This window comes from Amycolatopsis sp. NBC_01480 (genome assembly GCF_036227205.1).
GTDB lineage: Bacteria > Actinomycetota > Actinomycetes > Mycobacteriales > Pseudonocardiaceae > Amycolatopsis.
The window spans coordinates 393,059-506,650 of record NZ_CP109442.1; the positions used below are offsets into that span (position 1 = coordinate 393,059).

At 70.6% G+C, this 113,592-nt stretch carries 104 protein-coding genes and 2 tRNA genes (2 of these 106 only partly in view); 50 read left to right on the top strand and 56 right to left on the bottom strand.

The window, feature by feature from the left end:
• Window positions 1-235: the 3' portion of a hypothetical protein gene (locus OG371_RS01960; RefSeq protein ID WP_329064904.1), read on the top strand. It extends 23 nt beyond the left edge of the window; the window shows 235 of its 258 coding nt (coding positions 24-258); its start codon lies off the left edge, out of view; it ends in the stop codon at window positions 233-235.
• Window positions 232-423, top strand: coding sequence for a DUF3970 family protein (locus OG371_RS01965; protein ID WP_329064906.1), 192 nt, complete (start codon window positions 232-234; stop codon window positions 421-423). Before OG371_RS01960 ends, OG371_RS01965 begins: the two co-directional genes overlap by 4 nt.
• A gap of 1 nt (window position 424) precedes the next feature.
• Here OG371_RS01965 and OG371_RS01970 read toward each other — a convergent pair whose 3' ends face one another.
• Window positions 425-970 carry a sigma factor-like helix-turn-helix DNA-binding protein gene (locus OG371_RS01970; RefSeq protein ID WP_329064908.1) on the bottom strand — a complete coding sequence of 182 codons (546 nt, stop codon included), beginning with the start codon at window positions 968-970 and terminating at the stop codon, window positions 425-427.
• A gap of 92 nt (window positions 971-1,062) precedes the next feature.
• Between OG371_RS01970 and OG371_RS01975 the strand changes: the two genes are divergently transcribed.
• Window positions 1,063-1,257 (top strand): hypothetical protein, encoded by a 195-nt coding sequence (locus OG371_RS01975; protein WP_329064910.1) that lies wholly within the window; start codon window positions 1,063-1,065, stop codon window positions 1,255-1,257.
• A gap of 5 nt (window positions 1,258-1,262) precedes the next feature.
• Here the strand turns inward: OG371_RS01975 and OG371_RS01980 are convergent, their stop codons facing one another.
• From OG371_RS01980 to OG371_RS02010, 7 genes are all read right to left on the bottom strand, one after another.
• On the bottom strand, window positions 1,263-1,721 hold the full coding sequence (locus OG371_RS01980) for an HNH endonuclease (RefSeq protein ID WP_329064912.1): 459 nt from the start codon (window positions 1,719-1,721) through the stop codon (window positions 1,263-1,265).
• A gap of 239 nt (window positions 1,722-1,960) precedes the next feature.
• Window positions 1,961-2,788: a hypothetical protein gene (locus OG371_RS01985; protein ID WP_329064914.1), complete on the bottom strand. Its 828-nt coding sequence runs from the start codon at window positions 2,786-2,788 to the stop codon at window positions 1,961-1,963.
• A 784-nt stretch (window positions 2,789-3,572) separates the two neighbouring features.
• On the bottom strand, window positions 3,573-4,439 hold the full coding sequence (locus OG371_RS01990) for a hypothetical protein (protein ID WP_329064916.1): 867 nt from the start codon (window positions 4,437-4,439) through the stop codon (window positions 3,573-3,575).
• A gap of 242 nt (window positions 4,440-4,681) precedes the next feature.
• Entirely contained in the window at window positions 4,682-5,209 is a 528-nt protein-coding gene (locus tag OG371_RS01995) for a hypothetical protein (protein WP_329064918.1), read from the bottom strand.
• Window positions 5,210-5,400: 191 nt separating this feature from the next.
• Window positions 5,401-5,991 (bottom strand): hypothetical protein, encoded by a 591-nt coding sequence (locus OG371_RS02000; RefSeq protein WP_329064920.1) that lies wholly within the window; start codon window positions 5,989-5,991, stop codon window positions 5,401-5,403.
• Entirely contained in the window at window positions 5,988-6,596 is a 609-nt protein-coding gene (locus OG371_RS02005; protein WP_329064922.1) for a hypothetical protein, read from the bottom strand. The genes OG371_RS02000 and OG371_RS02005 overlap by 4 nt, the downstream gene beginning before the upstream one ends.
• A gap of 160 nt (window positions 6,597-6,756) precedes the next feature.
• Window positions 6,757-6,966, bottom strand: a complete 210-nt coding sequence (locus OG371_RS02010) for a helix-turn-helix domain-containing protein (RefSeq protein ID WP_329064924.1) — start codon at window positions 6,964-6,966, stop codon at window positions 6,757-6,759.
• Window positions 6,967-7,140: 174 nt separating this feature from the next.
• Here OG371_RS02010 and OG371_RS47320 point away from each other — a divergent pair, with 174 nt between their 5' ends.
• On the top strand, window positions 7,141-7,665 hold the full coding sequence (locus OG371_RS47320; protein ID WP_442876071.1) for a helix-turn-helix domain-containing protein: 525 nt from the start codon (window positions 7,141-7,143) through the stop codon (window positions 7,663-7,665).
• Here the strand turns inward: OG371_RS47320 and OG371_RS02015 are convergent.
• Window positions 7,574-9,178, bottom strand: coding sequence for a recombinase family protein (locus OG371_RS02015; RefSeq protein ID WP_329064927.1), 1,605 nt, complete (start codon window positions 9,176-9,178; stop codon window positions 7,574-7,576). The genes OG371_RS47320 and OG371_RS02015 overlap by 92 nt on opposite strands.
• Window positions 9,179-9,215: 37 nt before the next feature.
• Between OG371_RS02015 and OG371_RS02020 the strand changes: the two genes are divergently transcribed.
• Together OG371_RS02020 and OG371_RS02025 are read left to right on the top strand one after the other, a co-directional pair.
• Window positions 9,216-9,806: a class I SAM-dependent methyltransferase gene (locus OG371_RS02020; RefSeq protein WP_329072879.1), complete on the top strand. Its 591-nt coding sequence runs from the start codon at window positions 9,216-9,218 to the stop codon at window positions 9,804-9,806.
• A gap of 128 nt (window positions 9,807-9,934) precedes the next feature.
• Window positions 9,935-10,822, top strand: a complete 888-nt coding sequence (locus tag OG371_RS02025; RefSeq protein ID WP_329064928.1) for an SGNH/GDSL hydrolase family protein — start codon at window positions 9,935-9,937, stop codon at window positions 10,820-10,822.
• A gap of 180 nt (window positions 10,823-11,002) precedes the next feature.
• On the opposite strand, the gene OG371_RS02030 is transcribed toward OG371_RS02025, so the two are convergent.
• Window positions 11,003-13,633 carry a valine--tRNA ligase gene (locus OG371_RS02030; protein ID WP_329064930.1) on the bottom strand — a complete coding sequence of 877 codons (2,631 nt, stop codon included), beginning with the start codon at window positions 13,631-13,633 and terminating at the stop codon, window positions 11,003-11,005.
• Between the two features lie 59 nt (window positions 13,634-13,692).
• Here OG371_RS02030 and OG371_RS02035 point away from each other — a divergent pair, with 59 nt between their 5' ends.
• From OG371_RS02035 to OG371_RS02050, 4 genes are all read left to right on the top strand, one after another.
• Window positions 13,693-14,031 carry a hypothetical protein gene (locus tag OG371_RS02035; protein WP_329064932.1) on the top strand — a complete coding sequence of 113 codons (339 nt, stop codon included), beginning with the start codon at window positions 13,693-13,695 and terminating at the stop codon, window positions 14,029-14,031.
• A gap of 132 nt (window positions 14,032-14,163) precedes the next feature.
• Window positions 14,164-14,601 (top strand): MarR family winged helix-turn-helix transcriptional regulator, encoded by a 438-nt coding sequence (locus tag OG371_RS02040; protein WP_329064934.1) that lies wholly within the window; start codon window positions 14,164-14,166, stop codon window positions 14,599-14,601.
• A gap of 100 nt (window positions 14,602-14,701) precedes the next feature.
• Window positions 14,702-16,045 carry an MFS transporter gene (locus tag OG371_RS02045; RefSeq protein WP_329072881.1) on the top strand — a complete coding sequence of 448 codons (1,344 nt, stop codon included), beginning with the start codon at window positions 14,702-14,704 and terminating at the stop codon, window positions 16,043-16,045.
• 81 nt (window positions 16,046-16,126) lie between these two features.
• Window positions 16,127-18,439, top strand: coding sequence for an FdhF/YdeP family oxidoreductase (locus OG371_RS02050; protein WP_329064937.1), 2,313 nt, complete (start codon window positions 16,127-16,129; stop codon window positions 18,437-18,439).
• A 70-nt stretch (window positions 18,440-18,509) separates the two neighbouring features.
• Here the strand turns inward: OG371_RS02050 and OG371_RS02055 are convergent, their stop codons facing one another.
• The 3 genes from OG371_RS02055 to OG371_RS02065 are packed head-to-tail and all read right to left on the bottom strand — an operon-like array spanning window position 18,510 to window position 21,207.
• On the bottom strand, window positions 18,510-19,985 hold the full coding sequence (locus tag OG371_RS02055; RefSeq protein ID WP_329064939.1) for an LCP family protein: 1,476 nt from the start codon (window positions 19,983-19,985) through the stop codon (window positions 18,510-18,512).
• 56 nt (window positions 19,986-20,041) lie between these two features.
• Window positions 20,042-20,788: an SDR family NAD(P)-dependent oxidoreductase gene (locus OG371_RS02060; RefSeq protein WP_329064941.1), complete on the bottom strand. Its 747-nt coding sequence runs from the start codon at window positions 20,786-20,788 to the stop codon at window positions 20,042-20,044.
• The gene (locus OG371_RS02065; RefSeq protein WP_329064943.1) at window positions 20,785-21,207 is read right to left on the bottom strand and encodes a VOC family protein; all 423 of its coding nucleotides are present in this window, start codon (window positions 21,205-21,207) and stop codon (window positions 20,785-20,787) included. Before OG371_RS02065 ends, OG371_RS02060 begins: the two co-directional genes overlap by 4 nt.
• Window positions 21,208-21,280: 73 nt before the next feature.
• Between OG371_RS02065 and OG371_RS02070 the strand changes: the two genes are divergently transcribed.
• Window positions 21,281-21,964, top strand: coding sequence for a GntR family transcriptional regulator (locus OG371_RS02070; protein ID WP_329064945.1), 684 nt, complete (start codon window positions 21,281-21,283; stop codon window positions 21,962-21,964).
• Window positions 21,965-21,970: 6 nt separating this feature from the next.
• On the opposite strand, the gene OG371_RS02075 is transcribed toward OG371_RS02070, so the two are convergent.
• From OG371_RS02075 to OG371_RS02090, 4 genes are all read right to left on the bottom strand, one after another.
• Window positions 21,971-23,227: an MFS transporter gene (locus tag OG371_RS02075; protein WP_329064947.1), complete on the bottom strand. Its 1,257-nt coding sequence runs from the start codon at window positions 23,225-23,227 to the stop codon at window positions 21,971-21,973.
• Window positions 23,227-23,757 carry an ArsR/SmtB family transcription factor gene (locus OG371_RS02080; protein WP_329064949.1) on the bottom strand — a complete coding sequence of 177 codons (531 nt, stop codon included), beginning with the start codon at window positions 23,755-23,757 and terminating at the stop codon, window positions 23,227-23,229. Before OG371_RS02080 ends, OG371_RS02075 begins: the two co-directional genes overlap by 1 nt.
• Before the next feature lie 84 nt (window positions 23,758-23,841).
• Complete coding sequence (locus OG371_RS02085) at window positions 23,842-23,988, bottom strand: MFS transporter small subunit (RefSeq protein WP_329073470.1); 147 nt, start codon at window positions 23,986-23,988, stop codon at window positions 23,842-23,844.
• A complete protein-coding gene (locus tag OG371_RS02090; protein ID WP_329064951.1) occupies window positions 23,985-25,340 on the bottom strand; it encodes an L-lactate MFS transporter in 1,356 nt (451 codons plus the stop codon). Before OG371_RS02090 ends, OG371_RS02085 begins: the two co-directional genes overlap by 4 nt.
• 111 nt (window positions 25,341-25,451) lie before the next feature.
• Between OG371_RS02090 and fdhD the strand changes: the two genes are divergently transcribed.
• Entirely contained in the window at window positions 25,452-26,276 is an 825-nt protein-coding gene (gene fdhD / locus OG371_RS02095) for a formate dehydrogenase accessory sulfurtransferase FdhD (protein ID WP_329064953.1), read from the top strand.
• Between the two features lie 4 nt (window positions 26,277-26,280).
• Here the strand turns inward: fdhD and OG371_RS02100 are convergent, their stop codons facing one another.
• Complete coding sequence (locus OG371_RS02100) at window positions 26,281-26,871, bottom strand: TetR/AcrR family transcriptional regulator (RefSeq protein ID WP_329064955.1); 591 nt, start codon at window positions 26,869-26,871, stop codon at window positions 26,281-26,283.
• 100 nt (window positions 26,872-26,971) lie between these two features.
• On the opposite strand from OG371_RS02100, the gene OG371_RS02105 reads away from it, so the two are divergent.
• A complete protein-coding gene (locus tag OG371_RS02105) occupies window positions 26,972-27,943 on the top strand; it encodes a hypothetical protein (RefSeq protein ID WP_329064959.1) in 972 nt (323 codons plus the stop codon).
• Here the strand turns inward: OG371_RS02105 and OG371_RS02110 are convergent.
• Window positions 27,936-29,297, bottom strand: coding sequence for a carotenoid oxygenase family protein (locus OG371_RS02110; RefSeq protein ID WP_329064962.1), 1,362 nt, complete (start codon window positions 29,295-29,297; stop codon window positions 27,936-27,938). The two genes, OG371_RS02105 and OG371_RS02110, sit on opposite strands and share 8 nt — an antisense overlap.
• Before the next feature lie 68 nt (window positions 29,298-29,365).
• Here OG371_RS02110 and OG371_RS02115 point away from each other — a divergent pair, with 68 nt between their 5' ends.
• Together OG371_RS02115 and OG371_RS02120 are read left to right on the top strand one after the other, a co-directional pair.
• Window positions 29,366-30,058 carry a TetR/AcrR family transcriptional regulator gene (locus OG371_RS02115; RefSeq protein ID WP_329064963.1) on the top strand — a complete coding sequence of 231 codons (693 nt, stop codon included), beginning with the start codon at window positions 29,366-29,368 and terminating at the stop codon, window positions 30,056-30,058.
• An 18-nt stretch (window positions 30,059-30,076) separates the two neighbouring features.
• Window positions 30,077-31,021, top strand: coding sequence for an alpha/beta hydrolase (locus tag OG371_RS02120; protein WP_442876072.1), 945 nt, complete (start codon window positions 30,077-30,079; stop codon window positions 31,019-31,021).
• Between the two features lie 16 nt (window positions 31,022-31,037).
• Here OG371_RS02120 and OG371_RS02125 read toward each other — a convergent pair whose 3' ends face one another.
• The 5 genes from OG371_RS02125 to tig form a co-directional block, all read right to left on the bottom strand.
• Window positions 31,038-31,445, bottom strand: coding sequence for a hypothetical protein (locus OG371_RS02125; protein ID WP_329064965.1), 408 nt, complete (start codon window positions 31,443-31,445; stop codon window positions 31,038-31,040).
• 105 nt (window positions 31,446-31,550) lie between these two features.
• A complete protein-coding gene (clpX, locus tag OG371_RS02130; protein WP_091619498.1) occupies window positions 31,551-32,846 on the bottom strand; it encodes an ATP-dependent Clp protease ATP-binding subunit ClpX in 1,296 nt (431 codons plus the stop codon).
• A gap of 225 nt (window positions 32,847-33,071) precedes the next feature.
• Window positions 33,072-33,725, bottom strand: a complete 654-nt coding sequence (locus OG371_RS02135; protein WP_329064969.1) for an ATP-dependent Clp protease proteolytic subunit — start codon at window positions 33,723-33,725, stop codon at window positions 33,072-33,074.
• Between the two features lie 25 nt (window positions 33,726-33,750).
• Window positions 33,751-34,362: a ClpP family protease gene (locus tag OG371_RS02140; protein WP_091619503.1), complete on the bottom strand. Its 612-nt coding sequence runs from the start codon at window positions 34,360-34,362 to the stop codon at window positions 33,751-33,753.
• Between the two features lie 137 nt (window positions 34,363-34,499).
• On the bottom strand, window positions 34,500-35,918 hold the full coding sequence (gene tig / locus OG371_RS02145; RefSeq protein WP_329064972.1) for a trigger factor: 1,419 nt from the start codon (window positions 35,916-35,918) through the stop codon (window positions 34,500-34,502).
• A 318-nt stretch (window positions 35,919-36,236) separates the two neighbouring features.
• On the opposite strand from tig, the gene OG371_RS02150 reads away from it, so the two are divergent.
• Window positions 36,237-38,252 (top strand): fatty acid desaturase, encoded by a 2,016-nt coding sequence (locus OG371_RS02150; protein WP_329064975.1) that lies wholly within the window; start codon window positions 36,237-36,239, stop codon window positions 38,250-38,252.
• Window positions 38,253-38,339: 87 nt separating this feature from the next.
• Complete coding sequence (locus OG371_RS02155) at window positions 38,340-39,170, top strand: fructosamine kinase family protein (protein WP_329072884.1); 831 nt, start codon at window positions 38,340-38,342, stop codon at window positions 39,168-39,170.
• 47 nt (window positions 39,171-39,217) lie between these two features.
• On the opposite strand, the gene OG371_RS02160 is transcribed toward OG371_RS02155, so the two are convergent.
• Window positions 39,218-39,775: a hypothetical protein gene (locus tag OG371_RS02160; RefSeq protein WP_329064976.1), complete on the bottom strand. Its 558-nt coding sequence runs from the start codon at window positions 39,773-39,775 to the stop codon at window positions 39,218-39,220.
• Between the two features lie 560 nt (window positions 39,776-40,335).
• Here OG371_RS02160 and OG371_RS02165 point away from each other — a divergent pair.
• The 7 genes from OG371_RS02165 (at window position 40,336) to OG371_RS02195 (ending at window position 50,252) form a co-directional block, all read left to right on the top strand.
• Window positions 40,336-41,889: a sensor histidine kinase gene (locus OG371_RS02165; RefSeq protein ID WP_329064978.1), complete on the top strand. Its 1,554-nt coding sequence runs from the start codon at window positions 40,336-40,338 to the stop codon at window positions 41,887-41,889.
• A 47-nt stretch (window positions 41,890-41,936) separates the two neighbouring features.
• On the top strand, window positions 41,937-42,950 hold the full coding sequence (locus OG371_RS02170; protein WP_329064980.1) for a methyltransferase: 1,014 nt from the start codon (window positions 41,937-41,939) through the stop codon (window positions 42,948-42,950).
• Window positions 42,951-42,989: 39 nt separating this feature from the next.
• A complete protein-coding gene (locus tag OG371_RS02175) occupies window positions 42,990-44,903 on the top strand; it encodes a glycosyltransferase family 39 protein (RefSeq protein WP_329064983.1) in 1,914 nt (637 codons plus the stop codon).
• Between the two features lie 235 nt (window positions 44,904-45,138).
• A complete protein-coding gene (locus tag OG371_RS02180) occupies window positions 45,139-46,425 on the top strand; it encodes a glycosyltransferase (protein ID WP_329064985.1) in 1,287 nt (428 codons plus the stop codon).
• Window positions 46,422-48,299: a glycosyltransferase family 39 protein gene (locus OG371_RS02185; RefSeq protein ID WP_329064987.1), complete on the top strand. Its 1,878-nt coding sequence runs from the start codon at window positions 46,422-46,424 to the stop codon at window positions 48,297-48,299. Before OG371_RS02180 ends, OG371_RS02185 begins: the two co-directional genes overlap by 4 nt.
• Window positions 48,300-48,450: 151 nt before the next feature.
• On the top strand, window positions 48,451-49,164 hold the full coding sequence (locus OG371_RS02190; RefSeq protein WP_329064989.1) for a PP2C family protein-serine/threonine phosphatase: 714 nt from the start codon (window positions 48,451-48,453) through the stop codon (window positions 49,162-49,164).
• A gap of 119 nt (window positions 49,165-49,283) precedes the next feature.
• Window positions 49,284-50,252 carry an ankyrin repeat domain-containing protein gene (locus OG371_RS02195; protein WP_329064991.1) on the top strand — a complete coding sequence of 323 codons (969 nt, stop codon included), beginning with the start codon at window positions 49,284-49,286 and terminating at the stop codon, window positions 50,250-50,252.
• A gap of 28 nt (window positions 50,253-50,280) precedes the next feature.
• On the opposite strand, the gene OG371_RS02200 is transcribed toward OG371_RS02195, so the two are convergent.
• The 5 genes from OG371_RS02200 to OG371_RS02220 all read right to left on the bottom strand — a co-directional run bounded on the left by OG371_RS02200 (window position 50,281) and on the right by OG371_RS02220 (window position 53,556).
• The gene (locus OG371_RS02200; RefSeq protein ID WP_329064993.1) at window positions 50,281-50,787 is read right to left on the bottom strand and encodes a DUF2127 domain-containing protein; all 507 of its coding nucleotides are present in this window, start codon (window positions 50,785-50,787) and stop codon (window positions 50,281-50,283) included.
• A gap of 426 nt (window positions 50,788-51,213) precedes the next feature.
• Window positions 51,214-51,699 carry a hypothetical protein gene (locus OG371_RS02205; RefSeq protein ID WP_329064995.1) on the bottom strand — a complete coding sequence of 162 codons (486 nt, stop codon included), beginning with the start codon at window positions 51,697-51,699 and terminating at the stop codon, window positions 51,214-51,216.
• Window positions 51,681-51,875, bottom strand: a complete 195-nt coding sequence (locus OG371_RS02210; protein WP_329064997.1) for a zinc finger protein — start codon at window positions 51,873-51,875, stop codon at window positions 51,681-51,683. Before OG371_RS02210 ends, OG371_RS02205 begins: the two co-directional genes overlap by 19 nt.
• A gap of 106 nt (window positions 51,876-51,981) precedes the next feature.
• Window positions 51,982-52,803 (bottom strand): hydrolase, encoded by an 822-nt coding sequence (locus tag OG371_RS02215; RefSeq protein ID WP_329065000.1) that lies wholly within the window; start codon window positions 52,801-52,803, stop codon window positions 51,982-51,984.
• Between the two features lie 33 nt (window positions 52,804-52,836).
• Complete coding sequence (locus OG371_RS02220) at window positions 52,837-53,556, bottom strand: TetR/AcrR family transcriptional regulator (protein ID WP_329065001.1); 720 nt, start codon at window positions 53,554-53,556, stop codon at window positions 52,837-52,839.
• 51 nt (window positions 53,557-53,607) lie between these two features.
• Between OG371_RS02220 and OG371_RS02225 the strand changes: the two genes are divergently transcribed.
• Both OG371_RS02225 and OG371_RS02230 read left to right on the top strand, forming a co-directional pair.
• Entirely contained in the window at window positions 53,608-55,053 is a 1,446-nt protein-coding gene (locus OG371_RS02225; protein WP_329065003.1) for a DHA2 family efflux MFS transporter permease subunit, read from the top strand.
• 17 nt (window positions 55,054-55,070) lie between these two features.
• Window positions 55,071-55,793, top strand: a complete 723-nt coding sequence (locus OG371_RS02230; RefSeq protein ID WP_329065005.1) for an SDR family NAD(P)-dependent oxidoreductase — start codon at window positions 55,071-55,073, stop codon at window positions 55,791-55,793.
• Between the two features lie 42 nt (window positions 55,794-55,835).
• Here OG371_RS02230 and OG371_RS02235 read toward each other — a convergent pair whose 3' ends face one another.
• Window positions 55,836-58,193, bottom strand: coding sequence for a GH92 family glycosyl hydrolase (locus tag OG371_RS02235; protein ID WP_329065007.1), 2,358 nt, complete (start codon window positions 58,191-58,193; stop codon window positions 55,836-55,838).
• A gap of 109 nt (window positions 58,194-58,302) precedes the next feature.
• The gene (locus OG371_RS02240; protein ID WP_329065009.1) at window positions 58,303-59,772 is read right to left on the bottom strand and encodes an amidohydrolase; all 1,470 of its coding nucleotides are present in this window, start codon (window positions 59,770-59,772) and stop codon (window positions 58,303-58,305) included.
• 351 nt (window positions 59,773-60,123) lie between these two features.
• On the opposite strand from OG371_RS02240, the gene OG371_RS02245 reads away from it, so the two are divergent.
• The gene (locus tag OG371_RS02245; RefSeq protein WP_329065011.1) at window positions 60,124-63,339 is read left to right on the top strand and encodes a S8 family serine peptidase; all 3,216 of its coding nucleotides are present in this window, start codon (window positions 60,124-60,126) and stop codon (window positions 63,337-63,339) included.
• 64 nt (window positions 63,340-63,403) lie between these two features.
• On the opposite strand, the gene OG371_RS02250 is transcribed toward OG371_RS02245, so the two are convergent.
• Entirely contained in the window at window positions 63,404-64,558 is a 1,155-nt protein-coding gene (locus OG371_RS02250; protein WP_329065012.1) for an ROK family transcriptional regulator, read from the bottom strand.
• A 102-nt stretch (window positions 64,559-64,660) separates the two neighbouring features.
• Between OG371_RS02250 and xylA the strand changes: the two genes are divergently transcribed.
• On the top strand, window positions 64,661-65,809 hold the full coding sequence (gene xylA, locus OG371_RS02255) for a xylose isomerase (RefSeq protein ID WP_329065015.1): 1,149 nt from the start codon (window positions 64,661-64,663) through the stop codon (window positions 65,807-65,809).
• A gap of 344 nt (window positions 65,810-66,153) precedes the next feature.
• Entirely contained in the window at window positions 66,154-66,540 is a 387-nt protein-coding gene (locus OG371_RS02260) for a hypothetical protein (RefSeq protein WP_329065017.1), read from the top strand.
• Here the strand turns inward: OG371_RS02260 and OG371_RS02265 are convergent.
• Complete coding sequence (locus OG371_RS02265; protein WP_329065019.1) at window positions 66,450-70,019, bottom strand: hypothetical protein; 3,570 nt, start codon at window positions 70,017-70,019, stop codon at window positions 66,450-66,452. The genes OG371_RS02260 and OG371_RS02265 overlap by 91 nt on opposite strands.
• Window positions 70,016-71,299 carry an MFS transporter gene (locus OG371_RS02270; protein WP_329065021.1) on the bottom strand — a complete coding sequence of 428 codons (1,284 nt, stop codon included), beginning with the start codon at window positions 71,297-71,299 and terminating at the stop codon, window positions 70,016-70,018. Before OG371_RS02270 ends, OG371_RS02265 begins: the two co-directional genes overlap by 4 nt.
• Window positions 71,300-71,808: 509 nt before the next feature.
• Between OG371_RS02270 and aspS the strand changes: the two genes are divergently transcribed.
• Window positions 71,809-73,059, top strand: coding sequence for an aspartate--tRNA(Asn) ligase (gene aspS, locus OG371_RS02275; protein ID WP_329065022.1), 1,251 nt, complete (start codon window positions 71,809-71,811; stop codon window positions 73,057-73,059).
• A gap of 8 nt (window positions 73,060-73,067) precedes the next feature.
• On the opposite strand, the gene OG371_RS02280 is transcribed toward aspS, so the two are convergent.
• Window positions 73,068-73,520 carry a MarR family winged helix-turn-helix transcriptional regulator gene (locus OG371_RS02280; RefSeq protein WP_329065024.1) on the bottom strand — a complete coding sequence of 151 codons (453 nt, stop codon included), beginning with the start codon at window positions 73,518-73,520 and terminating at the stop codon, window positions 73,068-73,070.
• 147 nt (window positions 73,521-73,667) lie between these two features.
• Here OG371_RS02280 and OG371_RS02285 point away from each other — a divergent pair, with 147 nt between their 5' ends.
• Genes OG371_RS02285 through OG371_RS02295 form a run of 3 tightly spaced genes read left to right on the top strand, consistent with a single transcriptional unit; the run spans window position 73,668 to window position 75,805 of the window.
• Entirely contained in the window at window positions 73,668-74,438 is a 771-nt protein-coding gene (locus OG371_RS02285) for an SDR family NAD(P)-dependent oxidoreductase (RefSeq protein ID WP_329065026.1), read from the top strand.
• Window positions 74,439-74,469: 31 nt separating this feature from the next.
• Complete coding sequence (locus tag OG371_RS02290) at window positions 74,470-75,300, top strand: aldo/keto reductase (protein WP_329065028.1); 831 nt, start codon at window positions 74,470-74,472, stop codon at window positions 75,298-75,300.
• Between the two features lie 22 nt (window positions 75,301-75,322).
• Complete coding sequence (locus tag OG371_RS02295) at window positions 75,323-75,805, top strand: GNAT family N-acetyltransferase (protein ID WP_329065030.1); 483 nt, start codon at window positions 75,323-75,325, stop codon at window positions 75,803-75,805.
• Here the strand turns inward: OG371_RS02295 and OG371_RS02300 are convergent.
• From OG371_RS02300 to OG371_RS02315, 4 genes are all read right to left on the bottom strand, one after another.
• Complete coding sequence (locus OG371_RS02300) at window positions 75,795-76,613, bottom strand: SAM-dependent methyltransferase (protein WP_329065032.1); 819 nt, start codon at window positions 76,611-76,613, stop codon at window positions 75,795-75,797. The two genes, OG371_RS02295 and OG371_RS02300, sit on opposite strands and share 11 nt — an antisense overlap.
• 128 nt (window positions 76,614-76,741) lie before the next feature.
• On the bottom strand, window positions 76,742-77,824 hold the full coding sequence (locus OG371_RS02305) for a WD40/YVTN/BNR-like repeat-containing protein (protein ID WP_329065034.1): 1,083 nt from the start codon (window positions 77,822-77,824) through the stop codon (window positions 76,742-76,744).
• Window positions 77,825-77,882: 58 nt separating this feature from the next.
• A complete protein-coding gene (locus OG371_RS02310) occupies window positions 77,883-78,254 on the bottom strand; it encodes a DUF4180 domain-containing protein (protein ID WP_329065036.1) in 372 nt (123 codons plus the stop codon).
• Between the two features lie 37 nt (window positions 78,255-78,291).
• Window positions 78,292-78,693, bottom strand: coding sequence for a helix-turn-helix domain-containing protein (locus OG371_RS02315; protein WP_329065038.1), 402 nt, complete (start codon window positions 78,691-78,693; stop codon window positions 78,292-78,294).
• 141 nt (window positions 78,694-78,834) lie between these two features.
• Here OG371_RS02315 and OG371_RS02320 point away from each other — a divergent pair, with 141 nt between their 5' ends.
• On the top strand, window positions 78,835-80,034 hold the full coding sequence (locus OG371_RS02320) for a serine/threonine-protein kinase (protein WP_329065041.1): 1,200 nt from the start codon (window positions 78,835-78,837) through the stop codon (window positions 80,032-80,034).
• Window positions 80,035-80,042: 8 nt separating this feature from the next.
• Here OG371_RS02320 and OG371_RS02325 read toward each other — a convergent pair whose 3' ends face one another.
• Window positions 80,043-80,588, bottom strand: a complete 546-nt coding sequence (locus OG371_RS02325) for a nitroreductase/quinone reductase family protein (RefSeq protein ID WP_329065042.1) — start codon at window positions 80,586-80,588, stop codon at window positions 80,043-80,045.
• A gap of 88 nt (window positions 80,589-80,676) precedes the next feature.
• Between OG371_RS02325 and OG371_RS02330 the strand changes: the two genes are divergently transcribed.
• Window positions 80,677-81,306, top strand: coding sequence for a TetR/AcrR family transcriptional regulator (locus tag OG371_RS02330; protein ID WP_329065045.1), 630 nt, complete (start codon window positions 80,677-80,679; stop codon window positions 81,304-81,306).
• A gap of 293 nt (window positions 81,307-81,599) precedes the next feature.
• Here the strand turns inward: OG371_RS02330 and OG371_RS02335 are convergent, their stop codons facing one another.
• Window positions 81,600-82,052, bottom strand: coding sequence for a MarR family winged helix-turn-helix transcriptional regulator (locus OG371_RS02335; protein WP_329065047.1), 453 nt, complete (start codon window positions 82,050-82,052; stop codon window positions 81,600-81,602).
• Window positions 82,053-82,114: 62 nt separating this feature from the next.
• On the opposite strand from OG371_RS02335, the gene OG371_RS02340 reads away from it, so the two are divergent.
• Entirely contained in the window at window positions 82,115-82,483 is a 369-nt protein-coding gene (locus OG371_RS02340) for a VOC family protein (protein WP_329065049.1), read from the top strand.
• Between the two features lie 31 nt (window positions 82,484-82,514).
• On the opposite strand, the gene OG371_RS02345 is transcribed toward OG371_RS02340, so the two are convergent.
• Window positions 82,515-83,984, bottom strand: coding sequence for a PP2C family protein-serine/threonine phosphatase (locus OG371_RS02345; RefSeq protein ID WP_442876073.1), 1,470 nt, complete (start codon window positions 83,982-83,984; stop codon window positions 82,515-82,517).
• Between the two features lie 242 nt (window positions 83,985-84,226).
• Here OG371_RS02345 and OG371_RS02350 point away from each other — a divergent pair, with 242 nt between their 5' ends.
• Window positions 84,227-88,957 carry a HAMP domain-containing protein gene (locus tag OG371_RS02350; RefSeq protein WP_442876138.1) on the top strand — a complete coding sequence of 1,577 codons (4,731 nt, stop codon included), beginning with the start codon at window positions 84,227-84,229 and terminating at the stop codon, window positions 88,955-88,957.
• Here the strand turns inward: OG371_RS02350 and OG371_RS02355 are convergent.
• A tRNA-Gly gene (locus OG371_RS02355) sits at window positions 88,909-88,982 on the bottom strand. The genes OG371_RS02350 and OG371_RS02355 overlap by 49 nt on opposite strands.
• A 99-nt stretch (window positions 88,983-89,081) precedes the next feature.
• Here OG371_RS02355 and OG371_RS02360 point away from each other — a divergent pair.
• A tRNA-Pro gene (locus tag OG371_RS02360) sits at window positions 89,082-89,158 on the top strand.
• 105 nt (window positions 89,159-89,263) lie between these two features.
• Here OG371_RS02360 and OG371_RS02365 read toward each other — a convergent pair.
• On the bottom strand, window positions 89,264-90,205 hold the full coding sequence (locus tag OG371_RS02365; protein WP_329065053.1) for an RNA polymerase subunit sigma-70: 942 nt from the start codon (window positions 90,203-90,205) through the stop codon (window positions 89,264-89,266).
• A 4-nt stretch (window positions 90,206-90,209) separates the two neighbouring features.
• Window positions 90,210-90,770 (bottom strand): dihydrofolate reductase family protein, encoded by a 561-nt coding sequence (locus OG371_RS02370; protein ID WP_329065055.1) that lies wholly within the window; start codon window positions 90,768-90,770, stop codon window positions 90,210-90,212.
• Between the two features lie 81 nt (window positions 90,771-90,851).
• Between OG371_RS02370 and OG371_RS02375 the strand changes: the two genes are divergently transcribed.
• Window positions 90,852-91,796, top strand: coding sequence for a TIGR03560 family F420-dependent LLM class oxidoreductase (locus OG371_RS02375; RefSeq protein WP_329065057.1), 945 nt, complete (start codon window positions 90,852-90,854; stop codon window positions 91,794-91,796).
• 133 nt (window positions 91,797-91,929) lie between these two features.
• Here the strand turns inward: OG371_RS02375 and OG371_RS02380 are convergent, their stop codons facing one another.
• Entirely contained in the window at window positions 91,930-92,622 is a 693-nt protein-coding gene (locus tag OG371_RS02380; RefSeq protein ID WP_329065059.1) for a response regulator transcription factor, read from the bottom strand.
• Window positions 92,623-92,787: 165 nt separating this feature from the next.
• On the opposite strand from OG371_RS02380, the gene OG371_RS02385 reads away from it, so the two are divergent.
• Window positions 92,788-94,083: a HAMP domain-containing sensor histidine kinase gene (locus OG371_RS02385; RefSeq protein WP_329065062.1), complete on the top strand. Its 1,296-nt coding sequence runs from the start codon at window positions 92,788-92,790 to the stop codon at window positions 94,081-94,083.
• 27 nt (window positions 94,084-94,110) lie between these two features.
• On the opposite strand, the gene OG371_RS02390 is transcribed toward OG371_RS02385, so the two are convergent.
• Entirely contained in the window at window positions 94,111-94,695 is a 585-nt protein-coding gene (locus OG371_RS02390; RefSeq protein ID WP_329065063.1) for an Rv1733c family protein, read from the bottom strand.
• Window positions 94,696-94,994: 299 nt separating this feature from the next.
• Between OG371_RS02390 and OG371_RS02395 the strand changes: the two genes are divergently transcribed.
• Genes OG371_RS02395 through OG371_RS02410 form a run of 4 tightly spaced genes read left to right on the top strand, consistent with a single transcriptional unit; the run spans window position 94,995 to window position 99,614 of the window.
• Window positions 94,995-95,615, top strand: a complete 621-nt coding sequence (locus tag OG371_RS02395; RefSeq protein WP_329065065.1) for a hypothetical protein — start codon at window positions 94,995-94,997, stop codon at window positions 95,613-95,615.
• On the top strand, window positions 95,615-96,298 hold the full coding sequence (locus OG371_RS02400) for an ABC transporter ATP-binding protein (protein ID WP_329065067.1): 684 nt from the start codon (window positions 95,615-95,617) through the stop codon (window positions 96,296-96,298). The genes OG371_RS02395 and OG371_RS02400 overlap by 1 nt, the downstream gene beginning before the upstream one ends.
• A complete protein-coding gene (locus tag OG371_RS02405) occupies window positions 96,295-96,975 on the top strand; it encodes an ABC transporter ATP-binding protein (RefSeq protein ID WP_329065069.1) in 681 nt (226 codons plus the stop codon). The genes OG371_RS02400 and OG371_RS02405 overlap by 4 nt, the downstream gene beginning before the upstream one ends.
• Window positions 96,972-99,614 carry an ABC transporter permease gene (locus OG371_RS02410; RefSeq protein ID WP_329065071.1) on the top strand — a complete coding sequence of 881 codons (2,643 nt, stop codon included), beginning with the start codon at window positions 96,972-96,974 and terminating at the stop codon, window positions 99,612-99,614. Before OG371_RS02405 ends, OG371_RS02410 begins: the two co-directional genes overlap by 4 nt.
• 224 nt (window positions 99,615-99,838) lie before the next feature.
• Here OG371_RS02410 and OG371_RS02415 read toward each other — a convergent pair whose 3' ends face one another.
• Together OG371_RS02415 and OG371_RS02420 are read right to left on the bottom strand one after the other, a co-directional pair.
• On the bottom strand, window positions 99,839-100,276 hold the full coding sequence (locus OG371_RS02415; protein ID WP_329065073.1) for an LppA family lipoprotein: 438 nt from the start codon (window positions 100,274-100,276) through the stop codon (window positions 99,839-99,841).
• Window positions 100,277-100,382: 106 nt separating this feature from the next.
• Window positions 100,383-101,294 (bottom strand): NAD-dependent epimerase/dehydratase family protein, encoded by a 912-nt coding sequence (locus OG371_RS02420; RefSeq protein WP_329065075.1) that lies wholly within the window; start codon window positions 101,292-101,294, stop codon window positions 100,383-100,385.
• A gap of 203 nt (window positions 101,295-101,497) precedes the next feature.
• Between OG371_RS02420 and OG371_RS02425 the strand changes: the two genes are divergently transcribed.
• Window positions 101,498-101,968 carry a DUF2975 domain-containing protein gene (locus tag OG371_RS02425; protein ID WP_329065077.1) on the top strand — a complete coding sequence of 157 codons (471 nt, stop codon included), beginning with the start codon at window positions 101,498-101,500 and terminating at the stop codon, window positions 101,966-101,968.
• Window positions 101,968-102,213 (top strand): helix-turn-helix domain-containing protein, encoded by a 246-nt coding sequence (locus OG371_RS02430; RefSeq protein WP_329065078.1) that lies wholly within the window; start codon window positions 101,968-101,970, stop codon window positions 102,211-102,213. The genes OG371_RS02425 and OG371_RS02430 overlap by 1 nt, the downstream gene beginning before the upstream one ends.
• Window positions 102,214-102,217: 4 nt before the next feature.
• Here the strand turns inward: OG371_RS02430 and OG371_RS02435 are convergent, their stop codons facing one another.
• Window positions 102,218-103,105, bottom strand: coding sequence for a universal stress protein (locus OG371_RS02435; protein ID WP_329065080.1), 888 nt, complete (start codon window positions 103,103-103,105; stop codon window positions 102,218-102,220).
• A 94-nt stretch (window positions 103,106-103,199) separates the two neighbouring features.
• Window positions 103,200-103,829: a TetR/AcrR family transcriptional regulator gene (locus OG371_RS02440; protein WP_329065082.1), complete on the bottom strand. Its 630-nt coding sequence runs from the start codon at window positions 103,827-103,829 to the stop codon at window positions 103,200-103,202.
• Between the two features lie 54 nt (window positions 103,830-103,883).
• Between OG371_RS02440 and OG371_RS02445 the strand changes: the two genes are divergently transcribed.
• Complete coding sequence (locus tag OG371_RS02445; RefSeq protein WP_329065084.1) at window positions 103,884-104,750, top strand: ketopantoate reductase family protein; 867 nt, start codon at window positions 103,884-103,886, stop codon at window positions 104,748-104,750.
• A 3-nt stretch (window positions 104,751-104,753) separates the two neighbouring features.
• On the opposite strand, the gene OG371_RS02450 is transcribed toward OG371_RS02445, so the two are convergent.
• Window positions 104,754-109,607: a DUF6531 domain-containing protein gene (locus tag OG371_RS02450; RefSeq protein ID WP_329065086.1), complete on the bottom strand. Its 4,854-nt coding sequence runs from the start codon at window positions 109,605-109,607 to the stop codon at window positions 104,754-104,756.
• Between the two features lie 181 nt (window positions 109,608-109,788).
• On the opposite strand from OG371_RS02450, the gene OG371_RS02455 reads away from it, so the two are divergent.
• Window positions 109,789-110,496, top strand: a complete 708-nt coding sequence (locus OG371_RS02455; protein ID WP_329065088.1) for a TetR family transcriptional regulator — start codon at window positions 109,789-109,791, stop codon at window positions 110,494-110,496.
• On the opposite strand, the gene OG371_RS02460 is transcribed toward OG371_RS02455, so the two are convergent.
• Window positions 110,487-111,101, bottom strand: coding sequence for a TetR/AcrR family transcriptional regulator (locus tag OG371_RS02460; RefSeq protein ID WP_329065090.1), 615 nt, complete (start codon window positions 111,099-111,101; stop codon window positions 110,487-110,489). The two genes, OG371_RS02455 and OG371_RS02460, sit on opposite strands and share 10 nt — an antisense overlap.
• A 96-nt stretch (window positions 111,102-111,197) precedes the next feature.
• On the opposite strand from OG371_RS02460, the gene OG371_RS02465 reads away from it, so the two are divergent.
• Complete coding sequence (locus tag OG371_RS02465; protein ID WP_329065092.1) at window positions 111,198-111,989, top strand: SDR family NAD(P)-dependent oxidoreductase; 792 nt, start codon at window positions 111,198-111,200, stop codon at window positions 111,987-111,989.
• A gap of 10 nt (window positions 111,990-111,999) precedes the next feature.
• Here the strand turns inward: OG371_RS02465 and OG371_RS02470 are convergent, their stop codons facing one another.
• Together OG371_RS02470 and OG371_RS02475 are read right to left on the bottom strand one after the other, a co-directional pair.
• Window positions 112,000-112,440 (bottom strand): nuclear transport factor 2 family protein, encoded by a 441-nt coding sequence (locus tag OG371_RS02470; protein WP_329065095.1) that lies wholly within the window; start codon window positions 112,438-112,440, stop codon window positions 112,000-112,002.
• 1 nt (window position 112,441) lies between these two features.
• Window positions 112,442-113,317, bottom strand: a complete 876-nt coding sequence (locus OG371_RS02475) for a TIGR03619 family F420-dependent LLM class oxidoreductase (protein ID WP_329065097.1) — start codon at window positions 113,315-113,317, stop codon at window positions 112,442-112,444.
• A 151-nt stretch (window positions 113,318-113,468) separates the two neighbouring features.
• Here OG371_RS02475 and OG371_RS02480 point away from each other — a divergent pair, with 151 nt between their 5' ends.
• A protein-coding gene (locus OG371_RS02480; protein ID WP_329065099.1) for a hypothetical protein crosses the window boundary here: on the top strand, window positions 113,469-113,592 show its beginning. Its footprint extends 719 nt past the window's final position; 124 of the gene's 843 nt are visible here — the first part of the coding sequence; its start codon is at window positions 113,469-113,471; its stop codon lies beyond the right edge, outside the window.

Here is a 113,592-nt window from a genome sequence, read left to right on the forward strand (position 1 = left end):
CAGCGCCCCCATCGAGGTCTGGCTGACCCAGAAGAACATCGAAGTCAACTGCATGGTCGTCTTCGACGGCGAAGAAACCACCCAACTGGACGTGGACTCTCTGTCCATGCGTGGAGCACAGCGAGAGATCACCGGATACCTGGTCCAGTCCGGGTATGAGCCTGTCGGCCGATGGAGCATCGAAGCCGACGGTGAGACCTCGCGCACCTTCAAGCCAGCCAAGGAAAAGCGATGACCATCAAGATCCGACTCGACGGGGAGCCTGAAGAGATCACCTCAGCCGTTCAGCGGCTGCGAGAGACCTTCGAGGTTGCATACAACGACAAGGTCATGTCAAACGAAAACAGCTTCACTGTCCGGGCCTACATGGAAGCTCGGATGCAGCCGCACGCGGCCTCTGAAGATGCACAGGGGCCAGTCTGAATCAGTCGCCCTGCCCAGCGGCGGTGTCCCGGAGCCGAGCTTCCTCCGCGGACACCGCCGCTTCAGCCTGCTCAACCAGATCCAGCACCTCAGGGCGGATAGTCTCCACAGTCGCGGAGACCTCTGCCTTCGCCGGCGCGTCCAAGCCCAACAGCCGGGCAGTGCGTTCCTCGATCCTCAGCAGGCGATCGATCGCAGCGAGCACGGGGCCATCATCGGCCAGGGGCTCCTTCGTGCCGGTGGCCTCGTCCTCAAGCGCGACAACCCGACCATGATCCACCCGCCAGTGCGTCGTCTCCAGCACTTTCACGGCTGCCTCACGGTACGAGTCCAGCCGATCCAACTGGAACTGCCGGTACTCGTCGACTAACGGGTCGACGCGTTCCGCCATAGCCTCACGAACACGGTTGTGGGCCGTACCCAGAGAGACGCCCAACTCATCGGCGATTCGCCGGTAGCTCACGCCTTTCAGCCGCATCTCGTATGCCCGAGCGGTCTGCTCAGCGATCACTGCGCGGTTCGGAGAAGCCTGCGGGGAGCTGCCCATCGTTCAACTCCCTGTGTTCAGGATCGGGTCGGCTGTAACGCTGGACGCTAGCCCGGCGACCAACCAGCATCGATCGGAAGGACGGGCAGCACATGGCCATCGTGGTGATCAGGGGCGGCTTCGAGACGACGTACGAGAAGGCAACGTCAGTGCAGATCGTGCAAGCCGAATATCTGTATGTGAACGGACCTACCGATAAGATGGCTATCGGGCCGCTTGCCATCTTCGCACCAGGCCAGTGGGACCGAGCCGAGCATGTCGGCAGCGGAAGCCAGAACGACGACTAGCGAAATCAGGCTACGTGTGTCCAGATGACCCGACGGGCGATCATGCTGATCAGCGGGTTGGAGACGCCGAAGTCGGCGGCGAGACTCGTGATGGTCTGTCCGGCAGCTCTGAGCCGGCGGATCTCGATGACCTGATCCTCAGTCAGTTTTGACGTGCCCATACGACTTCCGCGTGCACGCTGTTCACGTGTCAGCGGCGGAAAATTGTAGTTGTGGGGGTGGCGTCCCCGGGCCGCGTTCGCCGCGATCTTTTCCTTCGGTGTCAGCGCCACGAGGTGTGTCAGCTCCACGCAGCCCGGATGGTCGAGGCAGGTGTGACAAACCTGTTTGCCCGCAGGGATGGGTCCGTTGGCCTGTTCCCAGATCCAGCGGTGGGCGAGGACTCGTTTCCCGCCCACGCTAAGGTATCCGTAGCCGCCCGTTCCCATGCGCGAACCGGTCCACTCCTTGCATGAATTGGGCATTGTGTAGCTCCCTACTAAGGAGACCGGGAGCGCGACACGGCAGCGAGTAGGGGCGCACGCCGTGCCGCGCTCAACCGGGGATTGGAGCCTGGCTCAGCGCGGTGAGTAGTCCATAAGATGTTCCGCGGGCCAGGTGGAATTTCGAACTGGACGCAAATATCCAGCTTGACAAATAGTAGCATCGAGGGCATTTGGAATGCAACGACCATGGAATGTTCGGCGTGTCGCGTTTCCCCGGGCTATGCGGACATCTGCTCAGGCCTCAGGAACAGGTCCAGCACGTCCCCCACGCGATAGCTGGGGCGGCCACGTCGGTCCTTTCCGACCGACCGGAGCTTCGGCGGCAACTCATCGCCCCGCACTACGCGCTTTTGTGCGTACGTCCTGATCGTCGATGCCGCAATCTCCACCCCGAGTTGCCCGAGAAGGCGAGATACCTGCGTCGCGTTGACGGTTGCGTCCGCGACCTGGCCGAGTAGTGCCTGCTGCTTTTCATCGACCGACGACTCTGCGCCACAAGACGGGCAGCGAACCGTTCGTTTTCCTTGCGCCGCGTACAGGTGCTGCTCACACGTGCCGATCTCCAACTGGGCGCCGCATCGGCCGGCGTACACGCGGGACACGGGAAGGTCGACGACATTGGCGGCGTTCCGGGTCTCCCGCAGGATGTCCTCCACCATCACCTCCGCCCCATCCAGAGAGGCAAGAAGGCCTGGGAACGTGGCCATCCAGTCGCACGCTTCAGGAACGGTCTGCACTTCAAAAGCGAGGTGGTCGTTGGCGGAGGCGAACACGTATGCCCAGTACCAGACGAACCGTTCCAGCCCCCTGCGTGCGTCGCTGGCGGCCTCGTCGAACACCAGCGGCGTCTCGGTTCCGCGCCGACCGTTGGGCACTACAGTCCGGTGCCGACGGGTCAGGGTGACCTCAAGCTCATCCCACAGCCCAGTGCCGGCGGTGACTGGGACCGATTTCAGCGCACGGACCAGATCGGCGACATGGGCGGCGCAGATCACATCCTGAGTCGGACGGCCACAGACAGGAACGGCGCAATCGTGATGCTGCATGGACCCATGCTCCGGCCATCGGGCGACATCAACCAGGATTTTTGCTGGCGTGTCGTCGACTGCGCTTGGTTCGCAATGGCTCAGCCGCCAGATTCGAATGCCATAGCGGATGGAATTCAAATGGCATTGGCCGAGTCATCAGCGAGCCCTCAGTGAGCCACCACCGCGTCGACCGGGAATCCCCGGGGAGTCCCGGACATGTCCCCATGGGACACATGCCCCCGACCTGGAGACCTCTCGAAAATAGACATCTCAATTCGATTTGTCTCGATTCAAGAGGTATGACCAACGGAACCCCTCCCGAGGGGTTAGGAATGCGCTCCCGAGGGATACCCCGGATCGCGGCACTGACCGACCCGAGATGGTTCGACAGCTGCCGGCGGCGGGATCCAAGCAGGGACGGCCAGGCCGGTCTATGTTCGATCACATGAACACGACACCGGACCACACTGAGCCACACGGCCTTCGGGTCGTGTCCGCTACTACCGCCGGCCCGTACCTGACGGCTGGGGAGAGCGCAGCGTTGATGAAGTGCTCTACGGAGACGATCCGTCGCCACTGCCGCAGCTTCAAGCGCAGCAAGGGCCGCGAGGGGATCAAGAACCTTCAACGCGGCGAGGGCCACATCAAGATCCACATTGATGATTTGCGGCGTTGGGCGGATGGGCTTCCCCCCACCACAGGCACCCGACGCTACCGTGGCTCCGCCTGACGCTACCCATAGGGCAGGAACGGCGGATCTCTGCTCGCGACCCTGCCGTTACTCTCCGAAGTACCCACATTTTTAGGCAGCTGAGGCCGTCGATACCGCCGGATGGCTAGCAGCCCAGGCGATGGCGTGCCTGCGGATGCTGCCGAGCAGTTCCTCCAACTGTGTCACCGACAGCGGGTACTGCTCGATGATGTCCTTGATCTGGCCACCGACCGGATGACGGTCTCCACGCCGGTTCGGTTCACCGAATCCATCGAACCCACCAAACTCCTGGAGCGGAAGCTCACCGCCGGCTTCAGTCACAGCAGCGGACCAGATTGCCGTCAGACGCTGCACAACGTGGGCCTGGGACTTGCCGACGAGCGACGACGCTTTCACCTGCCCCCGCTGCTTCGGCTTGGATTTCGCGGTCGAGCCCGAAGGGTCGACCTCCGCGAGAGCGCCCTCAATGGAATTGCCCTCGACGGAGTCGTTCAGATCGTTCGCGTCGGAAAGTTCAGTTAGGTTAGTTCGTGCACCCTTACGGGTTCCACCCCTCGAACCCTGTTGGGTTCCACCCCCCGAACCCGTAAGGGTTCCACCCCCCGAGTTCTTGCACTCTTCCGCGTGCAAAGGTGTGCGACGACGGGCCTCCGGATCCTTCAACCGCTGTGCCCCATCCCGAGCCTGGGCAAGTCGGGCAGCCTGCTCCGCCTTCATGCGCTCACGCCGATCTTTGTGGAAATCGGTCAGCGACACGAAGCCGTGGTGCCCTTCCGGCGGAGTTTTGTGCACTAAGTACACTCGGCTTCCGTCCCGTTCGTCGACCCAGTCGATAGCCCCGACCTGCCGAAGCTCTTTCACATATCGGGTCAGCTTCTGCCGGCTCGAATACCCCAAGATCTCGGCCAGGGCACTCATTCCCGGCCATACGAGGTTGTCGCCGCGCTTCTGGTTCACGTGCGCCTGGAGTACGCCGTACAAGGCTTTCGCCGTGCACGAGACGGGTGCGAGGAGTACCCAGTGCGGTGTCTGCGCATAGGAAGGGGCGGAACGTCCAACGCGAAGGTCACTGCGTTCCGATGCCGTAGCGGTGGAGTTTCTTGTGTTAGGCTTGCTGCGCATGGAAAAGCATCCCTACCTTTTGGGAAAAGAGCCCCGGACACGGCTGGCACCGCATCCGGGGCTTCTTCAGTTGTTGATCAAGCGGCCTGGTCGTCGGTGGACGACCCGTTGCGGGCCACCCAGGCGTGCCCTTCGGCCGTCGCACTCCACACGGTGTGGTCACGGCCGCGATGGCGACGCGTTCGCATCGAGTCCACGACGTGACCCGACTCGACCAACTCCAGCCGGCGGGGCCGTGCCGAGTTCGGGCCGATCCGACAGCGGCGGCCAACCTCGACATCAGTTAGCCCGTTGGTAGACTCGGCAATTACCGTCAGCACGTTGGCGCGCTGCGTTCCGATCTTCGGCGCGATCGCAGCGGCAGCACGAGCCGACGTGGCCCGTGGGTTGGACGCGACGCGACCTTCCCCGGCAGCCGTGACCTCGGCGTCCCGGATCCGTGCCGCCTGCGCCTGTGCGAACTCCAGGCGGTCGAACGCGTCGAGGATCGCGGCCTGCGCCTCGTTCAGCGCGATCTCGCCTCCGCGGACCTGCGTCAGCTGTTCGGATGCGATCTGCCGAGCACGCCGGACCGTGAAGATCGGCGAGACGTTCCCTTCAACCACGGCGGGCCTCTTCCGACGCGTCGAGCGCCGCGTTAGCGTCCTCGACAACCTTGATCAGGGTGTCCAGCTTCGCCTCGATGGAGGCGAGTTGTTCCAAAAGGGTTTGCACTGTGGGGTTCTCTCCTACTCCAGATATGCCGCTGGCCGCCGGGTGCGACCCCGGCGGCTAGCGATTTGTGTTTCCTGTTTGATCAGGCGGCGTCGGATGTCGCGAGGGGGGCCACCGCGGTCGGTTCGAGACCGTCGGTATCGATGACGAACTCGTCCTCATTGCGGCCGTTGAGGTGGGCGAGAATCCGCCACGGCTCAACCACTGCCGTGTAGACCAGGCCCTTGTCCGGGCGGCCCAGTAACTCGCCGGAGGCGAACTTCTCCGCCACCGACCGGGTGCCGGTCCAGGCCATCCCGAACCGGCCCTCCGACGTGCAGCCTCGGAACAACGTCATCGGCTCCGCCGGCGGGTCGGTGATCACACCATCGCGGGCGAACCCGGCCGAGCTGAACAGTTCACACCAGGGCGTGTCGTGGTTTTCGGGGAAGTCCGGTGCGCTCCAGGCGTGGTCAGCCACCAAGGCGCAGACCTCGGGTGTGTCGAGCAGGTCCGCCCAGTAGAACTGATGCGCCAGGTCGGGCGCGTAGTTGCGACCCAGGCGGCAGGCGCGATCAAGGAAGTAGTCGAATCGCTCGGCGGCTGATCGATCTTCCTCGTCGAGCCATGCCGCGTAGGCGCGACACTCGTCCGAGTGGCTCGGGTCAAGATTATCGGTGTAGCAGCCGCTCACTGGTCGCCTCCGGAGGTGGTGGTCGGGTCTGCGGCGGTCGGCGCTGCGAGGGGGGCGGCGTCGACCACATCCTCGTCCAGCAGCCCGGCGGCCATCAGCGGCTCCAGGTCGCGTGCCGGGGCACCCTTGGTCCGGGCTTCGATCGCGATGCGACGCAGGCGGGCACGGCGCAACTCGCCGCCACGGGTGTCGGGGAACTTGATCACAGCGGGCGGATCGTCCAGGCGGCCGTGCCAGACCTCAAGGACACGGATCACGCGCCCGAGGTCGTCGCCGATGGCATCGAACCCGAAGGTCAGTACGCCTCCGCGCAGCAGCGCCATGTCGTCTCCCAGAAGACGCAATGTCTCGTCCATACCGGGCATCAGGCGGATCGTCAACTGGCGCCCAGCCAACCGGTTCGTGGCGCGCATCAGGCCAGAGGTCCAGCTGCCGTAGCGGGGCGCGGCGGGCGCCTGCTGCAAGAGGAGCTGTTGCGCGGCCCTCGGCAGTTCGGTGGCAGGTGCGGTAACATTAGAGATGGACATCGTTCCTCCGGAATGTTGTTCACGAACCGCCCGCGTGCTTCCCGGCTCCGGGCGGTTCTTTCTGTTTTGGATCTTCACGCGGCATCAGCCCAGTCTTCGGCGCAGATGTCGCCGTCTACCTCGCGGGACTCCCGCACGACAGGCGGCAGGAGACTCCGCAGGTTCGACCGCGTCTCGGGAGACATCTCCCCCGCGAGTGCCACGACCCGCTGTATCAGCGCCTCCCGCTGTCGGCTTGTCACTGGCCGCTGCCCGATCCGACGTTGATGAAGCGCCGAAGTTCGTCCTCGGATACGAGCCAGTGGCGGCCAGCACGGACCGCTGCGAGGTCGCCGCTGGCGATCAACTTGCGGACGTTGGCCTCCCCCAGGTTGCCCAGGGCCCGCGACACCGCCGCGACTCGATATGCCCGGACTGGGGACTCACTCTCGATGGTCAAGTTCTCCACGATCTCCTCCTTCCAACAACTCTGTCGATCCCGTCTTAGCTACAGTAAGCGTCGAGTGCGGTTCACGCAAGGAGCAGTCTCGGCGTGTCGCACCCCATTTGGCCTGGTGCGTAGTAACGAGTAGTAACGCGTAGCTGATGGCGACCCACTCCCACGGAGCAGCCTCAACCACAGATGGCGGGCAGTCAACTCTGTCGATACATTGCACCCACAGTCGACAACTCTTGCGCCCACCTATCAGTTGCCGCAAGATTGAGCATCGTGACTACTGAGGAGCGACGCGTGGAGGTCGGTGCCCTCGTCCGCCACGCACGGAAGCAGCGTGGCCTGTCCGTGGAAGCAGTCGCACAGGCCGTCGGTATGAGCCCGGTCACCTGGCGAGGCCTCGAAAAGGGCCGGCGTGCGTACGCGACGACCATGGGCGCAGCAGAGACACACCTCGGCCTGCCCAAGGGTGCGCTCGCGCAAGCAATCGAGAGCGACGGAGGCCTTGCCCAGCTCCGCCGTGAACTCTCAGGCGCCAGCGAAACCAACGATCAGGTGGCAGCACTGATCGGCCAACTCGCGAAGCTAGACCTGGACAGCCTCTGGCGAGTCCAGGCCGCGGTTACTGGGATGCTCGCTCTTCATGATCGTCAGCGGCTATCGTCAGCGCGCTCACATCAACCAAGCGACCATCAACCAGGCGGCGAAAACTGACGCGCTCCTCAACCTGCACAGGGTCCCTCAACTGGCGCCCAGGACGAGGAGACGGGTTGATCCGCGCCTGCCCCACGATCTCGGGCACCAGCAACAGCCGCGCCACAGCACGCTGCGTCTCCAAGGTGGCCTCTTTCCACCGCACAGCGACATCCGGGCCCGGGTCGATCAACCCAGCCAGCGCAGTCGGCGCCGTCAACTCCCGCTCCCGCCGCTCAAGCGCATCGACACGGCCTTGGATCTTTGACTCTGACCGGCCAGCCAGGACCACGGAGATGGACTTGTCAGCGACCGCGTCTGCCAGTTCCGCCAGCAGATGACGTGCTTCCGCCAGTTGCTCGCGGACCGCAGCCAACTCCGCCCCGCTATCAGCGGCCGGTGCGCGAAGCGCCTCGAATACGTCCGGCGACGCAAGGAACCGGAGGATCACGTCCTTGACGAACTCGTCAACGTCGGGCCGCAGCATCCGCACGCACCCACTCTGGTGGCACGAGTACCTGCGGCCTGCGTCGACGACCTTCACCGGTCCGCCACAGACACCGCACCGGATGATCATCGAGAACGTATGGCGGGCACGTCCTCCCCGCGTAGTCACACGGTCTGGGGCGTTCAGCGCGTCCTGGACCGTAAGGTACAGCTCCTTGTCGATGATCTTCGGCCACTCTGCGGCGACTTCAGTCGCGCCAGCGCTGCGCTTCTTCGAAGTCGGGTGGCGATCCCGGTCATGAACCCGGACCCCCATGTAAGCCGGGTTCAGGGCCAGCGATCTGAGGTGCTGGGCGGAGAACGGGGCACCTCGACCGTTCAAGATCCCCCGCGTCTTCCAGTCCGAGGCGATCGACCGCAGGGAGTGCCCCTTGCGGAGGCGGTTGAACAGTTCGACGATCAGTTCGGCGTTCTCGGGGTGCATGAACTGGCCGACGAAGTTCCCAGTGGCCGGGTCGTACTCACGGCGGTACCCGAAAGGCGTCGGGCCGTGAGGACGGCCAGCCGCAGCGTTTGCCGCAGCTGCCCGGATGGCGCGCTTGCTGATCTTGCTCGCCTCTTTGGCAGAGTCGATCGCGTCCTCAAGCAGATCCCAGCGGTCGCGGTCGACGGAGCAGTCATACAAGCGCCCCTCGCTCTCGACCCAAATCTTGATGTCAGCTTCCTGACACGACTGGATCAAGTGCATCCACTCGCCCTCACGACGCGAACCGCGACTGTTTTCCCAGAGGAGTAGAACCTCGCCGCCGAAGTGGCCACCCTCGATGTCTGCGAGTAGCCGCTGGAACCCGTTGCGATGCTTCTTCGAGTGGCGACTCGCGCCGGCGATGTCGGAGTACGGCTCTCCGTCGACCATGACCCAGTTGGCCTTGCGCCCAACCGTACGAACGTGGTCGCCATGCTGCTCCTCAGGTGAACGTTCCCGGCCTGACTTATCCGAGGAAACCCGCAGGTACTCCCGACACCTGACCGTGTCGAGGTCGGCCAGGTCTGTCGAGTGAAGAAGGTTCTTGCTGGTCAGCCGCATAGGTGTATAGTACCACTAGGAAGGCTGATACCACCCGCTGCTGCTGGCCCAGCTGCCGCCGGGACCGGGGCGGGCGCTCGACGTCGGCTGCGGCAGTGGCCGGTTCGCCCGCCGCCTCGCCGCGGCCGGGCTGAACGTGGACGCGATCGACCGGTCCGCGCCGATGATCCGGCTGGCCGAGGCCACCGGCTCCCCCGGTCCCGGCGAGATCGACTTCCGCCGCGCGGACATCACCACCCAGCCGCTGCCGTCCGAGCACTACTCGTTCATCTCGTGCCTGGCCTCGCTGCACCACGTGCCGTTCGAGACGGTGACCCGCCTGCGCGAGGCACTCGAGCCCGGCGGGGTGCTGGCGGTGCTGGGGCTGGCGCGGCCGAGCACGTTCACCGACCACGCGCGGGGGCTCGCGGCGGTGCCGGTCAACGCCGCCGCCCGGCTGTTCTCCTACGCCGCCGACCGGCTCAACGGCGGCGTCGACGTCCTGCCGCCCGCTCCGGTGCACATGGAGTTCCCGCGGTTCGCCGAGGTCCGGGCCGAATCGCAGCGGCTGCTGCCCGGCAGCACGGTGCGGCCGCTGCTGTTCTGGCGCTACCTGCTGACGTACCGGAAACCGTTGGGAGACGGGTGATCCACTGCCGTTGTCACCCCATTGCCGGGTGAAGTGCCGCGCGACCACCCTTTCGGCGGCAGGCAACCGGCGCCGGGCCGGGGAAGCGTGAACGGTGTCCGTGATCCCGCCCGGAGAACGAGGTCCTGATGCGTCTCACCCGGCTCGTTTTCGCCGCTCTCGCGGCAGTGGTCCTGCTCGCCGCCTCGGCCACCGCCGCGTCGGCCGCGCCCCTCCCGGCGCACTACCGCCACTACGTCGCGCTCGGCGATTCGTACACCGCGGGCCCCCTCATCCCGCTGCTGCGGCTCGACCCGCTGGGCTGCGTGAAGTCGACAGGCAACTACCCGGCGATCCTCGCGGGCAAGCTGCGCGTGGACACCTACACCGACATCAGCTGCTCCGGCGCCGACACCTCGGACATGACGCAGGCGCAGAGCGTGCTGCTCGGCGTGAACCCGCCGCAGCTGAGCGCGCTGCGGGCCGACACCGACCTGGTCACGCTCGGCATCGGCGGCAACGACTCCGGCGTGTTCGGCACCCTGGTCGACACCTGCCCCGGACTGCGCGCGAGCGACCCCACCGGCAACCCGTGCCAGCAGCACTTCACCACGAACGGCGTGGACACCATCAAGGCGAAGCTTGCGACCACCCAGCAGAGCGTGCAGACGGTGCTGGCCGGGATCCACGCACGCTCACCGCACGCGAAGGTCCTGGCGGTCGGCTACCCGCGGATCGCGCCGGCCTCCGGCTACTGCCCGGACACCCTGCCCTTCGCCGACGGTGACTACGCCTGGCTCTCCAGCGTCGAGCAGGCGCTGAACTCGGCCATCGCGAACGCCGTGGCCGCCGACGGCACTGCGTCCTATGTGGACACCTTCGGCCCGTCCGCCGGGCACGACGCGTGTGCCGGTGGCGCCGCCTGGATCAACGGCAAGGACACGCTGCTGCTGGCCGCCGCCGCGTACCACCCGCTGGCCCGCGGGATGGCCGGCATGGCCACAGTGATCGCCGGACAGCTGAACTCCAGCCACTGACCCGCTGCCTCACCTACCAGGTCTACTGAACCCCGGCGCGAGATCGCCGCCGCCGTCTGGACCGAGCGATTCCGCCCGGCCCCCTCGGGCCGGGCGGAATCGGGAGGGAAGACGGCGGCTCAAGGGCGATCTCGCCGCCTCGGCGGAGCCGAGGCAGACAACACAGCGGTGGCTGAGACCTTATGAAGGCAGAGCCGCCAGGCGAGCCGTAATTCGGTCGATCTCCGCCACCGCAGTTTCCCGGCGCAGCTTGATCTTTTCGATCACCGGGGCCGGGGCCTTGGCGATGAAGGACTCGTTGCCGAGCTTGCCCTCGGTCTGCGAAAGCTCCTTCTCGGCCACGCCCAGGTCCTTCTGCAGGCGCTTGCGCTCGGCGGCGACATCGACCGTGCCGGACAGGTCCAGCTCGACCGTCACGATGCCGGTGGCCAGGGCGACCTCCAGTGAGGCGCTGGCGGAGAAGCCCTCCTCCGCCGGGGTCAGCCGGACCAGCGAGCGGATCGAGTCCTCGTGCCCGGACACCTCCGAGAAGCCCGCGCCCGCAACCCGCGCGGCCACCTTCTGGCCCGGCTTCAGGCCCTGGTCGGCGCGGAAGCGGCGGACCTCGGTGACGAGCTTCTGCACGTCGGCGATCCGGGCGTCGGCCACCGGGTCCGCGTAGCCCTCGAACGGCGTCGGCCACGGCGCGATCACCAGCGACTCACCGCCGGTCAGCGCGATCCACAGCTTCTCGGTGATGAACGGGATGAACGGGTGCAGCAGCCGCAGCACCGTGTCCAGCACGTGCCCGAGCACCGACCGCGTCGCCGCGACCCGCGCCTCGTCGCCTTGGTACAGCTGGACCTTCGCCAGTTCCAGGTACCAGTCGCACAGCTCGTTCCAGGTGAACTGGTAGAGCGCGGCCGCCACCTTGGCGAACTGGAAGTCCTCGAACAGTCCGTCCACTTCGGACACCAGCGCGCCGAGGCGGCCGAGGATCCAGCGGTCGGCCTCGGTCAGCTCCGCCGCGGCGGGCAGGCCGGCCGACACCGAGGCGCCGTTCATCATGGCGAACTTGCTGGCGTTCCACAGCTTCGTGCCGAAGTTGCGGGAGCCGGCGGCCCATTCGTCGGCCAGCGCCATGTCGCCGCCCGGGTTCGCGCCGCGGGCGAGGGTGAAGCGGGTGGCGTCGGCGCCGTACGCGTCCATCCACTCGAGCGGGTCGATCACGTTGCCGCGCGACTTCGACATCTTCTTGCCCTGTGCGTCGCGGATCAGGCCGTGCAGGTAGACGTGGTCGAACGGCTGGACGCCGTCCATCTGCTGCACGCCGAACATCATCATCCGCACGACCCAGAAGAACAGGATGTCGTAACCGGTGGACAGCACGCTGGTCGGATAGAACTTCCGCAGGTCAGCCGAATCGGCCGGCCAGCCCATGGTCGACATCGGCCACAGGCCCGAGGAGAACCAGGTGTCCAGCACGTCCGGGTCCTGCGTCCAGCCCTCGCCCGAGGGCGGCTGCTCGTCCGGGCCCACGCACACGACCTGGTCGTCCGGGCCGTACCAGACCGGGATCCGGTGGCCCCACCACAGCTGGCGCGAGATCGTCCAGTCGTGCATGTTGTCGACCCAGTCGAAGTAGCGCTTCTCCAGCTCGGCCGGGTGGATCTTGGTGCGGCCGTCGCGCACCGCGTCGCCCGCCAGCCGGGCCAGCTCCTCGACCTTGACCCACCACTGCAGCGAAAGCCGCGGTTCGACCACCGTGTCGCACCGCGAGCAGTGGCCCACCGCGTGCACGTACGGCCGCTTCTCGGCGACGATCCGGCCCGCCTCGCGCAGCGCCGCGACCACCGCGGGCCGCGCCTCGAACCGGTCCATGCCCTCGAACGGGCCCGCGACGGTGATCTGCGCGCGCTCGTTCATCACGGTCAGCATCGGCAGGTCGTGGCGGCGGCCGATCTCGAAGTCGTTCGGGTCGTGCGCCGGGGTCACCTTCACCGCGCCGGTGCCGAACTCGGGATCGACGTGCTTGTCCGCGACGATCGGGATCCTGCGGCCGGTCAGCGGCAGCTCGACCTCGGTGCCGACCAGGTGCGCGTACCGCTCGTCGTCCGGGTGCACGGCCACGGCGGTGTCGCCCAGCATGGTCTCCGCGCGGGTGGTGGCGACCACGATCGCGTCGGCCCCGTCGCCGTAGCGGATGGAGACGAGCTCGCCGTCGTCGTCGCTGTGGTCCACCTCGATGTCCGACAGCGCGGTCTGGCACCGCGGGCACCAGTTGATGATGCGCTCGGCGCGGTAGATGAGGCCGGCGTCGAAGAAGTTCTTGAACACCGTCTGCACGGCCTGCGACAGGTTCTCGTCCATGGTGAAGCGCTCGCGCGACCAGTCGACGCCGTCGCCGAGCCGCTTCATCTGGCCCAGGATCTTGCCGCCGTACTCGGCCTTCCACTCCCAGACGCGCTCGACGAACTTCTCCCGGCCCAGGTCGTGGCGGGACAGGCCCTCGCCGGCGAGCTGCCGCTCGACCACGTTCTGCGTCGCGATGCCGGCGTGGTCCATGCCGGGCAGCCACAGCACCTCGTACCCCTGCATCCGGCGCCGGCGGCTCATGGCGTCCATCAGGGTGTGGTTGAGCGCGTGGCCCATGTGCAGGCTGCCGGTCACGTTCGGCGGCGGCAGTACGATCGAGAACGGCGGCTTGTCCGACGTGGCATCGGCCGTGAAGTACCCGGCCGCTACCCAGCGGTCGTACATGGGCGCTTCTTCGGCGGCCGGGTCCCAGGCGCCCGGAAGGTCGGTGGTCTGCTGCGGAGCGTTCTCGGTCACAATGGACAAGTCTACGAACCCGCTTCCGCGGGGTTACGCAGGGGGAAAGGGGTAGCCGGATGACACGCCCGGAAGAGCCGGACGACCGGATCGAGACGCATCCGGACCTCATCGACCCGAACTGGCAGAAACACGCCGAAGTGGACGCCTGGCTGGGCGCGAAGAAGGAGCTGAAGAAGCGCCGCAAGCGTGAGCGCCGCACCGGCACGCCGCAGCGATACGGCGTTCAGGCGGCGCCGAGCCGCTGGCCGGGCATCCTCGCCGTGACGGGCCTGATCGTGCTGCTGGTCGCCGCGATCGTCGTGCACCAGGTCCAGGGCGTCGGCGTGAACGAGCAGTCGGTGCAATACATCTTGAGCCTCGGCGCGCAGACGCCGCCGGTCACGCACCTGTACTGAAGCTTCTCCGCTAAGGCCTCCTTACCCGCGTCCAGCGCCGGCAAGGAGGCCTTAGCGGCGTCCGGGGGAGTTTTCGGCCACATCACCCGAGCCGGGATGCACAGGCCAAGCTACACAGTCTAGACTGTGCACATGGCCACCGTTCCCGCTCACGTCGCCGAGTCCGCCGGCTGGATCCGCGGCGTCGTCGGCCAGCTGCACCGCCGGCTGCGGCAAGTCGACAACGCGGAAATCCTCACGCCGTCGCAGTCGGCCGTGCTGAACCGGCTCGACCGCGAAGGACCCGCCACGCAGGGCGAACTCGCCGCGGCCGAGCACGTGCGGCAGCAGTCGATGGCCGCGACGCTGGCCGTACTCGACGAGCTGGGCTACCTCAGCCGCACCCGTGACCCGGCGGACGGGCGGCGCAGCGTGGTCAGCCTGTCCGGGCTGGGCACCAAGACCGTGCGCGGGATCCACCAGCACCGGAACGAGTGGATCGCGAACGCGCTGGTGGCCGAGCTGAACGCCGACGAGCTGAAGACCGTCCGCCAGGCGCTGCCGCTGCTGCAGCGGATCGCGCAGCACTGAAACCCCACCGTAAAACCGAATCCCGATCGAAGGAGCCGTGACGAGCACCGCCACCACCACCGCACCCGCCCGCTTCGGCGTCCGGCTCGTCACCCCCCTCGTGGCGAGCGCGGTGCTGAACCCGATCAACTCCACCCTCATCGCCGTCGCGCTCGTGCCGATCGGGCAGAGCTTCGGCGCCGGGCCGGGCCGCACGGCCTGGCTGATCTCCGCGCTCTACCTGGCCACGGCGGTCGGGCAGCCGGTGGTCGGGCTGCTGGTCGACCGGTACGGCGCCCGCCGGGTGCTGCTGTCCGGCGCGGCCGTGGTGATGGCCGCCGGAATCGCCGGGCTGGTGCCGGTCTCGGTCGACTGGCTGACCGGCGTCCGCGCGGTGCTCGGCATCGGCACCTGCGCCGGGTTCCCGGCCGCGATGGCCGTGCTGCGCAAGCACGCCGACGCCGCCGGCCAGGGCGTGCCGGCGCGGGTGCTCTCGGTGCTGTCGCTGTCCTCGCAGACGGTCATGGTGATCGGCCCGACGCTGGGCGGGGTGCTGATCGGGCTGTTCGGCTGGCCGGCGATCTTCGCGGTGAACATCCCGCTCGCGGGTATTTCCTTGCTGCTGGCCATCTTCTGGGTGCCGAAGGACGCCCCGGCGCGGCGGGCGGGCGAGCGGCCGGAGCGGATCGACGTGCTCGGCATCGCGCTGTTCTCACTAGCCCTCCTGGTGCTGCTGTTCTATCTGATGGCTCCGGGTATCGGCGATCTGTGGCTGCTCGCGGTGGCCGCCGCCGTCGGCGCCGCGTTCGCGGTGGTCGAGCTGCGCGTCCGGCGGCCGTTCATCGACCTGCGGATGCTCGGCGCGAACCGCGCGATCCTGCGCACCTACCTGCGCCAGTCCCTGAGCTTCATGGCGATCTACGCGATCATGTTCGGCTACGTCCAGTGGCTGGAGGAGGGCCGCGGCTTCAGCGAGTCCGTGTCCGGGCTGCTGCTCCTGCCGATGTCCGCGGTCGCCGTCGGCGCCGCCGCGATGTCCGGCCGCGCGACCGGCGTCCGCGCGCGGCTGCTGGTGGTCGCCGTGGCGCTGGCCGCGGGCTCGGTGGCGCTGCTGTTCGTCACCGACCGGACCTGGCTCGGCGCGCTGCTGGGCCTGGTCGCGCTGTTCGGCCTGGCCCAGGGCCTGACCAGCGTCGCCAACCAGACCACGCTGTACCGCGAGGCCCCGGCCGAGACGATGGGCACGGCCAGCGGGCTGTTCCGCACCGCCCAGTACCTCGGCGCCATCGTGGCCGCCACCGTGATCGCCCAGTGCTACGGCGGGCACGCCGACTCCGGCGGGCTGCACCGGCTGGGCCTGGTGCTGATCGTGGTCAGCGCCCTGCTGCTGGTGGTGACCGTGTTCGACCGCGGGCTGCGGAGCGCTGAACGGGCCGAGCGCGGCCGCCGTGCCGAGCGTTCCTGATCCGGCTGCTTTTGATCGGATAAGCAGATAACAGCGAACCCCGGCTTGGGAAACGGATCATCAAGGCGCACGATGAAGGGCATGACCCGTGAAGCGCCGACGAATGACGTGGACGAGACCCGCCTCGAGGTGGGCAAGCCGAAGGGCTGGGCCGCCGGCATACCGGGCGTCGCGGTCTCCCTCGCCCGCGGCGTCGAGCAGATGGGTGTGGTGCGCACGGCCCGCACGCTGCGGCTGCTGAACCAGCGCGCCGGCTTCGACTGCCCCGGCTGCGCCTGGCCCGAGCCCCGGCAGGTCGACGGCGAGAAGCGCAAGCTGGCGGAGTTCTGCGAGAACGGCGCGAAGGCGGTCGCCGAGGAGGCCACCAAACGGCAGGTCGGACGCGAGTTCTTCGCCGCGCACGCGGTCGCCGACCTGGCCGGCAAGACCGACTACTGGCTGGGCCAGCAGGGCCGCGTCACCGAGCCGTTCGTGCTGCGCGAGGGCGCCACCCACTACGAGCCGATCTCCTGGGACGACGCGTTCGGCCTGGTCGCCGACGAGATGACCGCGCTGGCCGGCCCGGACGAGGCGATCTTCTACACCTCCGGGCGCACCAGCAACGAGGCCGCGTTCCTGTACCAGCTGCTGGTCCGCTCGTTCGGCACCAACAACCTGCCGGACTGCTCGAACATGTGCCACGAGTCCTCCGGCGCGGCGCTGACCACGAGCACCGGCATCGGCAAGGGCTCGGTGTCGCTGGCCGACATCCACCACGCCGACCTGATCGTGGTCGTCGGGCAGAACCCGGGCACCAACCACCCGCGCATGCTCTCGGCGCTGGAGCAGGCGAAGGGCAACGGCGCCAAGGTGATCGCCGTCAACCCGCTGCCCGAGGCCGGGCTGATGCGGTTCAAGAACCCGCAGAACGTGCGCGGGGTGGTCGGCGAGGGCACGCCGCTGGCCGACGAGTTCGCGCAGATCCGCCTCGGCGGCGACCTCGCGCTGTTCCAGGCCGTCGGCCACCTGCTGCTGGCCTGGGAAGAGGAGGCGCCGGGCACGGTCGTCGACCGCGAGTTCGTCGACGGCCACACCCACGGCTTCGAGGACTACGCCAAGAACCTCCGTGAGCTGGACTGGCCCGAGACCGAGCGCGCCACCGGCCTGCCGCGCGAGCAGATCGAGCACATCGCCCGGATGATCGCGACCTCCGAGCGCACCATCTACTGCTGGGCGATGGGGCTGACGCAGCACAAGCACGCCGTGCCGACGATCTCCGAGGTGGCGAACCTCGCGCTGATGCGCGGCATGATCGGCAAGCCGGGCGCGGGCCTGTGCCCGGTGCGCGGCCACTCGAACGTGCAAGGCGACCGCACCATGGGCGTCTGGGAGAAGATGCCGGAGCCGTTCATGGCCGCGCTCGATGCGGAGTTCGGCATCAAGGTGCCGCGCGAGCACGGCTGGGACACCGTCGACTCGATCCGCGCGATGCTCGACGGCCGCGGCAAGGTCTTCTTCGCGATGGGCGGCAATTTCGCCGCGGCCACGCCGGACTCCGAGCGGACCGAGCAGGCCCTGCGCTCGTGCTCGCTGACCGTGCACGTCTCGACCAAGCTCAACCGCTCGCACGTGGTGCACGGCCGCACCGCGCTGATCCTGCCGACGCTCGGCCGCACCGAGCGTGACGTGCAGGCCTCGGGCCCGCAGTTCGTCACCGTCGAGGACTCCATGTCGCAGGTGCACGCCTCGCGCGGGCGGCTGGCGCCGGCGAGCGAGCACCTGATCTCCGAGGTGGCGATCATCTGCCGGCTGGGCGAGCGGCTGCTGGGCGCGGGCCACGCCGTGCCGTGGCGCAGCTTCGAGGCGGACTACGACCTGATCCGCGACCGCATCGCCGCGGTGGTGAAGGGCTGCCAGGACTACAACCGGCGCGTGCGCGAGCCGGACGGCTTCGTGCTGCCGCACGCGCCGCGCGACTCGCGCGAGTTCACCGGCACGGCCACCGGCAAGGGCACGTTCACCGTGTCCGAGCTGGAGTACCCGCACGTGCCCGAAGGCCGGCTGCTGCTGCAGACGCTGCGCAGCCACGACCAGTACAACACCACGATCTACGGCCTCTCCGACCGTTACCGCGGTATCGAGGACGGCCGCCGCGTGGTGTTCGTCAACCCGGACGACCTGGCCGAGCTGGGCATCGCCGACGGCGAGATCGTCGACCTGGTCTCCGAATGGCGGGACGGCGATCGCCGGTCCCCGCAGTTCCGCGCCGTCTCGTACCCGACGGCCCGCGGCTGCGCGGCGGCGTACTTCCCGGAGGCGAACGCGTTGGTGCCACTGGATTCCGTCGCCGAGAAGTCGAACACCCCGGTGTCGAAGGCGATCGTGGTGCGGCTCGAACCGCACCACCACGACTGAGCGGCCGGTCCGGTGGACTCGTGAGTGTTCAGAACGGTTCTAACCGTCATGAACACTCACGAGTCCTTGCTCAGTCGACGCAGTTCTCCCCCGCCGAGGAGATCGGCGCATCGCCGGCCCCGGCCGCGCCGCCGCCCACGGCCACTCCTGTGCCACCACCACTGCCCACGGCGCGCTGGCCGTCACCGCCCCCGGCAGAGGAGCCCGGGCCGGCGTAGACCTGGCCGAGGATGACCTGGATGTGCCCGGCCGGCACGTCCGCGGACTCGGCCGTGGGGAGGCCGCCCAGCAGCTTCGCCACCTGCGCGCCCTGCGTGGCGAGGTCCGCGCCGTACCGCACCACCGAAGTGCGGCGGGCCGGAGCGTTGCCGGTCTGTCCCGGCGTGAAACCCTTGTCCTTCAACGCAGTCGCCACGCGGGCGGCCAGGCCGCTCGCGTCCCCCGCGTTCGACACGTCCACGGTCGGGCCCTGTCCCGCCGTCCCCCCGGGCGGCGCGGCCACGGGCGGGGCGCCGATCAGCCCGGCCGCGAACGCCTTGACCTGCGCGGGATCCACCTGCACGGCCGTCCACGTCGGATGCTGCTTGTTGTAGCGGTAGTCGGGGTTGACCACCGGGATGGTGGAGAACTGGATGCCGCCGCCGGTGATCCCGTGCAGCTGGCCGACGAAGTCCAACAGGTTCCACGAACTGTCGATGACCACGGACTTCTTCACCGCGTCGATCAGGGCGCCCAGTTTGCCCGGGTCGGCCAGCGTGCCCGCGGAGAGCACCTCGTGCGCCAGCGACGCGAGGAAGACCTGCTGGCGCACCACGCGGTCGAGGTCGCTGCGCGGGAGGTTCTTGCGCTGGCGGACGAACGCGAGCGCGTCGGCGCCGGAGACCTTCTGGGGTCCCTTCGGGAAGTTCGCGCCGGAGTCCTCGTCCTTCGTCGCCTCCTTGAGGCACACCTGCACGCCGCCGACGGCGTTGCTGATGTCGTAGAAGCTCAGCAGGTTCACCTCGGCGAAGTGATCGATGGTCACGCCGGTGAGGTCCTCCACCGCCTGCCGGGTCGCGCGGCGCCCGGCGGTCAGGGACCCCTCCCTGATCTTGTCCTTGTCCGTCTCGCCCGCCGCGCGCAGCCGCGAAGCCTCGGCCGCCTTGGCCTTGCCGAAGGCGGAGTTGATCTTGTCCGGCCCGCCCGCCATCTGGACGTAGGAGTCGCGCGGGATGGAGAACGCCTTGATGCTCTCCTGCCCGTTCGGGATGCGCAGCACGATCAGGGTGTCGGTGAGGTCGTCACCGTTGGGCCCGGCGCGCAGCTCCTCCAGCACGTTCTTGGGCAGCGGGTTGCCCTGCATGTCGTCGCGCGAGTCCCGGCCCACCAGCAGGATGTCGAGCGAGCCGTCGGCCGGCTGCTCACCGGGCGTCGTCGGCGCGCCGACGCCGAGCACGTCGCTGCGCGTGACCCCGTCGAGGGAGCTCAGCGTCGAGTAGCCGTAGGCCGTGCCCGCGAAGGTGATCAGCGCCAGCCCTGAAACGACGATCTTTCCTGCTATCCGCACACCCCCCTCGACGTGCCGGGACCCCCGCCTGCTGCATCCGTGACCCAGTTCACATCTCAGCGCAGGTAGGACGCGCCGTTCAGGTCGAGCACCGCGCCCGAGGCCCAGGTCGCCCCGGGCGAAGCCAGGTAGACGACGGCGTCGGCGATCTCGGCCGGCTCCGCGACGCGGCCGAAGGGGCTCTGCCCGAGCACGTCGTCGGTGATCCGGTCGGCGACGCGCTCGGTGGCGGTGAACCCGGGCGCCACCGACGTCACCGCGATCCCGTGCGACGCCAGCGCCACCGCGAGCGACTGGCCCAGCGAGTGCAGCGCCGCCTTGCCCGCCCCGTACGCCGGGTAGTCCGGCTCGCCGCGGAAGGCCCCGCGCGAGCCGACGTTCACGATCCGCCCCGGCGCGCCGCGGGCGATCAGGTGCCGCGCGACGCAGTAGGAGAGGTTGGCCGCGCCGAACAGGTTGACCTCCAGCGTGTCCCGCCACACCCGTTGCCAGTCCTGATAGGACACTTCCGGCACGGGCGTAGCGGTCGCCTGCGTGGTGCCGACGGCGGCGTTGTTCACCAGCACGTCGACGCCGCCGAGACCCTCTTCGGCGGCGTCCGCGATCCGTTGCACCACTTCGGGTTCGGCCAGGTCGCCGGAGACCAGGACGTGCCCGGTCCCGGGCAATGACTCGAGCGTCTCCTCGGCGGCCGCGGCGTTTGATCCATAGTGGACTGCCACTCGGTCACCCTTGGCCGCGAAGGCGGTGGCGATCGCGCGGCCGATGCCGCGGGACGCGCCGGTGACCAGCACGCCGCTCATCGGGCGAACAGCTGCGACTCGTCGCGGAACGCCTTGAACTCCAAGGCGTTGCCCGCGGGATCGTGCAGGAACATCGTCCACTGCTCCCCCGGCTCCCCGGCGAAGCGCTGGTACGGCTCGATCACGAACTCTGTGCCCGCCTCGCGCAGCCGGCCCGCCAGCACGTGGAACCCCTCGACGTCGAGGACCAGGCCGAAGTGCGGCACGGGCACGTCGTGGCCGTCGACCGGATTGCGGCCGGCCTCGGCGCGGGCGCCCGGGACGACGTGCGTGACCACCTGGTGCCCGTGGAAGTCCCAGTCGACCCAGGCGTCGGCCGAGCGGCCCTCGGCGAGGCCGAGCACCCCGCCGTAGAACGCGCGGGCGCGGCCGAGGTCGTCGACCGGGATGGCGAGGTGGAAGGCGGGACGGGCGGCCATGGTGCTCCTTGGGGCAGCGAACGGGGACGGGTCCACCTTGATCTGACGATGTCCAAATGTCAACATTAGCCGCATGGACGTCACATCGCTGGGGAAAGCCGCCCGCCGCGGCCTCGCCGAGGAGGCCGCGGACCGCGTGCGCGACGCGATCTTCGCCGGGCATTTCGCGCCGGGCGCGCCGCTGCGGGAGGTCGAGCTGGCCGCGTCGCTGGAAATCAGCCGCGGCTCGGTGCGCGAGGGCCTGGCCCAGCTCGAACGCGAGGGCCTGGTCCACAGCGGCTGGCACCGTCCCACCACCGTCGTCGAGGTGACGCCTGGCGACGTCGAGGAGGTCTACTCCGTCCGCGCCGCGCTCGACCGCCTCGCCGCCACCACCGCCCGCGCGGGCGCGACACCCGGCGACCTGGCCCGGCTCGACGAGCTGGTGGACACGATGGCGGCGGAGGTCGCCCACGCCGACGGCCCACGCCTGCTGGCCCTCGACATCGCCTTCCACGACCACGTTTACGCGGCCGCGGGCAACCGCCGCCTCACCGACGCGTGGCAGGCGGTGCGGTCGCAGGTGTACTTGTTCCAGCTCCAGCGGGTGTCGCTGAGTCATGACCACTACCGCTCGCGCGTAGTGAGTGAACACCGCGAACTGGCGAACCTGCTGCGCGACGGCGACCCGGACGCGCTGGCCCGGGTCGCCGAGGAACACGTGGACTCCGCTCGGCGCAGCCTGCTCACCGATCTGGCGAAACCCCGACAGACTTGACCCGCCTCAACTGTCCACAGAGGACGTCTCAACCGGTCGCGCCGCCGCCGCGGCCAGTGCCGCCTCGATCCGCCTGTTGCTGGTCATCCCGGCCACCACCACCGTCATCACCGCCAGCACCCCGGCAGCGGCCAGGTACGGCGCACGCAGCCCGGCCACCGACGCCAGCCAGCCGCCCATCACCGCGCCGATCGGGCCGGCCGAGATGGCCACCAGGCGGGACGCCGCGCCGACTCGGCCCATCAGGCGGGCCGGGACGATGGCCTGGCGCACGGACCAGCCGAGCACCATCGTCGCCGCCATCGCGCAGCCGCAGAGGACAAAGGCGGCGCCGGCCCAGATGCCGTTGGTCGCGAAGCCGACCACCAGCATCGCAGCCACCTCGGCCACCACCGTCACCGTGAGCGCGGTCCCGGTGCCCAAGCTCTTCTCCAACGGCCCGGCCAGGAACGCGCCGATCAAGCCGCCGAGCGCCTCGGCCGCGAGCAGCAGGCCGTAGCCCACCGAATGCAGGCCGAGCACATCGCGCGCATACAGCGCTAGCACGGCTTCCGCGCCCGCGTAAGCAAAGTTGCCGACGGCAGGCCGTAGCGCGAGCCCCAGCAGGACCCGGTCTCGCAGCACGTACGACGCACCCTCGCGCGCGTCGGCCCACAAGCTCCGGCCCGGCTCCCGCGGGGGCGGCGGCACCTTCGGCAGCGACCGGATCAGCAAAGCGCTGCCCACGAACGAAACCGCGTCCACCACAAACGGCAGCGTGCGCCCGACCGAGAACAGGAAGCTGCCCGCGGGCGGCCCGAGGAACTGCCCGGCCGCGGTCGACGCGCCGCGCAGGCGGCTGTTCGCCTTACGCAGCAACGTCCGGTCGCGCGCGAGCAGGTCCGGCAGGTACGCCTGCGCGGCCGTGTCGAAGAACAGCTCCCCGACCCCGAGCAGGAAAGCCAGCACCAGCAACGCGGGGATGCCGATCAGCCCCGTCGCCCCGGCCAGCACCGTGACCAGCAGCAGCACCGCCCGCGCGGCGTCCGCGAGCCACATCGTGCGCCGCCGGTCCCAGCGGTCCACCAGCGCGCCGCCGACCAGCCCCAGCACGGGGTACGGCAGCAGCGCCGCCACCGTCACCAGGCTGACCACCACGGGGTCGCTGCTCAGCGCGACGGCGAACAGCGGCAGCGCGGCCATGTACGCGCCGTCGCCCAGCGAGGAAACCGTTGCGGCCGACCACAGGCGCCCGAAGGCGCGCGGCATCTTGGGCTCGGTCATCAGGCCGCTCCAGGGCCGGGGCGGAAGAACGCGATCGCGGCGGTGGCCGCCGGCTCGTCCGGGTCACGCGCGTCCCGCAGCTCGTCGAGCAGCTCGCCGAGGCGTCGTTCGAACTCCGCGAACTGCGCCTCGCCGATCCGGCTGTGCTGCATCCGCACCCAGCGCGGCGAGCCCTCCGGCGCGGTCTCCAGGTCGGCGAGCGCGTGCCGCATCAGCACGTCGCCCTGCCCCGGCGCGGGTTCCGGCAGCTCGATCCGGCGCGCGACGTGCGCGTAGTACCGCTCTACCACCCCGCGCACCTTCCGCGTGCGCACGACGTGGATCAGCCCGGCGCGCTCCAGCACGCGCACGTGGTAGCTCGAGCTGCCCTTCGCCAGCTCGAGCCGCTCGGCGATCTGCGTGATCGTCGCCGGCCCGTCGCGCAGCACCGCGAGCACGCGGTGGCGCACCAGATTGCTGACCGCCCGCAGCTGTTCCGTGGTCCGGACGTGGACGGTCTCGTCCGGCGGTGTGTAGTCGTCCCCAGTCATGGGAATCAATGGTCAACGAGTCTTGACCATTCGTCAAGTGAAAAAGCCCCCGGAACGGATCCGGGGGCTTTTCGCGCGTCCGGCTCAGCCGCCGAAGAGGGTGACGACCTTCAAGATCAACTCGTACACGCCGTAGACGAACGGGACCAGCACCCACAGCCACGCGATGACCAGCAGGGCCGTGCGCGCGCCCGAACGCGCCACCACGGGCTCTTCCGAAGGTGCGCTCACCAAGCCTCACTCCCCACCTGGTCGACGCCCACGGGCTCGTGGAACTTCTCCTTGACCGGCCGCACGAACTCGTTCGCGATGAAGCCCACCACGAGCAGCGCGATCATGATGTAGAACGACGTCGCGTACAGGTCCGGCCCGGACTTGCCGGCCGACTTCTCGCTGTCCGCGATGCCGTCGACGATCAGCGGGCCGAGCACGCCGGCCACCGACCACGCGGTGAGCAGCCGGCCGTGGATCGCGCCCACCTGGTAGTTGCCGAACAGGTCCTTCAGGTACGCCGGGAGCGTCGCGAAACCACCGCCGTAGAAGGAGAGGATCAGCATGGCGCAGAGCACGAACAGGACCTTCGACGAGTTCGTGGTCAGCGCGATGACCAGATACAGCAGGGCGCCGACGCCGAGGTAGAAGCGGTAGATGTTCTTACGCCCCACCAGGTCCGAAGTGGACGACCAGACGAACCGGCCCAGCATGTTCGTCAGTGACAGCATCGCGACGAACCCGGCGGCCGCCGCGGTGCCGACCGGGGTCGAGGTGTTCTTGAAGAAGTCCCCGATCATCGGCGCGGCCTTCTCCAGGATGCCGATGCCAGCGGTCACGTTGAGGCACAACACGATCCACAGGCACCAGAACTGCGGCGTCTTGAGCGCGTTGGCCGCCGAGACGTTGCCGGCGGAGATCATCGCCTTGGCCTGCACGGCCTTCGGCTCGAAGCCCCGCGGCTTCCAGACCTCGGCCGGCACGCGCACGATCAGCACGCCCATGGTCATGAACACCGCGTAGACGATGCCGTGGATCAGGAACGCGGTCGCGATGTCGCCGGTGGTGGGCGCGGTGCCGAGCATCGCCGAGGACCACGGCGAGGCGATCAGCGCGCCACCGCCGAAGCCCATGATCGCGATGCCGGTGGCCATGCCCGGCCGGTCGGGGAACCACTTGATCAGCGTCGACACCGGGGAGATGTAGCCGATGCCGAGCCCGATCCCGCCGATGCCGCCGTAGCCGACGACCACCAGCCAGAACTGCCCGGTCGCCACGCCGAGCGCGGAGACCAGGAAGCCGGCGCCGAAGCACACGGTCGCGACGAACATCGCCCAGCGCGGGCCGTTCTTCTCGACCAGGGTGCCGCCGAATGCCGCCGAGAGCCCGAGCATCACGATGCCGAGCTGGAACGGCAGGCCGGACTGGGTGCCCGAGAGGTGCATGGTCTTCTCGAGCGGGGTCTTGAAAACGCTCCACGCGTAGGCTTGGCCGATCGACAGGTGGATCGAAAGCGCCGCCGGCGGGACCAGCCAGCGCGTCCAGCCGGGCGGTGCGACGATACGAGAGCGGGCCAGGAAGCCGATGGCCATCGTCAGACTCCTCCGAACTGTGGGTGGTTCAGGGAATGTATTACCAAATTCCCGGCGTTGCACCGTCTGAATGTCGTACGTTCGGGCCGAGTTCCGAGGAGAGGTGGACAAATGGGTCGGGTCACCGTGCGCCGTCCGGTGCGCAAGATCACCGCCGACGGTGAGCGCCGGCGGCCGGATTCACTGGCCGCCGAAGAGCCGCTGGAGCTTCGGGTCGGCGGGAAAGCGCTGGCAGTGACCATGCGCACGCCGGGGCACGACGTCGAACTGGCCCACGGCTTCCTGCTCTCGGAAGGCGTGCTCGGCTCCCGCGAGGACGTCTCGACCGCCCGCTACTGCGACGGCGTGGACGATCAGGGAAGAAATACTTACAACGTCCTGGATGTGACACTCGCACCTGGAGTGGCTCCACCCGAGACAGGCGTGGAGCGGAACTTCTACACCACCTCCTCGTGCGGCGTCTGCGGCAAGGCCGCGCTGGACGCCGTGAAGCTGCGCAGCCGGTTCTCCCCCGCCGAGTCCACTTTCGCGGTGAAGACCGACGTGCTGGTGAAGCTGCCGGACCGGTTGCGGGAGCAGCAGAAGGTGTTCGCCTCGACCGGCGGGCTGCACGCCGCCGCGCTGTTCGACCCGGACGGCGAGCTGCTGGTGGTCCGCGAGGACGTCGGCCGGCACAACGCCGTGGACAAGGTGCTCGGCTGGGCGCTGCAGTCCGGCCGGATTCCCGCGCCCGGCCACGGATTGCTGGTCTCCGGCCGCACCTCCTTCGAGCTGGTGCAGAAGGCCGCGATGGCCGGCATCGGATTGCTGGCCGCGGTGTCCGCGCCGTCCTCGCTGGCCGTGGAGCTGGCGGAGGAGAACGGCATGACGCTGATCGGCTTCCTGCGCGGCGACAGCCTGAACCTCTACACCGGCGACCACCGGGTGCTGACCTAGGCCGTCAGTCCGGCCACAAAGTCCTGACGGCGTCCGGAAAACCGGCCACCCCACGCGGTCCGAGCAGCGCCAGGTTGAACAGGAACCCGGGCAGGATCGACAGGATCACCTGGGCGAGCGCGTCCGCGGGCGCCCCGGCCCAGGTGCCGTCCCGCTGCCGCGCGCGGACGAGCGCGGCCACGTCCGCGCCCATGGCGACGGTCGCCGCTTCCAGCCGCTCGGCCAGCTCGGGATTGCGCAGGGCTTCGGACCAGACCATCAACGCCATCGCGGCCAGCTGCCGGTCGCGGTGCCGTTCGACGACCGCGGTCAGCAGCTCCGCCATCACCTGACCGACGCCGCGATCGCCGTCGCCGCGGGCCAGCGCAGTGGTCAGGACCTCCGCGACGTCGTCCAGATTCTGGGCCGCGACGCCGACGATCAGGTCCTCCTTCTTCGGGAAGTACCGGTAGACCGCGCCCGCGGACTTGCCGGCCTCGGTGAACACGTCCTGCATGGACGTGCGGTGGAAACCGTTGCGGACAAAGCAGCTCCGCGCCGCCGCCAGGATCTCGGCGCGCTGGTCGTCCTTGTACTGCTGGCTCACCCGCGGCATGGGCCCGTCCTCCCCGGCCGGTTTGACAACCCGGCGCGGCCGAGCCTACCGTAAAAGAAAGCGGACGTCCGTCCTCTTTTATCGCCCAAGGAGGATCACCATGCCGATCACCCCCGTCCCGGCGGTCACCATCACCCCGGTCGCGCACTTCCCGAAGGGCTACTTCCTGGAGAACCTCGCGGTCCGCGCCGACGGGTCCGTGCTCGTCACCACGGTCATCCAGCAGGAGCTCTGGCTCGTGCCGGGCACCGCGCCGGCGACCCCGGTTCTGGTGCACCGCTTCGACTTCCCGGTCACCGGCGTCGTCGAGGCCGAGCCCGACGTCTTCCTGGTCAGCGTGACCGCGGGCTACACCACCCACGAATCACACCTGGTGCGGATCGACCTCAACGGCTGGACGCCCGGCGAGCCGGTCGCCCCGGAAATCATCCTCACTTTCGACGACCGCGTCCGCGCGCTCAACGGGAGCTGCCTGCTCGGCCCCCGGGTGCTCGCCGTCGCCGACTGCTTCGCCGGGCTGATCTGGCGGGTCGACCTGGACGAGGGCGCGCGGCACGCGACCGCCCGGGTCTGGCTGGCCCACGACACCATGGCGGACGACCCGGACGGCGAGGTCGCGCCGCCGCGGCAACCGGGCGTCAACGGGGTTCGTTACAGCGCGCGGACCGGATACCTCTACTACACCTCGACCGCGCAGCAGGTGTTCATGCGCGTCCCGGTCGACCCGGCGACGCTCGATCCGGCCGGGAGCCCCGAATTCGTCGCCGCGATCGACAACGCCGACGACTTCTGCCTCGATGAGGAAGCCGGATTCGCTTATGTCACCAGGCATCGCGCCAACACGCTCGACCGGGTGCCGCTGGCCCCGCGGCACGGCAGCGAGGTCCGCCACCTCGCCGGCGACCCGTTCGACGAGCTGCTGGCCGGGCCGTCCAGCGCCGCCTGGAGCCGGGACCCCGGCCGGGTCATGTACGTGACCACGGACGGCGGCACCACCGCGCCGCCCGGCGGGATCGTCCGCGAGGCCATGCTGCTGCGCGTCGAACTGCACACAGTGGACAATCCTAACTAGACGGGACCCAGTTCCCGTGGAACCCGTGCGGCACCCGGTCCGGCAGGTGCACCGTCGCCACGGTCTCCAGCGTCGCCGCGTCCAGCAGCGAAAGCTCACTGCGGTGGGTGGCGGCGTCGAACACGAAGCCCATCAGCACGCCCTCGTCCTCGGCAGCGTCCACATGGGACGGGATGAACACGAACTCGCCCGGCCGGCGGCCCGCGCCGAACGAGCGCGCCGACGAGGATCCCTTGGCCAGGTCGTGTTTGTACAGTTCACCGGAGCCGCTGGACCCATTGTCGGTCGCCACCGCGTACCCGTACCGGTGCGGCAGCCCGACCAGCCGCTCGTCGACCCGCGGGAATTCCTGGCCGTGCTCGTCGAGGCGTTCCTCCAGCACCTTCCCGGCGGACAGCTCGACGGTCCACCGGTCCAGCGTCGGCGTGCCCCGCTCGGGGCCGCGCAGCTCCCGGTCGAACATCTTCGGGTGCCGGACCACGTCGAGCACCACCCGATCACCCTCGTCGTAGGCGTTGAGCGGGTGGAAGACGTAACACGGCCCCACGTCGAACCAGCGGACGTCGCCGTTGCCCCCCTCGCGCGGCATCACCCCGACCCGCGCCGGGTAACGCGGGTTCCAGCGGTACGGCAGTGAGCTGACCCCGCGCCCGGCCATGGCGCGCAACGGATCCGGGGCGCCCACCGCCACCGGCGCCTGGTCCGGGTCGAAGGTGACCGGCAGGTCGTAGAACACCACATACCGCTCGGTGAGGGAGAAGTCGTGCATCATCGGCGCCCCGGCCACCTCGATGTCGACGACCCGGCGGGCCCGGCCGTCGGTGCCGATCACGCTGTACTGCACCTGGTTCCCGAGCCCGAAGCGGTACGAGACGGCGTGCAGCTCACCGGTGCGCGGATCCCGTTTCGGGTGGGCGGTGTAGCCGCCGGTCAGGGTGCCGTCGAAATCGCACGGGCCGACCGTGTCGAGTTCCTCGGTCAGCTCCCACTGCGGCAGCCCGCCCTCCACCAGCGCGAGCGTGCGGCCGGCGTGCCCGATCACGTTGGTATTGGCGCCGGGGCCGGTGCTCGGGCCGGCGTCGGGCTCCCCGAGCAGCCCGGCGAGGTGCGGGGTGCGGATCCAGCGGTTGCGGTACCACTCGGCGCGGCCGTCGCGCAGCCGGACGCCGTGGACCATGCCGTCGCCGAGGAACCAGTGGTAGCTCTCCGGGTCGGTGCCGGGAGGTGGATTGGGGCCGTTGCGCAGATAACGGCCGTCCAGGTACTCGGGGATGTGCCCGGTCACCTCGAGCCGCGTGCTCGTGTGCTCGTGGCCGACCGGGGCGTAGTTGTCTTCGAGGAACTGGTTGACCATCGTGCCCTCCCAAGCCATAACCCTGTTATGGAACTCAGGTATAACAGGGTTATGCGATACTGGCAAGCATGACCGAGAAGCCTCGCGGCAGCGATGTGAAGGAACGGCTCGTCGAAGCCGCGGTGCGCCTGCTCGCCGACAGCGGCCCCGAGGCGCTCCAGGCGCGCAAGATCGCGGCCGAGGCAGGAACGTCCACAATGGCCGTTTATACGCATTTCGGCGGAATGGCGGCGTTGCTGGACGCCGTGGCGGCGGAGGGATTCCGGCGGCTGAGCGCCGATCTGGCCGCGGTCACGCCGACGGAAGACCCGGTGGCCGACCTCCTCGCACTGTCGCTGGCATACCGGCACACAGCGCGGGCGCACCCGGAGCTGTTCGCGGTCACCTTCGGCCGGGCGAAGGGCCTGAGCCTGGCCGAGGTCGTCGCCTCGGGCGACTCGAACGAGGGAAGCACGGCGTTCGGCTACCTGCTGCGGGCCACCGAGCGGGCGATCGAGGCCGGCCGCTTCCACGGGGAGCCGTTCCCGGCCGCGGCGCAGCTCTGGAGCGCGGTGCACGGGTACGTCACGCTGGAGACTTCCGGGCACTTCGGGCAGCGCCGGCAGGATGTCGAGGACATCTTGGTGCCACTGGGGGTGACCCTGGCGATCGGGCTCGGGGACACTGCCGAAGCGGCCCGCCGATCCGGCGAGGCCGGCCTGGCCGGCTGGCACCGGGCGGAAACGCGCAGCAGCATGGAGACCGACGAAGGCAACGCCTGAGCGCCGAGCCGCGTCCTAATGGGTGTGGGGGACGGAGATCAGGTGCGCGAAACGGACGAACCCGCGGCGAACCGGCGGTGGATGAGCCGCCGCTCGGCGCTGATCGCGGGTGCCTCGGGACTCGGCGTGGCCGGGCTGGCCGTGGGGACGGCCACCGGAGCCGTGCCGTTCAGTCAGGCGCTGCAACGGGTGCTGGGCGTCGCGTCGTCCACTCCCGTCACCCAGCTCGGCAGCATGCGGGTGGAGCGGGTGCACTCGGCCGCGCGCGGGCGTGACGTCGACCTGGTGTTCCTGCTGCCGAGCAAGAAGCCGCCGCACGGCCTGCCGATGTCACTGATGCTGCACGGCCTGCACGGCACCGCGCGCAACGCCGCACCGAGCGGCCTGCTGAAGCAGCTGGCGAGTGACGTCGCCCGCAAGGCCGCGCCCGCGTACGGCTACGTCGCCGTCGACGGCGGCGACAACTACTGGCACCAGGTCCACCCCGGCGACGACCCGATGGCGATGCTGCTGGAGGAGGTCCCGCAGTGGCTGCGCGCCCGCGGCTTCGCCGGCCCGGACGGCCTGCCGTTCGCCTGCTCGGGCGTCTCCATGGGCGGTTTCGGCGCCATGCTGTACGGCCGCCGCCGCCTCGAACGCCGCCAGCCGCCCGAGGCCATCGCGGCCATCTCCCCCGCGCTCATCACGTCGTGGCCGGAAATGGCGAAGCGCCACATCTTCACCGGCATGACCGACTGGACGGCGCTGGACCCGCTCCGCCACCTCAACGCGCTGCAGGGCGTCCCGACGGCTGTGTGGTGCGGCACCGAGGACTCGTTCATCACCGGGGTGCGCCGGTACATCGCCGCCACCCACCCGGCCATCGGCTACACCGCGAAGGGCAAGCACACCGACGCGTTTTTCCACTCGGTGGTGCCGAGCCTGGTGAGCTTCGTCGGCAAGCACCTGCCCCGCACCGCCTGAGCGGCAGGGCCCTCGGTCAGGAAGAGACCCAGCGGCCGACGACCGAGATCAGCCAGAAGCCGACCATCGTCGCGACCACGAAGAGGGTGGCCCAGCGCAGCTGCAGCGGGCGGGTTTCCGCGGCGCGCAGCAGGCGCAGGAAGTACCAGGCGCCGGCGAACAGCGGGATCGGGATGAGCGGCAGCGCCGAAAGCCGGGTCCCGACCGCGACCAGGCAGACCGCCGCGAAGACCGCCAGCATGATGGTGGAAGCGCGGTAGAGCCACGGGCAGCGGGTCAGCACCGAGGCCACGACCCGCTCGCTCAGCTCGACAATGCCGACGGAAGGGCCCGAGGGCTCGTCGGTCTCGAGGGGAACCACCGGTTCGGCCGATTCGACGGTCGTGTGGTCCCCGGGGGCTGCGGTCAGCGGCACGGTTGTCATCCACTCCATTATCGCGCCTGCCGCGAACACCTCGTCAGCGGACTCTCACAACACAGTATTCCGCGGCCGCCCGAGTGCTGAATCCGGGCGGCCGCGGAACTGCGATCAGGCCGACTTCTCGCCACGCTCGCTGCGCGCGCGGCGGGAGGGCTGCCGCGCCACGATCGTGGGATTCACGTTCTCCCGGACCGTCTGCTCGGTGATCACGACCTTCGCCACGTCGTCGCGGCTCGGGATGTCGTACATCACCGGCTGGAGGACCTCTTCCATGATCGCGCGCAGGCCACGGGCACCGGTGCCCCGCAGCACCGCCTGGTCGGCGATCGCCTCCAGCGCGGTCTTGGTGAACTCCAGCTCGACGTTGTCCATCTCGAAGAGCTTCATGTACTGCTTCACCAGCGCGTTGCGGGGCTGGGTGAGGATCGAGACCAGCGACTCCTTGTCCAGGTGGTTCACCGTGGCGACCACCGGGAGGCGGCCGATGAACTCCGGGATGAGGCCGAACTTGATCAGGTCCTCGGGCATCGTCTCGGAGAAGACGTCACTGCCCTCGATCTCGGCCTTGGTGCGGATCTCCGCGCCGAAGCCGAGGCCGCGCTTGCCCACGCGCTCGTTGATGATCTTCTCCAGCCCGGCGAAGGCGCCGGCCACGATGAACAGCACGTTCGTCGTGTCGATCTGGATGAACTCCTGGTGCGGGTGCTTGCGCCCGCCCTGCGGCGGCACCGACGCCGTGGTCCCCTCGAGAATCTTCAGCAGCGCCTGCTGCACACCCTCGCCGGAGACGTCACGCGTGATCGACGGGTTCTCCGACTTGCGGGCGATCTTGTCGACCTCGTCGATGTAGATGATGCCCGTCTCGGCGCGCTTGACGTCGTAGTCGGCCGCCTGGATCAGCTTCAGGAGGATGTTCTCGACGTCCTCGCCGACATACCCGGCCTCGGTCAGCGCCGTGGCGTCCGCGATGGCGAACGGCACGTTCAGCAGCTTCGCCAGCGTCTGCGCGAGGTAGGTCTTGCCGCAGCCGGTGGGGCCGAGCATCAGGATGTTGGACTTCGCCAGCTCGACCGGCTCGTCCTTGGAGTCCTTGGGCCCGGCCTTGTCGTCGGCCTGGATGCGCTTGTAGTGGTTGTAGACCGCGACGGCCAGTGTCTTCTTCGCGTCGTCCTGGCCGATGATGTACTGCTCGAGGAACTCGTGGATGTCGGCGGGCTTCGGCAGCTCGTCGAGCTTCACGTCGCCGGCTTCGGCCAGCTCCTCTTCGATGATCTCGTTGCAGAGGTCGATGCACTCATCGCAGATGTAGACCCCGGGGCCGGCAATGAGCTTCTTCACCTGCTTTTGGCTCTTCCCGCAGAAAGAACATTTCAGCAGGTCGCCGCCGTCACCGATCCGTGCCATGGCCGTTGACCTCGTCCCCTCCGGTGCGCGAAACACGCACCTGACACTTCGCTCGCCGCCCCGGCCGCTGCCCGATCGCACCGGGGCCTCACGCATTGCCACTGACGGTACCCGTCCGAAGCCGCGAGCGGGAACACCCGCGGCCCCTACCGGGCAAGTAGGGCTCGACACTAGACCAGGAAACCGGTACGTGTCGTCACTCCGACACGCACCGGTCCCGGTGAATCAGAGCGCCGAAGCCTTCCGGTACGGAAGCACCTCGTCGATCAGGCCGTAGGCCTTGGCCTCCTCGGCGGTGAGGATCTTGTCCCGCTCGATGTCGGCCTTGATCTGGTCCGGCTCCTTGTTCGTGTGCTTGGCCAGGATGACCTCCATCTGGCGCCGCACCCGCTGGATCTCGTTGGCCTGGATCTCCAGGTCCGAGACCTGCCCGTAGGTGCCCTCGGTGGCCGGCTGGTGGATCAGCACGCGGGCGTTGGGCAGCGCCATGCGCTTGCCCGGGGTGCCCGCCGCCAGCAGCACCGCGGCGGCCGAGGCCGCCTGGCCGAGGCACACGGTGGAGATGTCCGGGCGGATGTACTGCATGGTGTCGTAGATCGCCATCAGCGAGGTGAACGACCCGCCCGGGGAGTTGATGTAGATGCTGATGTCGCGGTCCGGGTCCTCGTGCTCGAGGTGCAGCAGCTGGGCCATCACGTCGTTGGCCGACGCGTCGTCCACCTGCACCCCGAGGAAGATCGTCCGCTCCTCGTACAGCTTGTTGTACGGGTTGGACTCCTTCACGCCGTAGCTGGTGCGCTCGACGTAGGAGGGCAGGATGTACCGCGATTGCGGGGTCTGCGGAGCCCGGAAGTCACCCGGGAGCCGGAAATTGCTCATGAGAGGTCTCCTGTGTGCTTCGCGCTCAGTTGGTCGGGTTGAGGCCGTTGCCGTCGCCGCGGCTCAGCACGTGGTCGACGAAGCCGTAGTCCTTCGCCTCCTGCGCGGTGAACCAGCGGTCGCGGTCGCCGTCCGCGATGATCTGCTCGGTGGTCTGCCCGGTCTGCTCGGCCGTGATCTTGGCCAGCTCCTGCTTCCACTTGTTGAACAGATCGGCCTGGATCGCGATGTCCGAGGCCGTGCCGCCGACGCCCGCCGACGGCTGGTGCATCAGGATCCTGGCGTGCGGGAGCGCGTACCGCTTGCCCGGCGTGCCCGAGGAGAGCAGGAACTGCCCCATCGAGGCCGCCATGCCCATGGCGTAGGTCGCCACGTCCGGCTTGATCAGCTGCATGGTGTCGTAGATGGCGAACCCGGCGGTGACCGAGCCGCCCGGGGAGTTGATGTAGAACCGGATGTCGGACTCGGCGTCGTCCGCGTCGAGCAGCAACAGCTGCGCGGTGATCCGGTTGGCGATCTCGTCGTTGACCTCGGAGCCGAGGACGACGATGCGCTCCTGGAGCAATCGCTCGAACACCGAGTCGGTGAGGGTCAGCCCCGCGGTGCCGGTCCGCCCCTCGGGCATGTGCTGCTTCACGTCTGCCTGCCTTTTCGCCGGCGGCGGCCCGTGTCGTACCAGGCGCCGCTGTCGTCTTCAGATGCTTGACTAACAACCGACCCTAACGAACTTGGGCGGTGCAGAATGCCTCACACCGCCCAAGTTCGCTTACAGCTTCACTCCGCCGGGGTCTTGGCCGCTTCCTCGGTGACCTGCGTCTCCTCGGTACCGCTTTCGACGCCGCCTTCGACCACCGCGGGGGTGTCGGCCTCGTCACCGGCGCCGAACAGCTCCGAGAGGTCGACCTCCTCGCCCGAGGCGTTCTTGACCGTGGTGCCGCGGACCACCGAGGCGAGCGCCTTGCCGCGGCGCACGTCGGCGTAGATCGCGGTCAGCTGGCCCGACTGCTGGGCGCGCTGCACGTACTCGTCCGGGCTGACGCCGAAGCGCTGGGCCTGGTACATGATCCGCTCGGTGAGCTCGGCGTCGTTGACCGACGTCTGCTCCTTGTCGGCGATGGTGTCCAGCAGCAGCTGCGTGCGGACGGCCTTCTCCGACTCCTCCTGGACCTCGGCGTTGAACTCGTCCAGCGTGCGGCCCTCGGCCTCGAGCGCCTTCGCGAACTGCTCTTCGTCGTGGTCGAACGGGTGCACTGCGTCGTGCTTGCGGTTCTCGATCTCGCCCTCGAGCACCTTCTCCGGGATCGGCACCTCGGTGCGCTCCAGGAGGATGTCCAGGACCTGGTCGCGAGCCTGTACGCCCTGCTGCATCTTCTTGACCCGGGCGAGGCGCTCGCTCAGGTCGGCCTTCAGCTCGTCGATCGTGTCGAACTCGCTGGCCAGCTGGGCGAACTCGTCGTCGGCTTCGGGCAGCTCCCGCTGCTTGACCGACTGGACGGTCACGGTCACCTCGGCGTCCTTGCCGGCGTGGTCGCCGGCGACGAGCTGGGTGGTGAACGTCTTGGTGTCGCCGGCGCTGGCGCCGATGATCGCGTCGTCGATGCCGTCCACGAGCTGGCCGGAGCCGATCTCGTAGGACAGGCCGGTGGTGGAGGCCTCCTCCACGGTCTCGCCGTCGACGGTCGCCGACAGGTCGACGGAGACGAAGTCGCCGTTCTCGGCCGGGCGCTCGACGCCGGTGAGGGTGCCGAAGCGGGCGCGCAGCTCGTCCAGCTGCTCGGCGACCTCCGCGTCGGTGGTCTCGACGTCGTCGACGCTGATCTCAAGACCTTCGAGGTCCGGCAGCTCGATCTCCGGCCGCACGTCCACCTCGGCGGTGAACTCGAGCACCTCGCGGTCCTCGATCTTGGTCACCTCGAACTCGGGCTGGCCCAGCGTGCGGACCTCCCCGGCGCGGACGGCCTCGATGTACTTGGCCGGGATGGCCTCGTTGACGACCTCGTCGAGCACCGGCGCACGGCCGATCCGGCTTTCCAGGACGCGAGCGGGCGCCTTGCCGGGCCGGAAGCCCGGGATGCGCACCTGCTGGGCGATCTTGCGGTAGGCGCGGTCGAAGTTCGGCTTGAGCTCGTCGAACGGCACCTCGACATTGATCTTGACTCGCGTCGGGCTGAGCTGCTCGACGGTGCTCTTCAAGGTCTTCTCCTCGAGCGGTAAACGATGGGGTTGGACAATCCGCGGATTGGCCCCGGTCACCTGCAGACCGGGACGACCGAGTCTAGGCCAGGGGTGCGGGCGGACCGGGCCGGGGGCCATCGGACAACCTCGCCGAGCAGCGGCAGAGCGCCTGCACCGGCGCGCACGGGCGCCGCTTTGCACAGTACTTGCGCCGCTGTCGCCTTGACGCCGGCGCGAATTCCTCGCGGGACGTGCGCGAAACCCGATGTACAAATGCCGTCCGGTTGTCTAGTGTGTCACCGCTCGACCAGGAGCGCTCAAGGCGAGGAGCCGCGGATGCCCGTCGTCGACAGCCGCCCGCCCGGAGCGGGGGAACGGAGCCCGGCCACGGTCCCCGGCCCGCGGATCTCGCTGCCTCCGGTGTCACTCCCCGCACTCGCGTTGTTCCTCTGCGGGCTCGCCCTGTGGGCCACCGCCGCCTGGCTGCTGCTGGCGGGCCTGGCCTCGCCCTGGCTGACCATTCCGCTGGACGTGCTCGCCACGTTCGTCATGTTCACCGTCGCGCACGAGTCGGCGCACCACACGGCCGGCCGGCTGACCTGGCTGAACGAGGTCCTCGGCCGGCTGTCGACCCTGTTCGTCGCGGCCTACGGCTCGTTCCCGCTGTTCCGCTCGCTGCACCTGAGCAGCCACCACCACGCCACGAGCGCGCGCCCGGACCCGTGGGTGACGCAAGGGCGGTGGTGGCAGCTGCCGTTCCGCTGGTTGACGATCGACTTCCGCTTCGCGCGCCACCTCCCCCAGCACCTTCGCGGCCGGCCGTCGGGCGAGCGCACCGAGGGACTGGTGGCGCTGGCCGCGTTCGCCGCGCTGGCGACGGTCCTGGTCGCCGCCGGGTACGGCTGGGAGCTGCTGGTGCTCTACCTGATCCCGCAACGGCTGGGGCTCGGGTTGATGATGTGGTGGTTCGGCTGGCTGCCGCACCACCAGGCGTCGGCCGAGCAGCCACCCGGGCGGGTGCGGGCGGGGCTCAGGTGGCTGATGAAACCGGTGCTGCTGCACCGGAATTACTACCTGCTGCACCAGCTCCGCCCGGTCGTCCCGTTCCACCGTTATCTGCGCACGCGCGCCGCGCCGGCCGGCCCGTGGGGCCGTGAGCTGACCACGACGGAACACCGCGCGTGGCGCCGGCTGACGAAGAGCTTCGCCGAGCCGCCCGCGCCCCCGGCCGCGCCGGAGCCCGGCCCGCGACGGTTCCACCGGCTGCTGGTGGACCACGTCGAGCCCACCGGCGAGGACGCCGTGGTGATCACCTTCGCCGTGCCGGACCAGCTGCGCGAGACGTTCCGGCACCGGGCCGGCCAGCACGTGGCGGTGCGCGCCCTGATCGGTGGAATGCCGGTGCGGCGCACGTACTCGATCTGCTCCGCCGAAGGGAGCGGCCTGCTGCGCATCGCGGTGCGGCGGCGCGACGGCGGGGCGTTTTCCTCGTACGCCAACTCGCAGCTGCGGGCCGGCGACCAGCTGGACGTGCTGCCGCCTTCGGGCGGGTTCACGCTGACGCCCGTGCCCGGCCGGGCCGCGCATTACGTCGCGCTCGCGGCGGGCAGCGGCATCACGCCGGTGCTGTCGATCCTCGCGACGGCTTTGCGCGACGAGCCGCACAGCCGCGCGACCCTGTTGTTCGTCAACACTTCCGGAGCCACCACGATGTTCGCCGACGAGATCGGCGCGCTGGCGCGGCAGTGGGCCGGACGGCTGCACGTCATCCACTACCGCACCGACGAGCGTGACCCGGACCTGCACGCGCACCGCCCGGCCCGGCATTTCGACACCGTCGGCGAGGCGCTGGCGATCTCGCACGAGCGGTACCTCAGCGGCCGCCTCGACGGCACCCGGCTGCGCGCGCTGCTGCAGAACCGGCTCCACCCGGCGAAAGTCGACCGCTGGTTCCTGTGCGGCCCGCGCGGTCTGCTGGACCTGGTGAAGCAGACGCTGGCGGAGAACTACGTGCCGGACGAGGACGTCCACTTCGAGCTGTTCGCGGGAGCGCCCGCGCGACGGCCGCAGGGGGCGCCGGCCAAGCTGTCGGTGAACGTGGGGAACCTGACCAGTGAGGTGGTCACGAAGCCGGGCGAGACCGTGCTGGACGCTTCGCTGCGCGCCGGCCTCGACGTGCCGTACTCCTGCACCGGCGGCGCGTGCGGCAGCTGTGTGGCGAGGCTGGCGCGCGGCCGCGTCGACATGGACGTCCGCTACGCCCCGACCGAGGCCGACGTGGCAGAGAACCGGATCCTGACCTGCCGCGCCCGGCCGACCACCGCCGAACTGGCCGTCGACTACGACCGCTGAGCCGCTTGGGCCGGTACGGTGCCGGTCGTGGATGCCGCCGCGGCTGTCTCCCGGCTCACCGGCCGCACGGTCACCGCTACGAGACGGATGTCCGGTGCGCTGACCGAAGCCGTCCTGGACGGTGGGGATGTGGTGGTGGTCAAGCGGGGGCACGCGCCCGGTGCCACGGCCGCGGAGGGCGCGGGGCTTCGCTGGCTGGCTGAGCCCGCTGTGGTGCCGATCCCGGTGGTGCACGGGTATGACGAGCAGTGGCTGGTTCTCGACCGGATCGACGAACGGGCGGCGGGGCTAGGGGGCGGCGGACGGATCGGTCGGGGGCAGTCTGGCCGCGGCACGATGGACACGGCGGCGCGGCTGGGCCGTGACCTCGCCGCACTGCATGCCGCCGGTGCGCCCGCGTTCGGCTCTCCTCCCCCGGACGCCCCGGCCGCCGCGTGGATCGGCCTGGCGCCGATGGAAAACACGCCGGGCCCGGACTGGCCGGAGTGGTACGCCGAGCACCGCGTCCGGCCGTACGTCCGCCTCGCCCGGGACCGGGGGACGCTGAGCGCCGAGGAGGCCGGGGCGTTCGACCGGGTCTGCGATCGGCTCCCGGCGCTGTCCGGCCCGCCGGAACCGCCGTCCCGCCTCCACGGCGATCTGTGGAACGGCAACGTCCTGTGGACGCGGGACGGCGCGTACCTCATCGACCCGGCAGCCCACGGTGGGCACCGCGAAACCGACCTGGCGATGCTGGACCTGTTCGGCTGCCCGGGGCTGGACCGGATCCTCGGCGCCTACGCCGAAACCGCGCCGCTGTCCCCCGGCTGGCGTGAGCGAATCGAACTGCACCAGCTGTTTCCGCTGTTGGTGCACACGGTCCTGTTCGGCCGCTCGTACGCCACGCAGGCTTTGTCGATCGCTCAACGGTTGTCCTGACGCGCGACTGTCCTATACAGACAGTCCACTTGCGTCTCAACGAGGGCTCAGTTCCCCGATCCGGTGCCGCCCGGCGGCGTGCCACCCGGGCCTCCGGTGGTGGTGCTGGTCTCCGTGATCGAGGTCGCGGTGGCGGTGGTGCCCGAGGTGGTGGCGACGATGGTGACCTCTTCACCGTTGGTGACTCCGGTCGCGGTGCTGGAGTCGATTGTGTAGACCTTCGTGAAGCCGTCGGCGCTCTGGGCGGTCAGTGAAGTGGCGCTCAGGGCGGTGACTTTGCCCTTCTGCAGGAACTCGGTGACGTAGTTGCCGCTGGTGCCGGTGGTGACGAATTCGCCGTGCAGGGCGGCGCTCAACGTCGCCGCGCCACCGGGCGCGCCCCGGCCGCCCAGCTGGCCCGAGCCAGGGCCGGTGGCACCCGAGGCGGTCGTGCTCGACGAAGACGAACTCGCCGCCCAGATCCCCGCGCCACCACCCACGACGACCAGCGCGGCGACCCCGCCCGCGACCCACTTGCGACGGCCGGTCCAGGGCGTGCCACCGGGTGCCGGGGGTGTGTCGCCGCCCCAAGTGTCCGGCGTGGACGGTCCGGAACCCGGCGGCACAGCGCCGCCCGAAGACCCGGCCGGACCCGAGGCGGCAGGCGGAACTGCCTGGCCGGGCGCCGAAGCAGCGGCCGATGCGCCAACCGGTTGACCCGGGGCCGCGGGCGTGCCATAAGCCGAGACGGGCTGACCCGGCGCTGCAGCCTGGCCGTAAGCCGGATTGGGTTGGCCGGGCGCCGAAGGCGGCCCGTAAGCCGGACCAGGCCGGCCGCTCATCCCGGCGCCGTAGCCGTTCAGTGGCGCGGAACCGGCGGGCCCCGAGTTGGGCCAGGCCGCGGGCCCGCCATGGGGCGGAACCGCCGGACCGGACGGCCGGGGCGGGACGGCCGGCTGGCCGCTGCGAGGTGTGGTCATGACTTCACTCCGTGGGTGTGAAAGCTGAGTGCAAAAGGGATCTGAAACCCACCGTGGGCGGCGACGCTGTGTGCGCACTGTGGCCGCCGTCAGACGGTGCTGTGACCGGCTTTCCGGCGCACTCGTGACATTCCCGCGATCCCTCGCACAGCCGACTCACAGGCAGCACACATCGCTCCCACACTCTGGGCCCGCACGCTCTTGTCATGGCACAGCGCGCGAAGGGAGCACCCGGCCGGCCCACCCGGTTCGGGCGGCTTTCGCTGCGCATGAAGCTGACGTTGTCGATCGTGTTGCTGCTGTCGCTGGTGTGCCTGGTGATCGGGGTGGTCAGCGAGTTCGCGCTGAGCGCCTTCCTCACCAGCCAGACCGACGGGCAGCTCTACGCCGCCGCCGACCGGGCCAAGGACTTCGCCATGCACGGCGGGCCGCTGGGCGGGCACAACCCCCTCGACGCGCCCGGGCAGGGCGCCGGGACGGTCAACGCGCACCTGGTCGGCGACCACCTCGTCGACGGCGGGTCGCTCTCGCAGCACGGGCAGCAGGTCACGCTCACCGCCGCGCAGCTGGACGCCCTGCAGACAGTGCCGGTCGACGGCAAGGCCTACAACCGCACCCTCGACCAGCTCGGCGACTACCGCGTCACCGCGTCGGCCATCCCGGGCGGGGTGGTCGTCACGGGGGTCCCCCTCGATCCCGTGCACCTGACGCTGCTGACGGTCGGGCTGATCCTGTTCGGCGTCGCCGCGGTGGGGGTCACCGGGGCGGCGATCATCGGGGCTTTCGCGGTCCGGCGCACGCTGCGGCCGCTCGAACGCGTCGCGACGACCGCCGCGCGCGTCTCCGAGCTGCCGCTGGACCGGGGTTACGTCGACCTGTCGGTGCGGGTCCCCGACGGCGACACCGACCCGCGCACCGAGGTCGGCCAGGTCGGCTCCGCGCTGAACCTCATGCTGGGCCACATCTCCGCCGCGCTGGAGGCGCGGCACGCCAGCGAGATGCGCGCCCGCCAGTTCGTCGCCGACGCGAGCCACGAGCTGCGGACGCCGCTCGCCGCCATCCGCGGGTACGCCGAGCTCGCCGGGCGCGGGCGGATGCTGGTGCCGCCGGACATCGCGCGGTCGATGACCCGGATCGAGTCGGAGGCCGACCGGATGACCACGCTCGTCGAGGACCTGCTGCTGCTGGCGCGGCTCGACGCGGGCCGCCCGCTCGAACTCGCCGAGGTCGACCTCGCCCGGCTGGTCGCCGACGCCGTCGGGGACGCCCACGTCGCCGGGCCCGGGCACGAATGGCGGCTGAACCTGCCGGACGAGCCGATCCTGGTGCACGGCGACGTCCAGCGGCTGCACCAGGTCCTGGCCAACCTGCTCGCCAACGCCCGCGTGCACACCCCGCCCGGGACCACCGTCGTCACGTCGCTCGCGCGCTCGGCGGACGGCAGTGCCGTGGTCACCGTGACCGACAACGGCCCGGGCATCCCGCCGGACCTGCTCCCGGCCGTCTTCGAACGCTTCGCGCGCGGCGATTCGTCACGCTCGCGCGCCGCGGGCAGCACCGGCCTCGGCATGGCCATCGCGGCGGCGGTCCTGGTCGCGCACCACGGCACGATCGAGGTGCACAGCCACCCGGGCCGCACCGAGTTCGCCGTCCGGCTGCCGACGGTCGTGCCCGCGCAACGCAGCCGTTCCGTCCCGCAGCTCGAAGCCCGGCGCCCGCACAAACCGGGGCGTCCGCCGAACAACCTGCGCGCGTCCTGACGGAAATACAGCTGCCACAGCCAAGACGGCCTGGTTAGGTTCGGGCGATGGAGCAGATCCGAGCCATGGCCGACCTCGCCACGCCGATGTCCATCCGGGTGGCCGCCACGCTCAGCTTGGCCGAGCACGCCGGAACCGTTGGGGCGACGGCAGAACAGCTCGCCGCCGCGACCGGAACCGCGGCGCCGGCCCTCCGGCGGCTGCTTGACCACCTCGTCGCGATCGACGTCTTCACGCTCGACGATGGCCGGTACCGCCCGACCGACCTCGGCGCGCAGCTGCGCGAGGACGCCCCGGAAGGGATCAAGCCGCTGCTCGACATCACCTGCGCCGGCGGCCGGGCCGAACTCGCGTTCGTCGACCTGCTCGGCACGATCACCACCGGAGAGCCCGCCTACGAGCAGCGGTACGGCCGCGGATTCTGGGCGGACCTCGGCGCGGACCCGAAGCTGCGGCGCACGTTCGACGCCCAGATGAACTGGCGGTTCCAGGCGCAGGCGCCGCAGATCGCCGAGCGTTTCGACTGGAGCCGGTTCACCGAGGTCCTGGACGTCGGCGGGGGCGACGGGATCGTGCTCGCGGAGATCCTGCGAGCCCATCCCGGTCTGCGCGGGCGGGTCCTGGACCTCGAGCCGACGAGCGCCGCGGCCGCCGATCGGTTCGCCGCCGCGGGATTCGGAGACCGGGCCGGCGCCGTTTCCGGCAGCTTCTTCGACCCGCTGCCCACCGGGGCCGACGCCTATCTCCTGTCCGACATCCTGCACGACTGGGACGACGAGCACGCCCGCGAAATCCTGGCCGGTTGCCGCCGGGCCGCCGCTCCGGACGGCACCGTGGTGGTGATCGAGGCGGTGCTCGGGCAGGGCACCGACACCGCGATGGATCTGTTCATGCTGATGTGTTTCGCCGGCCGGGAACGGACCGTCGACGAGCTGGCCGCGCTCGGCACCGGCGCCGGGCTCGTGCTCCGCGCGTCCAGCCCGATCGCGGACGGGCGGACGGCGCTGGCGTTCGGCGTCGCCCGAGCCGCGGACAAAACCACAGAAACCACACAGGACTGACACAACGGTGCCCCAGCTCGGGCCGTGAAGCTGGGGCCCATGACCGCAGTCGCGACCCCCGCCCGCCCGGCCGTCCCGGACCGGGCCCCTCGGAAAACCGATCCCCGCTGGGTTCGCCCAACGCTCCTGCTCCTGCTCGTCGCGACCGCGGGGCTCTACCTGTGGGACCTCGGCGCCTCGGGCTGGGCCAACGCGTTCTACTCAGCCGCCGCGCAAGCCGGCTCGGAGAGCTGGAAGGCGCTGTTCTTCGGTTCCAGCGACGCCGCGAACGGCATCACCGTCGACAAAACCCCGGCCGCGCTCTGGGTGATGAGCCTTTCCGCGCGGCTGTTCGGGGTGAACGCGTGGAGCATCCTGGTCCCGCAGGCGCTGATGGGCGTCGGCTCCACCTGGCTGCTGTACGCCACGGTGCGGCGGACGTCGGGCGCCGCGGCCGGGCTGCTGGCCGGCACCGTCCTCACGCTCACCCCTGCGGCGGCGCTGATCTTCCGCTTCAACAACCCGGACGCGCTGCTCGTGCTGCTGCTCGTAGCCGCCGCGTACGGCACCGTCCGCGCGCTGGAAAAAGCGAGCCCGAAGTGGCTCATGCTGGCCGGCGCGGCCGTCGGGTTCGGGTTCCTCGCCAAGATGCTGCAGGCGTTCCTGGTGCTGCCCGCGTTCGGCCTGGCGTACCTGATCGCCGCGCCGGCCTCGCTCCGCAAACGGCTGCTGCACCTGGCCGCCGCGACCGTCGCGGTGGTCGTCTCGGCGGGCTGGTACCTCGCGGTGGTGACGCTGTGGCCGGCCGCCGACCGGCCGTTCATCGGCGGCTCGCAGAACAACAGCCTGCTCGAACTCACGTTGGGCTACAACGGTTTCGGCCGCATCACCGGCGACGAGACCGGCAGCGTCGGCGGGGGCGGAGGCGGCGGTGGCTGGGGCAGCACCGGCCTGTTCCGGCTGTTCGGCAGCGAGATGGCCGGCGGCATCGCCTGGCTGATCCCGGCGGCGCTGCTCGCGCTCGGCGCCGGGCTCTGGTTCACCCGCCGCGCCCCGCGCACCGACCCCGGCCGCGCCGCGCTGGTCGTCTGGGGCGGCTGGCTGCTGGTGACGGCCGCGGTGTTCAGCTACATGGGCGGCATCATCCACCCGTACTACACGGTCGCGCTGGCCCCGGCGATCGCCGCGCTCGTCGGCACCGCCGCGGTGCAGCTTTGGCGCCTGCGCTCGGAACCGGCCGCCGCCGGGCTGCTCAGCGGCGGCGTCGCGCTGACCGCGCTGACCACGTACGCGCTGTTGATCCGCGATTCTTCGTGGTTGCCGTGGCTCGCCCCGACCGTGCTCGTGGCCGGGCTGCTCACCGCCGTCGCGCTGTTCTTCGTCAACCAGCTCGGCCGCGCCGCCGCGCGCGGGATCGCCGTGCTGGGCCTGGTGACGCTGCTCGCCGGGACCGGCGCGTACAGCCTCGCGACCGCCGCGACCACCCACAGCGGCGCCATTCCGTCGGCCGGGCCGAGCAGTGGCTTCGGCGGTATGCCTGGAGGTGGCGGTCCCGGTGGCAACGCCGGTGGCGGTCCTGGTGGAAATGGCGGCGGACGCGGCGGTGGCATGGCGGGCGGACTGCTCGGCACCTCGTTGCCCGGCGCCAACCTCACCGCCCTGCTGACCCGGGACGCGAGCCAGTACCGCTGGACGGCCGCGACCGTCGGCTCCAACAACGCCGCCGGCTACCAGCTCGGCAGCGGGCAGCCCGTGCTCGCCGTGGGCGGCTTCAACGGGACCGACCCGTACCCGACGCTGCAGCAGTTCCAGCAGTACGTCCGGAGTGGACAGATCCACTACTTCCTCGGCGAAGGCATGGGCATGCAGGGCGACAGCGGCAGCAACTACGCCGAGCAGATCGCCGAGTGGGTGGCGGCGAACTATCAATCGACCACTGTGGACGGTGTCACGGTGTACGACCTGACCGCCTGAGCCCCACGCGGCCAAGCCGATGGCCAGGTCCCGATGCGCCCCAATGTGGCGTTCGGTGCGTCCAACGCACCGAACGCCACATTGGGTGCGTGGAATCGGGGCTGGGCGCGGAGCGCTTCCGTTGAGGGTGGTGGTGGGGCAGGGCTGGAGCAACCAAGGCTGGGGCGCTCCGACCCACAGGGCCACCACAGGAATGCCACAAGGTAGCCAAAGCCAGGGCCGCGAAGGTGAACTCATGAACGCCACCGCTCCCTCCCGCAGCAGCGCCGGCACCGTGCCCGCCCCGCGGCCGGGCACCACCCCGGTCGGCCTCAGCGGCCCGCACCCGGTCCTCGACGTCGTGATCCCGGTCTACAACGAGGAGACCGACCTCGAGCCCTGCATCCGCCGCCTGCACGCGCACCTGGAAGAACACGTCACCTACCCGTACCGGATCACCATCGCGGACAACGCGAGCACGGACGAGACCCTGCACGTCGCCGAGCGGCTCGCGCGGGAGATCCCCGAAGTCGTGGTCCACCACCTGGACGAGAAGGGCCGCGGGCGCGCGCTCCGCGCCGTCTGGTCTACATCGGACGCCAGCGTGCTGGCCTACATGGACGTGGACCTGTCGACGGACCTCGCCGCGCTCGCGCCGCTGGTGGCGCCGCTGCTGTCCGGGCATTCGGACCTCGCCATCGGCAGCCGGCTGGCTCGCGGGGCGCGCGTGGTCCGCGGGCCGAAGCGGGAGTTCATCTCGCGTTGCTACAACCTGATCCTCAAGGGCACGCTGGCGGCGAAGTTCTCCGACGCGCAGTGCGGTTTCAAGGCCATCCGCGGCGATGTCGCCCGGCGGCTGCTGCCGCACGTGCAGGACACCGGCTGGTTCTTCGACACCGAGCTGCTGGTGCTCGCGCAACGGTCCGGCCTGCGCATCCACGAGGTGCCGGTGGACTGGGTCGACGACCCGGACTCGTCGGTCAACATCATCGCCACGGCGACCGCGGACCTCAAGGGCGTCGCGCGGCTGACCCGCGCCACGTTCACCGGCGAGGTCCCGATCAGCCGGCTGCGCGAGCAGCTCGGCCGGGAGCCCATCGGCGTCGAGGCGCCGGGGGTGCCGCCGAGCCTGGCGCGTCAGCTGGTGCGGTTCGCCGCCGTCGGCGTCGCCAGCACCGCCGCGTACCTGCTGCTGTTCCTGTTGCTGCGCGCCGGAGTCGGCTCGCAGGTCGCGAACTTCACCGCGCTGCTCGTCACCGCGATCGCCAACACCGCCGTCAACCGCCGGGTCACCTTCGGCGTGCGCGGGCGGACCGGCGCCGGGCGGCACCAGTTCGAGGGCCTGATCGTGTTCGGCCTCGGTCTGCTGCTGACCAGCGGTTCGCTGGCTCTGCTCAACGGGACCACCCACCCCGGGCTGGTCCTGGAAACCACTGTGCTCGTGCTGGCGAACCTGGCCGCCACGGTGCTCCGCTTCCTGTTGCTGCGCGGCTGGGTCTTCAACCCCCGCCGCGGGCGCGCCACCGCCGAGGAGAACCGATGACCGCCGTCCTGCCCGCTCCCGTCGAGGGCGTCACCGCCCGAGATCCGCGGCACCGCAAGGAAAACGCGCCACGCTGGGTGCGCCCGTCCGTGTTCGGGCTGCTCGCGGTGACCGCCGTCCTGTACTTCTGGAACCTGACCGCCTCCGGCTACGGGAACTCGTTCTACGCGGCCGCCGTGCAGTCGGGAACGCAGAGCCTGAAGGCCTGGCTGTTCGGCTCGCTGGACTCCGGCAACGTGATCACGGTCGACAAACCGCCCGCCGCACTGTGGGTCGGCACGGCCTTCGCGCGAATCTTCGGGTTCTCCAGCTTCACGGTGCTGGCCCCGCAGGCGCTGATGGGCGTCGCGTCCGTCGGCCTGCTGTACCTGACGGTGCGGCGGGTTTCCGGCCCGGTGCCCGGCCTGCTGGCCGGCGCGGTGCTCGCGCTGACGCCGGTGGCCGCGCTGATGTTCCGGTTCAACAACCCGGACGCGCTGCTGGTGCTGCTGCTGATCGCGGCCGCGTACTTCACCGTCCGCGCCGTCGAAAAGGCGAGCCCGATGTGGCTCGCGCTGGCCGGCGTCGCGATCGGGTTCGGCTTCCTGACGAAGATGATGCAGGCGTTCCTGGTGCTGCCCGCGTTCGCCCTGGTCTACCTGATCGCCGCGCCGACCGGGCTGGGCAAACGCTTGCTGCACCTGCTCGGCGCCGCGGCCGCGGTGGTCGTCTCGGCGGGCTGGTTCCTCGCGCTGGTCGCGTTCTGGCCGGCGTCTTCCCGCCCGTATATCGGCGGCTCGACCGGGAACAGCCTGCTGGAGCTCGCATTGGGCTACAACGGCCTCGGCCGGATCTTCGGCGGCGAGGGCAACCGCGGCGGTGGCGGCGGCGGATTCGGTGGTGGCGGCGCCAACACGAGTTTCGGCGGCGCCAGCGGCATCGGCCGGATGTTCGGCGCCAGCTTCGGCACCGAGATCTCCTGGCTGCTGCCCGCCGCGCTGATCGGTCTGGTCGCCGGGCTGTGGTTCACCCGGCGCGCCGCACGCACCGACCGCACGCGCGCGTCGCTGCTGATCTGGGGCGGCTGGCTGCTGGTGACCGGGCTGGTCTTCAGCTTCATGGGCGGGACGATCCACCCGTACTACGCCGTGCAGCTCGCCCCGGCGATCGCCGCGGTGGTCGCCATCTCCGGGCACGCGCTGTGGCGCAGCCGCGCGAACATGTCGGCCCGGATGGTGCTGGGCGGGATGATCGCGGTCACGGGGGTGTGGGACTTCATCCTGCTCGAGCGGACGCCGGACTGGCTGCCGTGGCTGCGCTGGGTCGTCGCGGTGCTGGCGCTGCTGGTCGCGACCGTCGTGGTGGTCGGGCTGCCGCCGATGCGCAAGGCGCTCGCGGTGCTGGCCGCGGCGAGCGTGCTGACGCTGGGACTCGGCACTGCCGCGTACGCCGTGGACACGACCTCGGTGGCGCACACCGGGTCCATCCCGGTCTCCGGGCCCTCCTCGCAGAACGGCATCGGCGGTGGCCGGATGGGCGGCGGCGGTGGCTTCGGCGAAGACAGCTCGAGTACCGCGTTGTCGCAGTTGCTGGCGAAGACCACGACCAAGTGGGCGGCGGCGACCAGTGGCTCGCAGTCGGCTGCTTCGCTGGAGCTGGCCAGTGGCAAGGCCGTGATCGGCATCGGCGGCTGGGACGGCAGTGATCCCGCGCCGACGCTGGCCCAGTTCAAGCAGTACGTGGCGGACGGCGAGATCTCGTACTACGTCGTCGGCGGCCAGGGCGGTGGCCAAGGCGGCCCCGGCGGCGGCTCGACCGAGATCAGCGACTGGGTGGCGGCGAACTTCACCGCGACCACGGTGGGCGGGCAGACCGTGTACCAGCTCACTGCCTGATCGTCGGTGAAGGCCTCCTTGCCCGCGGGCGAGGAGGCCTTCACTGCGTTCGGCAGGAAACAGCTGACCTACAGCCGCCCCTCAGGATGCTCCCAGGATTCGGGCGCATTCTGGAGTCAAGGGGAAGCCGCGAGACAGCCGGGAGGACGCCATGGCCGGGACTCGATACCCACGCTGGCACACCGCGAGCGCGCAGGGGCCACGCGAGCGCAATGCCGACGCGGTCAGCGCGTACGCACTGGCCGGCGCGCCGGGCATCACGTTTGCGCTTGCCGACGGCGTCGGCGACGACCCGGGTGCCGGCCGCGCCGCCCAGACCGCCGCCGCGGCCGCCGCGCGCACCCCGGTGGCCGACGGCCCGGTCGCCGCGATCCTGAACGCGCAGCGGGCGCTGCGCGAACTCGGCGGCACCGGCGACGCCGTGCTGGTCGTCGCGATGCCGTTCGCGGGCGGCTACCGGATCGCCTGGGTCGGCGACGCCCGCGCGTACGCCTGGGACGGCAGCATGGTCCGCCGGCTCACCGTGGACCACACGCTCGCCGAGTACTTCCGCTCGCGCCACCAGCCGTACACCCCGCGGATGGAGCACATGGTGACCACCAGCGTCCGCACCACGAAACCGCACGAGATCGGCACTTCCGAGGTAGTCGGCGGCGGGTTGCTGCTGACCAGCGACGGCGTCCACAAGGTGCTCCCACCGGCGACCATCGACGAGCTGCTCGGCGACCCTGGGCGCGGCGCCGCGGCCTTGGTCGAGACGGCGATCGCCATCGGCGGCTCCGACAACGCGACTGCGCTGTTCGTCGAACAGCCGGAGGTGGACGTCGCTCACGTCGTCACGGAGCGGTTTCCGGTTGCCGCCTGACGCTGGATGATCCTCGTTTTCCCTTGGGGCGTAAGGGAAATTCGGGTTGTTCTGGGTTGGGGTGCGAAAATTGTCGGTGGGTCTCGCTACGGTCGGCTTCAACGGATCGGGGAGGGACCATGCGGACCGGGGACTGGGCAGGACTGGGTTGGGACGGCTGGGGTGACCTGGCCGCTGTGCGCGAGCGGCTGGCAGCGGGGGCCGACCCGCTCGCCATGGATTCGTTCTGGGGAACGCCACTGCACGAGGCGGCGGAACGCGGCTGGCCGGAGGTCGTCGCGGAGCTGGCCGCGCGGGCCGGCGAGGTGGATGTGCTGCACGAGGGCCGGACGCCCCTCTGGCTGGCTGTTTTCGGCGAACGGCCGGACAACGCGCTGGCGCTGGCCGAAGCGGGTGCCGACCCCTGGCGGCCGATGATGGCGGGCTGGTCGCCCGGGAGGCTCGCGTTGGCCACGCCGGACCCGGATCTGTTCGGGCCGCCGCCCACCGGGGTGAGCCGCTACCTCGACGAGGCAGAAGCACTGGCCGGCGCCCAGGCGCGAGAGCTGGTCGCGGTGCTCGACGACCGCTATTTCGAGGGCGCCAGCGTGATGTGCGTCGCGAACGTCGACGCGGCGGAGGCCATCCGGCGGCTGCAGGCGGAACCGGTCGAGGACGACGGGACCGACGAGATGGCGGACATCCTGGAAGATCCGTGGTCATACGATTTCGAGGAAATCGGTCCGATCGTCGGGGTGAGCGACGTGCCCGGTGGCTGCGTCGTGACTCAGCCATGGGGACCCCGAGCTTCCTCGCCGGTGGTCGGCAAGCTGCTGTCGGTGGGCACGGTCGGCTACGGCGTGTTCTCGAATGCCAAGAGCGGCAACCAGGGGGACATCGTCCGGGACGGTGTCCTCGAGGCCTGGGACCTCCGCCCCGGCAGCGGTTCTGTCGAGGAGAACGCGAGTGCGGAAGAGGTGCTTCTCGGCTTTCTCTATCGGCACCACGCGTTTGCGTACGCCTTCGCGTACGCGAGTTTGCGGCCGACCGACTCCCGGCCCGTCACGGGTCCGGCCGACGTCTGGCTGCGCTTGCCGGACCGCGAATAATGGGCGGTGTGACTATGGGGCGATGTGATTACTGGGGAGCGTCTTGAGCCGAGCGCCGCTGACGACGTAGCTGCCGGTATTCCCGGAACACAAGCACGATGATCACGGCGTCGAGCGCCGCGAAAAACGGCAGCGCGATCGAGCCGGTATTGATCGCGCGGTACACCTCGTAAACGACGAAGGCGGCCAAAACCACCATCGCGACCGGGTAGGCGCGCACCCACTTGCGGGCGAGCGCGAACACCAGCGCGAGCTTGATCACGCCGTGCGCCAGCAGGTACACCACGGCGAAGGTCTTGGTGCTGCCGTCGGCGAAGTGCTCAGCCGCCAGCTCCAGATGCCGCGCGAGCGTGCCCGACGGGTCGCCCAGCAGGTCCCGGGTGATCACCGCATGCGCGAACCCGGTGACGGCCGTCGACGGGATGAACGCCAGAATCAGCGCCCCCACCAGCTGCAACGCGCCATCAAGGCCCTTCAGCGCGATCGCGATCCGGAACAGCTTCTCCGTCGAGTTCGCCGGCTTGTCCTCGCTCATCCGTCCAGCCAACACGAAAAGCGCAGGCCGCGCTCGTTCTGAGCCCTCCGACACGGAACGGCGACGCGAGCCTTGTGCCCGGGTCCGGATCCGGGCGCAGGCCGCGCCTGCCGATCAAACCGCGACCAGACGGGCATTTGGGGCAGCATTCACTGCGCCGCCCCGCGCGATTGCGGACACTGGCCACTGCCGACACACTGCTGCCAGCCTGCGCCGTCGACCAGGTGGGGTTCCCGATCGCGGCGTCGGGGCATCGAGCGCGCCTTGCAATGCCTGCCACGTCAACATTCCAGACGCCTCACCTCCCTGCCGCAGCACCATTCCAGCCGCTCTACCACCCAGCCGCTCCACCGCTTGCTGCCCCGCCGCACCACACACCCAGCTACCCAGCCACACCACCGCCAGCCGCGCCATCGTCCTATCGGGTCACTGTCCAGCAGCGTCGCCGGCTGGCAGCGTCGCTGTTCCCTCCCTGGCCAGGCAGGTCGGGCAGTGCTCATGTCGGGCCGTGCGGTCGGTCGGATCCTTGCCGTAGAAGGGAAAACACGCGGCGCCGCACAGGGCCAGGAACACCGCGCCGCAGCGGAGGGGGCGGCGGCCGACCTGGTGGGCCAGGCCCGCGGCGCGGCGGCGCGCGCCCGCGCCCGGCAGCCAGCCGTGCGCGGGCAGAGTGGCGAGGATGGCGGCGTTCACCTCCTCCGACCGGCGCAGCAACGCCCCGCCCAGGTCCACCAGCCGCTCGCCGAGGTCGCGGAGGGCGTCCGGGCGAGGGGACTCCTCTTCGACGGCCCGGGTCAGGAAGGCCAGATCCGCGGGCAGCGAAGCCTCCAGGTCCCGGATCCGGTCGAACAGCCGGGCGTCGGTCAGCCAGGCGTCGGTCAGCCGGGCATCGGTCAGCTGCGGTTCAGCCACGTGGACGCACATCCCCCGCACGTGGGATCGAACCAGTGCCCGCCGAGCTGCGGGATGTCCTCCCGCGTCACGGTCACCTCCGCTCCGCACAACGCCACGAACGACTCCTCCGGCCGCGGCGGGAACACCCCCTCGAACGCATGTCGTTTCCCTTCCGCCTGCTGCCATCTGAACACGACGATCACCCCATTCCGGACCATGACCGCCAGCAAAGCCGTCGGCAGGCGGTGACACCTATTCCCGGCGTGGGTGATCACGACTCCGGGAACACCGGAAATCGGCTCAGATCAAATGGTCGAACTCACCACTGACCCAGCGAATGTGACGAGTCGCCGAAGCACGCACAATCTGCTTCGCATCACGGTCGACGGTGTTTCCGCCGAGGGTGTAAAGCCGGTCGTACTCGTAGGGCTCCAACCTCTCGACGATGCGCCGCACCGCCGCCGCCGAGAGCGGAACACGCCGCGGGACATTGCGCTGGAACGAAACCCAGCCCGGGTCCAGACTGCCGGCAATGGTGTCGCCGACCAGTAACGTGCCGTCGGCCGTCCGGGCGACCGCGCTGCCGCGCATGTGCCCACCCACGTGCACGAGTTCGACCCCGGGCAACGGTTCGGCGTGGCCGGTCCACAGCTCCAGCACCGGATCCGGGCGCGCCACCCATTCCTCGTCCAGCGCGTTCACCAGCACGGGCACCCGGCCGAACGCGTGGCTCCAGCTGACCTGCGCGGCGAACATGTGCGGATGGCTGGACGCGATCACCGCCACCCCGCCCAGCGCACGCACCAGGCCGGCCACCTGGTCGTCGACGAAAACGGGCGGGTCCCACAGCAGGTTGCCGCGCGGGGTCTGCACCAGGAACGACCACTGGCCGATCCCCAGCACGGGCTCGCGACGCAGGCTGTGCACCCCGCGCCCGTGGTCGCGGTGCCGGATCTCGTACGGCCGGCCTGCCAGCTCCTCGTGCGTGGTCCACGATCCGTGCGGACCGAGGTCACCCCGCTCCTCGTCGGTGACCGCGCCGCGGTCGAAGACACAATGTTCCGGCGGCACAACGGAATCCGGGTGCTCGAGGCCGCATCCGGTACAGATCCAGATCGTCATGGCACGACCTTGTTACCTCCACCGAGGTCGAGGTCAAGCCCGGGTCAGATGGTCGAGGATCAGCGAGAGGGTGAAGTCGAAACGGTCGTGGCCGCTGCCGGAAGTCAGTTCGGCCGCGTGACGGCTGGTGTGCGGGAAGCGGTCGGCGGGCAGGGCGCTCAGCCGGCTGACGAGTTCTTCGCGGCTGAGGACCCAGTCGTCGTCGTGGTGTTGCCGTCGTTGCTGGACGAGTGAGCGTTCCAGGGCATAGCCGTTGACGTACAGGGTCAGCGCGTCGAGCACCCACGCGGCGGTCTGAGCTTCGAGACCCCCGGCGAGCAGGATGGCAAGCAGCCCCTCGCCGACCCGCAGCGTCTCGAGGTGAGTGGAGACCACGGCCAGCGCCGCGCGCGAGACGCCCGGGTACTTCAGGTACTGGTCGCGCATCTGGGCATAAACGTCGAGCAACTGCTCGCGCCAGGTGGCGGGGTCGGGCTCGGGCAGCTTGATCTCGGAGTAGAGCCGGCCGATGAGCAGATCGTCGAGGTCGTCCTTGTTGACGATGTGCGCGTACAGCGAGGACGGCCCGGTCTCGAGCACGGCCGCGACCCGGCGGATCGTCAGCGCGTCGTAGCCCTCGGCGGCGATGACCTGCAGCGCGGCGTCGGTGATCCGGTCGGCCGTGATCGGTGTCTTGCGCTTCTTCGGCGAAGCAACGTCCTCCCGAGGCTGGACGTGCAGGGCCGCGCGGCGTTGGCGGGGATCGGTGGGCATGCAGTCACTATAGCTTGACACGAACTTAGTTCGCCGAGTAGAACATTGTTCGTGACTACAGAACTAAGTTCGTTGGAGCCGCCCAGAGCCGCTCCCCTCCCCCTCGGCCGGGCCTGGCTGGTCCTGGTGGTCGTGGTCGTCGCCGAGCTGATGGACCTGATCGACACCAGCGTCGCCAACCTCGCCGGCCCCTCGATCCGCGCCGACCTCGGCGGCGGGCCGATGACGCTGCAGTGGGTGCTGTCCGCCTACACCGCGGCCTTCGCCCTCGGCCTGATCACCTCCGGCCGGCTCGGCGACCTGCTCGGCCGGCGCCGGCTGTTCCTGATCGGCATGGCCGGCTTCACCGCCGCGTCGCTGGCCTGCGGCCTCGCGCCCAGCGCCGGTTTCCTGATCGCCGCCCGCGTGTTCCAGGGCCTGTTCGGCTCGGTGATGATCCCGCAGGGCATGGCCCTGGTGAAGATCGTCTTCCCGCCGCAGCACCTGCGCAAAGCCCTGATGCCGTTCGGCCCGATCATGGGCCTGGCCACGGTGGCCGGGCCGATCCTGGCCGGCTGGCTGCTGCACCTGGACCTGTTCGGCAGCCAGTGGCGCTCGATCTTCCTGATCAACGTCCCGTTCGGCCTCGCCGCCGGCGCGCTCGCCTGGTTCGTGCTGCCGCGCCACAGCGGCGAGGACCGCCGAGCCCGTCTCGACCTCCGCGGCGCGGGCCTGCTCACCGCCGGCTCGGCCCTGTTGATCGTGCCGCTCATCCAGGGCCGCGAGCTCGGCTGGCCCGCCTGGACGTACGTGATGATCGCCGCCGGGCTGGCCGCCTTCGGGCTGTTCGTCGTGTCCGAACGCCGCAGCAGCCACCCGGTGATCACCCCGTCGCTGTTCCGCAAGCGCAGTTTCCTCGTCGGCCTGCTGATCACCGGCGGGTTCTACGCCGCGCTCAGCGCGTTTGTCCTGGTCGTCAACCTGCTGTTGCAGTCCGGCCTGGGCTGGACCCCGCTGCAGACCGGTTTCGCGCTGATCCCCTGGGCCGCGGGCACCGCGGTCGCCACCCTGGTGTCCGGCGCGGTGCTCGCTGAGAAGCTCGGCCGCGCCAACCTGTTCCTCGGACTGGCCGTCGCCGTCGCCGGGCTGCTCGGCCTCTGGTGGTCCGCCGCGCACTGGGGCGAAGCCCTGACCGTGTGGAACCTGGCGCCGGCCCTGTTCGTCACCGGCGCCGGTTCCGGACTGCTGTTCATCCCGCTGTTCGACTTCATCCTCGGCGACGCCAACACCGAAGAGGTCGGCACCGGCGCGGGTTTGCTCAACGCCGCCCAGCAGTTCGCCGGCGCCCTCGGTGTCGCCGCGCTCGGCACGGTGTTCTTCGCCCGCGTCGGCGCCCCCGCCAACCCGTCCTACTTCGCCGCCGCCGAGCTGGTGTTCGCCATCTGCGCCGGCATCTACTTCCTCGTCCTGCTGTTGGTCGGACTGCTGCCGAAGCACTCCCAGCCGGCCGGCCACTGAACCGAAAGAACCTTACTGTGCCTACGAAAACCGCCCTGATCACCGGCGCCAGCCGTCCCGTCGGCCTCGGGTTCGCGGTCGCCCGCCTCCTGGCCGAGCAGGGTTACCACGTGATCCTCACCGCCCGCGACGTCGCCCGCGCCGAACCGCTCGCCGCCGAACTCCGCGCCGCCGGCCACCAAGCCACCGCGTTGCGCCTCGACCTCACCGACCCGGCCAGCATCACCGAAGCCGCCGCGCGCCTGACCGGCCATCTCGACGTGCTGATCAACAACGCCAGCGACGTCGTCGACTTCACCGCCCTCTCCGCGCTCGAAGCCGATGTCAACGCCGTCCGCTCGGCTTTGGACATCGACGTGCTCGGGCCCTGGCAGCTGGTCCAGACGTTGCTGCCGCTGCTCGAAGCGGCCCCCGCCGCCCGCATCGTCAACGTTTCCAGCGTCTCCGCGCTGCAGATCGCCACCGGCCTCGACCTGCGCGCCAGCCTGCGCGCGCCGGCCCATTCCTTCGCCAAGCACACGCTGAACGTCCTCACCGAAGTGCTCGTCCACGCGCTGAAGGACACCCCGATCCTGGTCAACTCCGTCGACCCGGGTGAAACCGCCACCCATCCCGAACGCGGCGACGAAGACGACGCCCGCCCCGCCGCCGACAGCGCCCGCGGCATCGTGTGGGCCGCGACGCTGCCGCCCGACGGTCCCACCGGCGGGTTCTTCCGCGACGGCGAATCCCTGCTCTGAACCGACGGTGGCCGCCCCCGCGAGGGAACGGCCACCGGCGAATCAGGAGCGGGCCAGCGGGGGTGGGGCGGAGTTCGTGCCCCAGCTCGTCGGCTGGTCGGCGAGCCGCACGTGGATCGTGCCGGCGCGCAGGAAGTCCTCGTTGCTCAGCCAGCTCTGGCGCAGCTCGCCCCGGCGAGTGTCCACACCGGACACATACTGGAGCTTGGCCGCGCTGGCCCCGGGTGCCTCGATGCTCACCGGGCGCCCACCGGATGGCCGGATCTCCACCTTCTCGAACATCGGCGCGCTGATCAGGTACGTGCTCGAGCCCGGCTGGGCCTCGAACACCCCGGCCATCGAGAACACCAGCCACGACGAGATGGTGCCGAGGTCGTCGTTGCCGGGCATGCCGTACGGGGTGTCGGTGAACAGCGTCCGCGCCGCGCGCAGCACCGCCGAAGTCTTCCACGGAGCGCCAGTCCACGCGTACATCCAGGGCGCGTGCAGGTCCGGCTCGTTGTTGGGGTTGAAGGCGAAGTTGTTGTGGTAGTCGTACGCGCCGTGGACCCAGGAGTCCGCGGCGGCCTTCGCCGGATCGGTCAGCACCAATGGCGTGTCGAAGAAGGTGTCGAGCCGCTTCTCCGCCTGGCCCGCGCCGCCCATCTGCGCGAACAGCTGCTGCGGGTCCTGCTGCGCGAGCCACTGGTACTGCCACGGCGTGCCTTCGTGGAAACCGGTCGACTGCGCCGGGTCGGGATCGCCGACGCCGGTGCCGTCCGCCGCCTTCGTGCGCGGGAAGCCGGTGAAACCGTGCGAGGAGATGCTCGGGTCCCACAGTTTCGTGAAGTTGTCACAACGCTGGGCGAGCGTGGCCGCCTTGTCGAGGTAGCCGAGCCCGGACGCCATTGTGGACAGTGCGCAGTCGGCCAGCGAGTACTCCAGCGTCGCCGAGCCCGCCTGACGGCTGTCGCCGAAGGTGTAGCCGGGCCGGTCCTGGTAGCCGATCCAGCCGTTCCGCACGTACGTCGGATTGCCGTCGCGGCCACGGAAGATCGACTGATCGGCCGGGACCTCGTTGACGTTCTTCCACAACGCGTCGAACAGCTGCCGCGCGGTGCGGTCGTCGAGCAGGCCGCGGCGGTAGTTGTCGACGATCCACGGGGTGACGGGGTCGCCGCTCATCACGTTCGTCTCACCGCCGCCGAGCGCCCACCTCGGCACCCAGCCGCCGTCCTGGTAGATCCGCAGGATCGATTTCGCCATGTCCGCGGCCTTGTCCGGGTGCAGCAGCGCGACGAGCTGGTTCTGCGAGCGATAGGTGTCCCAGAGCGAAAACATCTGGTAGTACGGCGAATCGCTGCGGTGCACCTGGTCGTCGAAGCCGCGGTACCGGTTATCCACATCGGACCCGATCGACGGGTGCAGCAGCGAGCGGTAGAGCGCGCTGTAGTACGTGCGCTGATCGGCGGTGGCCCCGCCGGCGACGCGCATCCGGTTCAGCTCGTCCTGCCAGGTGCTGTGGGCGGCGGCGCGGGCGCGGTCGAACGACTTCGGCTGCTCCGCCTTGCGGTTGAGCCGCGCGCCGTCGACGGAGGTGTACGACACCCCGACCGACGCGCCCACCTGGCCACCGCGAGCGGGGTCGAAGGTGAGCCAGGCACCCGCGCGCTGTGTGCCGAGCGAGGCGTCACGCTGGTTCGGCGTCAGCTTGCCGTCGGTCCAGGTGCCGACGGCCGAGAACGTCCGGTCGAACTTCGCGCTGAAGTAGACGCGGTACCGCTCCTTTTGCGTCTCCCCGCAGAAGTTCCCGCCCTGCAGCCAGCCCTCGACGGTGTCGTTGCCGACCACGTGGACGTCGCCGGCGTAGGTGTACCCGTTGCTCTCGCCGACCTCGATCAGCACGTTCTCGCTCGCCGCGCCGGCCGGGAAGGTGTAACGGTGCTGGCCGGTGCGCTGGGTGGCGGTCAGCTCGGCCTGGATGCCGTTGTCGAGCTTCACGCCGTAGTAGCCCGGCTCGCGGGTTTCGTTGGCGTGGCTGAACTTCGCGCCGTACTGCGCCGGGTCCGAGGAGGTGACGGCGCCGGTGGTCGGCATGAAGCGGAAGTTGCCCATGGTCTGGCAGCCGACGCCGGACAGGTGCGTGTGGCTGAAGCCGAGCACGGTGTCCTGCGCGTAGTCGTAGGAGGCGTACTTCTTCAGCTGGGTGTCCGGGCTCAGCTGCACCATGCCGAACGGCGTGGTGGCGCCCGGGAAGGTGGTGCCGTCGCCGTTGTTGCCGATCGAAGTGTCGACCAGCTTCGTCGGGTCGGCGGCGAACTGCGGGCCGCGGTCGTGGGCCGCCGCGGTGCCCGTGGTGGCCATGGCGCCCAGGGAGCAGGCGAGCGCCAAGGCGGCGAAGACGCGTTTCCGCGCTCTCATCGCGATCCTCTCGTGCTGACAACGTTGTCAATCCAGTGCCCACGATCTTTGCCGGTCCGGCTTGTCCCGTCAATCCGCCTTTGGTCGGGCCGGGCGGTTCGGCGCGGGTTCAGGCCAGGTGGGTCGGCTGCCCGGCGAGGAACGTCGCCGTGATCGGCATGTCGCGCAGGTCGGCCGGGGCCAGCCCGGTCGGGTCGGCGGCGGTGACCATCAGGTCCGCCGGATCGCCGACCGCGACGCCCCGGCGCCCGCCCGAAGCGGCGGCCAGCGCGTCCGCCAGCGGGATCGCCTGCTCGGGATGCCAGGGCGGTCGGGTGTCGTCCGTGCGGCCGACCGCGGCGGCGATGCCGTCCCACGGGTCGAGCGGCGCGACGGGCGCGTCCGAGCCGATTTCCAGGCGGGCGCCCGAATCCAGCAGCGCGCGGTACGGGTACGCGCGCTCCGTGCGGCCGTGCCAATGGCGGTCGGCGACGTCGCGGTCGTCCGGCTGGTGCGCGGGCTGCACGCTCGCGACGAGGCCGAGCGCGGCGAACCGCGGGATGTCCTCGACGCTCAGCAGTTGCGCGTGCTCGATCCGGCCCGCACAGCCGAGTTCGGCGAACGCGTCGAGCGCGATCGTGTTGGCCTTGTCGCCGATCGCGTGCACCGCCGGAGCCAGTCCGTGCTCCGCCGCGCGGCGCATCAGCGGCACCAGCTGCTCGGGCGGAAGTTCCAGCAGTCCCAGGGAATCCGTCTCCGGGTACGGGTCGTGACAGTAGGCGGTGCGGGTGTTGAGCGAGCCGTCGACGAACAGCTTGAACGGGCCGACGCTCAGCAGTCCCCCGCCGTCCGGCAGGACGTCGCCGGTGTGGTGGCCGCGCGCGATCGCGGCGTCCAGCAGGTGCCGCGCGATCACGCAGGAGACGCGCGTGGCCGGTGCCGCGGATGCGACGCGGCGGGTCCAGTCCGCGACCGTGTCGGCGTACTCGTAGTCGACGATCCCGGTGACGCCGCGCGCAGCGGCCGCGGTCAGCGCGTCGGCGACCCAGCGGTCCTGCACCTCGGCCGGCGCGGCCGGCAGCTCGGCCGTGGCGCTCATGCAATCGCCTTCCAGCAGCACGCCGGTCGGGTGCTCGCGGCCGATCAGCTTGAGCGCGGCCGGGCTGAGCCACAACGTGTGCAGGTCGGCGCTGAACAGCGCGACGGCCCGCCCCGGCAGCGCGCGCTGCAGCATGTCCTTGTGCGGCTCGTCCGGCCACAGCGCGTCTCGGAAACCGGCGCCCACCACCAGTTCCTCCGGCAACCCGGGATGGGCGGGCGCGGACAGCAGCCGCTGCAGCAGCAGTTCCACCGCGTCGGCCGCGGAATGCGCGGTGCCCAGCGGGATCCGGCGCCGGAAGCCGGCCCACTGCACGGCGTGGACGTGCGCGTCGACGAGGCCGGGCAGCAGCGTGCCGCCGTGCCCGTCGAGCACCCGCGCGGCGAATCCCGAGCCGGAGCCGGGCTCCTCGATGGCGGAAACCCGGCCCTCGTTCGCGCGGACGTCGGCGAGCTGCCCGTCGAGGCCGACCCGGACGCGGCGCAGGAGTAGATCATCCATCGGGCCAGACTGCCAGGCCGGTGCCCGGGAAGGGAATCGCCGCCAAGTCCGCCCGGACGGGTGAACGAGGTAACAGTGGCGGAATTTCTGGGTATTAACCCGGTGTTGGACAAGTGCAGAACGCATGGCAGCCGTCGCCCGCCGCAGGGTCAGGGCCGGTCAGGGGCGCCGCCTTCACAAGCCGCGCAGGGTTCAACTCCCTCGGTTGCCGCCAGTTTCACACCGGAGAACGGCGGATCGTGTTGCCGTCCAACGGATCGAGCGCGTTAGGCCATTCGTCTCACGCCGATTTGCGGCCGATAGGCTAAGTGTCTGATTGCTGCGGATCATCCCGGACTGTGTACTGCACGGATGACAGAGCACAGATCACGCTGGAGACGCCGGGCCGGGATCACCCTCCTCGCCACCGCGCTCGGCGCCGCCCCGGTCGCAGTGCCCGCCGCGTACGCGGCCCCTGGAGTCCCCCAGCCCCCGCCCACCGCGGGCAAAACGCTCGACCAGGCCGACCGCGCCCGGGTCGCCGAGGCCGAGCGCGCCGGAAAGCCCGACGTCACGCTGCTCGTGGCCGCCGAGCGCGGTCAGGCGAACGCGGCCGTGAACGACCTGAAGGCGCTCGGCGGCGTGATCCAGTCGAGCGATCCGAAGCTCGACTACGTGAAGGTCTCCGTCCCGGTCGCGAACGCCGAGAAGGCCGCGAAGCTCAAGACGGTGAGCGCCGTGGACGTCGACGGCCTGATCCAGCGCGACGACCCGAAGCCCGAAGGCGCGACCACTCCGATCCCGCAACCGGCCCCGGGCAAGAACACCCCGCGCGTCAATCCCTACCTCCCCACCGGCGACACCTACGCCGCCCAGTTCGGCCAGACCTTCGGCGGCTGGGACGGCAAGGACAGCACCGTCGCCGTGCTCGACTCCGGCGTCGACCTCGACACCCCCGCGCTGGCCAAGACCAGCCACGGCGAGCGCAAGATCGTCGACTGGTACAACGCCAACGCCACCGATTCCGGCGACGGCACCTGGGTGAAGCAGTCCGCCGAGACCTACACCGGCACGTTCACCGCGAGCGGCCGCACCTGGACCGCGCCCGCCGGCGGCCCGTACACCTTCGGCCTGTTCAAGGAAACCGCGGGCGATCTGGGCGGCGCCGGCAGCGAAACCGGCGGCGACCTCAACCGCGACGGCGACCGCACCGACTCCTGGGGCGTGCTGCTGGACACCGCCACGAAGCAGGTGCGCGTCGACCTCAACGGCAACGGCGACTTCACCGACGAGAAGCCGATGACCGACTACGCCAAGAACTTCGACGTCGGCTTCTTCGGCACCGACAACCCGGCCACGGACCTCGCGGAGCGGATGGCGTTTGTGGTCCAGACCGACAAGCCGGGGTACGTCAACATCGGCATCGCGGGCGCCGAGCACGGCTCCCACGTGGCCGGCATCGCGACGGGCAACGACCTGTTCGGCGGAAAGATGGACGGCGCCGCGCCGGGCGCGAAGGTGCTCTCGGTGAAGGTCTGCCTGAGCACCTCTTCGTGCACCTCGAGCGGTCTGCTCGACGGTGTCGTGTACGCGGCCAGCCACGGCGCGGACGTCATCAACATCTCCATCGGCGGCCTGCCCGCGCTCAACGACGGCAACAACGCGCGCGCCGAGCTCTACAACCGCACCATCGCCGAGTACAACGTGCAGATCTTCATCTCCGCGGGCAACTCCGGCGCGGGCGCGAACTCCGTCGGCGACCCGTCGGTGGCCACGGACGCGATCAGCGTCGGCTCGTACATCACGCGGGAAACCTGGCTGTCGAACTACGGCGCGAAGGTGCAGGCGGCCGAGGCGCTGCACCCGTTCTCCTCGCGCGGCCCGCGTGAGGACGGTGGTTTCAAGCCGGACATCATCGCGCCGGGCGCGGCGATCGCGACCGTGCCGCGCTGGGAGGCGCCGGGCCCGGTGGCGGGCACGTACACGCTGCCGGCCGGGTACGCGATGCTGCAGGGCACGTCGATGGCGTCACCGCAGGCGACCGGCGCGGCCGCGCTGCTGGTGAGCGCGTACAAGGCAACGCACGGGGGACAGCGGCCGCCGGTCGCGGCACTGCGCTCGGCGATCAAGTCGACGGCGCGCTTCGTGCCGGGCATCGGCGCGTACGAGCAGGGCGCGGGGCTGTTCAACGTCCCCGCCGCGTTCGCCGCGCTTTCGCTCAACCCGAAGCCGGACGCGGTGACCACCGCGGTCGAGGTGCACACGGTGCAGGCGAACCTGCTCAAGACGCCGGGCGTCGGCGTCGGGATCCACGACCGCGAGGGCGTGACCGTCGGGAAGGCGTACACCCGCACGTACACGATCACGCGAACTTCGGGCTCTTCGCGGCCGGTGACGTACTTCGCGCGCTGGGTCGGCAACGACGGCACGTTCTCCTCGGGCTCGCTGCTGCAACTGCCGCTGAACAAGCCGGTGACCTTCGCGGTGAAGGTGGACCCGAAGTCGGCGGGCGTGCATTCCGCGTTGCTGTACCTGGACAATCCGCTGACCATCGGCATCGACGTGCAGACGATGAACACCGTCTTCGCGCCGGCGGAGTTCGCCCCGGCCACCGGCAAGTTCGAGGCCTCGGGGACGATCGCGCGCAACACGTCGGCCAGCTACTTCGTGCGGGTGCCGCAGGGCGCGAGCGCGCTGCAGGTCGACCTCGGCGCGGGCGGCGACCCGGGCAAGGGCCAGGTGCGGTTCCTGCGGTACGACCCGACGGGCGTGCCGGTGGACTCGAACACGTCCACCAACTGCTACAACCCGGACGCGGGCGCGGGCTGCGCCGGCGGCTCGCCGACCAGCCGGACGCTGACCAACCCGCTGCCGGACGTCTGGGAGATCACCGTGGAGGCCCGCCGTACGTCCGATGTGGACAGTGCGCCGTACCGGATTTCCGCTTCGGTGCTGGGCACCGCGGTTTCGCCGAACCCCGACGACATCGCATCGGCCCAGGCCGGCGTGGCGCTGCCGCGGACGTACACGGTGAAGAACACGCTCGGCGCGTTCACGGGTCATCTGGTCGGCGGCACGTTCGCCAGCGCTTCGGTGCAGCGGCCGACCATCGCGCAGGGCGCGTCCACGCAGACGCAGCTGACGGTGACGCCGGGCTCGACGTCCCTGACCGTGACGATCGGCAACACCGCCGACGTCGGGGCGGACCTGGACCTGTCGGTCTACAACTGCGTGACGGGTTCTTGCGTGCTGGCCGGGCAAAGCGCCGACGGTGACTCCGAGGAGTCGGTGACGCTGGCGAATCCGGCGGCGGGCCAGTGGCTGGCGGTGGTCGACGGCTACGCGGTGCCCGCGGGCACCACCGCCTACGACTACCTCGACGCGTTCACCAACCCGGCTTTCGGTGGCATCACGGCGAATGACCCCTCGGCGGCGCACGCCTCGGGCTCGTCGTGGACCGTCCCGGCCACGGTGACCGCCGCGTCGGCCCCCGCCACCGGCCGCGTGCTGCGCGGCGCGCTCTCGGTGGTGACCGACGCCGGCGTCACCATCGGCGGCGGCACGGTGCTGGTGCGTGCGGTGAGCTGAGTCCGGGTCCGGCAAGGCCTCCTTACCCGCGTGCGACGCGGGTAAGGAGGCCTTGCCGGCGGTCTCAGTCGCGGCTGAGGAACGGGCCGGGATCGTCGAGGATCCGGTGGATCGTCCGCCCCGCCGCGCCCAAGGTGGCCGCGTCGCCTCTCAAGGTCGAAGCGGTGAGGGTGGGGACGGAGCCGCGCAGGCGGCCCAGGCGCGCGGCGAGCACGGGGTCCGCCGCGGGGGCCAGCCAGGGGAACAAGGCCGCGAAGATCCCGCCGAGCACGATGTGGTCCAGGTCGAGGAGATTGACCGCCGACGCGAGCGCGTGGCCGAGTGCCTCGCCCGCCGCCGTGCAAGCCTCGACCGCGGCGTTGGCCCCGGATTCCAGCGCTGCCACCAGATCCGGCACCGAGCGGACGCCCGCGGCCGTCAGCAAAGCCTCCTGGCCCGCGTAGGTTTCCAGGCATCCGGCCGCCCCACAGCGACACGGCGGTCCCGCGGGTGACACCACCACGTGCCCGAGCTCTCCGGCCAGCCCGTGCGCGCCGCGAAAGAGCGAGCCGCCGACGACCAGGCCCGCGCCGATGCCGACTTCACCGGAGACGTAAAGGAAATCGCCGCCGCCGGTGCCGAACCACAGCTCGCCGAGCGCGCCGAGGTTGGCCTCGTTGTCCAGGTCGACGGGCACCGGCAGGCGCAGCATCGCGGCCGCGCGCACGTCTCGCCAGCCGAGGTTCGGGGCGCTGAACACCACGCCGTCGCCGACCGGGCCGGAGACCGCGAGCACCGCGCCCGCCACCGTCAGCCCCAGCGCGGACGCCTCGCCGAGCGCTTCGGTGGCCAGCTTTTCCAGCTCCCGCAACACTGTCGCCGGCCTTGAGCCGCGATTGTCCCGCTCGCGCCGTTTCGTGAACCGGACCGCGCGCGCCAGGTCGAGCAGGCACACAGCCAGGTAGTCGACGTTGACCTCCAGCCCCAGCGACGCCACCCGCCCGCCGCTCAGCACCACCTCGACGCCGGGGCGGCCGCGTTCGCCCGCCCGCGCGGGGCCGGTCTCGGCCAGCAGGCCGGCGTCCAGCAGGTCGCCGACCAGCTTGGACACAGTGGACTTGGTGAGCCCGGTCAGCTCCGCGAGCGCGGCGCGGGTCAGCGGACCGCGGCGGCTGACCTCGCCGAGCACCAGCTCGAGGTTGCGCGCCCGCATCGAGTCGTGCCGCACCGCCTGCGTCATCCGCGCCCCCTCCTCCCGGCACTGTAACCGGCGGCCCCTTGACGGCCGGGCCCACCGCGTCGCATATTTAGTCTACAACGTGAACTAAATGAAGGGACCGTCATGGACGACTACGCCCCCACCCCCGAGGACAAGTTCTCGTTCGGGTTGTGGACCGTCGGCTGGCAGGCCGCCGACCCCTTCGGCGTCGCGACCCGGCCGGCCCTCGACCCGGTGGAGAGCGTGCACCGGCTGGCCGAGCTGGGCGCGTACGGCGTGACGTTCCACGACGACGACCTGCTGGCCACCGAGCCGGACCGCGACAAGGCCGTGAAGCGGTTCAAGGCGGCGCTCGAAACCACCGGCCTGCGCGTGCCGATGGCGACGACGAACCTGTTCACCCACCCGGTGTTCAAGGACGGCGGCCTGACCAGCAACGACCGCGACATCCGCCGGTACGCGCTGACCAAGGTCCGGCGCAACCTCGACCTGGCCGCGGAGCTGGGCGCGCAGACGTACGTGGTCTGGGGCGGCCGCGAGGGCGCGGAGTCCGACGCCGCCAAGGACGTCCGCGCCGCGCTGGCCCGCTACAAGGAGGGCCTGGACCTGCTCGCCGAGTACGTCGTCGCGCAGGGCTACGACATCCGCTTCGCCCTGGAACCCAAGCCGAACGAGCCCCGCGGCGACATCCTGCTCCCGACGATCGGGCACGCGCTGGGCTTCATCTCGCAGCTGGAGCGCTCGGAGCTGTTCGGGCTCAACCCCGAGGTCGGCCACGAGCAGATGGCCGGGCTGAACTTCGTGCACGGCATCGCCCAGGCGCTGTGGCAGGGCAAGCTCTTCCACCTAGACCTCAACGGCCAGCACGGCCCGAAGTACGACCAGGACCTGATCTTCGGCCACGGCGATCTGACCAGCGCCTTTTTCCTGGTGGACCTGCTGGAACAGGGCGGCTACACGGGCCCGCGCCACTTCGACTACAAGCCCCTGCGCACCGAGGACCCCGACGACGTCTGGGTTTCCGCTGCGGCGAACATGCGCACTTACCTGATCTTGAAGGCGAAGGCGGAGGCGTTCCGGAAGGACCCGGAGGTGGCGGAGGCGCTGGCGGCTTCTCGGGTGCCGGAGCTGTCTACTCCCACGCTTTCGCCGGGCGAGACCTTGGACGACCTGGCGGCGGACGAGTTCGACGTGGAGGCTGCTGGGAAACGGGGGTATCACTTCACTCGGCTCAACCAGTTGGCGTTGGAGCATTTGCTCGGCACCCGGTGAGGTTTGCCTGCCGGACCCGCGCAGTCGGCTCGGGTCCGGCAGGTGATTTTGCCCCTGGTGGGGCTTTCCCGATCCCGCTATCTTGTCTCCTCGCGGTGGCCGCGCCGCGGCTTCAGCCTGCGCGCGGCCGGCCGGTGCACAGTCAGGTCAGCTGCGAGCGAGGAGTCCCCATGACGTACGGCCTGCCGCCCGATCCGAACGCCCCGGGCCCGCAGCCCGGGGCGGCGGGGCCAGGGCCGGACGCCGCGCACTCCTCGCCGGGCCAGGCACCGGCACAGCTGGGATACTCCACGCCAGCTGAGGGATACCCGCCTCCCCACCAGCAATGGCCTCCCAGCCAACCGATGCCCCCGCTCAAAGGCCCAGTCCCAGCCGTCGCCGCGCTGGTCTTCGGCCTCCTCGGCTGCGTCATCCCGCTGCTGCCGATCAACCTCGACCAAGTCCGCCTCTACACCCCGTTCCCCTCCGCGGTGGCCGGGCTCTCGCTCGCGATCGTCGGGCTGGTCGGGCGGCGGCGGGGCAAAGCGGTGGCCGTGGTGGGCGCGATTCTGGCCGTGATCGCGCTGGCGCTGGGGACGATCATGGTCGGCAACACCGTCATCGACGAGTCCACCCACACCAGCGCGCCCGCGGCCCGCGGCTACGAAACGGCGATCCGGACCGGCCCGAACAGTCCCGTCCGCACCTGGCCGGCCGCGACCGCGGTGGTCGGCGACGCGTCGTCGAGGTAGCCCGCGAGGGTGCCGCGGACCACGACTTCCAGCTCGTTCTCCCCGTCCCGCAGGGCATCCGTGACCTCGACCCGCCACGGCCCCCACACCAGCCGGTCGACCAGGCGACCGTTGACCGTCACGTCCGCGGTCCCGCGCACCTCCCCCAGATCCAGCACCACCCGGCCGGACGGCGCGGTGAACCTGGTCCGATAGCGGACGTGCCCGCCGAGCGCCCGTAGCCCCAGTTCCTCCCAGCTGACCAGCGGGGTGGCCGCCTCGGCGACCTCGACCGAGACGGCGCCGTCGAGCAGCGCGCCGCCGCGGCGGCCGTCGACCGCCGTGAACTCCAGGCGGATCGGGATGCCCGCGGCGAGCGGCTCGGGCAAGCGGACCACACCGTCGACGGGTTTGTGCTCCGCCTCGCCGACACGCGCCACGAACTCGAGCCCGGTCGGGACGCTGAAAGCAGTGGTGCCGAGCGGCGCCGTGAAGGTGAGGTGCTCGGAACGCTCGCCGCCGGGCGCGAGGTCCGGGACCACGGCGGCGACCACATTCCCTTGCGCCGCAGCAGGTTCCAGCCAGTACGCGCCGGGCAGCGGGTGCGGCCGCGGGCCGGCGCAGAGGAACCGCGGGTCACGCGAGTGTGCCCGGCGGAGCCCGCGCGCCGTCCACTCAGCCCCGCTGATCAGGCCGAGGCCGGGCGCGTCGAAAGCCGCCGCCGCGTCGCCGGTCAGCTTCAGGACCACCGTGTTCTCGCCCGTCCGCAGGAACTCGCGCACGTCGTACGGGTGCACGCGGATCTCACGATGACCGGGGTACGGGTTGAAGTCGCCCTGCTTGCCGACCTCGGTCCCGTTCACCAGCACGCTGCACGCGCCCTCGCTGGCGACGTGCACCACGGTGTCCTCCGGCAACCCGTCGAGCGCGAAAGAACAACTGAGTTCGTCGCCGACCATCCACTCCGGACGCCGGTAAGCCTCGACGTCCGCTACCACCGCAAAAGACGCTCGCAACGCACCATCACCAACCGCCGTGAACTCGATCTCGACCGGCACGGTCCGGCCAGCGGTCTCCGGCGGAAGCGGGCTGAAGGACTGGTAACCCTCCTCGGGCACCGGCAGCTCGACGCCATCGACCACGACCCGGCGAGCCGCACCCGAACCAACCGCAAGGAACAGCCCACCACGATCCGGCAGCGCGAGGTACGTGCGCACGGCCACGCGGCCGCCCGCGTCGACGTGCCGCCAGTCCAGGAACTCCTCGGGCACGTAACCCTTGGGCCCCAACGTGTCGTTGTGCATCGGGTCCTTCTGCAGACCACGGGAAAGCGACCACGACGCGGGCCGCCACTCCCCGTCGCCCTCGCGCACCTCGGCGAACGGGCCGTACGTGGCCGTCACCGGGCCGCTGTCATGCTCGAACCGCCAGACCTCCAACGGCAGGGTTCCCGTCCGGGACGCCGCGGCGAGATCACCGTCGGAATTGTCCAGTGTGGACTCTGCCAGCGCCGTCCACGGTCCAGGCAACTCAGCGGCACCCACGACCACACCGGGCGGCCGAGCGTCCGCGGGCGGCAGGTCGTCACCGAGCACGACCAGCGAGATCGGCCCGTCGCTGAACGGCACCGTGAAGGCACCATCCTTAATAGACAAGTCGACTCGGTGGCCGGTGCGTGGGTCCCACCGCTGCGCCCGCGCAGGCAGCCCCCGGGTGCGGACGTGCGCGACCCGGTCGCCCGGCGGCACGAAGTCGTATCCGTCTTCGCGCAGTTGCTGCCAGTACTCCTCCCACGGAAACCCCTCGACGGCCCAGTTTTCGTTCTCCAGCCGGACAATCGGGGCGACGGTGCCCGTCGCGTCGTCGTGCGCGGTGAGCAGCAGGACGTACGTGTCGCCGTGGCGGCGGAGCAGGAACGGCGCGTCGGCCTGGACGTCCCCGGCCGCCAGTGCCGCCGGAACCTCCTCGGCCCGTTCGACGACCACGGCGTTCGGCACCGGCGCGGTGCCCACACAGACCACGCGGCCACCACCGGCGGCGAACTCGGCGAGCTTCGCCGCGGCGGCCGGGTCCAGCACCGTCACCTCGGGCAGGATCACCGAGCGGTACGTCTCGCGGCCGATCTTCAGTCCGTTGTGGACAACCGAACCACCCGCGATCGTGGCCTCGTCAAGCGTGTCGTGGTCGATCCCGGCGCGTTCGAGGACACCGCGCCGCTCGGCGAACCACGTGCTGACGCCGTTCAGCTCGTGGTAACAGGCGGCGGCGCGCTCGGCGGGCGGCAGCGGGCCGTCGAGGGTCAGGTACGCCTGCGCGGTCGACGTCGGCGACAGCAGGATCGTGTCGCAGACGTGCTCCCCCGCGGCCAGCACCGAGCAGAGCCGCGTCACCGCCGTGGAAAACTGGTGGTACGACGGCCAATACGGCTGCCGCCAGCAGGTGGACGGCGGCGCCCACTCCCACCAGCCGCCGGCCGTCGAGTAGTAGACCGCGTGCGGGTCGTACAGGTTCGCGCCGCGGCGCAGGAACGGCGCGAGCCAGTCGTAGGTCTCCTCCAGCGTGCCGCCCCAGCCCGAGGAGTGGAACGCCTCGATCCAGGTGCGCGGGCGGTCGTGCGCGTGGGCCAGCGAGCTGTGCACCTTCGGGTCGCCCCAATGGTCACTGCCGGGCGCGCCGAAGCCGGAGTGGGTGCCGAGGTAGTCGCCGTAGACCTGCACGCCGCCGACCGGGTCGCCCTCGCGCGCGGGCGTCGGCTGGTCGAACCCGCAGATCAGGCCGCGCTCGGCGAACCAGGCGTCGAGCGGGTCGAAAAACGCGCGACGGGCCAGGCGCGCGCGGTGGGCGTGGTAGTCGCGACGGTGGCGGGCGGACTCTTCGTCCTCACCCTCGAACAGCGAGGCGAGCGGCAGCTCGTAACCGTAGTGCTCGGCGAACGTCGACGCGAAATCCCGGCCCCAGGTCGGCATCGCGGGCAGCTCGTCCTGGAAGAAGCCCGGGATGACCGAGCCGAACCAGCGCCCGACGTGCCGCTCCAGCGTGCCGTGCACCTGGTCCAGCAGCGCCGCGCAGGCCTCGACGCCGAAGTAGTCGAACCCGCTGACCGCCACCTCGGCCCCGCCGGCCCCGCGCCGCAGCGCGAGGCCGGCGAAATCCGGGTTCCCGGCGGTGAGCCGGCCCTGGAAGTTCGCGCCGGAGAACCCGATCTGGTCGTACATCCACAGGTGGAAGCCGAGCTCTTCGGCGTCCTGGCAGGCTTGGCCGAGCAGTTCGAGCCACTGTGGACCCAGGAACGGTGGATCGTCCGCGACCGAGCCGAACATCGGCCCGGTCGGGGCGAGGCACATCACCACGGCCTGGCGGACGCCCTGCGCGACCAGCTGCTCCATCTGGCGCCGCAGCCGCTCCCGCGTCACCGGGGCGCCGCTCCACCACCAGATCGGCAGCGGGCTGTACTCCGGGCCGGGATCGAGGAACCGGTGCAGCAGTTCGTCCGCGCTCATGCCAGTGCCCGCTCCGCTTCGATCTGCTCCAGCGACTTGCCGGAGGTGTCGGGCATGAAGAAGAACCCGACCACGCCGCTGATCACCAGGCAGGCGCACAGCAGCGCGGCGATCACGCTGATCCCCGCGCTCGCCAGCACCGGCACGAAGAAGCTCCACACCCCGAGCACCGTGCGCGCGACCCCGAAGGTGAAGCCCTGCGCGGTGCCGCGCAGCAAGGTCGGGAACAGCTCCTGGCTGAAGATCTTGTACACCGCCTCGCCCGCGATCGCCGAGCCGATGCCGAACAGCACGATGTTGGCCACGATCACCGGGACGTTGAAGGGAAAGATCAGGAACACCGCGTAACTGGCGACCTGCATGACCGCGCCCGCGCCCCAGAGCGCGCGCCGGGTGCGGTGCCCGCGGTCGATGTAACGCATGAACGGGATCGTCGCGAGGATGCCGATCACGAAGCCCGCGCACGACAACGCGACGCCCGCGGCCTGCCCGCCCGCGTGCAGCGTCTGCACGATGTACGGCGTGAACAGCCCCGAAGTACCGGCGGCCAGGCCCCAGAACAGGTAGACGGTGCCCGTCCAGCCCAGCGCCTTCAGGTTCGCGCCGCGGAACAGCGCCTGGAAGCGCTGGGTCGCGCCCTTGGCCGTCGCGGACTGCCAGCGCGTCGATTCGGCCAGCCCGCGCCGCATCGCCCAGGTGACCAGCGCGACCACGAACAGGTGCAGGAACACGATCCTGATCCCCAGCAAGTCCAAACCGGACAGTGCCAGGGCCAGCAGCAGGACCACCACGGGCCCGGCGTTCCACGCGATCTGGGTGAAGCTGAGCAGCTTGCCGCGGTGCTTCGACGGCGAGAACTCGCCGACCAGCGCGAGCGAGGTCGGCACGTCCGCACCCACCGCGATGCCGACCACGAAGGTGCCGATGAACAGCATCGGCGCGTTCACCGCGAGCGCGATGCAGAGGATGCCGAGCGCGTAGACGAGCAGGTCGTACTTGTAGATCCGCTTGCGCCCCAGGCGATCCCCGAGCCGTCCGCCGACGAACGCGCCGAGCGCGCAGCCGATGGCGTTCGGCCCGATCGCCGCGAGCGCCCCCAGCGCGCCGCTGCTGAGCCCGAGGTAGACCTGGAACAGCGCCAGCCCCGAACCGAGGGCCACGATGGACCCCGCGTCGAGGTAGGACGCCATCCCGGCGAGCACCGACCACTTCCACTGCTGGCGGGTCACGGTGTCCTCACCGGTGCCTGCCGAGATACCGACCACTTCGGGAGCTGGCATGGATCACTTCTCCTCGTCGACGGTGACGCGGATGGATTGAAACGTATTAACGGTGGAGGGTAACGGCCGCCACAGTCGTGCACAACCGCTTGTTCGTGGCCGATTTAGCCCAGTGAATCGTTTCATTCTCATGTTATGTGCTGAGGGTGGTGTTTTATGACGCACCGTGGCCGCCGAACCGGGGCGCCCGGGGAGAAAATCGCGCGACAGCCGTGCCGTCCACTTCGTACACTCGCCGCAACGCGTTGACGGAGACGAGTAGCGCGGGGAGCACGCGAGCACCAGAGAGCCGCCGGCGGTGGGATAGCGGCCTCGCGCCCCGGGCGAAGACCCTCCCGAGTGCGGGGAGGAACGGCGGCCGCGAGCCGCCCCATGCCCCGCCGGCCGGCCGCCGTGACCCGGCCGTTCGAGGCCGCCGGCCCCCAGCCGGCGGCGAAAGTGCGGTGGTACCGCGAGTTCCCTTCTCGCCCGCACTCCCAAGGGGTGGCCGAGCACACTCCGGGAGAGTGATGATGTCTCGTACCCTGGTGGCCGACCTGCGCGCACACGTGGGCGGCACCGTGAAGATCGCCGGCTGGGTGCACCGCCGGCGCGAGCTGAAGTCCGTGACGTTCGTGGTGGTCCGGGACCGCTCCGGCACGGCGCAGGCGGTGTTCCCGCAGTCCCCGCCGGTGACCGAGGAGACCGTGGTCGAGGTGACCGGCCGGGTGACCGCGAACGCGCAGGCGCCCGGCGGCGTCGAGCTGACCGAGGCCGTGCTCACCACGATCGCCGAGCCGTCCGCGCGGCCGCCGTTCGACCTCTACCGGCCCGCCGTCACCGCCGGGCTTCCCTCCATATTGGACAACTCCGCCGTCGCGCTGCGGCATCCGGTGCTGCGCAAGCGATTCGAAGTCGCGGCCGCGAGCGTGGCCGGGTTCCGGCGGACGCTCGACGGGCTGGGCTTCACCGAGATCCACACCCCGAAGATCGTCGCCACTGCCACCGAGTCCGGCGCGAACGTCTTCGAGCTGGACTACTTCGGGCGGCCCGCGTACCTCGCGCAGTCACCGCAGTTCTTCAAGCAGGCCATGGTCGGCGTGTTCGAGCGGGTCTACGAGACCGGCCCGGTCTTCCGCGCCGAGCCGCACGACACCGCGCGGCACCTGGCGCAGTACACCAGTCTCGACGCGGAGTTCGGCTTCATCCGCGACCACCGGGACGTGATGGCGGTGCTCCGGGACGTCATCGCGGGCATGGCGGAGGCCGTCGCGCCGCTGACCGAGGTCCCCGACGTGCCCGCCGAAATCCCAGCCATTGACTTCCGTGCGGCGCAAGGACTTCTGGCCGAGCACGCCGGTGAGGACCCACGCGGCGAACCGGACCTCGCCCCCGTGCACGAGCGCTGGCTTTCGGACTGGGCGCGGCGCGAGCACGGTTCGGAGTTCCTGTTCGTGACCGGTTACCCGATGGCGAAACGGCCGCTCTACACCTGCCCGGCACCGTCCACTCCGGACTTCTCGAACAGCTTCGACCTGCTGTTCCGCGGGCTGGAGCTGGTCACCGGCGGACAGCGGCTGCACCGGCACGCCGACTACCTCGACGTGCTCGGCGACCAGGCCGCGCACTACGCGGACTACCTGACCGCGTTCGCCCACGGCATGCCGCCGCACGGCGGGTTCGCGATCGGCCTGGAGCGCTGGACGGCGCGCCTGCTGGGCCTGGCCAACATCCGCGAGGCCACGCTGTTCCCGCGCGACCTCCACCGCCTGCGGCCCTGAGCGCGGCGTTACTTCGCGGCGAAGGTCAACGACCCGAGCGCGCCCACCAGCGGCGCCAGCTCGGGCAGCTCCCCGGCCTCGGCCAGCGCGGCCGCGAGCGCGGAGTCGTGCGTCGGCCGGGCGGCGGCGAGCAGCTGCTTCCCGGCCGGCGTCACCTCGGTGTAGATGCCGCGCCGGTCCGTCGCGCAGAGGTAACGCGAGAGCAGGCCCCGCTCCTCCAGCCGCGTGACCAGCCGGGTGGTCGCCGACTGGCTGAGCACCACGGCGGTGGCCAGCTGGGTCATCCGCAGGTGGAAGCCGTCCTGGCGGGCGAGCACGTCGAGCACCGTGTACTCGCTCACCGAGAGCTCGTGGTCGCGTTCCAGCTCCCGCTGCAGCCGGTCCTCGATCCGTGCGTGCAACGCGGCCAGCGTGCGCCAGCCCTGCGCCCGGGCCTCGACGGCGTCCTCAGCCAGTGACACGGTTCACCCCTTCTCGCGACCGCCCCCGGGTTGCGAGAGCTTCGCCCCCTCAGGCATCATGATGCGTGTGCAACTAACCGCGTCTGCAAGTATTGCTCACGCTCGTAGTTGCTGACGCCACTGTACCGGGAAACGGAAGGAACTGTCGTGAACATCGACCTCAGCGGACGCATCGCGCTGGTCACCGGCTCCACGGCCGGCATCGGCGAGGCCGCCGCGAAGGCGCTGGCCAAGGCGGGCGCTGACGTCGTGGTCAACGGCCGCAACGAAGAGCGCGTCGCCAAAACCGCGAAACGGCTCGGTGTGCGCGGGATCGCCGCGGACGTCGGCACCGCCGAGGGCGTCGCGGCGCTCGTGGCGGAACTGCCCGACGTCGACGTGCTGGTCAACAACGCGGGGATCTTCGCCGCCCAGCCGGTGTTCGAGATCCCGGACGACGAGTGGCTGCGGTTCTACCAGGTCAATGTCCTCTCCGGCGTCCGGCTCGCGCGGCACTACGCGCCGCGGATGGTCGATCGCGGGTGGGGCCGGGTGATCTTCGTGAGCAGCGAGTCGGCAATCCAGACGCCCACCGAGATGGTCCATTACGGCATGACGAAGACCGCGCAGCTGGCGCTGTCGCGCGGCATGGCCCAGGAGGTCGCCGGCACCGGCGTCACCGTGAACAGCGTGCTGCCGGGCCCGACGCTGACCGAAGGCGTGCAGGAGTTCGTCACGAGCCTGTACCCCGGCGTCGAGTTCGCCGAGGCGGAGCGGAAGTTCATGGCGCAGGACCGGCCGACCTCGTTGCTGGGCCGGCTGATCCGGCCCGCGGAGGTGGCGAACCTGATCACCTACGTCGCGTCCGAGCTGGCCTCGGCCACCACCGGCGGCGCGCTCCGTGTCGACGGCGGCGTGGCGACCTCGATCATTCCCTGATTTTCCTTATCCCAGAACGAAAGGCTTCCCCTTGACCAGCGTTCCCGTCCTCAAGCTCAACAACGGCGTCGAGATGCCACAGCTCGGCTTCGGCGTCTTCCAGGTCCCGGACGCCGACACGACGGCCGCGGTGAAGGCCGCGCTCGACGCCGGCTACCGCAGCATCGACACGGCGGTTTACGGCAACGAAGCCGGCGTCGGCCGCGCGATCGCCGAGTCCGGCCTCGCGCGCGACGAGCTGTTCATCACCAGCAAGCTCTGGAACAGCGACCAGGGCTACGACGAGGCCCTGCGCGGTTTCGACGCCGGCCTGGCGAAGCTCGGGCTGGAGCAGCTCGACCTGTTCCTGATCCACTGGCCGGTCGCGATGTACGACAAGTACGTGCCGACGTGGAAGGCGCTGGAGAAGCTGTACGCCGACGGCCGCGTGCGCGCCATCGGCGTCTCCAACTTCCAGCCGTCGCACCTGCGCCGCGTGCTGGACGAGGGCACTGTGGTGCCGGCGGTGAACCAGATCGAGCTGCACCCGTACCTGATCCAGACGGAGCTGCGCGCGTTCCACGAGGAGCACGGCATCGCCACCGAGGCCTGGAGCCCCCTGGCCAAGGGCGGCGACCTGCTGGCCGAACCCCTGGTGACCGACATCGCCACCGCGCACGACCGCAGCCCGGCGCAGATCGTCCTGCGCTGGCACCTCCAGCTCGGCAACGTGGTCATCCCGAAGTCCGTCACGCCGTCCCGCATCGCGGAGAACTTCGACGTCTTCGGCTTCACCCTGCCGGACGCCGAGGTGCAGTCCCTGTCCTCTTTGGACCGCAGCCTCCGCACCGGGCCGGACCCGGACGTCTTCGACGCCCGCTGACGACGGAGAGCACACTGCGAAGGTGATCGAACTGCGGGACTGGGCGGACGACGACGCGGGGTGGTACGTCCGGCAGGGCCGCGACCCCGAGATCCTCCGGTTCACCACCGAACCGGCCTCGCTGACGGTGGCGGAGTTCCTGCGCGCGTTGGAAGGCTTACGCCACAACGACAACGCGCTCGGCTTCGTCGCCGTCGACGCGGGCTCCGGTGCCCGGCTCGCGAACGTCGCCGCGGCCCGGCACGGCGCAGTGGCGGAGGTGAGCTACTGGGTCGCCGCCGAGGCGCGCGGCCGTGGTGTCGCGAGCCGCGCGTTGGAGCTGCTCTGCGAACGCACGGCCGCGAGCTGGCCGGGCGTCGAAATCAGGCTCTGGACCTACGTCGGCAACGCCGCATCCGGCCGGGTGGCCGAAAACGCGGGGTTCACCCGGATGCCCGCTCCAGCCGAGAAACCCGCCGGCGACCGGCCCGTCCAGTGGTACCGCAAACCAGCACCTACGGCTTGAGCGCCACCCCACCCAACGTCATCAGGTTCAGGTCGGTCAACGGCTTCATCCGCGGCCCGTCCGGCCACCAGTCGTGTAGATAAGCCAGGCCCGGGTCAAGCAGTTCAAGGCCGGTGAAGAACGAGGCGATCTCCGCGCGGCTGCGGTGGACGGTGGCGAGGCAGGTGCCCGCGAACTCCGCGTCGAGGGTGTGCGCCAGCGCTTGCCGGGGCGGGTCGTCCGGGGGTTCGTGCGCGTGGGTGAGCACCAGGTACGAGCCGGGCGGCAGCTGGTCGACATAGCTGCGCACGATGTACCGCGCGCGGTCCAGGCTTTCGACGTGGTGCAGGACCGAGCAGAGCAGCACCGCGACCGGGCGCTCGAAATCCAGGTGCCGGTAGACCACCGGGTCGCCGAAGGTGGCGCCCGGGTCGGTGAGGTCGGCGCCGGTGATGTGGGTGTGCTCGTTCTCCTCCAGCACCGCCCGGCCGTGCACTTGCACGACCGGGTCGTGGTCCACGTAGACCACTTCGGCGCCGGGGCGGTGCCGCTGCGCGACCTGATGGGTGTTCTCCTCGGCGGGCAGGCCCGAGCCGAGGTCGAGGAACTGGTCGATGCCGCGGTCGGCGGCCAGGTGGCGGACCACCCGCACCAGCCACTCGCGCTGCTCGCGGGCCATGAGCTGGGCGTCCGGCGCGATGCCGAGCAGCCGGCGCAGCACCTCGCGGTCGTCCTCGTAATGGTCCTGGCCGCCGAGCAGCGCGTCAGCCAAACGCGCCTGGCTGCCGTCCGGGCGCGCGGTCCCGGAAACCAGGTCCCCAGGCGTCATCCGGCACTGCCCCTCTCACCGCCGCCGTCGGTGTCCGGCAACGGACAGTGCACAGACTACGACACCGCGTTCACTCCGAGAACCCACTCCCCACAGCCTGACCTACCTGCACTAATCGCCTCCGCCGATCAGGAGAACGCGAGTTCTGCCCAATGCCCTCCGCCGTCGGTCGTCCGGTACACCGCGGAGCCGCCGTCGGAGTCCGGCAGGCCGTCCACGACCACGCCGGTGCCCGCGCCGGGGAAGTCCAGGTCCGCCAGTTCGAAGCCCCGCTCGCTCAGCCGGACGGTGCTCCAGGTCTGGCCGCCGTCGGTGGTGTGGTGCAGGAATCCGACGCCGCCGCCCACGGCCGACACGGTCGCGTCGTCCGCCGTCGCGGCGCTGAAGCCCTGCGTGATGCCGGTGACCGGCGCCTGCGCGGTCGCGGTGAACGTGCCGCCGAGCTTCGGCGCCCGCCAGATCGACCGCTCGGACGAACCCGGCTGCGGCTGTCCGCCGCCGCTGTTGCACAGGACGACCACCTGACCGTCACGCACGCCGCCGAGCACCGCCGTGGTCCCCACCGGGCACGGCCGCGTCGCCGGGGTCAGCGCGGCGCCGTCGGCGGAAGTCCAGTACTTCTCGACGCTGAAGTCGGCGTCGAGGGAGATCTGCACACCGCCGTCGGTGGTGACGTCGCCGCCGGTGAGCCCGCCGGTCACTTCGAAGCCGGGCAACGGCTTCAGCAGCGGCGCCCCGGCGATCCCGCTGTAGATGGCGGTTTTTTCGGTGTCGCCATAGGTCCTGATCACCGCGTAGACCCGGCCGCCGGTTTCGGCGATCTTCGAAACGTACCGTCGCTGCCCGGTGTCGCCGGCCTGCAGCACCGGGAGCCAGCGCCGCCCGCCGTCGCGCGTCACAACGATCTTCGTGCCGTCGGTGACGTACATCAGCTGCTGGCTGAACGCGGTCAGCCGGACCTGATTGTGGTTGTCCGGCAAGGACATCGGCGGCGCGGGCAGCTGCCGCCAGTGCTTTCCGCCGTCGGTCGTCGCGAGCAGCGACGGGCACCAGCCGGGCGTGCCGCAGTCGGTGAAGCCGAGCACCAGGCCGCGTTCCGGACTGGTCCAGGAGGTCGACGAGGGCGCGAAGCCGGCCGGCACCGCGGGATCAGCCGAAGCCGGGGAGGCGACCGCGAGCACGCCGAGCACGGCCGCCACGAGGGCCGCCAACCGAGTGAGTTTCATGTCCGGCAGGACGTGCGGTGCGGGGCGAGGTTGCCTCCGATGATCAACCCGGCGCGGCCGCCAGCCGTTCGTCCAGCTCAGCCAGGTCGGCCACGAACCACACGTGCCGGCCGCGGTTCGACTCGCGCACGACGTCGCGCAGCACCGGGCTCTCCGCGACGTACGCGCTGACGTCGCCGAGCACCGCGAGCCGGTACCGGTAGGCCACGAGTTTCGAGAAGAACCCGCCGATCAGCCGCGTGCCCGGGTCGAAGAACCGCGGCGCGAAGCGCTCGACCGGGATGACCAGCAGCTCGGCGTCCAGGAAGTAGACGTCCGCGAGTGTGTCCAGCGCGTCCTGCTCGGTGGCCAGCTCCGGCCCCTCGGCGGGCGCCGTCCACACCCGGATCCCGTGCCGCTGCACGACTTCGGTCATGATCGCCGCCGGTGAGCAGGCGCGCGAAAAGCAGTCATCACCATGCCTCCGAGAAGTCGGCGACCAGCCGCAGCAGGTCGGCGCTCGCGGCCAGGCCGCCGATCACCACGAGCTTGAGCCGGGCCCGGTCCGGGTCGTGCACGGTCTCCACCCGCAGGGCCTGGCCGTGGATCGACCCGTGCACGTAGGTGCTCAGCCGGTCGGCCGCGGCCCGGTCGATGCCCTCGAGCTCCACGATGCTCGTCGCCTCGGCCGCGCGCGGAGCCGGCGGCGGCCTGGGGACTCCGGTGAAAGCAGCCAGATCGGCGGCGGAGATCCGGTACTGTTTCCCGATGCGCACCGCCTTCAGCCGCTGGTCGCGCACGTAGCCGCGCACCGTCCGGACGTGCAGCCCGAGACGCTCCGCGACCTGTTCGACCGAGTACAGCTCCTGCGTCATGTCACTCCCTATACCTCCTCAAAATACCTCAGATATGTACAGATAGGGAAGTTTGCGGTAGGAATCACGGGTGCTGTTTCACGGGCAAGGCCGCCGGGTAGTTCCGTTCCGCCCGCTGGGCGAGACGGAGGTGCTCGGCTGATGACCGACGCGGAGGAGCTCGACGCGGGAACCACCGCGAGACGGTTCGATCTGGGCCTGTTCGGTCCCCCGCCCACGGTGATCGCCGGCCGGTACGTGCTCGGCGACCTGCTGGGCGAGGGCGCCACCGCGCGGGTCCACCGGGCGCACGACCAGCTCCTCGACCGCGCCGTCGCGGTGAAGCTGTTCCACCCCGGCACCGTCGAGCTCGGCCGGGACAGACGGGCGCAGGAGGTGCAGGCGCTCCGGGCCCTCGAGCACCCGGGGCTCGTCAGCCTTTACGACGCGGGCACCGACGAGGGCCACGCGTACCTGGTGATGGAACTCGCCGAAGGACCGAACCTCGCCAAGCGGCTGGCCACCGGGCCCCTGCCCGGCGACGAGGTGACGCGCCTCGGCGTCCAGCTCGCCGAGGCGCTCGCGCACGTGCACGCCCACGGCGTGACGCACCGGGATCTCAAGCCCGCCAACATCTTGCTCGCCGGCGGCCGCGCGCTGATCGCCGATTTCGGCGTCGCCCGGCTGGTCGACGCGACCCGCGTGACGGCCACCGGGGCCACCGTCGGCACCGCGGCCTACCTCGCGCCCGAGCAGGTGCTGGGCGAACGGCCCGGCCCGCCCGCGGACGTCTACGCGCTCGGCCTGGTGCTGCTGGAATGCCTGAGCGGCGTGCGCGAGTACCAGGGCACCCCGGCGGAGTCGGCCGTCGTGCGGCTGCACCGGCAGCCCGACGTGCCGGAAGGCCTGCCCGAGCCGCTTTCGTTGGCGCTGCGCGCGATGATTGCCCGCGAGCCGGACGCCCGCCCCACCGCCGCGACCGCCGCCCGCGCCCTGCTCGGCGAGGCCGAGATCGTGCCGCCGCCACGCGGCCGGCGCCGGCTGCTGCTGTTCGCCTCCGCGGCCGCGGTGCCGCTCGCGATCGCGGCAATCGGAGCCGCGCTGCTGCTGAACTTGACCAGCCCCACCAACGGCGCCGTCGTGCCCGCCCCCGCGCCCACCCTCACCCCGCCGGCCAACCCGGCGCCGGTCCCGGTGCCCGTCTCGCCGATGGGCGCGCCAATGGGCTCGCCGACGGCCCCCGGCCAGGGGCCGGTGGTGCAGCAGGGCAAGGCCGCCCGTCAAGCCGACCGCCCGGCCAAGACCAGCAAGGGGAAAGGCCCGGCCGTCCGGCGCCACGGCAAGGGCCCCCGGCCGAAGTGACGCCTCGATCATTTTCCTGACAGTGGCGGAATTTCGGCGCGTCCGTGGTCCCGCTCCAGCAGGACGACGGGAATCTGCCGGCCGGAAACCGCCTCGAACTCGGCGAACTTCGGCACCAGCGCGGTCTGGGCCGCCCAGATCCGCTCACGCTCCGCGCCCTCGGTGGTCCGAGCCACGACCGGCACGCTTTCCGTACCTGCGCTTTCCGTGCCCACTTCGATGACCGTGCGCGGATTGACCAGGAGATTGCGATACCAGACCGGATGCCGCGGACTGCCGCCGTGCGTGGCGAAAACGGCCCAGCTGTCGCCGACCGGCAGGTAGAACAACGGACTGATCCGCGCGTGCCCGGTCTTGGCGCCGGTGTGGTGCACCAGGATCAGCGGCATGCCGCGGTCCCCGCCGAAGCCGGGGACCGGGGGCGGAACCGGGCGGCCCGCGGCGAATTCCTCGTCGCTGCTCCATGCCGCAAAACCGGCGTTCGCGCGGAATTCCGCGATGATCCGTTCGTTCCAGCCGAGGATGCCGGTGGCGGCCGTGGACGGGTCGGACATGATTTCCCCTTCGCCATCCGGAGCACTTGCTCCTCAACGTAGCACGAGGGCGGAGCAGGTGCTCCGGATAAGCGCTACACTCGGCCGCATGGCAGTGGCTGAACCCCGTCGCCGGGCGCCGCGCGTGGACGCGATCCGCAACCGGGAAGCGATCGTCGAGGCCGCCGCGGCCGCGTTGGCCGAGCAGGGCACCGCAGTCGACGTACGCGAGATCGCCCGTCGCAGCGGGGTGGGCATGGGCACCCTCTACCGGCACTTCCCGAAGAAGGAAGACCTCGTCGAAACGGTCCTGCGCCAGGAGTTCTCGGAGTGGGCGGAATCCGCGCGCCGGAACGCGATCGGCGCCGCGGACCCCTGGGCGGCCCTGACCGACTTCTACCGGCAGGCCCTGACCGGTTACGCCCGCCACCGCGCGATCATGGAGAGCTTCGCGGTGATTTCTTCGGCTTCCGACACCGACGGCCTCCAGCAGCTCCGCCTCGTCCTCGAGGAACTGCGCGCCAGCGCCGCAGACCTGCTACGCCCCGGCGTGACCACCGACGACCTGCTGCTCCTGCTGGTCTCACTGGGCCACGCCGTCCAGCTCACCGACGAATGCCGGCCGCAGCTGTGGCACCGGCTCCTGCACATCTCACTCGACGGCCTACGTGCCGGCCATCGTGAGCCGCTTCCCGCCGGACCGTCCACTCAGGACTCGACACTGAGGACTCGACACTGAGCGGCTAGGGCTTCCGCGGCGCTTTCGGGTCTTCCGGGGCATCCGGGCGGACCGGCGAGGACTCTGCAGCCGTTGGGGACTCGGCGGGCGGCCGCGAGGCCCCGGCCGGGTCCGACTGGGCCGGTGTGGCGAAGTGGTCCCGGCACCAGCGGCCGTACCGCCTCGAATTCGCGGTCATCGCGTCACCTCCTCCCGTGGTCCTGCAGTAGACCCCACCAGGGTCCCCCGCGAACGGAGGCGGCGCCAGCCCATTATCGGCACTCAGCCGACCGAGTGGCGGCACGCGCCGCGAATCAGGCGCCGTCGTCACCGTCGCGCAGGGAATCGATCATGCTCTGCAGGATCCGGAACGCGCCCGACTGCTCGGCGTCGGTCAGGCCGCCCAGCATTCTGACCTCGACGGACCGGACCGCCACGGTCGCCTTCTCCAGCTTCTTCCGGCCGCGAGGTGTGAGCCGCGTGGGCAGCACCTTCCCGACGCGCGCCTCCGCGGGCCTGGTCACGTGGCCCTCCCGTTCCAGCGTCTGAAGCAGGACGTTCATCGACTGCCGGGTGATGAACGTGCCCCGCGCCAGCTCGGAGTTCGACAAGCCCGGCCGTTGGGCCAGCAGCTCCAGGCAGGAGTAGTGCGTCACGGTCATCCCGAGCGGCCGCAACACTTCCTCCATGGCGACGCGCAGCGCACTCGACGCCTCCTTCAGCAGGTAGCCCAGTGACTTGTCCAAGTCGACGCCGTCTTGACTCATGTCAGCATTCTGACATACAGTGGGCCGTGTCAGAAAACTGACACGAAACCAAGGAGAGCACCATGCCCGTCACCGGCCCCGACTTCATCTCGCTCCAGGCGCGCGACCTCGGCGCTTCGCAAGCGTTCTACGAGCAATACCTCGGCCTCGTGCGCTCGCCGGCCGGACCGCCGCACGCCGTGGTCTTCGAGACGAAGCCGATCGCGTTCGCCCTGCGCGACGTCGTGCCCGGCACCGATCTCGGATCCGTGGCCCAGCCCGGCATCGGTGCCGCGATCTGGCTCCACGCCACGGATGTCCAGGCCATTCACGACGCGCTCGCCGCCGACGGCCACACCATCGTCTCGGCACCGATCGACGGCCCCTTCGGCCGGACGTTCACCTTCGCCGACCCGGACGGCTACCAGGTCACGCTCCACGACCGCGCCTGACCGCCGACGGCGCCGGACTGGAAGGACCAAGTCACTCCGCGGCGGGCGCGGCCTCGATGGCCAGCACGGCGATGTCGTCGTGGCTGGAGTTGCCCAGCCATTCCCGGACGGCTTCGCGCAGCCGCCGCACCACCTCGCGGGCGGGCAGGCCCACGCACTCGGCGAGCACGGTGAACAGGCGCTCGTCGCCGAACAGCTCCGCGGACTCCGTGCGGTTGCGGGCTTCGGTGACGCCGTCGGTGTAGAGCAGGCAGACGTCGCCCTCGTCGAGGTGGGTCACGGCCTCGGCGAACCGGGCCTGCGGCGAGATCCCGACGAGGGTGCCGGGCACGCTGACCTCCTCGACCCCGCCGTCACGGCGCAGGATCAGCGGCGCCGGGTGGCCGCCGGAGGCGAGCGTCAGGTCCAGGCCGGACTCGGCGGGCGCGACCGAGCCGAGCACCAGCGTCGCGAACCGGTTGCTGCCGCCCGCGATGAGGAGTTCGTTGAGCAGGCGCAGCAACGTCCGGCCGTCGCGTTCGACCAGGTGCAGCGCGGCCAGGGAATGGCGGACCCGGCCGGTGAGCGCGGCGGCCTCGGCGCCCTTGCCGCAGATGTCGCCGACCACCAGGAAGGCGCTGCCGTCGTCGCGGCCGAGCACGTCGTAGAAGTCGCCGCCGACGCCGAGCACGCCGCCGGCCGGCTCGTACCAGATCTCGAACCGCGCGCCGTCCACCTCCGCGGGCGGCTGCGGGCGCAGCGTGGACTCCAGCCCGCGCGTCGCCTCTTCCTGCCGGGCGTACCGCTGCGCGTTGGCCAGTGCCGTGCCCGCCGCCTTGGCGAACATCGAGGTCGCGCGCGCCTGCCCGGATCCGAACGCCGGCTCGCCGCGCCGTCCGATCAGCACCGCGCCGGTCACGCCCGCGCTGTCCGTGACACCGAGCGAGACCACGGAAATCTCGGCGTGGCCGGGGAACCGCTCGGCCACAACCGCGGGCAGCGCGGCCACCTCCGCCTCCGGCACCGCCCGCACCTCGGGCACACCGACCGCCGCGAACGTCTCGGCGACGACCGGCGCGAGCTGGGCCGGCACGCGCCGGATGCGGCCGTGCCCGGGCGCGGCGTGGTCCTCGGCGCTCCACCACTCCCAGCGGCCGCGGGTGGTGGGCAGCAGCACGAACACGCACTCGCCGAGCGCGCCCGCGGCCAGCTCGGCGATCACCCGCGCCGTGCCGTGCCGTCCGCGCGCGGCGGCGAGCTTCGGCCCGGCGTCGGCGAGGAAGTCCTCCGGGCGGCGCGGGCTGTCATCGATGACAGTCCAGGCGTGCCAGCCCTCGGGCAGCGCGCGGACGTGCGCGGCGCGGTGGTGGCCGCCGGCGTCGATCCGGCCCGTGGTCTCCGTCACGCTGACCAGGACCGGCGTGACGCCTTCGGTGCCGAGCGCCTTGGCCGCCGCGTTCGCCCAGCGCAGCGAGCCGTCGGCGTCGGTGACGAACACCGGGTCCCGCACGTCTTCGAGCACCGGCCGCCAGAACGCGCTGTACTCCGGCAGGCCTTCAGCAGGGGCGCCGGGTGGCCGGGCCGACGCCGGGGCGGGCCGTGACACCATGCACGAACCTCCTGCCTCCGGGTCGACCGACTTTCCTGGTTCTTCAAGGTTGGCACAGTGTGCGCGGGCGGACTGGGTCGAAGTGTAGGGCGAACCGTGGCACGCTGGGTCGACGACCATGCCCGGCACACGCATGGTGGAGAGGTGCGGCTGAAATGACAACGCGATCCGAGCGCGACGAGCTCGCCGGGCCGGACGGTATCAGCGCGGGTGAACACGCTGCGCTGGAACGGCTTCTGGCCGCGGCCCGCGACCTCGGTGAGGGCAACTTCCGCCGCCGGCTGGTCGCCCACGGCGACGGGATCACCGCCCAGCTCGCCACCGCGTTCAACGACATCGCCGAGCGCAACCAGCGGCTGGTGACCGAGCTGATGCGCGTGCGCACCGCCGTCGGCCAGGAGGGCCGGCTGACCGAGCGCGTGCGCGCCGAGATCGGCCCCGGCGGCTGGGCCACCGCGGTCGAGACGGTGAACGGCCTGATCGAGGACGTCAACCGGCCCGTGGTCGAGCTGGACCGGGTGCTCGGCGCCGTCGCCTCGGGCGACCTGTCGCAGCCGATGGCGCTGCAGCTCGACGGCCGTCCGCTGCAGGGCCAGTACGAGGGCCTGGCCAAGACCGTGAACGGGCTGCTCGCGCAGCTGTCCCGGTTCGCCGCCGAAGTGATCCGGCTGTCCCGCGAGATCGCGGGCGAGGGCCGGCTCGGCGGGCAGGCCGAGGTCCCGGGCGTCGCCGGCACCTGGCGCGACCTCACCGACTCCGTGAACTTCCTCGCCGACAACCTGACCGAGCAGGTCCGCAACATCGCCCAGGTGACCACCGCCGTCGCGCGGGGCGACCTGACGCAGAAGATCAACGTCGACGCCCGCGGCGAGATCCTGGAACTCAAGAACACGATCAACACGATGGTCGACCAGCTGTCGTCCTTCGCCGACGAGGTCACCCGCGTTTCCCGTGAGGTCGGCAGTGAGGGACGGCTCGGCGGCCAGGCCCGCGTGCCCGGTGTCGCCGGCACCTGGCGTGACCTCACCGACTCGGTGAACCTGATGGCCGACAACCTCACCGACCAGGTCCGCAACATCGCCCAGGTGGCGACCGCGGTGGCCACCGGCGACCTGACGAAGAAGATCGACGTCGACGCCCGCGGCGAGATCCTGCAGCTCAAGAACACGCTGAACACCATGGTGGATCAGCTGTCCGCGTTCGCCGACGAGGTCACCCGCGTGGCCCGCGAGGTCGGCAGCGACGGGCGGCTGGGCGGCCAGGCCGAGGTGCCGGGCGCGGCCGGCACCTGGCGCGGGCTGACCGACTCGGTGAACCAGATGGCCGACAACCTCACCGACCAGGTCCGCAACATCTCCCACGTGACCACCGCGGTGGCCAAGGGCGACCTGACGCAGAAGATCACCGTCGACGCGCGCGGCGAGATCCTCGAGCTCAAGACCACGATGAACACGATGGTCGACCAGCTCTCCGCGTTCGCCGACGAGGTCACCCGAGTGGCCCGCGAGGTCGGCACGGAGGGGCAGCTGGGCGGCCAGGCCACCGTGCCCGGCGTCGCGGGCATCTGGCGCGACCTCACCGGCTCGGTGAACTTCATGGCCAACAACCTCACCGCGCAGGTCCGCAACATCGCCCAGGTCGCCACGGCCGTGGCGCGCGGCGACCTGACGAAGAAGATCGCGGTGGACGCCCAGGGCGAGATCCTGGAGCTCAAGACCACGCTGAACACGATGGTCGACCAGCTCTCGGCGTTCGCGGACGAGGTCACCCGCGTTTCCCGCGAGGTCGGCACCGAGGGCAAGCTCGGCGGTCAGGCCGCCGTGCCGGGCGTCGCCGGCACCTGGAAGGACCTGACCGACAACGTCAACTTCATGGCCAACAACCTGACCGACCAGGTGCGCAACATCTCGCAGGTGACGTCCGCGGTGGCGAAGGGCGACCTGACGCAGAAGATCACCGTCGACGCGCGCGGCGAGATCCTCGAGCTCAAGAACATCCTGAACACGATGGTCGACCAGCTCTCGGCGTTCGCCGACGAGGTCACCCGGGTGGCGCGCGAGGTCGGCACCGAGGGCAAGCTCGGCGGCCAGGCCCAGGTCCGCGGAGTCGCGGGCACCTGGAAAGACCTCACCGACAACGTGAACGTGATGGCCGACAACCTGACCGTGCAGGTGCGGAGCATCGCGAACGTCGCCACCGGCGTGGCCAACGGCGACCTGTCGAAGAAGATCTCCATCGAGGCCCAGGGCGAGGTCGCCGGGCTGGCCGACACGCTCAACAGCATGGTCGAAACGCTGCGCGCCTTCGCGAACGAGGTGACGCGGGTTTCGCGCGAGGTCGGCACCGAGGGCATCCTCGGCGGCCAGGCGCGGGTGCCGGGCGTGGCGGGCACCTGGAAGGACCTGACCGAGAACGTCAACTTCATGGCGCACAACCTGACCAGCCAGGTCCGCAACATCTCGCAGGTGACCACGGCCGTCGCGCGCGGCGACCTGTCCAAGAAGATCGACGTGGACGCCCGGGGCGAGATCCTGGAGCTCAAGACCACGATGAACACGATGGTCGACCAGCTGTCGGCGTTCGCCTCGGAGGTCACGCGCGTGGCGCGCGAGGTCGGCACCGAGGGCAAGCTCGGCGGCCAGGCCGAGGTCGAGGGCGTGTCCGGCACCTGGAAGCGGCTCACCGAGAGCGTGAACCAGCTGGCCGGCAACCTCACCACGCAGGTCCGCGCGATCGGCCAGGTCGCCACGGCCGTGACGGCGGGCGACCTGACCCGGCACATCACCGTGGACGCGTCCGGGGAGCTGGCCGACCTCAAGGACAACATCAACCAGATGATCGCGAACCTCAAGGAGACCACCTCCGCGAACCGCGAGCAGGACTGGCTGAAGACGAACCTCGCGCGGCTGTCCGGGCGGATGCAGGGCCATCGCGACCTCGCGTCGGTGGCCGCGCTGATCCTGTCCGAGCTGGCGCCGCTGGTGAGCGCGCAGCAGGGCGCGTTCTTCCTGGCCCACGACGACGGCGCCGACCCGGTGCTGGACTGCATCGCCGCGTACGGGCTCGCCCAGTCGCGCGCCGGGCTGCGGTTCGCGCTCGGCGAGTCGCTGATCGGGCAGGCCGCCGTCGACCGGCAGACCATCCTGGTGCGCGCGGCGCCGCCGGAGTACGCGCTGGTCTCCTCCGGGCTCGGCTCGGCGCCGCCGGTGAACGTGATCGTGCTGCCCGTGCTGTTCCAGGGCGAGGTGCTCGGCGTGCTGGAACTGGCTTCGGTCAACGAGTTCTCCGCCGTCCACCTGGACCTGCTGGAGCAGCTGCGGCACACCATCGGCGTCAACGTGAACACGATCCTGTCCAACTCCCGCACCGAGGCGCTGCTGACCGAGTCGCAGCGGCTGGCGCAGGAGCTGCGCGCGCGCTCGGAGCAGTTGCAGGCGCAGCAGGGCGAGCTGCGGAAGTCGAACACCGAGCTGGCCGAGAAGGCGGCGCTGCTGGCCCAGCAGAACCGCGACATCGAGGTCAAGAACATCGAGATCGAGCAGGCGCGCCAGGAGCTGGAGGAGCGCGCCGGGCAGCTGACCGTGGCGTCGCAGTACAAGACCGAGTTCATGGCGAACATGTCGCACGAGCTGCGGACGCCGCTCAACAGCGCGCTGATCCTGGCGAAGCTGCTGTCGGAGAACCCCGAGGGGAACCTGACGGAGAAGCAGATCCAGTTCGCGAAGACCATCTGGGCCGCGGGCAGCGACCTGCAGCAGCTGATCAACGACATTCTCGATCTGGCGAAGGTGGAGGCCGGCCGGCTGGAAGTGCAGATGTCCGACGTGACGCTGCCGGAGCTGGTGAACTACGTCGAGTCCCTGTGCCGCCCGCTGACGGCGGACAAGGGCCTGGAGTTCGCCGTGCGGATCGACCCGCCGGTGCCGGGCAGCGTGCACACCGACGAGCACCGGCTGCAGCAGGTGCTGCGCAACCTGCTGTCCAACGCGGCGAAGTTCACCGACGAGGGCGGCGTCCGGCTGCACATCCGGATGGCGTCGGCGGAGGAGGTCGAGCAGCAGTCGCTGCAGTCGGCGGCGGGCATCATCGCGTTCGCCGTGGAGGACACCGGAATCGGCATCCCCGAGGAGAAGCTGGCGATCATCTTCGACGCCTTCCGCCAGGCCGACGGCACGACGAGCCGCAAGTACGGCGGCACCGGGCTGGGCCTGTCGATCAGCCAGCAGCTCACCGAGCTGATCGGCGGCGAGCTGCGGGTGCGCAGCGAGCCGGGCAAGGGCAGCACGTTCACGCTGTACCTGCCGGTGGGCGCGGCGAACCTGATCGCGCCGACCGCGCCCGCGCGCCCCCAGCCGAAGCTGCCGGTGCTGCCGAGCACCATCACCGTCGCCGAACCGGACAGCGCCCCGAAGCGCTTCCACGGCGAAAAAGTCCTGATCGTGGACGACGACCTGCGCAACGTCTTCGCCCTCGCGGCGGTCCTGGAGCAGGCCGGCCTGGAGGTCATCTACGCCGACACGGGCGTCGCGGGCATCCGCGCGCTGGAACGGCACGAGGACACGGCGCTGGTGCTGATGGACGTGATGATGCCCGAGCTGGACGGAAACGCCACCATCGCGGCCATCCGCGCCGAAGCCGCCCACGAGGACCTGCCGGTGATCGCCGTGACCGCCAAGGCCACGGCCGAAGACCGCGAACGCACCCTGGCCTCCGGCGCGGACGACTACATCACCAAACCGGTCGACACGGACCTGCTCCTGGACGTCATCGCCCTCCGCCTGGAGGCCGACGCGGCTTCGGCCTCGGAGAACCCGCAGGCCGGAGATCATTCGAACAATGGAGCGGGTGACGGGAATCGAACCCGCGTAGCTAGTTTGGAAGACTAGGGCTCTACCATTGAGCTACACCCGCAGCGCCCCGGTTCGACCCGGCGGCGCGCCCAGCTTAGCGTGAGGGCTAGGCTGTCCGAGCACACCCCCTCGACGCGCGTGTCGGGCCCGGGTGGGCAGCCGGGATGTGGCGCAGCTTGGTAGCGCATCCGCTTTGGGAGCGGAGGGTCGCAGGTTCAAATCCTGTCATCCCGACCAGGAACACGGCTTTGAGCGGCAAAAACGGCGGGTCCCCAGCTTGAGCGGGGATTCGCCGTCTCAGTTTCGGTCTCAGTGCACCTCGTCATACGGGCCCCGCAGCGATTACCTCACCCGCCCGGGATCGTCGGGAAAGCCTGCCGCGCCAACGAGTTCTGGGTCGAGGAAGGTGGTGATCGAGACCAGGCGCGTGGGGTCGGTGGTCAGCACGGCCAGGCCGAACGGGCGGAACGGCTCGTCGGTCCGGTCGCGGTGGTAGGCCACGGCCGCCGGCTGGGTGTTGGCGACGGTCGGGAACATGCGGTAGAGGCCCGGTGCGGTGAGCACGTGCTCGGCGAGGAACGGGACGCACGAGCGTTTTCCGGACAGCGACAAGCCGGACGGGATCACCTCGAGGGTCGCGTCGTCGCGTAGCAGGCGGGTCAGGGCCGGGACGTCGGCGGTTTCGAAGGCGGCGATGTAGGAGTTCAGGACATCGCGCGCCGCGGGCGAGTCCGGCTCGGCGAAGTTCTCCGGTGCCGGCGCCAGCTCGTCGAGCCGGGCCCGGGCGCGTTGAAGGGCGCTTTTGACCGCGGGCACGCTCGTGCCGAGCACCTGGGCGATCTCGGCGGCCGGCATGGCCAGCACTTCGCGCAGCAGGAACGCCGCGCGCTGGCGCGGCGGCAGGTGCTGCGCGCTGGCGACCAGCGCGAGCCGCAGCATCCGCCGCTGTTCGGCCACCTGGGCCGGGTCGCCGAGCCACGGGGCGAGCCACAGCACCTCGGCCGCGGCCAGCGGGACGTCCGGGTCCTCGCCCGGCGCGCCGAGCCCGGCGGGCAGTACCCGGCGGCCCCGCCCTTCCAGCGCCGTGAGGCACACGTTCGTGGCGATCCGGTACAGCCAGGTGCGCACCGACGAGCGTTCCTCGAAGGAGGCGCGGCTGCGCCAGGCCCGCAGGTAGGTCTCCTGAACGAGGTCTTCGGCCTCGTGCGCCGAGCCCGTCATGCGGTAGCACAGGGCCACCAGCTCCGGCCGGTACTGCTCGAGACCGTCCCATGTTTCCGGCATTCCCTCATCCTCGCCGTGGCCTGTAGCGCAGGGACACCAGCCCCGGGTCGCCGCCCGGACCGGCGCTGAGCAGCTCCCACGCGCTCGGCGCGTCGCCGGGCCAGGAGCGGGAGCCGCCGCCGGGAACGATCACGGGCACGACGGTCACGGCCAGCTCGTCGACCAGCCCGGCCGCGGTGAGCGCCCGCCCGAACCGGCTGTGCCCGTAGACGATCAGGTCCCCGCCGGGCTCCCGCTTCAACGCGGCGACCGTGTCGGCGACGTCGGTGCCGAGCACGGTGGTGTTCGTCCAGTGTGGATCCCGCAGGGTCGAGGAGAACACGTATTTCGGCATGGCGTTGAGGTGGGCGGCGTACTCGCCGGGAGTGTCCGGCCACTGCCGGGAGAACACGTCGTAGGTCCCGCGGCCCATCAGCATCGCCGAACTCCCCCGCAACACCGCCAGGGAGGCAGCCGCGCTGCCCGGCCCGAAGTAGGGCCCCGCCCACGCCATCGGCTCGTCGATCACGCCGTTGAGCGACACCAGGGTGCTCAGCACCAAGCGCCGCGAACAGTGCCTCGTCATAGCAGGTCAGACTCGGCCGGGCCCGGAAAGGAATCGGTCCGCAGCCGATTCCTCCGGATGCCGCCGCCGGTCTGACCTGCCATGAAACTCAGCTATTACCTGCCCACCGGAACGACCCACGAGTTCGCGGGCTACACCGACCCGGTCGCCGCGTTCGACAAGCTCCTGGAGCTGGCCAAGGTCGCCGACGAGTCCGGGTTCACCACCATCTGGGCGCCCGACCACTTCATCCCGTTCGGCCCGTCCGGGTCCTACGTCTTCGAGGCCTGGACCACACTGGCCGCGCTGGCCCGCGAGGTCGGCACCGCCCGGCTCGGTCAGCTGGTCACCGGCAACGGCTACCGCAACCCCGCCCTGCTGGCCAAGATGGCCTCCAACCTCGACGTCCTCTCCGGCGGGCGGCTGACCTTCGGCATCGGCGCCGGCTGGTACGAAGACGAGTACAAGGCGTTCGGCTACGACTTCCCCGGCGCCGGCGAGCGCCTGCGGCGCCTCGAGGAGGCGCTGCTGATCATCCACGAGCTGTGGACCGGCAAGCCGGCCACCTTCGACGGCCGCTACTTCAGCACCGCAGGCGCGGTCAGCCTGCCGACCGGCGTCCAGCTGCCGCACCCGCCCGTGATGATCGCCGGCGGCGGGGAGAAAGTGACGCTGCGGCTGGTCGCGATGTACGGCGACCTGTGCAACGTGCAGGAGTCCCCCGAGGTGGTGCGGCGCAAGTACGACATCCTCGCCCGGCACTGCGAGACGGTGGACCGCGACTTCTCGACGATCACCAAGACCTCGACGAGCTACTGCATCATCGCCGACACCGACGAGGAGGCCCGCGCGGCGGTTCCGCCGTGGGCGCCCTTGGTCTTCCCGGGCGAGCTGGCCGAATACGGGCTGATCGGCACCCTCGACACGATCCGCGAACGACTGGCGGCCTACCGCGAAGCGGGGGTGGACGAACTGATCGTCGGGTTCCAGAACGCGCTCGACGCCGACACCCTCCGGACTTTCGCGAACGAGTTCATCACCACCTGATCCGCGACTCGAGGAACACATTGGGGCTTATCCAGGCGACCGTCTGAATAAGCCCCAATGATAGGACGAAAACTGCGCTCTTCCGGGCAAGAAAACACTCAAAGCCGTCCTATGACGGGCCGACCACGTGCTTTCAGGAACCGGTTTGCTCGAGGCGGTAGCCGTAGCCCCGCACCGTGGTGATGACCGGGATCGCCTCAGAGGTCGCCGCGGCGGCGGCCAGTTTGCGGCGGAGCGCGACGATGTGCACGTCCAGCGTCTTGGTCGAACCGTGCCAGTGGGTGTCCCACACGTCCGCCATCAGCGCGTCCCGGCTGATCGCCGCGCCCGGTTCCTGCGCCATGCGCAGCAGCAGGTCGAATTCCTTGGGGCGCAACGAGACCTCGTCACCCGCCAGCACCACACGACGGGCGGCGACCTGCACCACCAGTTCCCCCACCCGCAGCGGCTTCTCGTCCGGCGGATGGCCCCGGCGCAGGTGCGCGTGCAGCCGGGCCAGCAGTTCCCGCAGCCGGATCGGCTTGGTCAGGTAGTCGTCGGCACCGATTTCCAGGCCTACGACGACGTCCATTTCCTGCGTGCGCGCCGTGACCATGATGATCACCGCGCCCGGCGTGATCTCCCGCGCGCGCCGGCACACCTCGACCCCGTCGAGGTCCGGCAGGCCGAGGTCGAGGAGCACGAGGTCGTACTCGTCGAGCTTCATCCGGCGAAGGGCGTCGCCGCCGGTGCGGGACCACATCACGTCGTAGCCGTGTGTCCGGAGGGCCGATTCGAGCAGGCTGCCGATGGTTTCATCGTCTTCTACGAGCAGAACCGCCGCCATGTCCGAATGATACCGGATCTCGCACCCGCTGATCCTTACCGCGATTCACCAGGGCCACCGTCCGACACGGTGATTAACCGAATGCGGGGTGAACGCTGGCCTGGCGCTAACCTTTCCGCTCGCCCGGATTTCGCAATCCGCGAATCGTCAAGGCAGACTGCAATCATGCGCAGACGCATCATTCTGCTCGCCGCGGCCGCCGCGCTGCTGGCCACCAGTCTTTTCGGCATCCCGCTCGCGGTCGCCGTCGCGAACTACTTCACCCAGGACGAGCGCACCGAACTCGAACGCACCGCCGACGCCGCGGCGCTGTCGATCGCCGACGACGTGCTCGCGCACCGGAGCCTGCCGGAGTTTCCGGGGTCCGAAGAGGACACCACCGGCCTCTACGCCCCGGCCGGAGCGCTCCTGACCGGCGGCGGCCCGGCGAGCGCCGATCCCGTTGTGGTGCAAGCCCGCGACGGCCAGGTGGCCAGCGGCGAGGCCGGCTCGGAACTCGTCGTGGCCGTGCCGATCCTGCAGGACGGGCAGCTGAGCGGCATCGTGCGCACGTCCGCTCCCCTGGCGGACGGGTACCAGAAGATCGCGATCTCCTGGCTGGCCATGGCCGGCCTCGCGGCCGCCGCGATCGTGCTGACCTGCCTGCTCGCCGCCCGGCTGGCCGCCCGGATCGCCCGCCCGCTCGAGAAGCTGTCCGCGGCGGCCGGGCAGCTCGGCGACGGCGACTTCAGTGTCCGCGCCCCGGCCAGCGGCATCGGGGAGATCGACCGGCTGGGCGGCGCGCTGGACCAGGCGGCGGCCCGGATCGCCGATGCCCTCCATCGCCAGCGTGCACTGGCGGCCGACGCTTCGCACCAGCTGCGCACCCCGCTGGCCGGTCTGCGCCTCCAGCTGGAATCGGCCCTGGACCCGCCCGGGCAGAACCTGGCGGCGGCCGTCGAGGCCGCGATCAGCACCACGGATCGGCTGGAGACGACCATCGACGACGTGGTCACCCTCGCCAACCGGCCCCCGGAGGATCGCGGGGTGATCGAGCCCGAAGCGCTGCTGCGCGACGTCGTGGCCGGCTGGCGGGACCTGCTCACGAGCCAGGGCAGGCAGCTGGTGGTCTCTCCCGAGGCCGATGGGCGGCCCAGGGCCGCCGAGGCCGCGGTGCGGCAGATCATCGGTGTCCTGCTGGACAACGCCGTCATCCACGGCGAAGGGACGGTCATGATCACGACCCGCGACAGCGCGGACGCGTTCGCGATCGACGTGGCTGACGAAGGACACGGCACCGGCGACGGCCAGGACCTGTTCATCCGGGGGCACAGTGGCGCCGGGAGCACCGGAATAGGCTTGGCGCTGGCCCGGGAGCTCGCGGAGGCCGAAGGCGGCCGGCTGTGGCTGAGCCGGCCCGCGCCGACGACTTTCACCCTGATACTGCCGCGCGCGCATGCCGGGCACCGGAGCGTGCGATGACCGCGAAGTGCTTACGCGGCAAGCATCTCAGGGAGTCGTGGCGTTGCCGCCCAAACGCGCCAGGGCACGTTCCCACAGCCGGGCCCGGTGCTTGTCCAGCAGGCGGCGGCTGATCAGGTAAACACCGCCCAGCGCCGCGAGAATGGCCGATTCCCACAGCACACCACCGACAACGGCCGTGAGGAACACTTCGGAGCCGCCCAGCGGCGGGGTGACCCGGCTGCCCGACTGATCGGTCCACACCGGGGTCTGCGCCGGGAAGGACGGACCGGCCGCCACCTGCACGACCCCTCGCCGGGGCTGCCCGTCCGGCGCGCTCCAGTCCGCCGTGACCGACCTGAGGCCGCCGATCGCCGCCCCTCCCCCTGAGACCTCTCCGGGAGGCAGCGGGATATCGGGCCGGAGTTTCGCGGTCACCAGGTGCCGGGAATGCGCGTCCGCGGCCGCCGTGGCCGCGAGCCTGCCGTAATCGGTCGCGGAGAGCACGCCGACGACCGCGATCGAAACGGCCGCCAGCAGCCCCAGCAGCACGATGGCCCAGGCCTCCAGCCGATCGGGAGCCCGGCCGGACCGGGAGATGATCGGCCGCACCAACCGCAAGTGCCTCGACACCGCACCCGAACCCCGTATCACCCGCATCACCCCAGGGTGGGCCACCGGACCGGACCGGGAAATGCTGTTAGCCAGGCTTTTGCCCGCCGCTGGCAAACAATTGCCCGACCCCGCGCCGTCATCGGGAAACAATCACCGGACGCGGCCGAGGTTAACGCGGATTAGCCCGCCGCGAACCGGGTGCTGTCCGCGATCGCCCTAGCTTGGCTTCGTGTTCTCCCCCTCGGCCACCGAGCGGGACGCCGGCCACACCACCCACAGCGCTTCCACCGCGTCGGAAGCGGCCCGGAGAGGATGCCATGTCCACAACCACCACGGCCCGCATCGCCATCGCGGCGATCGCGGCATCGGTGCTCACCGCCTGCTCCGGAACCCCGGCGCCCGCACCGGGTCCGGCCTCGGGCCCGGCTTCGGGAGGTGCCCCGGCGACCGGCACCGCGGCGACGGAAGTCAACCCCGCGGGCGACATCCCCGACAACCAGGCCTACATCCCCTTCGCCCCGCCAGGCGCCGGCTTCACCGTCAAAATCCCCGAGGGCTGGGCTTCCTTGGCGTCGGGCACGACGACGACGTTCACCGACAAGCTGAACCAGGTGCAGGTCAGCTCGTCGCGCGGCGCGGCCGCGCCGACGCCCGCGTCGGTGACCGCGACGGACGTCCCGGCGCTGAAGACCCGGACCCCGAACTTCGCCATGGGCCAGGTTTCGACGGTGTCCCGCCACGCGGGCCCGGCGACGCTGCTGACCTACCGGGGCGATTCCGCGCCGAGCCCCGTCACCGGAAAGGTGGTCCGCGACGCGTTCGAGCGCTACAGCTTCTTCCGGGCCGGGATCCGTGTCGACCTGACGCTGTCCGGCCCGGCCAACGCCGACAACGTCGACCCGTGGCGCACCGTCACCGACTCGCTGAGCTGGTCGTGATGACCGTCCCGGAGTGCTCGACGCCGGCGCTGAACGCTCGTGAGCTCTACCGTTTCTTCCGCACCGGTGACGACGAAACGCTGGCCCTGCGCGGGGTTTCCCTCACCGTCGCACGAGGCGAAACGGTCGCGGTCGTCGGGCCGTCCGGGTCGGGGAAGTCCACGCTGCTGGCCTGCCTGGCCGGGCTGGACGAACCGGCGGGCGGCAGCGTCGAGGTCGGGGGCGAACAGATCAGCCATCGCCCCGAAACCGTCCGCGCGAAGATCCGCGCCCACCGGATCGGCGTCCTCCTGCAGGCCCGCAACCTGCTCCCGCACCTGGACGTGCGGGGAAACGTCCGGCTCGCCCGCAAAGCCTGGCGCCACAGCGGAATCCGGCCCGCGGTGGCCGAACTGCTGGAGCAGGTCGGCCTCGACCGGCGTGGCCGGGCGATGCCCGCGCAGCTCTCCGGCGGCGAACTCGCCCGAGCCGGCCTCGCCGTCGCGCTGGCCAACCAGCCCGACGTGCTGCTCGCCGACGAGCCGACCGGCGAACTCGACGGGTCCACCGAGCAGCACATCCTGGCGCTGCTGCGCGAGCACACCGGTCAGGGCGCGGGCCTGCTGATCGTCACCCACAGCCCCGAAGTGGTGGCGATCGCCGACCGCGTCGTCACGATCCAGGACGGCGAGGTGGCGGCATGAGCGCCGAACCGCTGGTCGTGTGCGAGGACGTGGCCCGGACGTTCGGCACCGGGCCGAGGGCGGTCACCGCCGTCCACGATTCCCGCTGCAGTATCCACAGTGGAGCGCGAATCGCGATCGCCGGGCCGTCCGGCTCGGGCAAGTCCACGCTGCTGCACCTGATGGCCGGCCTGGAACGGCCGACCCGCGGCAGCGTCACCTGGCCCGCGCTCGGCGCGGCCGGAGCACGCACCCGCGAGATCGGCGTCGTCTTCCAGAGCCCCAGCCTGGTCCCGACCCTGGACGTCGGCGAGAACGCGGGCCTTCCCCTCGTCATCGCCGGCATCGGAGAACCCGAGCTGGCCGAGCGCGTGGCCGAAGCGCTCGCCCTGGTCGGGGTCGACGACCTGGCCGCCAGGCTGCCCGAGGAGATCTCGGGCGGCCAGGCCCAGCGGGTGGCGGTCGCGCGGGTGCTCGCGCAACGGCCGCGGCTGCTGCTCGCGGACGAACCCACCGGCCAGCTCGACCGCGCCGCGGGACAGCGGCTGCTCGACGCGCTGCTGGACGCGACCGCGCACCTGGGTGCCGCGCTCGTCGTGACCACCCACGACCAGGCCGTCATCGAGCGCCTGGACACGCACTGGACCATGCACGAAGGCACGCTCCGCACCACCGAATCCCGGACGGTGAAGTCATGATCGGCCTCTGGCTCGGCGGCCTGCTCCGCCGTCGTACCGGACGTCTGCTGGCGACCGCCGCCGGCATCGCACTCGCCGTCGCGCTGACCGCGGCCCTCGGTTCGTTCCTCGCGTCCTCCCAAGCCACGATGACCGCCCGCGCACTGCGGTCGGTCGCCGTCGGCTGGCAGGTCGAAGTCCAGCCCGGCGGGGATCCCGGCGCCGTGCTGAACCAGCTGCGGAGCCTGCCGGGCACCACCGCGGTCCGCACCGTCCACATCGAACACACCAGCGGTCTGCTCGCCACCACCGGCGGCACCGAGCAGACCACCGGCCCCGGCGTCGTGCTGGGGCTGGCCCCCGGCTACGCGGCCGCCTTCCCGGACCAGATCCGGCCGCTCAGCGGGTCCCCCGACGGCGCGCTCATCGCCCAGCAGACCGCGTCGAACCTGCACGTCCGGCCCGGCGACCAGGTCTCGATCAGCCTGCCGGGCAGCCCGCCGCGGCCGGTCACCATCGCCGGCGTCGTCGACCTGCCCCAAGCCGACTCCCTCTTCCAGAAGGTCGGCGCGCCGGCGCAGACGCAGCCTTCCGCCCCGCCGGACAACGTGCTCCTGCTGCCCGAGTCCGCCTTCACCGCGCTGATCGGAAACGGTGCCCCGGTCACGCAGTTCCACGTGGCCCGGGCGGCACCCGCGTCCCAGGACCCGGCCACCGCGTACCAGAGCGAAATCGCCGCCGCGCACAACTTCGAAGCCCAGGCCGCCGGCGCCGCGCTGGTCGGCAACAACGTCGGCGCCGCACTCGACGCGGCCCGCGGCGACGCCGCCTACGCCCAGATGCTGTTCCTGTTTCTCGGCCTTCCCGGAGTGGTGCTCGCCGCGCTGCTGACCAGCACGCTGGTGGGCGCGGGCGGCGATCGGCGGCGCGCGGAGCAGGCACTCCTGCGCACGCGTGGCCACACGCCGCGAACGGTCGCCTGGATCGCGGTCACCGAGGCCGCGTTCGTCGCACTGGCCGGCGGAGCCGCGGGGCTGGTGATAGCCGTGCTGGCAGGCCGGCTCGCCTTCGGCCCCTCGCCGGAAGGCCAGAGCACCGCGGCCACGGCGTGGTGGTTCGTGATCGCCTTCGCGGCCGGGCTGCTGATCACGGCGCTCACGGTGCTGGTCCCGGCGATCACGGGGCTGCGGAACCAGACCGTGTCCCAGAACCGGCAGCTGATCGGCACGCACCGCACGCCGTGGTGGGCCAAGGCGGGGATCGACGTCCTGCTCATCGCGGCCGCGCTCGTCGTGTTCCTGGCCTCCGGCGCCAACGACTACGCGCTGGTGCTGGCGCCGGAGGGGGTGCCGAGCATCTCGGTGTCCTACTGGGCGTTCCTCGGCCCGGCGCTGCTGTGGCTTGGCGCAGCAGCCCTGTTGTGGCGCCTGGCCACGCTCGCGCTCGGGCACGGCCGGGGCCCGCTGCGGCGGATCCTGCGGCCGCTGGCCGGCCGGCTGGCGCGCCCCGGAGCGGCCGGGATCGCCCGGCAGCGCCGTCCGCTCGCCCGCGCGATCGTGCTGCTGGCGCTGGCGCTGTCGTTCGCCGCGTCGACGGCGGTGTTCAACAGCACCTACCAGCAGCAAGCCGAGGCCGACGCCCAGCTGACCAACGGTGCCGACGTCGCCGTCACCGAACCGCCCGCCGCCCAGGTCTCCCCGGCCGCCGGGGCGGCGTTGCAGAACGTCGCCGGAGTCCGGCACGTCGAGCCGATCCAGCACCGGTTCGCCTACGTCGGCGCCGACCTGCAGGACCTCTACGGGGTCCGGCCGGAAAGCATCAGGGACGTCACCGCGCTGCAGGACGCCTACTTCCAGGGCGGCAGCGCCGCGGACCTGATGGCCACCCTCGCGCGTCAGCCGGACGCCATTCTCGTCAGCGCCGAGACCGTCAAGGACTTCCAGCTCAACCCCGGTGACCTGATCAACCTGCGCGTGCAGGACGCGCGGACCAAGGCGTTGCGGACCGTGCCCTTCCACTACCGCGGAATCGTCAAGGAGTTCCCCACCGCGCCCAAGGACAGCTTCTTCGTGGCCAACGCCGGCTACCTCGCGCAGAGCACCGGCTCCGACGCCGTCGGCGCGTTCCTGGTCGACACCGGCGGCGGCAACCAGCCCGCGGTGGCCGCCGATCTGCGAGCCCGGCTCGGCGCCACGGCCGCGGTCACCGACATCACGCAGACCCGCGCGCACGTCGGCTCCAGCCTCACCTCGGTCAACCTCTCCGGGCTCACCCGGCTGGAGCTGGCGTTCGCGGTGCTGATCGCGGCCGGCGCCGGCGGGATCGTACTGGCGGTTGGACTGGCCGAACGCCGCCGCGGCCTCGCGATCATGGCGGTCCTGGGTGCCGGGCGCCGCCAGCTGCGCGGCCTCGTCCTCGGCGAGGGACTGGTGCTGATCGCCGGTGGCCTCCTCGGCGGCGGGCTCATCGCGTGGGGCGTCTCGCAGATGCTCGTCAAGGTCCTGACGGGGGTGTTCGACCCACCACCGTCCTCGATCACCGTGCCGTGGGCCTACCTCGCCCTGACGGCCGCCGCGGTCGCCGCCGCCGTCGCGCTCGCCGCCGTGACCAGTGCGCGCGCCTCGACCCGTCCCGCCGTGGAGGAACTCCGTGACCTGTGACCCGGGCCGGTGACTGTCCACATCGGAACGACCGGGTCGGCGGCTTCGCAGCGGTGGTGGTGTCGCGAGCGGTCGGGGCGCCGAGTGGTCGGTGAGCGGATGCGGGGACGTCGCGTCCGCGCCTTTGGCGGCAACGTTCCGCGCGGACCATCGTCGCGGCGGCGGACGGCCGGTTGAGTGTTCTACAGCACGCCGAGCACGCAGTTGTTCAAGCTCTGGCGATTTTAGTACGTAGGCTTTGGTGGGACGTGGCCGAGCCTTTTGGTCTCGGCAGTGAGATGGCAGCCGATGGAGATGCCGAACACCGTGTTGACATGGCTGCCGAATTGAATGGAGCTTCCGTCCTGGTAGTTGTGGAAGAAGGCGTCGTGTGAGCCTGGGGTGTCGTGTAAGCGCTGCGGGCTGGCGTTGAATCCGTACTTGGCGACAACTGGCCCGACGACGGCGAGCGCTTGTTCGTAGTCTGCGTCCGAAAGCGTTCCAGACACGACATGGTTTTCCAGGTGGAGGGTTTCCGCCGCGGAGTCGAGCTTCGGGTGGTCGGCTCCGCACCCGGCCCGGATGGGCTCGTCGGTGACATTCGGGCGCCGAGATTCGCCACCGGACATGCGGTTCGGCTCGCGCATCCGGGTTTCCGGATCCTGCCGACGGTTAGTGGTCACGATCTGTCCTACGCGGGGGTGGCGTGGGCGCAGTACCGGACGACAGAGGCTTTGGCGAGCCCAGCCGGGCCACGCCAAAAGCCTTCTGCCACAAGGCGTCTGCAGATTACCCAGCCAACAACTCGGGATGCCGAGCCTCGACCATCCTCGCCAGTCCGTCCTGCCACTTGATCTGAGTGTGGCCGATCAGCTGATGCATCCTGGTCAGATCACAAGTCACGCTGCTCAAGTTGTGCGCACTCGGCGCGAAAGTCACGTCCAGGCCGGTCAGTTTCGCCATGTAAGTGCACCACTGCTCGATACTCGAGACCTCGTCGCCGGCCCAGTTGACGGTGGTCGCGGGGGTTCGCGCCGCGTCCAGTAGCGCGGGGATCATCGCCATCATGTCGTCGTGGTGGATGGGCTGGTATTCGCTGGGGCTGTCCTCGTGGACGGGGACCGGGTAGCCGGCCAGCATCGCCTCCAGCAGGTACATCGGCCAGCCGCCCTCGTCGCTGTACGGCACGTTGAGGCGGGCGATGGTGGTCGGCAGGTTCAGGCGGCGCGCGCAGGAGCGGGCCATGGCTTCGGCCGCGATCTTCGAGATGCTGTAGGTCTGGAACATCTCGCCCCCGCCACGGTGGTTGTCGCCCAGGGGGTCGTCTTCGGCGAAGCGGTGGTGGCCGTTTTCCTGGTAGACGCCGGTGGTCGAGCAGTGCAACACGGCCTTGGCAGTACGGCACGCGGTCATCAGCGCGCCGAGACCGTCGACGTTCGCGTCCAGGTCGACGCCCCAGTCGTTGGTCCGCGAGACCGCGAAGTTGAGCACGAAGTCGACGTCGGGCAGCCGGGGCAGGTCCGTGTCCGTCAGGTCGGCCTGCACGGTACGCACACCGGCATCCTCCAGGCTCGCCCGGACCTGGGCGTCGCCGAACCGGCCGACCGCCCACACTTCGTTCGCCTGGGCCAATTCCAGGGCAATCGGCCGGCCCACCATTCCGGTGACACCGGTCATCAGCACCTTGGTGTCGCGCAGCATCGTCCTTGTCCTCCCGAATGCCGGCCGATCGACGGCCGGCGGCTCGTTCCCGCCAGTCAACACCCGGATCAGCCGGGCCCGCCGCGCTGCACGGACGATCAGGAAGCGACGTTGCCCAGGTGATCCGGTCCAGGTGCGAGCCCCTTGCTCAATCTATCGAAACTCGATAGATTCCCATCGTAACTCGATAAGAGGGGCAGACCATGGGAAAGCTGGCCGTGCAGGCGCTGCGCGTCGTGCTCGCGGCGGTGCTCGCTGGGACCGTGCTCATCCAGGTGCTGATGGTGTGGACGCTGATCAGCGGGAACGATCCGGAAAACGGGTCGGTCCCGCTGACCGCGCTGCGCTTCATCACGATCTTCGGCCTGGTGACGGTGCAGGTCGCCGTGGTCAGCGTGTGGCGGCTGGTGACGATGGTGCGCCGCGGGACCGTGTTCTCCCACGCCGCCTTCCGGTACGTGGACCGGGTGATCGGCGCGATCGTGGCGGCGGCCCTGGTCTGGTTCGCGGTCACCGCCGTGAACGCGCCGGGCCAGCGCGACGACCCGGGCGTCACGCTGATCATGGGCGGGATCGGCCTGGCCATCCTCGGGGTCGCGCTCGTGGTGTTCGTGCTGCGGATGCTGCTCGCCCAGGCGGCGCGGATGCAGGACGAACTGGCCGAGGTGATCTGATGGCGATCACCGTCGACATCGACGTGATGCTGGCCCGGCGCAAGATGTCCGTCGGCGAGCTCGCGGACCGCGTCGGGATCACGCCCGCCAACCTGGCGGTGCTCAAGAACGGCCGCGCCAAAGCGGTCCGCTTCGCCACGCTCGCCGCACTATGCGAGGTGCTCGACTGCCAGCCGGGCGACCTGCTGCGCTGGGAAGCAGACGACGCCGCGAGCGTGAAACCACCGCGCACCACCGTTTCCTGACCGCCTACGTGCGGGCGATCACCACCGGGCAGAGCGCGTACGAGATCAGGGCCTGGCTCGTCGAACCCAGGGCCAGCCCGCTGAGCCCGCCGCGGCCACGGCTGCCGACGACCAGCAGCTGCGCCCGGTCGGCTAGGTCGAGCAGCCGTTCGGCCGGGCGGCCGGCCTCGACGACGCGCTCCACGGTCACGTCCGGGAACTTCTCCTGCCAGCCGGCCAGGCGCTGGGCGAGCAGCTCGTGCTCCTCCTGCTTGACGGCCTCGCGGTCCATCGTCCAGCGGCGCTCCTCGAAGACCTCGGACAGGAACGCCTCGTGCCAGCTGTGCACCGCGATCAGCGGGGCCTGGCGCCAGGACGCCTCCTCGAACGCGGTCGCGATCGCGCCCTCGCTCAGCGGAGTGCCGTCGACGCCCACGACAACCGGACCCTCGGTGGGCGCCTCGTCGTCCCCGACGTGCGGGCGGATCACGGCCACCGGGCACGGCGCGTGCGCGGCCAGCGCCACCGAGACCGACCCGAGCAGGACCCGGCCGAGCTCACTGCGGCCCGGGGTGCCGAGCACGACCATCGTCGCGCCGTCCGCCTCGGCGAGCAGCGCTTCGGCGGCCCCCTCGGACCGCACCTCGGACTCCACCTCGACGCCGGGCGCGGCTTCCTCGGCCGCGGCGCGCGCTTCGGCGAGCACGCGTTCTCCCCGCGCGCCAACGGCTTCCTGGATTTGCTCGAACGTCGCGTCCGCACCCGGGTAGAGCGCGGGGAGTTCGGGCAACGCGTGGATGAGGCGGAGGCCCCGGCGCCGTTCCCGCGCGACGAGTGCCGCCCAGCGGACCGCCGTGAGCGCGGCCGCGGAACCGTCGACGCCGACCACCACTGCTGAACCCGACCCGGTCATCCCATGCCTGCTTTCCCTCGGCGGACGGTCTTCACCGTGAAAGTACCGGCTGTACGGCGAAAATACCTCCCGGAGCCGCGGCCACCCCGCGTCGTCAGCCCCCGGTCGGCGGCGCGCTCATCGCGGCCGCCAGGAACGTGATCGCCCAGCGCGGCGCCGCCTCACCCGCGACCTCGGGCATGCAGCCGGGAACAGGCCGCTGGTAGACCTCGACCCGGTCCATCGCCGTCACCGCGAGAATCCCCCGCAGCCGGAACCGCAGCTCGTCGGCGGACAGGCCGGGCAGCGCGCGTCCGAAGGCTTCCAGGTAGCGATCGCGGACCTCGTCCTCGGCCGGCCCGGTCCAGCTGCGCATCTCCTCGGCAGGGTCGCCGATGATCGTCACGATCAGCCGGGACGTCCGCTCACCGCTTTCGTCGCCGGCCGGCATCCCGTCGAACAACGGCCCGGCGAACGCCTCCACCAGCTCGGCGACCGTCGGGTCCGGGCCACGGGCGAGCAGCCGGTCGAGCCCGGCGCGCTGCGCGGCGTTGATGGGCTCGACCACGCGGCGCGCGACCGCGGCCAGCAGCTCTGCCTTCGAACCGAAGTGGTACCCGACGGCAGCCAGGTTCGCGCCGGCGAGGTCGGTGATCGCGCGGATCGAGGTGCCGCGGAACCCGCGCTCGGCGAAGAGCCGTTCGGCCGCGTCGAGGATCTGCGTGCGGGTGTCAGGTGACGCCATGGTCGCGTAGCCTACATACGATCGTTTCAAACGAACGTATGAAAGAGGTCGGCCATGAAGCTGCTCGTGTACGGAGCCGGAGCGCTCGGCACTCTGCACGCCGCCCGTCTGCACGAGGCCGGCCACGACGTCTCGCTCCTCGCCCGGGGTGAGCGGCTGGCCGCCCTGCGCCGGCATGGCGTGCAGCTCGCCGAGGGAGACAGCCCGGTTGCCCGGCAGGTGCCGGTGCCGGTGGTCGAGCACCCGGACGGCGGGTACGACCTGACCGCCGTTTTCGTCCGCGCCCATCAGGTGGACGCGGTGCTGGAGTCACTCGCCGGGCTCGACGGCGACGTGCTGTTCCTGCTCAACTGGGCGGCCGGCGCGGAGCCGCTGGGCGCAGTGCTGGGCCACCAGCGGGTGCTGCTCGGCTTCCCCGCCGCCGCCGGCGTGCTGGACGGCGACGTACTCCGCTACCGCGCGGCCAGCTTCCTGACCCGCCTGCTCCCGATGCCGATCGGCGAGCCCGGCGGCCGGTCCACCCCGAGGCTGGAACGGATCGTGGCGGCGTTCCGCGCCGCAGGGATCAACGCCAAGGCCGAGCCGAGGATGGACGCCTACCTCAAGACCCACGCCGCGTTCGCGGTGCCACTCGAACAGGCCACGAACGCCGTGGGCGGCCCGGTGGCGCTGGCCAGTGATCCGGACGCGGTCCGCGACCTGGTCCGCCGCATCCGGCAGCACCTCGCCGCGCTGCCGACAGCGCCGGTCCCCCGCGGGTTCGCCGCGTTGCGAATTCTCCCGGAGGGACTGCTTGTGGCCGTGCTGCGGCGCTTCCTGCGCAGCCCGACGGCCGCGCACTCCGGGCTCGTCACCATCTCGCCCGCGGCGACGGCCGAACTCGAGCACGTGGCCGGGCAACTGCGCGCTCAAGCCAGGTGATCGCTAGCTCGCGCTTCCCGAAGGACCCGCCCGCACCGGCTGCGGAATGGGGGCGTCGCCGAATTCGCTGAGCGGCTTGAAGCCGAGCGAATCCGGATCCGCCCCGTCCATGATCTTCCCGACATTGCCCTTTCCGGGAACATAACCGACGATGGCGTCCGCGGGGATAGTGCCGTCGTGCGCCCATTCCTTCTGCTCGGGGAACCATTCCTTCCCGCCGGTGCTCTTGTAGTAATCGGACACGTTCACCAGCTTGTTCGGATCCGGCAGCTGGGACGTGTCGATTTTGTACAGGTACGAATTCGGAGCCGCGATCTGGGCGTCGTTCATCCCGCTGTACTCGCCGCTGGAAACCCACTGGCTGTTGCCTTTCGAGCTGCCTCCGCCCGCGTACTTCCCCTCGACGTGCTCCTGCAACGTCAGGGTGCCGTCGGGCTTGACCGGCTTGAACCCGCCGTCCTCCACGATGTTGGCCGGGTTGCGGCCCGGGCCGTAAAGGTTGGGCCGCCCGTCCCAGCGGTAGATGTACTGCGGCGGCCCGGTCGGCCCCTTCTGCTTCTTCTTGAACGGGTTGAGCTTCTTGATCTTCTCTTTCAGGCCCTTCATGCAGATGAGCCCGAGCGGGTCGAGGTAGGTCAGCGGGTTGTCGACGTACGCGTGGTTGTTCGGCGCCGGGTTCAGCCCGAGCGGGTCCGGGCTCAGGTAACTCGCGGTGGCCGGGTTGTAATAGCGGTTGAGGTTGTAGTTCAGTCCCGTTTCGGTGTCGTGGTATTGACCGGGGAACCGCAGCGGGAAATCGGCCTCGCCGACCGGCCGCGCGAAATCGGCACCCCACAGATCGGTGGTGTGCCAGGTGATGCGGCCGTCCGGCGTGACCAGTTCGGTGGGAGTGCCGACCAGATCCGTGACGATGGCGTGGAACGCGACGTCGACCGCCTTCTGGTCCGGCCGGGCCCGGCGCCGCGACTGCGCGACGACCCGGTGGGTGCCGGGCTGCCAGTCCCAGGTGGTGACGTCGGAACGGCCGCCGACCGTGACGTGCTGCTCGGCGATCCGCGTGCCCTCCCAGGCGAACCAGGTCTCGCTGATCAGCTTGTCCTCGCGGTCGAGGCAGCGTTTCGCGATTCGCCGGTCCAACGCGTCGTAGAGATAACGCCAGGTGCTGCCGTCCGGCGTCTTCACCGCGACCAGGTGGTCCTCGGCGTCCCAGGTGTAGCTCCACTGCCGCGGCCCGGACGCGGTGCGCCGGGTCGCCCGCACGACCCGGCCCTGCCGGTCGTGGTCGTAGGTGGTGTCCGCCGCCTGGTGCACCAGGGTCCCGCCGACCCGGCGCTCCACCGGGCCGCGCGCGGTCGGCGTCTCGGCGCGGACCAGGTTGCCGTTCAAGTCGTAGGCGTACGACTCGCTCCAGCCGGCCGCGCGGACCGCGTTGACCCGGCCGCTGTCGTCGAGTTCGAAGCTGCGGGTGCCGCGGATCCGGTCGGCGATCTGGACCGGGTGCCCGTCGGCGCGGTAGGTGAGCGCGCGCTGCTGCAGGGTGCGTGACGGGCTGCCGTCCGGCTGCTCGGCGTGGATCGACTGCCGCACGACGCGGCCGAGCGGGTCGAAGCCCTGCCGCACGGTGATCCCGGCCCCGAACCGCCGGGCGACCTCCTGCCCGCCGGCGTCGCGCTCGAACGCGATCCGGCCGCCGGCCGCGGCGAGCGAGAGCGGCTGCCCGGTCCCGTCGTAGGTCCAGCTGGACACGGCGCCGCTCGGTGTCGTGCGCGAGAGGACCTGACCGAGCGCGTCGTAGGTGTAGGAGGTGCGACGGCCGTTGAGCGTCTCGGCGACGATCCGGCCGGCCTCGTCGTAGGCGAACTCGAGCCGGTGCCCGGGACCGTCCGCGGCGGCCACGCGGCCGGACTCGTCGAACGTGCGGGTGTAGCTGCCGTGCTCGTTGCGGTGCTCGACCAGCCGGCCCTGCTCGTCGTAGCGGTAGCTCGCCCACTGCCCGGCGCCGTTGACCCGCCGGACCAGCTGCCCGGCCGCGTCGTACGAATAGGTCCGGGTCGACCCGTCGAAGTCCTTCTCCAGCACCAGGTTCCCAACCGCGTCGTACTCGTACACCCAGGTCAGCCCGGTCGGCCCGGTGACCTTCCGCAGCCGCAGTTCCGTGTCGTGGCTGTAGGCGTACCGGGCGCCGGTCGGGTCGACCCGGGCGGTCACCTCGCCGAACGGGCCGTACTCGAACCGGGTCTCCGCCCCGGACGGTCCACTGTGGACGAGCAGGTTGCCCTCGGCGTCGTGTTCCCACTCCTCGCGGCTGCCGTCCGGCTCCACCCGCCAGGCCGGCAGGCCCTCGATGGTCCAGTTCATCCGGACCACGCCGCCGAGCGGGTCGACCACGGACACCACCCGGCCGAACGCGTCGTGCGCGTACCGGGTCCTCGCCCCGGACGGCTCGAGCACCTCCACCGGGAGCCCGGCGGCGTTGTTGCGGAAGCGGGTCACCTGGCCGAGTTCGTCGGTCAGCGCGACGAGGTCGCCGCGGGCCCCGTACGCGTACGTGCGCGACACGCCGCCCGGGCCGCTCTCGGACACCACCTTGCCGTTCTCGTCGTACGCCAGCTCCCACGCCTCGCCGTCGGGGCCGGTCACCCGCACCGGACGCACGGCCTGGTCGTACACGACTTCGCGAGAGGCTCCGCCCGAGACCTCTTGACGCAGGGCGCGGCCTTCGCGCGGCGCGACCCGGTTCGTGCGCCCGATCGGATCGGTCGTCGACAGCTTCATCCCGAACCGGCTGTACTCGGTGACGGTCTCCGCGCCGCGCGGGTCCACGACCTTGGTGACCTGGTTCAGCTCGTTCCAGTGGTAGCGGGTCGCGTGGCCGAGCGAGTCGGTCTGGGTGGTGACCCGGTTTTCCAGGTCGTAGGCGAACGTCCCGGTGAGGACGTCGCCGGTCCCCTCGGTGCGGACCACGCGCCCCGACTCGTCGAAGTGGTAGCGGTAGGTCTGCCCGACCCGGTCGAACCAGGCGACGACCCGGTCCTGGTCGTCGTACTCGTACCGCATCGGCCGGCCGCGGGAGTCGGCCACCTGCTCGAGCCGGCCGCGGGCGTCGTAGGCGAAGGCCACCACGGTCACGTCCGGCCCGTTGGCCCGCACCATCCGCAGATCGGCGATCCGGGGCCCGGCCGCGGTGTCCACGTGGCCGAACCGCACGTGGTAACCGCCGGAGTGGCGCAGCTCGGCCGGCGCGCCGGTTTCGCCGCGCACGAACGTCATCCAGTTCCCGTGCCGGTCCCCCACTGTCTCCAATGGACGGACGCTGCCGCCGGCTTCCACCCCAGGGAAGCTCAGGGTCAGGCCGGAATCCGGGCGTCCGATGAGGACGGTGTCGCTCTCGCGGTTCCACCGAAGGGGCCAGCGCGCGCCTTCCACCGGCAGCACGAGGTCCCCGTCCTCGGCGGGATGGGGGTAGTGCAGCACGACCCCGTCCGCGGCGGCGTAGTGGAGGCCGTCGCCGTCCACCTCGACCCGCTGGTCCAGCGTCGAGCTCCACTCCTTGCCGAACCACAAACCCTTGCGGTAGCCGGAAACGTGCGTCCGCTCGAACAGCACGGGCAGCACGCCCGGCAGGCCGAGGTCTTCCTGCGTGGTGAACATCTCACCGGTCACCAGGTCGACCGGGTCGCCGCCGGCCGTCCGATCCGGCGGCGGGGAGGACTCGTCGACCGGCTTCTTGCCGCCCGAGCCGAGCGGGTCGCCCTTCCCCGGATCGCCCTTGGGCGAGCCGGAGGTGTGGGTCCCGTTGTCCGGCGGCGGGTCGCTCTTGGACGTGCCGGGGCCGTTGTCCGGCGTGGGGTCGCTCTTGGAGGTTCCGGGGCCGTTGTCCGGCGGCGGGTCGTTCTTCGCCGGCGGGCTGTGATCACCCTGCGGCGAGGTGGACCCGTTGTCCTTCGGCGGGCTGTGGTCACCGGACGGCGTCGTGGAGTTGTCGGTCTTCGGCGGCGGACTGTGATCGCCCGAGGGCGTCGTGGAATCCCCGCCGCCCTTGGTCGGCGGGGCCTTCGGCGTGCTGTCGATCTTCGACGTCTTCGGCGGCGCCTCGACCTTCCCGCCCTTCAGGCCCTTCAACGCCTTCCCGGCGTCCTCGAACAGCGTGCCGGCCTTCTTCAGCAGCGGGATCAGCGCCTTGAGCGCCTTGACCAGTTTGGTGGTGACGTCCGCGATCTTCGACGCCGTCTTCGCCACCGCCGCGACCACCTGCGGCACCACCCAGGTCAGGCCGATGCCGAGCGTGAACACCACCTGCAGCGCCCAGCTGATCATGTGCCCGATCAGCTCGGAGATGATGTCCCGCACCAGGGTCCGGACCGCGGCGACGACCTCGCCCGCGGTCTTCACCCCGGAAGACGCGCCCTCGCAGCCCTTCTGCGCCGACTGGAACAACGCCACGGTGTCCTGCGTGCGCTGCCGATACGCGTCCGCGGCCGGACCGGTCCACGACTGGAGGTCCGCCTTCACCATGTCGCCGAGGTCGCTGCCGACGCCTTCGAGCTCTTTCGCGATATTGGCCCAGGTCTGCGACTGGGCGGCGATCTCGTCCGCGTTGCCGGTCAGCCCGTTCAGCGCTTCCTTCAGCGGGCCGACGTGCTCCATCAACCAGCTCACGCCCGCCGCGAGGATCGCCCCGAAGGGATCCATCGCCATCGACAACGCGTCCAGCGCGGTGCCGACCGCACCCATCGCCACCGACGCCCAGTCACCCGACTTGATCGCATCCGACAACCCGGCAGCCGATTCGGCCAGCGAAATTCCCGAATACGCCTTGGTCGAATCCTCCGTCGGCGCAACCAGCGGATTGCTCACGCGGGCGACCTCCTCATTCTGCCAGCCGAGTGACGGTCGCAATTATCGGGCAGTGTCCGGCTTCCGGCGCCGTCCTCCGGCCGTCGGGCCGGTCCTTCACCCGATCGGCCGCATCCGCTCGCCCAGCCGGCCCCGCCGGCGATCACCGAACGTGCCCGAGGACCGGACTACGCTGTCCCCCATGATCGCGCGGACTGTGGACTGGACGCCCCCGCAGCAGGCCGGGGACGACGCCGCCAAGCCGGAAGGGCTGCGCGAGCGCAAGAAGCGCCGGATGCGGCAGCAGCTCACCGACACCGCGACCGAGATGTTCCTCGAGCGGGGCTTCGACGCCGTGCGCGTCGCCGAGATCGCCGACGCCTGCGGGGTGTCGGAGAAGACGGTCTTCAACTACTTCCCCACCAAGGAAGCGCTGATCGTGGACCACCCCGGCGCCGCGATCGACGCCCTGCGGACCGCCCTCGCGGACCCCGCGCTGGCCCCTGTCGACGCCGTGCTGGGAATTCTCGCCGGCGAGCTGGACGCGATGACCGCCTGGCTCGGCGCCCAGCCGGACCTCGCCGGGAGCAGCGCGAAACTCCGGCGTTTCGGCGCCCTGATCGCCGAAACGCCGTCGCTGCGCGCCTACCAGCGCGACATGATGGACCGCCTCGCCGCCGTCGCCACCGAGGCCCTGGCCGAACGGACTGGGCTGGGCCCCGGCGACCCGGAGCCGCGGATCGCGGCGGCCGCGCTGCTCGGGCTCTGGCCCATCCAGTTCTCCGGCTGGGCGAAGTACGCGGACGGCGTCCGCACCCCGGCGCAGATCCGCGACGCGGTGACCGCCGACGTCCGGAAAGCGGCCCGCCTGCTCGACGGCGGGCTGGGCCGGCTCACGGCTCAGCGGTAGTTGTCCCAGAGCTTCCGGATCGTCGCCCAGGTCGGTTTCGGGCCGGGCAGCGGCGTGGCGTTCGGTGCGCGCAGGCCGTCCAGGACGATGCCGAGGGTCCGCCCCCGCAGCGTCGGCGGGCGCATCCCGTCCAGCTCCGGGCGGCCGCGAAGCTCGGTGAGCAGCAGGACGACGTCGTGCGCGGTGATGTCCGCGCGCAGGACGCCGGCGGACTGGGCGCGCGTGACCAGGCGCTGGACCTGGGCGCGCGCGGCCCGGCTGGCGGCCAGGATCTCGTCGGTGACCGGGAACGCCTTGCCCGGCGACGGGGCGCCGGACAGGCCCGCGTCGAGGCAGGCGCGGACGAACGACGTGAAGCCGTGCCACGGGTCCGGGTCGGCGAGCCCGCGCTGCGCCTCCTCGCCGGTCTGCACGATGTTCCGCTTGAGCAGCTCGCGCATCAGGTCCTCCTTCGCCGGGTAACGGCGGTAGAGGGTGCCCATGCCGACCCCGGCGCGGGCGGCGATCGCGGAGACCGGGGCGTCCGCGCCCTGCTCGAGGAAGACCTCGCGGGCGGCGGCCAGCACGAGGTCGTCGTTGCGGAGGGCGTCGGAGCGGCGGGCCATGGGCGAAGACTAGCCGAGACCCCCGTTGCCGGTGTTAAAGTGCGGGTATTGGAAACGGAGCGGAGCGCTCCGCTCCGAACTGGAGGGAAACCCATCGTGACCACCAAGATCCTGCAGGGGCGGACCGCGTTCGTGACCGGAGGCAGCCGCGGCATCGGGGCGGCGATCGCGCGGGCGCTCGGCGAGCACGGCGCCGACGTCGCGGTGAACTACCACTCGAACGCGGCGGCAGCCGAGGCGGTGACCGCGCACGTGATCGCCCACGGCGGCAAAGCCGTGGCGGTGCAAGGGGATGCGGGCGACGCGGAGCAGGTCGAGCGGATGGCCGAGCAGGCGCGCGCCGCGCTCGGGGACATCACCCTGCTCGTCTGCAACGTCATCGGCGACACCCGGGCGCTCGGCGCGCTGTTCCGCGCCACCGGGTCCGTTGTGGACAGTCTGGACCGGGTCCGCGGCGTCCGGGAGGTCACCGCCACGGCGCTGGACGCCGCACTGCTGCCCTGCCACTTCGTCGTGCCGCAGATGCGGCGGCGCGGCGGCGGGTCGATCGTGTTCATCGGCGCGTCCGGCACGCACTCCTCGACGCCGGGGCTGGCGGAGGTCTCCGTGGCCAAGAGCGCGCAGGACGCCGTGGCCCGCTCGCTCGCGGTGGAGCTGGCGCCGGACGGCATCCGCGTCAACACGGTCGCGCCCGGCCTGGTGCCGACCGACGCGAACGCCGGGCCGCACCAGGAGCAGATGATCCAGCGGGTCCAGGGCCTCACCCCGGCCGGCACGGTGACCACAGTGGACGAAGTGGCCGACACCGTCGTCGCGCTGGCGAGCGATCTCGGCCGCCGCGTCACCGGCGTTTTCGTGCCCCTGGACGGGGCCCGGACGCTGACCTGATCAGGATTCTTCAGACCTGGCGCGCGGTCGCCATCGCGCGCTCGGCCTCCCAGAACGCGCGCATCGACTTGATCAGCCCGTCGGCGCCGACGCGGTAGACGAACACCCCGTCGGTGTCGACGCGGTAGCCGCCGGGCAGGAACGTGGTGATGGTGCCGAAGTTCGCCACCTCGTCGCCGGCCGCGAACGAGTCGCGGATGACGAACTCGAACCGCTCGACGTGCGCGATGGTCTTGTCCCAGAACGCCCCGATGCCCTCGTGCCCGGCGTGGCCCTGGCCGGTCTCGTCGAGCATCGACGGGCCGACCGGGTCCTCCACCAGCGCGTCCGGCGCGAACAGCGCGAGCCAGCCGTCCTTGTCCCCCGCCGTCACGGCCGTCATCGAGCGGTACGCGGCGACGCGCGCCGGCGGCTGCTCGGCCTCGGCGTCCCAGCTGACCTCGACTCCCATGTCACTCCCCGAATTTCGCGATGACCTCGGCCCCGAACTTGCGGATCGCGTCGAGCTTCGGGCCCACCTCGGCCTCGAACCCGACGCCTTCGAACACCCACGGCATGGTGATGATGTCGGTGACCCCGACCTCGGCCTGCTCCCGGTAGCCGTCGAGGCCGAACCGGTCGATGCACACGGCCTGGTACTCGAACGGGTCGTTCTCCCGGCCGCGCTCGGCGAGCAGTTCCTTGAGCCGCGCGATGGTGGTGCGCAGGTCGTCGAGTTTCATCATCGCCGAGGACCAGCCGTCGGCGACACGGGCGGCGCGGCGGAGCGCGACCTCGGTGTGGCCGCCGATGTAGAACGGCACCCGCTTCGGCGGCGTCGGGCTCATCTGCAGCTTGTCGAAGTCGAAGAACTCGCCGTGATACTCGACCATGCCGCCGTCGAGGATCAGCCGCATCGCGTCGATCGCCTCGTCCACGCGCTTGCCGCGCTTCTCGTACGGCGCGCCGCACCACTCGAACTCTTCCGGCGACCAGCCGACCCCGAGCCCGAGGCCGAACCGGCCGCCGGTCAGCGCCGCGACCGAGTTCACCTGGCGGGCGAGCAGCACCGGGTTGCGCGAGCCGAGTTTCAGCACGGAGGTGTAGAACTCGATGCGCTCGGTCACCGCGCCCATCGACGCGGTCGCGACCAGCGGGTCGACCCACGGCGTGTCCGCGGTCCAGAACCGGCTGCCGTCCGGGGTATAGGGATAGTCCGCGGAAACCTGCTCCGAGTAGAACAGCGAGTCCGGCAGCACGATCGAGGCGAAACCGGCTTCCTCGGCGGCGCGGGCCAGCTCGCCCAGCTGATCGAGGGGGTTCATCGCGATCGACAGGGAGAACTTCATGCCCGGACTATAACCTGTTCTAGTTTCCGGGGCCATCGGCCGGGCGGGGTGCTCCGGGTCACGTCCCGGGAACCTCCCGGGTACTGTCCGCGTTGTCCGGTTCAAAGGCGGCCACGCGGCCGCCGCGTCAGCTGAACACGTGGAGTGACCCATGAGCACCGCGATCCTGTTGATCGTGCTCGTTGTCGTCGTTGTCGGCGGCGGGCTGTACTTCTCCCGGTCACGGGCCGCCGCGCGGCAGCGCGAGCTGGACGACGCGAAGGCCGACGCCCGCC

Bases quoted from the DNA above. Each gene is read 5' to 3' on its own strand.
- OG371_RS01965 (WP_329064906.1), top strand. From the start codon at position 232: ATGACCATCAAGATCCGACTCGACGGGGAGCCTGAAGAGATCACCTCA.
- OG371_RS01970 (WP_329064908.1), bottom strand. From the start codon at position 970: ATGGGCAGCTCCCCGCAGGCTTCTCCGAACCGCGCAGTGATCGCTGAG.
- OG371_RS01975 (WP_329064910.1), top strand. From the start codon at position 1,063: ATGGCCATCGTGGTGATCAGGGGCGGCTTCGAGACGACGTACGAGAAG.
- OG371_RS01980 (WP_329064912.1), bottom strand. From the start codon at position 1,721: ATGCCCAATTCATGCAAGGAGTGGACCGGTTCGCGCATGGGAACGGGC.
- OG371_RS01985 (WP_329064914.1), bottom strand. From the start codon at position 2,788: ATGCAGCATCACGATTGCGCCGTTCCTGTCTGTGGCCGTCCGACTCAG.
- OG371_RS47320 (WP_442876071.1), top strand. From the start codon at position 7,141: ATGGCGGGCAGTCAACTCTGTCGATACATTGCACCCACAGTCGACAAC.
- OG371_RS02015 (WP_329064927.1), bottom strand. From the start codon at position 9,178: ATGCGGCTGACCAGCAAGAACCTTCTTCACTCGACAGACCTGGCCGAC.
- OG371_RS02025 (WP_329064928.1), top strand. From the start codon at position 9,935: ATGCGTCTCACCCGGCTCGTTTTCGCCGCTCTCGCGGCAGTGGTCCTG.
- OG371_RS02035 (WP_329064932.1), top strand. From the start codon at position 13,693: ATGACACGCCCGGAAGAGCCGGACGACCGGATCGAGACGCATCCGGAC.
- OG371_RS02040 (WP_329064934.1), top strand. From the start codon at position 14,164: ATGGCCACCGTTCCCGCTCACGTCGCCGAGTCCGCCGGCTGGATCCGC.
- OG371_RS02050 (WP_329064937.1), top strand. From the start codon at position 16,127: ATGACCCGTGAAGCGCCGACGAATGACGTGGACGAGACCCGCCTCGAG.
- OG371_RS02060 (WP_329064941.1), bottom strand. From the start codon at position 20,788: ATGAGCGGCGTGCTGGTCACCGGCGCGTCCCGCGGCATCGGCCGCGCG.
- OG371_RS02065 (WP_329064943.1), bottom strand. From the start codon at position 21,207: ATGGCCGCCCGTCCCGCCTTCCACCTCGCCATCCCGGTCGACGACCTC.
- OG371_RS02070 (WP_329064945.1), top strand. From the start codon at position 21,281: ATGGACGTCACATCGCTGGGGAAAGCCGCCCGCCGCGGCCTCGCCGAG.
- OG371_RS02075 (WP_329064947.1), bottom strand. From the start codon at position 23,227: ATGACCGAGCCCAAGATGCCGCGCGCCTTCGGGCGCCTGTGGTCGGCC.
- OG371_RS02080 (WP_329064949.1), bottom strand. From the start codon at position 23,757: ATGACTGGGGACGACTACACACCGCCGGACGAGACCGTCCACGTCCGG.
- OG371_RS02090 (WP_329064951.1), bottom strand. From the start codon at position 25,340: ATGGCCATCGGCTTCCTGGCCCGCTCTCGTATCGTCGCACCGCCCGGC.
- fdhD (WP_329064953.1), top strand. From the start codon at position 25,452: ATGGGTCGGGTCACCGTGCGCCGTCCGGTGCGCAAGATCACCGCCGAC.
- OG371_RS02100 (WP_329064955.1), bottom strand. From the start codon at position 26,871: ATGCCGCGGGTGAGCCAGCAGTACAAGGACGACCAGCGCGCCGAGATC.
- OG371_RS02105 (WP_329064959.1), top strand. From the start codon at position 26,972: ATGCCGATCACCCCCGTCCCGGCGGTCACCATCACCCCGGTCGCGCAC.
- OG371_RS02110 (WP_329064962.1), bottom strand. From the start codon at position 29,297: ATGGTCAACCAGTTCCTCGAAGACAACTACGCCCCGGTCGGCCACGAG.
- OG371_RS02115 (WP_329064963.1), top strand. From the start codon at position 29,366: ATGACCGAGAAGCCTCGCGGCAGCGATGTGAAGGAACGGCTCGTCGAA.
- OG371_RS02120 (WP_442876072.1), top strand. From the start codon at position 30,077: ATGGGTGTGGGGGACGGAGATCAGGTGCGCGAAACGGACGAACCCGCG.
- OG371_RS02125 (WP_329064965.1), bottom strand. From the start codon at position 31,445: ATGACAACCGTGCCGCTGACCGCAGCCCCCGGGGACCACACGACCGTC.
- clpX (WP_091619498.1), bottom strand. From the start codon at position 32,846: ATGGCACGGATCGGTGACGGCGGCGACCTGCTGAAATGTTCTTTCTGC.
- OG371_RS02135 (WP_329064969.1), bottom strand. From the start codon at position 33,725: ATGAGCAATTTCCGGCTCCCGGGTGACTTCCGGGCTCCGCAGACCCCG.
- OG371_RS02150 (WP_329064975.1), top strand. From the start codon at position 36,237: ATGCCCGTCGTCGACAGCCGCCCGCCCGGAGCGGGGGAACGGAGCCCG.
- OG371_RS02155 (WP_329072884.1), top strand. From the start codon at position 38,340: ATGTCCGGTGCGCTGACCGAAGCCGTCCTGGACGGTGGGGATGTGGTG.
- OG371_RS02165 (WP_329064978.1), top strand. From the start codon at position 40,336: ATGGCACAGCGCGCGAAGGGAGCACCCGGCCGGCCCACCCGGTTCGGG.
- OG371_RS02170 (WP_329064980.1), top strand. From the start codon at position 41,937: ATGGAGCAGATCCGAGCCATGGCCGACCTCGCCACGCCGATGTCCATC.
- OG371_RS02175 (WP_329064983.1), top strand. From the start codon at position 42,990: ATGACCGCAGTCGCGACCCCCGCCCGCCCGGCCGTCCCGGACCGGGCC.
- OG371_RS02180 (WP_329064985.1), top strand. From the start codon at position 45,139: ATGAACGCCACCGCTCCCTCCCGCAGCAGCGCCGGCACCGTGCCCGCC.
- OG371_RS02185 (WP_329064987.1), top strand. From the start codon at position 46,422: ATGACCGCCGTCCTGCCCGCTCCCGTCGAGGGCGTCACCGCCCGAGAT.
- OG371_RS02190 (WP_329064989.1), top strand. From the start codon at position 48,451: ATGGCCGGGACTCGATACCCACGCTGGCACACCGCGAGCGCGCAGGGG.
- OG371_RS02195 (WP_329064991.1), top strand. From the start codon at position 49,284: ATGCGGACCGGGGACTGGGCAGGACTGGGTTGGGACGGCTGGGGTGAC.
- OG371_RS02200 (WP_329064993.1), bottom strand. From the start codon at position 50,787: ATGAGCGAGGACAAGCCGGCGAACTCGACGGAGAAGCTGTTCCGGATC.
- OG371_RS02215 (WP_329065000.1), bottom strand. From the start codon at position 52,803: ATGACGATCTGGATCTGTACCGGATGCGGCCTCGAGCACCCGGATTCC.
- OG371_RS02220 (WP_329065001.1), bottom strand. From the start codon at position 53,556: ATGCCCACCGATCCCCGCCAACGCCGCGCGGCCCTGCACGTCCAGCCT.
- OG371_RS02235 (WP_329065007.1), bottom strand. From the start codon at position 58,193: ATGAGAGCGCGGAAACGCGTCTTCGCCGCCTTGGCGCTCGCCTGCTCC.
- OG371_RS02240 (WP_329065009.1), bottom strand. From the start codon at position 59,772: ATGGATGATCTACTCCTGCGCCGCGTCCGGGTCGGCCTCGACGGGCAG.
- OG371_RS02245 (WP_329065011.1), top strand. From the start codon at position 60,124: ATGACAGAGCACAGATCACGCTGGAGACGCCGGGCCGGGATCACCCTC.
- OG371_RS02250 (WP_329065012.1), bottom strand. From the start codon at position 64,558: ATGACGCAGGCGGTGCGGCACGACTCGATGCGGGCGCGCAACCTCGAG.
- xylA (WP_329065015.1), top strand. From the start codon at position 64,661: ATGGACGACTACGCCCCCACCCCCGAGGACAAGTTCTCGTTCGGGTTG.
- OG371_RS02260 (WP_329065017.1), top strand. From the start codon at position 66,154: ATGCCCCCGCTCAAAGGCCCAGTCCCAGCCGTCGCCGCGCTGGTCTTC.
- OG371_RS02265 (WP_329065019.1), bottom strand. From the start codon at position 70,019: ATGAGCGCGGACGAACTGCTGCACCGGTTCCTCGATCCCGGCCCGGAG.
- OG371_RS02270 (WP_329065021.1), bottom strand. From the start codon at position 71,299: ATGCCAGCTCCCGAAGTGGTCGGTATCTCGGCAGGCACCGGTGAGGAC.
- aspS (WP_329065022.1), top strand. From the start codon at position 71,809: ATGATGTCTCGTACCCTGGTGGCCGACCTGCGCGCACACGTGGGCGGC.
- OG371_RS02300 (WP_329065032.1), bottom strand. From the start codon at position 76,613: ATGACGCCTGGGGACCTGGTTTCCGGGACCGCGCGCCCGGACGGCAGC.
- OG371_RS02310 (WP_329065036.1), bottom strand. From the start codon at position 78,254: ATGACCGAAGTCGTGCAGCGGCACGGGATCCGGGTGTGGACGGCGCCC.
- OG371_RS02315 (WP_329065038.1), bottom strand. From the start codon at position 78,693: ATGACGCAGGAGCTGTACTCGGTCGAACAGGTCGCGGAGCGTCTCGGG.
- OG371_RS02320 (WP_329065041.1), top strand. From the start codon at position 78,835: ATGACCGACGCGGAGGAGCTCGACGCGGGAACCACCGCGAGACGGTTC.
- OG371_RS02325 (WP_329065042.1), bottom strand. From the start codon at position 80,588: ATGTCCGACCCGTCCACGGCCGCCACCGGCATCCTCGGCTGGAACGAA.
- OG371_RS02330 (WP_329065045.1), top strand. From the start codon at position 80,677: ATGGCAGTGGCTGAACCCCGTCGCCGGGCGCCGCGCGTGGACGCGATC.
- OG371_RS02335 (WP_329065047.1), bottom strand. From the start codon at position 82,052: ATGAGTCAAGACGGCGTCGACTTGGACAAGTCACTGGGCTACCTGCTG.
- OG371_RS02340 (WP_329065049.1), top strand. From the start codon at position 82,115: ATGCCCGTCACCGGCCCCGACTTCATCTCGCTCCAGGCGCGCGACCTC.
- OG371_RS02350 (WP_442876138.1), top strand. From the start codon at position 84,227: ATGACAACGCGATCCGAGCGCGACGAGCTCGCCGGGCCGGACGGTATC.
- OG371_RS02365 (WP_329065053.1), bottom strand. From the start codon at position 90,205: ATGCCGGAAACATGGGACGGTCTCGAGCAGTACCGGCCGGAGCTGGTG.
- OG371_RS02370 (WP_329065055.1), bottom strand. From the start codon at position 90,770: ATGACGAGGCACTGTTCGCGGCGCTTGGTGCTGAGCACCCTGGTGTCG.
- OG371_RS02375 (WP_329065057.1), top strand. From the start codon at position 90,852: ATGAAACTCAGCTATTACCTGCCCACCGGAACGACCCACGAGTTCGCG.
- OG371_RS02380 (WP_329065059.1), bottom strand. From the start codon at position 92,622: ATGGCGGCGGTTCTGCTCGTAGAAGACGATGAAACCATCGGCAGCCTG.
- OG371_RS02385 (WP_329065062.1), top strand. From the start codon at position 92,788: ATGCGCAGACGCATCATTCTGCTCGCCGCGGCCGCCGCGCTGCTGGCC.
- OG371_RS02395 (WP_329065065.1), top strand. From the start codon at position 94,995: ATGTCCACAACCACCACGGCCCGCATCGCCATCGCGGCGATCGCGGCA.
- OG371_RS02400 (WP_329065067.1), top strand. From the start codon at position 95,615: ATGACCGTCCCGGAGTGCTCGACGCCGGCGCTGAACGCTCGTGAGCTC.
- OG371_RS02405 (WP_329065069.1), top strand. From the start codon at position 96,295: ATGAGCGCCGAACCGCTGGTCGTGTGCGAGGACGTGGCCCGGACGTTC.
- OG371_RS02410 (WP_329065071.1), top strand. From the start codon at position 96,972: ATGATCGGCCTCTGGCTCGGCGGCCTGCTCCGCCGTCGTACCGGACGT.
- OG371_RS02420 (WP_329065075.1), bottom strand. From the start codon at position 101,294: ATGCTGCGCGACACCAAGGTGCTGATGACCGGTGTCACCGGAATGGTG.
- OG371_RS02425 (WP_329065077.1), top strand. From the start codon at position 101,498: ATGGGAAAGCTGGCCGTGCAGGCGCTGCGCGTCGTGCTCGCGGCGGTG.
- OG371_RS02430 (WP_329065078.1), top strand. From the start codon at position 101,968: ATGGCGATCACCGTCGACATCGACGTGATGCTGGCCCGGCGCAAGATG.
- OG371_RS02435 (WP_329065080.1), bottom strand. From the start codon at position 103,105: ATGACCGGGTCGGGTTCAGCAGTGGTGGTCGGCGTCGACGGTTCCGCG.
- OG371_RS02440 (WP_329065082.1), bottom strand. From the start codon at position 103,829: ATGGCGTCACCTGACACCCGCACGCAGATCCTCGACGCGGCCGAACGG.
- OG371_RS02445 (WP_329065084.1), top strand. From the start codon at position 103,884: ATGAAGCTGCTCGTGTACGGAGCCGGAGCGCTCGGCACTCTGCACGCC.
- OG371_RS02455 (WP_329065088.1), top strand. From the start codon at position 109,789: ATGATCGCGCGGACTGTGGACTGGACGCCCCCGCAGCAGGCCGGGGAC.
- OG371_RS02460 (WP_329065090.1), bottom strand. From the start codon at position 111,101: ATGGCCCGCCGCTCCGACGCCCTCCGCAACGACGACCTCGTGCTGGCC.
- OG371_RS02470 (WP_329065095.1), bottom strand. From the start codon at position 112,440: ATGGGAGTCGAGGTCAGCTGGGACGCCGAGGCCGAGCAGCCGCCGGCG.
- OG371_RS02475 (WP_329065097.1), bottom strand. From the start codon at position 113,317: ATGAAGTTCTCCCTGTCGATCGCGATGAACCCCCTCGATCAGCTGGGC.